100 protein-coding genes, 1 tRNA gene, 1 pseudogene and 2 riboswitches (2 of these 104 cut by a window edge) are annotated in these 115,343 nt (G+C 66.8%); of the genes and pseudogenes, 55 read left to right on the top strand and 47 right to left on the bottom strand.

Annotated features, from left to right (window positions below):
- Together ACFVVK_RS02115 and ACFVVK_RS02110 are read left to right on the top strand one after the other, a co-directional pair.
- Positions 1-1,139, top strand: the 3' portion of a protein-coding gene (locus ACFVVK_RS02115; protein ID WP_390262727.1) for a hypothetical protein. 187 nt of this gene lie to the left of the window's left edge; the window shows 1,139 of its 1,326 coding nt (coding positions 188-1,326); its start codon lies off the left edge, out of view; it ends in the stop codon at positions 1,137-1,139.
- A gap of 171 nt (positions 1,140-1,310) precedes the next feature.
- Positions 1,311-3,938: a trehalase-like domain-containing protein gene (locus ACFVVK_RS02110; RefSeq protein ID WP_390262724.1), complete on the top strand. Its 2,628-nt coding sequence runs from the start codon at positions 1,311-1,313 to the stop codon at positions 3,936-3,938.
- 6 nt (positions 3,939-3,944) lie between these two features.
- On the opposite strand, the gene ACFVVK_RS02105 is transcribed toward ACFVVK_RS02110, so the two are convergent.
- Positions 3,945-5,069 (bottom strand): DUF1524 domain-containing protein, encoded by a 1,125-nt coding sequence (locus tag ACFVVK_RS02105; RefSeq protein ID WP_390262721.1) that lies wholly within the window; start codon positions 5,067-5,069, stop codon positions 3,945-3,947.
- A gap of 200 nt (positions 5,070-5,269) precedes the next feature.
- On the opposite strand from ACFVVK_RS02105, the gene ACFVVK_RS02100 reads away from it, so the two are divergent.
- A complete protein-coding gene (locus tag ACFVVK_RS02100; RefSeq protein ID WP_390262718.1) occupies positions 5,270-5,929 on the top strand; it encodes a cyclodeaminase/cyclohydrolase family protein in 660 nt (219 codons plus the stop codon).
- Between the two features lie 20 nt (positions 5,930-5,949).
- On the opposite strand, the pseudogene ACFVVK_RS02095 reads toward ACFVVK_RS02100, so the two are convergent.
- The 4 genes and pseudogenes from ACFVVK_RS02095 to ACFVVK_RS02080 form a co-directional block, all read right to left on the bottom strand.
- Positions 5,950-7,037, bottom strand: a pseudogene (locus ACFVVK_RS02095) (FAD-dependent oxidoreductase).
- A gap of 79 nt (positions 7,038-7,116) precedes the next feature.
- The gene (locus ACFVVK_RS02090; protein WP_390262715.1) at positions 7,117-8,043 is read right to left on the bottom strand and encodes an AEC family transporter; all 927 of its coding nucleotides are present in this window, start codon (positions 8,041-8,043) and stop codon (positions 7,117-7,119) included.
- A 198-nt stretch (positions 8,044-8,241) separates the two neighbouring features.
- Positions 8,242-8,670 (bottom strand): aspartate 1-decarboxylase, encoded by a 429-nt coding sequence (panD, locus tag ACFVVK_RS02085; protein WP_390262712.1) that lies wholly within the window; start codon positions 8,668-8,670, stop codon positions 8,242-8,244.
- A gap of 71 nt (positions 8,671-8,741) precedes the next feature.
- Positions 8,742-9,692, bottom strand: coding sequence for a LysR family transcriptional regulator (locus tag ACFVVK_RS02080; protein ID WP_390262792.1), 951 nt, complete (start codon positions 9,690-9,692; stop codon positions 8,742-8,744).
- 142 nt (positions 9,693-9,834) lie between these two features.
- On the opposite strand from ACFVVK_RS02080, the gene ACFVVK_RS02075 reads away from it, so the two are divergent.
- Together ACFVVK_RS02075 and ACFVVK_RS02070 are read left to right on the top strand one after the other, a co-directional pair.
- Complete coding sequence (locus tag ACFVVK_RS02075; protein ID WP_390262709.1) at positions 9,835-11,298, top strand: amino acid permease; 1,464 nt, start codon at positions 9,835-9,837, stop codon at positions 11,296-11,298.
- A gap of 377 nt (positions 11,299-11,675) precedes the next feature.
- On the top strand, positions 11,676-15,221 hold the full coding sequence (locus ACFVVK_RS02070) for a bifunctional proline dehydrogenase/L-glutamate gamma-semialdehyde dehydrogenase (RefSeq protein WP_390262706.1): 3,546 nt from the start codon (positions 11,676-11,678) through the stop codon (positions 15,219-15,221).
- Positions 15,222-15,368: 147 nt separating this feature from the next.
- On the opposite strand, the gene ACFVVK_RS02065 is transcribed toward ACFVVK_RS02070, so the two are convergent.
- Together ACFVVK_RS02065 and ACFVVK_RS02060 are read right to left on the bottom strand one after the other, a co-directional pair.
- Positions 15,369-15,812: a hypothetical protein gene (locus tag ACFVVK_RS02065; protein ID WP_390262704.1), complete on the bottom strand. Its 444-nt coding sequence runs from the start codon at positions 15,810-15,812 to the stop codon at positions 15,369-15,371.
- Between the two features lie 218 nt (positions 15,813-16,030).
- A complete protein-coding gene (locus tag ACFVVK_RS02060) occupies positions 16,031-16,885 on the bottom strand; it encodes a LysR substrate-binding domain-containing protein (RefSeq protein ID WP_390262702.1) in 855 nt (284 codons plus the stop codon).
- A 141-nt stretch (positions 16,886-17,026) separates the two neighbouring features.
- Between ACFVVK_RS02060 and ACFVVK_RS02055 the strand changes: the two genes are divergently transcribed.
- The 5 genes from ACFVVK_RS02055 to ACFVVK_RS02035 all read left to right on the top strand — a co-directional run bounded on the left by ACFVVK_RS02055 (position 17,027) and on the right by ACFVVK_RS02035 (position 21,647).
- Positions 17,027-18,379 (top strand): MFS transporter, encoded by a 1,353-nt coding sequence (locus ACFVVK_RS02055; protein ID WP_390262699.1) that lies wholly within the window; start codon positions 17,027-17,029, stop codon positions 18,377-18,379.
- 48 nt (positions 18,380-18,427) lie between these two features.
- Positions 18,428-18,961 (top strand): GNAT family N-acetyltransferase, encoded by a 534-nt coding sequence (locus ACFVVK_RS02050; RefSeq protein WP_390262697.1) that lies wholly within the window; start codon positions 18,428-18,430, stop codon positions 18,959-18,961.
- A gap of 113 nt (positions 18,962-19,074) precedes the next feature.
- Positions 19,075-19,620, top strand: a complete 546-nt coding sequence (locus ACFVVK_RS02045; RefSeq protein WP_390262789.1) for a sugar O-acetyltransferase — start codon at positions 19,075-19,077, stop codon at positions 19,618-19,620.
- Positions 19,617-20,162, top strand: coding sequence for a TetR/AcrR family transcriptional regulator (locus ACFVVK_RS02040; RefSeq protein ID WP_390262694.1), 546 nt, complete (start codon positions 19,617-19,619; stop codon positions 20,160-20,162). The genes ACFVVK_RS02045 and ACFVVK_RS02040 overlap by 4 nt, the downstream gene beginning before the upstream one ends.
- Positions 20,163-20,480: 318 nt before the next feature.
- A complete protein-coding gene (locus ACFVVK_RS02035; protein ID WP_390262787.1) occupies positions 20,481-21,647 on the top strand; it encodes an MFS transporter in 1,167 nt (388 codons plus the stop codon).
- A gap of 148 nt (positions 21,648-21,795) precedes the next feature.
- On the opposite strand, the gene ACFVVK_RS02030 is transcribed toward ACFVVK_RS02035, so the two are convergent.
- A tRNA-Gly gene (locus ACFVVK_RS02030) sits at positions 21,796-21,869 on the bottom strand.
- A 580-nt stretch (positions 21,870-22,449) separates the two neighbouring features.
- On the opposite strand from ACFVVK_RS02030, the gene ACFVVK_RS02025 reads away from it, so the two are divergent.
- The gene (locus ACFVVK_RS02025) at positions 22,450-23,847 is read left to right on the top strand and encodes a sugar transferase (protein ID WP_390262691.1); all 1,398 of its coding nucleotides are present in this window, start codon (positions 22,450-22,452) and stop codon (positions 23,845-23,847) included.
- Between the two features lie 322 nt (positions 23,848-24,169).
- Positions 24,170-24,604: an acetyltransferase gene (locus ACFVVK_RS02020; RefSeq protein WP_390262689.1), complete on the top strand. Its 435-nt coding sequence runs from the start codon at positions 24,170-24,172 to the stop codon at positions 24,602-24,604.
- Between the two features lie 14 nt (positions 24,605-24,618).
- Here ACFVVK_RS02020 and ACFVVK_RS02015 read toward each other — a convergent pair whose 3' ends face one another.
- Positions 24,619-25,398 (bottom strand): SGNH/GDSL hydrolase family protein, encoded by a 780-nt coding sequence (locus tag ACFVVK_RS02015; protein WP_390262686.1) that lies wholly within the window; start codon positions 25,396-25,398, stop codon positions 24,619-24,621.
- 411 nt (positions 25,399-25,809) lie between these two features.
- On the opposite strand from ACFVVK_RS02015, the gene ACFVVK_RS02010 reads away from it, so the two are divergent.
- A complete protein-coding gene (locus ACFVVK_RS02010; RefSeq protein WP_390262684.1) occupies positions 25,810-27,072 on the top strand; it encodes an O-antigen polymerase in 1,263 nt (420 codons plus the stop codon).
- The gene (locus tag ACFVVK_RS02005; protein WP_390262681.1) at positions 27,069-27,827 is read left to right on the top strand and encodes a CDP-alcohol phosphatidyltransferase family protein; all 759 of its coding nucleotides are present in this window, start codon (positions 27,069-27,071) and stop codon (positions 27,825-27,827) included. The genes ACFVVK_RS02010 and ACFVVK_RS02005 overlap by 4 nt, the downstream gene beginning before the upstream one ends.
- 156 nt (positions 27,828-27,983) lie before the next feature.
- Here the strand turns inward: ACFVVK_RS02005 and ACFVVK_RS02000 are convergent, their stop codons facing one another.
- From ACFVVK_RS02000 to ACFVVK_RS01985, 4 genes are all read right to left on the bottom strand, one after another.
- Complete coding sequence (locus ACFVVK_RS02000) at positions 27,984-29,255, bottom strand: hypothetical protein (RefSeq protein WP_390262678.1); 1,272 nt, start codon at positions 29,253-29,255, stop codon at positions 27,984-27,986.
- Complete coding sequence (locus ACFVVK_RS01995; RefSeq protein WP_390262675.1) at positions 29,252-30,427, bottom strand: glycosyltransferase family 4 protein; 1,176 nt, start codon at positions 30,425-30,427, stop codon at positions 29,252-29,254. The genes ACFVVK_RS02000 and ACFVVK_RS01995 overlap by 4 nt, the downstream gene beginning before the upstream one ends.
- 147 nt (positions 30,428-30,574) lie before the next feature.
- Positions 30,575-32,056 carry a glycerophosphodiester phosphodiesterase gene (locus tag ACFVVK_RS01990; protein WP_390262673.1) on the bottom strand — a complete coding sequence of 494 codons (1,482 nt, stop codon included), beginning with the start codon at positions 32,054-32,056 and terminating at the stop codon, positions 30,575-30,577.
- A gap of 1 nt (position 32,057) precedes the next feature.
- Positions 32,058-32,510, bottom strand: coding sequence for an adenylyltransferase/cytidyltransferase family protein (locus ACFVVK_RS01985; protein WP_390262670.1), 453 nt, complete (start codon positions 32,508-32,510; stop codon positions 32,058-32,060).
- Positions 32,511-33,044: 534 nt separating this feature from the next.
- On the opposite strand from ACFVVK_RS01985, the gene ACFVVK_RS01980 reads away from it, so the two are divergent.
- The 5 genes from ACFVVK_RS01980 (at position 33,045) to dcd (ending at position 39,392) form a co-directional block, all read left to right on the top strand.
- On the top strand, positions 33,045-35,864 hold the full coding sequence (locus tag ACFVVK_RS01980) for a LamG-like jellyroll fold domain-containing protein (protein ID WP_390262667.1): 2,820 nt from the start codon (positions 33,045-33,047) through the stop codon (positions 35,862-35,864).
- Between the two features lie 351 nt (positions 35,865-36,215).
- Positions 36,216-36,638: a hypothetical protein gene (locus tag ACFVVK_RS01975; RefSeq protein WP_390262664.1), complete on the top strand. Its 423-nt coding sequence runs from the start codon at positions 36,216-36,218 to the stop codon at positions 36,636-36,638.
- A gap of 54 nt (positions 36,639-36,692) precedes the next feature.
- Positions 36,693-38,135: a polysaccharide biosynthesis tyrosine autokinase gene (locus ACFVVK_RS01970; RefSeq protein WP_390262662.1), complete on the top strand. Its 1,443-nt coding sequence runs from the start codon at positions 36,693-36,695 to the stop codon at positions 38,133-38,135.
- Positions 38,136-38,300: 165 nt separating this feature from the next.
- The gene (locus ACFVVK_RS01965) at positions 38,301-38,750 is read left to right on the top strand and encodes a hypothetical protein (protein ID WP_390262659.1); all 450 of its coding nucleotides are present in this window, start codon (positions 38,301-38,303) and stop codon (positions 38,748-38,750) included.
- Between the two features lie 66 nt (positions 38,751-38,816).
- The gene (gene dcd, locus ACFVVK_RS01960; protein ID WP_390262656.1) at positions 38,817-39,392 is read left to right on the top strand and encodes a dCTP deaminase; all 576 of its coding nucleotides are present in this window, start codon (positions 38,817-38,819) and stop codon (positions 39,390-39,392) included.
- A 33-nt stretch (positions 39,393-39,425) separates the two neighbouring features.
- On the opposite strand, the gene ACFVVK_RS01955 is transcribed toward dcd, so the two are convergent.
- From ACFVVK_RS01955 to ACFVVK_RS01945, 3 genes are read right to left on the bottom strand one after another with little or no spacing between them, the layout of a single operon-like run.
- Positions 39,426-40,622, bottom strand: coding sequence for a cation:proton antiporter (locus ACFVVK_RS01955; RefSeq protein WP_390262653.1), 1,197 nt, complete (start codon positions 40,620-40,622; stop codon positions 39,426-39,428).
- A gap of 5 nt (positions 40,623-40,627) precedes the next feature.
- Positions 40,628-41,110, bottom strand: coding sequence for a cation:proton antiporter regulatory subunit (locus tag ACFVVK_RS01950; protein ID WP_390262650.1), 483 nt, complete (start codon positions 41,108-41,110; stop codon positions 40,628-40,630).
- Positions 41,111-41,153: 43 nt separating this feature from the next.
- Positions 41,154-42,554, bottom strand: coding sequence for an MFS transporter (locus ACFVVK_RS01945; RefSeq protein ID WP_390262648.1), 1,401 nt, complete (start codon positions 42,552-42,554; stop codon positions 41,154-41,156).
- Positions 42,555-42,732: 178 nt separating this feature from the next.
- Between ACFVVK_RS01945 and ACFVVK_RS01940 the strand changes: the two genes are divergently transcribed.
- The 6 genes from ACFVVK_RS01940 to mnhG are packed head-to-tail and all read left to right on the top strand — an operon-like array spanning position 42,733 to position 49,086.
- Positions 42,733-45,780: a Na+/H+ antiporter subunit A gene (locus ACFVVK_RS01940; protein WP_390262645.1), complete on the top strand. Its 3,048-nt coding sequence runs from the start codon at positions 42,733-42,735 to the stop codon at positions 45,778-45,780.
- A complete protein-coding gene (locus tag ACFVVK_RS01935) occupies positions 45,777-46,283 on the top strand; it encodes a Na(+)/H(+) antiporter subunit C (RefSeq protein ID WP_390262642.1) in 507 nt (168 codons plus the stop codon). Before ACFVVK_RS01940 ends, ACFVVK_RS01935 begins: the two co-directional genes overlap by 4 nt.
- Entirely contained in the window at positions 46,280-47,893 is a 1,614-nt protein-coding gene (locus tag ACFVVK_RS01930) for a Na+/H+ antiporter subunit D (RefSeq protein WP_390262639.1), read from the top strand. The genes ACFVVK_RS01935 and ACFVVK_RS01930 overlap by 4 nt, the downstream gene beginning before the upstream one ends.
- A complete protein-coding gene (locus ACFVVK_RS01925) occupies positions 47,890-48,435 on the top strand; it encodes a Na+/H+ antiporter subunit E (protein WP_390262636.1) in 546 nt (181 codons plus the stop codon). Before ACFVVK_RS01930 ends, ACFVVK_RS01925 begins: the two co-directional genes overlap by 4 nt.
- Positions 48,432-48,710 carry a monovalent cation/H+ antiporter complex subunit F gene (locus ACFVVK_RS01920; protein WP_390262633.1) on the top strand — a complete coding sequence of 93 codons (279 nt, stop codon included), beginning with the start codon at positions 48,432-48,434 and terminating at the stop codon, positions 48,708-48,710. Before ACFVVK_RS01925 ends, ACFVVK_RS01920 begins: the two co-directional genes overlap by 4 nt.
- Positions 48,700-49,086 (top strand): monovalent cation/H(+) antiporter subunit G, encoded by a 387-nt coding sequence (gene mnhG / locus ACFVVK_RS01915; RefSeq protein WP_390262630.1) that lies wholly within the window; start codon positions 48,700-48,702, stop codon positions 49,084-49,086. The genes ACFVVK_RS01920 and mnhG overlap by 11 nt, the downstream gene beginning before the upstream one ends.
- Here the strand turns inward: mnhG and ACFVVK_RS01910 are convergent.
- Positions 49,083-49,343 (bottom strand): DUF4235 domain-containing protein, encoded by a 261-nt coding sequence (locus ACFVVK_RS01910; protein ID WP_390262627.1) that lies wholly within the window; start codon positions 49,341-49,343, stop codon positions 49,083-49,085. The genes mnhG and ACFVVK_RS01910 overlap by 4 nt on opposite strands.
- A 120-nt stretch (positions 49,344-49,463) precedes the next feature.
- On the bottom strand, positions 49,464-50,018 hold the full coding sequence (locus ACFVVK_RS01905) for a heme-degrading domain-containing protein (RefSeq protein ID WP_390262624.1): 555 nt from the start codon (positions 50,016-50,018) through the stop codon (positions 49,464-49,466).
- A 172-nt stretch (positions 50,019-50,190) separates the two neighbouring features.
- A riboswitch (TPP riboswitch) is annotated at positions 50,191-50,333 on the top strand.
- Between the two features lie 66 nt (positions 50,334-50,399).
- Here ACFVVK_RS01905 and ACFVVK_RS01900 point away from each other — a divergent pair.
- From ACFVVK_RS01900 to ACFVVK_RS01860, 9 genes are all read left to right on the top strand, one after another.
- The gene (locus ACFVVK_RS01900; RefSeq protein WP_390262621.1) at positions 50,400-51,047 is read left to right on the top strand and encodes an ECF transporter S component; all 648 of its coding nucleotides are present in this window, start codon (positions 50,400-50,402) and stop codon (positions 51,045-51,047) included.
- Positions 51,048-51,087: 40 nt separating this feature from the next.
- Positions 51,088-52,704, top strand: a complete 1,617-nt coding sequence (locus tag ACFVVK_RS01895) for an ABC transporter ATP-binding protein (RefSeq protein WP_390262618.1) — start codon at positions 51,088-51,090, stop codon at positions 52,702-52,704.
- Positions 52,701-53,501, top strand: coding sequence for an energy-coupling factor transporter transmembrane component T family protein (locus ACFVVK_RS01890; RefSeq protein ID WP_390262615.1), 801 nt, complete (start codon positions 52,701-52,703; stop codon positions 53,499-53,501). The genes ACFVVK_RS01895 and ACFVVK_RS01890 overlap by 4 nt, the downstream gene beginning before the upstream one ends.
- 97 nt (positions 53,502-53,598) lie before the next feature.
- Positions 53,599-55,122: a UDP-N-acetylglucosamine 1-carboxyvinyltransferase gene (locus ACFVVK_RS01885; protein ID WP_390262613.1), complete on the top strand. Its 1,524-nt coding sequence runs from the start codon at positions 53,599-53,601 to the stop codon at positions 55,120-55,122.
- A gap of 121 nt (positions 55,123-55,243) precedes the next feature.
- Positions 55,244-56,425 carry a glutamate--cysteine ligase gene (locus tag ACFVVK_RS01880; protein ID WP_390262610.1) on the top strand — a complete coding sequence of 394 codons (1,182 nt, stop codon included), beginning with the start codon at positions 55,244-55,246 and terminating at the stop codon, positions 56,423-56,425.
- 561 nt (positions 56,426-56,986) lie between these two features.
- Complete coding sequence (locus ACFVVK_RS01875) at positions 56,987-57,892, top strand: PIG-L deacetylase family protein (protein ID WP_390262607.1); 906 nt, start codon at positions 56,987-56,989, stop codon at positions 57,890-57,892.
- Positions 57,889-58,833 (top strand): ATP-grasp domain-containing protein, encoded by a 945-nt coding sequence (locus ACFVVK_RS01870; protein WP_390262604.1) that lies wholly within the window; start codon positions 57,889-57,891, stop codon positions 58,831-58,833. The genes ACFVVK_RS01875 and ACFVVK_RS01870 overlap by 4 nt, the downstream gene beginning before the upstream one ends.
- A complete protein-coding gene (locus ACFVVK_RS01865; RefSeq protein WP_390262601.1) occupies positions 58,820-60,103 on the top strand; it encodes a glycosyltransferase in 1,284 nt (427 codons plus the stop codon). The genes ACFVVK_RS01870 and ACFVVK_RS01865 overlap by 14 nt, the downstream gene beginning before the upstream one ends.
- Positions 60,100-61,191 carry a hypothetical protein gene (locus ACFVVK_RS01860; RefSeq protein ID WP_390262598.1) on the top strand — a complete coding sequence of 364 codons (1,092 nt, stop codon included), beginning with the start codon at positions 60,100-60,102 and terminating at the stop codon, positions 61,189-61,191. Before ACFVVK_RS01865 ends, ACFVVK_RS01860 begins: the two co-directional genes overlap by 4 nt.
- A 33-nt stretch (positions 61,192-61,224) precedes the next feature.
- On the opposite strand, the gene ACFVVK_RS01855 is transcribed toward ACFVVK_RS01860, so the two are convergent.
- Genes ACFVVK_RS01855 through ACFVVK_RS01845 form a run of 3 tightly spaced genes read right to left on the bottom strand, consistent with a single transcriptional unit; the run spans position 61,225 to position 63,155 of the window.
- A complete protein-coding gene (locus ACFVVK_RS01855) occupies positions 61,225-62,433 on the bottom strand; it encodes an O-succinylhomoserine sulfhydrylase (RefSeq protein WP_390262596.1) in 1,209 nt (402 codons plus the stop codon).
- Complete coding sequence (locus ACFVVK_RS01850) at positions 62,434-62,853, bottom strand: rhodanese-like domain-containing protein (protein WP_390262593.1); 420 nt, start codon at positions 62,851-62,853, stop codon at positions 62,434-62,436.
- The gene (locus tag ACFVVK_RS01845; RefSeq protein ID WP_390262590.1) at positions 62,850-63,155 is read right to left on the bottom strand and encodes a DUF1737 domain-containing protein; all 306 of its coding nucleotides are present in this window, start codon (positions 63,153-63,155) and stop codon (positions 62,850-62,852) included. The genes ACFVVK_RS01850 and ACFVVK_RS01845 overlap by 4 nt, the downstream gene beginning before the upstream one ends.
- 42 nt (positions 63,156-63,197) lie before the next feature.
- Positions 63,198-63,312: riboswitch (SAM riboswitch) on the bottom strand.
- 388 nt (positions 63,313-63,700) lie between these two features.
- Between ACFVVK_RS01845 and ACFVVK_RS01840 the strand changes: the two genes are divergently transcribed.
- Entirely contained in the window at positions 63,701-64,657 is a 957-nt protein-coding gene (locus tag ACFVVK_RS01840) for a hypothetical protein (protein ID WP_390262588.1), read from the top strand.
- Between the two features lie 45 nt (positions 64,658-64,702).
- On the opposite strand, the gene ACFVVK_RS01835 is transcribed toward ACFVVK_RS01840, so the two are convergent.
- Positions 64,703-65,671, bottom strand: a complete 969-nt coding sequence (locus ACFVVK_RS01835) for an aminodeoxychorismate lyase (protein WP_390262585.1) — start codon at positions 65,669-65,671, stop codon at positions 64,703-64,705.
- Positions 65,672-65,764: 93 nt separating this feature from the next.
- Here ACFVVK_RS01835 and cls point away from each other — a divergent pair, with 93 nt between their 5' ends.
- The gene (cls, locus tag ACFVVK_RS01830) at positions 65,765-67,240 is read left to right on the top strand and encodes a cardiolipin synthase (RefSeq protein WP_390262582.1); all 1,476 of its coding nucleotides are present in this window, start codon (positions 65,765-65,767) and stop codon (positions 67,238-67,240) included.
- 20 nt (positions 67,241-67,260) lie between these two features.
- Here the strand turns inward: cls and pabB are convergent, their stop codons facing one another.
- The 7 genes from pabB to ACFVVK_RS01795 all read right to left on the bottom strand — a co-directional run bounded on the left by pabB (position 67,261) and on the right by ACFVVK_RS01795 (position 73,674).
- Entirely contained in the window at positions 67,261-69,318 is a 2,058-nt protein-coding gene (gene pabB / locus ACFVVK_RS01825) for an aminodeoxychorismate synthase component I (RefSeq protein WP_390262579.1), read from the bottom strand.
- Complete coding sequence (locus ACFVVK_RS01820) at positions 69,315-69,878, bottom strand: low molecular weight protein-tyrosine-phosphatase (protein WP_390262784.1); 564 nt, start codon at positions 69,876-69,878, stop codon at positions 69,315-69,317. Before ACFVVK_RS01820 ends, pabB begins: the two co-directional genes overlap by 4 nt.
- A gap of 259 nt (positions 69,879-70,137) precedes the next feature.
- Entirely contained in the window at positions 70,138-70,332 is a 195-nt protein-coding gene (locus ACFVVK_RS01815; RefSeq protein ID WP_390262576.1) for a hypothetical protein, read from the bottom strand.
- 16 nt (positions 70,333-70,348) lie between these two features.
- Complete coding sequence (locus tag ACFVVK_RS01810) at positions 70,349-70,843, bottom strand: NUDIX domain-containing protein (RefSeq protein ID WP_390262573.1); 495 nt, start codon at positions 70,841-70,843, stop codon at positions 70,349-70,351.
- A 43-nt stretch (positions 70,844-70,886) separates the two neighbouring features.
- Entirely contained in the window at positions 70,887-72,029 is a 1,143-nt protein-coding gene (locus ACFVVK_RS01805; protein WP_390262571.1) for a glycosyltransferase family 9 protein, read from the bottom strand.
- A 37-nt stretch (positions 72,030-72,066) separates the two neighbouring features.
- Complete coding sequence (locus tag ACFVVK_RS01800) at positions 72,067-73,077, bottom strand: glycosyltransferase family 9 protein (protein ID WP_390262568.1); 1,011 nt, start codon at positions 73,075-73,077, stop codon at positions 72,067-72,069.
- Between the two features lie 87 nt (positions 73,078-73,164).
- Positions 73,165-73,674, bottom strand: coding sequence for a MarR family winged helix-turn-helix transcriptional regulator (locus ACFVVK_RS01795; RefSeq protein WP_390262565.1), 510 nt, complete (start codon positions 73,672-73,674; stop codon positions 73,165-73,167).
- A gap of 123 nt (positions 73,675-73,797) precedes the next feature.
- Between ACFVVK_RS01795 and ACFVVK_RS01790 the strand changes: the two genes are divergently transcribed.
- The 6 genes from ACFVVK_RS01790 to ACFVVK_RS01765 all read left to right on the top strand — a co-directional run bounded on the left by ACFVVK_RS01790 (position 73,798) and on the right by ACFVVK_RS01765 (position 80,544).
- Complete coding sequence (locus ACFVVK_RS01790; RefSeq protein WP_390262562.1) at positions 73,798-74,760, top strand: SDR family NAD(P)-dependent oxidoreductase; 963 nt, start codon at positions 73,798-73,800, stop codon at positions 74,758-74,760.
- 2 nt (positions 74,761-74,762) lie between these two features.
- Complete coding sequence (locus ACFVVK_RS01785) at positions 74,763-75,656, top strand: amidohydrolase family protein (protein WP_390262559.1); 894 nt, start codon at positions 74,763-74,765, stop codon at positions 75,654-75,656.
- Position 75,657: 1 nt separating this feature from the next.
- On the top strand, positions 75,658-76,896 hold the full coding sequence (locus ACFVVK_RS01780; RefSeq protein WP_390262556.1) for an acyl-CoA dehydrogenase family protein: 1,239 nt from the start codon (positions 75,658-75,660) through the stop codon (positions 76,894-76,896).
- Between the two features lie 58 nt (positions 76,897-76,954).
- Positions 76,955-77,410 carry a MaoC family dehydratase gene (locus ACFVVK_RS01775; protein WP_090952699.1) on the top strand — a complete coding sequence of 152 codons (456 nt, stop codon included), beginning with the start codon at positions 76,955-76,957 and terminating at the stop codon, positions 77,408-77,410.
- 107 nt (positions 77,411-77,517) lie between these two features.
- Entirely contained in the window at positions 77,518-78,903 is a 1,386-nt protein-coding gene (locus ACFVVK_RS01770; protein WP_390262781.1) for an MFS transporter, read from the top strand.
- 42 nt (positions 78,904-78,945) lie between these two features.
- Positions 78,946-80,544, top strand: coding sequence for a long-chain fatty acid--CoA ligase (locus ACFVVK_RS01765; RefSeq protein WP_390262552.1), 1,599 nt, complete (start codon positions 78,946-78,948; stop codon positions 80,542-80,544).
- Between the two features lie 87 nt (positions 80,545-80,631).
- Here ACFVVK_RS01765 and ACFVVK_RS01760 read toward each other — a convergent pair whose 3' ends face one another.
- The 3 genes from ACFVVK_RS01760 to ACFVVK_RS01750 all read right to left on the bottom strand — a co-directional run bounded on the left by ACFVVK_RS01760 (position 80,632) and on the right by ACFVVK_RS01750 (position 84,338).
- The gene (locus ACFVVK_RS01760) at positions 80,632-81,105 is read right to left on the bottom strand and encodes a DUF3237 domain-containing protein (protein ID WP_390262550.1); all 474 of its coding nucleotides are present in this window, start codon (positions 81,103-81,105) and stop codon (positions 80,632-80,634) included.
- Positions 81,102-82,847, bottom strand: coding sequence for a CocE/NonD family hydrolase (locus ACFVVK_RS01755; protein WP_390262548.1), 1,746 nt, complete (start codon positions 82,845-82,847; stop codon positions 81,102-81,104). The genes ACFVVK_RS01760 and ACFVVK_RS01755 overlap by 4 nt, the downstream gene beginning before the upstream one ends.
- A 96-nt stretch (positions 82,848-82,943) precedes the next feature.
- On the bottom strand, positions 82,944-84,338 hold the full coding sequence (locus tag ACFVVK_RS01750; RefSeq protein WP_390262547.1) for an MFS transporter: 1,395 nt from the start codon (positions 84,336-84,338) through the stop codon (positions 82,944-82,946).
- A gap of 204 nt (positions 84,339-84,542) precedes the next feature.
- Between ACFVVK_RS01750 and ACFVVK_RS01745 the strand changes: the two genes are divergently transcribed.
- Positions 84,543-85,469: a PaaX family transcriptional regulator C-terminal domain-containing protein gene (locus ACFVVK_RS01745; RefSeq protein ID WP_390262544.1), complete on the top strand. Its 927-nt coding sequence runs from the start codon at positions 84,543-84,545 to the stop codon at positions 85,467-85,469.
- Between the two features lie 33 nt (positions 85,470-85,502).
- On the opposite strand, the gene ACFVVK_RS01740 is transcribed toward ACFVVK_RS01745, so the two are convergent.
- The 5 genes from ACFVVK_RS01740 to ACFVVK_RS01720 all read right to left on the bottom strand — a co-directional run bounded on the left by ACFVVK_RS01740 (position 85,503) and on the right by ACFVVK_RS01720 (position 88,885).
- Complete coding sequence (locus ACFVVK_RS01740; protein WP_390262542.1) at positions 85,503-86,126, bottom strand: LysE family transporter; 624 nt, start codon at positions 86,124-86,126, stop codon at positions 85,503-85,505.
- Positions 86,127-86,187: 61 nt separating this feature from the next.
- Entirely contained in the window at positions 86,188-86,739 is a 552-nt protein-coding gene (locus ACFVVK_RS01735; protein ID WP_390262539.1) for a dihydrofolate reductase family protein, read from the bottom strand.
- 169 nt (positions 86,740-86,908) lie between these two features.
- Positions 86,909-87,385: a hypothetical protein gene (locus ACFVVK_RS01730; protein WP_390262538.1), complete on the bottom strand. Its 477-nt coding sequence runs from the start codon at positions 87,383-87,385 to the stop codon at positions 86,909-86,911.
- A 129-nt stretch (positions 87,386-87,514) separates the two neighbouring features.
- A complete protein-coding gene (locus ACFVVK_RS01725; protein WP_390262535.1) occupies positions 87,515-88,330 on the bottom strand; it encodes a methyltransferase domain-containing protein in 816 nt (271 codons plus the stop codon).
- 54 nt (positions 88,331-88,384) lie between these two features.
- A complete protein-coding gene (locus ACFVVK_RS01720; RefSeq protein ID WP_390262533.1) occupies positions 88,385-88,885 on the bottom strand; it encodes a MarR family winged helix-turn-helix transcriptional regulator in 501 nt (166 codons plus the stop codon).
- A 217-nt stretch (positions 88,886-89,102) separates the two neighbouring features.
- Here ACFVVK_RS01720 and ACFVVK_RS01715 point away from each other — a divergent pair, with 217 nt between their 5' ends.
- Positions 89,103-91,316 carry an MMPL family transporter gene (locus ACFVVK_RS01715; protein WP_390262530.1) on the top strand — a complete coding sequence of 738 codons (2,214 nt, stop codon included), beginning with the start codon at positions 89,103-89,105 and terminating at the stop codon, positions 91,314-91,316.
- An 80-nt stretch (positions 91,317-91,396) separates the two neighbouring features.
- Here ACFVVK_RS01715 and ACFVVK_RS01710 read toward each other — a convergent pair whose 3' ends face one another.
- The gene (locus ACFVVK_RS01710) at positions 91,397-92,359 is read right to left on the bottom strand and encodes an NAD-dependent epimerase/dehydratase family protein (RefSeq protein WP_390262529.1); all 963 of its coding nucleotides are present in this window, start codon (positions 92,357-92,359) and stop codon (positions 91,397-91,399) included.
- Positions 92,360-92,484: 125 nt separating this feature from the next.
- Here ACFVVK_RS01710 and ACFVVK_RS01705 point away from each other — a divergent pair, with 125 nt between their 5' ends.
- The 6 genes from ACFVVK_RS01705 (at position 92,485) to ACFVVK_RS01680 (ending at position 98,372) form a co-directional block, all read left to right on the top strand.
- Entirely contained in the window at positions 92,485-93,291 is an 807-nt protein-coding gene (locus ACFVVK_RS01705) for a TetR/AcrR family transcriptional regulator (protein ID WP_390262526.1), read from the top strand.
- A gap of 202 nt (positions 93,292-93,493) precedes the next feature.
- A complete protein-coding gene (locus ACFVVK_RS01700; protein WP_390262523.1) occupies positions 93,494-93,991 on the top strand; it encodes a hypothetical protein in 498 nt (165 codons plus the stop codon).
- A 264-nt stretch (positions 93,992-94,255) separates the two neighbouring features.
- Entirely contained in the window at positions 94,256-96,118 is a 1,863-nt protein-coding gene (dnaK, locus tag ACFVVK_RS01695) for a molecular chaperone DnaK (protein WP_390262521.1), read from the top strand.
- A gap of 2 nt (positions 96,119-96,120) precedes the next feature.
- On the top strand, positions 96,121-96,774 hold the full coding sequence (locus ACFVVK_RS01690; RefSeq protein ID WP_390262519.1) for a nucleotide exchange factor GrpE: 654 nt from the start codon (positions 96,121-96,123) through the stop codon (positions 96,772-96,774).
- A 176-nt stretch (positions 96,775-96,950) separates the two neighbouring features.
- On the top strand, positions 96,951-97,934 hold the full coding sequence (locus tag ACFVVK_RS01685; RefSeq protein ID WP_390262516.1) for a DnaJ C-terminal domain-containing protein: 984 nt from the start codon (positions 96,951-96,953) through the stop codon (positions 97,932-97,934).
- 15 nt (positions 97,935-97,949) lie between these two features.
- On the top strand, positions 97,950-98,372 hold the full coding sequence (locus ACFVVK_RS01680) for a heat shock protein transcriptional repressor HspR (protein ID WP_390262513.1): 423 nt from the start codon (positions 97,950-97,952) through the stop codon (positions 98,370-98,372).
- Between the two features lie 110 nt (positions 98,373-98,482).
- On the opposite strand, the gene ACFVVK_RS01675 is transcribed toward ACFVVK_RS01680, so the two are convergent.
- From ACFVVK_RS01675 to ACFVVK_RS01665, 3 genes are all read right to left on the bottom strand, one after another.
- Complete coding sequence (locus ACFVVK_RS01675) at positions 98,483-99,808, bottom strand: MFS transporter (protein ID WP_390262510.1); 1,326 nt, start codon at positions 99,806-99,808, stop codon at positions 98,483-98,485.
- An 89-nt stretch (positions 99,809-99,897) separates the two neighbouring features.
- Complete coding sequence (locus tag ACFVVK_RS01670; RefSeq protein ID WP_390262507.1) at positions 99,898-100,638, bottom strand: FadR/GntR family transcriptional regulator; 741 nt, start codon at positions 100,636-100,638, stop codon at positions 99,898-99,900.
- A gap of 81 nt (positions 100,639-100,719) precedes the next feature.
- Positions 100,720-102,078 carry an NAD(P)H-dependent oxidoreductase gene (locus ACFVVK_RS01665; RefSeq protein WP_390262504.1) on the bottom strand — a complete coding sequence of 453 codons (1,359 nt, stop codon included), beginning with the start codon at positions 102,076-102,078 and terminating at the stop codon, positions 100,720-100,722.
- A gap of 467 nt (positions 102,079-102,545) precedes the next feature.
- On the opposite strand from ACFVVK_RS01665, the gene ACFVVK_RS01660 reads away from it, so the two are divergent.
- The gene (locus tag ACFVVK_RS01660; protein ID WP_390262502.1) at positions 102,546-102,944 is read left to right on the top strand and encodes a hypothetical protein; all 399 of its coding nucleotides are present in this window, start codon (positions 102,546-102,548) and stop codon (positions 102,942-102,944) included.
- Positions 102,945-103,037: 93 nt separating this feature from the next.
- On the top strand, positions 103,038-105,233 hold the full coding sequence (locus ACFVVK_RS01655; RefSeq protein WP_390262499.1) for an elongation factor G-like protein EF-G2: 2,196 nt from the start codon (positions 103,038-103,040) through the stop codon (positions 105,231-105,233).
- Here the strand turns inward: ACFVVK_RS01655 and ACFVVK_RS01650 are convergent.
- Complete coding sequence (locus ACFVVK_RS01650; protein ID WP_390262496.1) at positions 105,223-106,635, bottom strand: aldehyde dehydrogenase family protein; 1,413 nt, start codon at positions 106,633-106,635, stop codon at positions 105,223-105,225. The genes ACFVVK_RS01655 and ACFVVK_RS01650 overlap by 11 nt on opposite strands.
- Positions 106,636-106,978: 343 nt before the next feature.
- On the opposite strand from ACFVVK_RS01650, the gene ACFVVK_RS01645 reads away from it, so the two are divergent.
- Positions 106,979-108,448 (top strand): APC family permease, encoded by a 1,470-nt coding sequence (locus ACFVVK_RS01645; RefSeq protein ID WP_390262493.1) that lies wholly within the window; start codon positions 106,979-106,981, stop codon positions 108,446-108,448.
- 31 nt (positions 108,449-108,479) lie between these two features.
- Here ACFVVK_RS01645 and ACFVVK_RS01640 read toward each other — a convergent pair whose 3' ends face one another.
- On the bottom strand, positions 108,480-109,505 hold the full coding sequence (locus tag ACFVVK_RS01640; protein WP_390262490.1) for an FUSC family protein: 1,026 nt from the start codon (positions 109,503-109,505) through the stop codon (positions 108,480-108,482).
- A gap of 260 nt (positions 109,506-109,765) precedes the next feature.
- Here ACFVVK_RS01640 and ACFVVK_RS01635 point away from each other — a divergent pair, with 260 nt between their 5' ends.
- Complete coding sequence (locus ACFVVK_RS01635; RefSeq protein ID WP_390262488.1) at positions 109,766-110,107, top strand: YciI family protein; 342 nt, start codon at positions 109,766-109,768, stop codon at positions 110,105-110,107.
- 4 nt (positions 110,108-110,111) lie between these two features.
- Here the strand turns inward: ACFVVK_RS01635 and ACFVVK_RS01630 are convergent, their stop codons facing one another.
- From ACFVVK_RS01630 to ACFVVK_RS01615, 4 genes are all read right to left on the bottom strand, one after another.
- Positions 110,112-111,116, bottom strand: a complete 1,005-nt coding sequence (locus ACFVVK_RS01630; RefSeq protein ID WP_390262485.1) for a patatin-like phospholipase family protein — start codon at positions 111,114-111,116, stop codon at positions 110,112-110,114.
- Positions 111,117-111,317: 201 nt separating this feature from the next.
- On the bottom strand, positions 111,318-112,289 hold the full coding sequence (locus tag ACFVVK_RS01625) for a helix-turn-helix domain-containing protein (protein ID WP_390262482.1): 972 nt from the start codon (positions 112,287-112,289) through the stop codon (positions 111,318-111,320).
- Positions 112,290-112,559: 270 nt separating this feature from the next.
- Positions 112,560-113,015: a group II truncated hemoglobin gene (locus ACFVVK_RS01620; RefSeq protein ID WP_390262479.1), complete on the bottom strand. Its 456-nt coding sequence runs from the start codon at positions 113,013-113,015 to the stop codon at positions 112,560-112,562.
- A 70-nt stretch (positions 113,016-113,085) separates the two neighbouring features.
- The gene (locus tag ACFVVK_RS01615) at positions 113,086-113,676 is read right to left on the bottom strand and encodes a TetR/AcrR family transcriptional regulator (RefSeq protein ID WP_390262477.1); all 591 of its coding nucleotides are present in this window, start codon (positions 113,674-113,676) and stop codon (positions 113,086-113,088) included.
- Positions 113,677-113,796: 120 nt separating this feature from the next.
- Here ACFVVK_RS01615 and ACFVVK_RS01610 point away from each other — a divergent pair, with 120 nt between their 5' ends.
- A protein-coding gene (locus tag ACFVVK_RS01610; RefSeq protein ID WP_390262474.1) for a primary-amine oxidase crosses the window boundary here: on the top strand, positions 113,797-115,343 show its 5' portion. The gene runs 400 nt beyond the window's last position; only the first 1,547 of its 1,947 coding nucleotides appear in the window; the start codon lies at positions 113,797-113,799; its stop codon lies beyond the right edge, outside the window.

The following is a 115,343-nucleotide window of genomic DNA, read 5'->3' as shown; positions in this document are numbered from 1 at the left end:
CCGCACTGCGGCCCGGGGACTCCGTCAGCTTTCGCCGGGGTGACGTCTACTCCGGCGGCCTCGTGATCGGCCGGAGCGGAACGAGCCGGCTCAGGATCACCCTCAATGCCTACGGAAGCGGGGACGTGCCCACTATCACCGGCGGGCTGACGGGCACCTGCGTCAAGCTCGACGGCAGCTACCTTACGGTGGATGGCCTGCGCGCGGAGTCGTGCGGCTATGCCGGGTTCAGCGTCTACGGCAACCATGCCTCCATACGGAATTCCGCCGCGAGCAACAACGCCGCCGGCATCAAGGTCAGTGACGGCTCAGACTTTGGCAGCTATTCCAACAACACTCTCGCCGACAACAACATCATGAACGTCAACACGCAGGGGTCACAGTGCGGCACCGCGAAGGCCGTGCAGTGCAGCGATGATTCCGGTGCCTTCGGCTTCCTCATCAACGGTAGCGACAACGAGTTCACCGGTAACACCGTCACCGGTTCCACCGCGCTGTCCTACGACTTCGGCCACGACGGCGGTGCCTTCGAGATCTTCAACGGTAACCGGAACAGGATCCACCACAACGTGGCGGTGGACAATAACGTGTTCTCGGAGATCGGACGCGGGGACGCCGGCACCGCGGACGGCAACACCTACAGCTACAACCTCATCAGGTCCACCTGCGGCGCCAATTGCTCCCAGGCCATGGGGCTCATTGCGCGCGGCCGGACGTCATCCTTCGGCCCGACCAACGGCACCACGTTCGAACACAACACCGTGTGGCTGGACGGGCCGGATTCCCAGGCCGTCGTCTGCCACGCATCCTGCCCGGCCTCCACCGTCATCAAGGCAAACATCCTCGTGGCCGTCCGCAACTCTCTGTGGATGGACAGTGCTGGCTGGGCCGAGGAACAGAACGTCCTCAACGGCCCCACCAACATCGTTCCCAGCCCAACGTCCACCACGGATCCGGCCGGCTTTGTGGATGCGCCCGCCGATCTCCACCTCTCCGGAACGAGCCCGGCAATCGACCGCGCGGGGGCGGCCCCGTTCCCCCAGGACCTCGACGGGCAGCCGGCCGGCCGGAGCGGCAGCTGCCAGGGGGATGCCAAGGCCGATTCCGGGGCCTACGAGTACAGGCCGGCGGGGTGCTGATACGCCCGCTGACCTTCAGATTACGGCTGATCGGCCCTCCCGCCAGCAGAAGTTACAGACAAGCAACAGCGGGGACATTCCCCCGAAATCGGACGCGGAGGATACTGGAAGTACGCCCTTCCGGGGACGGTTTTCATGCTGGCATTGGGGACTATTCGAAGGACTCAACGCATGCCCACTCCGTTCAACCAGTCCGTGTCTGACGCTGCCCTCCTGACAAAGTCACTCCCGCTGGGCCTGCTTCGCGCTTTTGTGCAGGCCGACGCTGCCGACGACGGCCTGACTCCACAATTGCTCGCCGACCTGAAGATCCTTGCGCGCACGCCCGGGCTGCTGGTGGCCTGCAATTACGGCGGTACCCTCTGCGGCGCGGAAGGTATCTCGACCGAAACGCTCCCGCTGGGCAGTGCGGCGGTTGCGTTACGGGCGCTGGCCGCCCTCCCGAACACCCACACGGCCGTTATCTCGGGCCGTTCCCTGCGGGACCTGGCCGCGGTCTCACGGCTGCCCGCCGAGGTGCACCTTGTTGGCTCGCATGGTGCAGAGTTCGACATGGGGTACGCGCATGGGCTCTCGCTTGCCACAGAATCCGTGTTACAGCAAGCCAGCCAAGCTCTTGCCGAGACCGTGGGCGCCTACCGCGGCATCACGATCGAACGGAAGCCGGTTGCCGTGGCCGTGCACACCAACTCGGCCGCACCCGACGTCGTCGCCCTGGCCAGCGAGCAGGCAGAGACGATCGCACGGACGCACGGGCTGACCTTCATTGTCGACGGCTCAGTCCTGGACCTGTCCTCCGTCAAACCATCCAAAGCCTCCGCCTTGGAGCACTTGCGCTCCATGCTCGGCGTCAGCGCCGCCCTCTACGCCGGCGACGCATCCAGCGATGAGCTGGCCATGGCAACACTGCGCGGGCCGGACATGGCGCTACGCGTGGGGGAAGGGCCCAGCGTGGCGAGCCACCGGCTCCGGGACCCGGAATCTTTCGCCCGGGTACTGGCCATCCTGTTCGAACTGCGGCGGGCATGGCTGTTCGGCGAGGACGCCGTGGGGCTGGAACGGCACTCCCTGATCGGCAACGGCTCGTCCACCGCCCTGATCACACCGGACGCGAACATCTGCTGGATGAGCCACCCGTTGCCGGACTCCGGCTCGCTGTTCGCCCATCTGCTCGGCGGTGACGCGGCGGGCCACTTCTCAGTGGAACCGGTGAAATCCTCGGAGGTCCTGGGCCAGCGCTACGTGGACAGCACCATGATCGTCGAAACCCGCTGGGCCGACGTCACCGTGACGGATTACCTGGAGCCCGCCCCGGTCGGCATCACCAGCCTGGTCCGGGTCCTTTCCGGCACCGGCACGGCCAGAGTCGTCTTCGCTCCGCGGCCGGACTACGCGAATGCGCCGTTCAGCATGGAGGTTCGCGGAACGGAGTTGCACGTTGTAGGGACCGCGGACCCGATTATCCTGATGGCGCCCGGCGCGAGCTTTTCCATCAACTCGGACGGCCGACACGCCACCGCCACGGCGGACGTCGACCTGCGGAACGGTCCCGTCGTCCTCAACCTGCGCTGCGGGGACACCGAGCCCCGGCGGGTGGCGCAGCAGGATGAAACCTCGCGCCGCTCCGCCGCCGCCCATCATTCCCGGCGCTGGGTCCGGGAGCTGCAGCTGCCGGGCGTCAAACCGTCGTTGGTCCGCCGGTCCGCGCTTGTGCTGCGGGCCCTGGTCCACGAACCCACGGGTGCCGTGCTGGCCGCACCCACAACCTCGCTGCCGGAGGGCATCGGCGGAACCCGGAACTGGGACTACCGGTACTGCTGGCTGCGGGACGGGGCCATGACCGTTCATGCCCTCATGGACCTTGGCTCCACTGCCGAGGCCGAGGGCTTCCTGGCCTGGCTGGCCCGGATCCTGGCCCGCGCTCCGGGCCCGGAATGGCTGCACCCGCTGTATTCGGTGACAGGGGCGCCGCTGTCAACTGAGGCCATCATCGAGAGCTTGCCCGGCTACGCCGGATCTCGCCCGGTCCGGATCGGGAACGCTGCCGACCACCAGGTGCAGCTGGACGTGTTTGGCCCGATTGCCCACCTGATCGACGCGCTCGGCGCCCGCCAAGGCGTGCTCACAGACGCCCACTGGGATTTGATGGTCCAGATGGCCTCGGCCGTGCTGGCCCGCTGGCATGAGCCCGACCACGGCATCTGGGAGGCGCGCCGGCCGCCGCGGCATCACGTCTACACAAAGGTGATGTGCTGGGTGGCATTGGACCGGGCACTGCGCACCGCGGCCCGGCACGGCCGGGAACCGCGTCCGGCCTGGGAGCCCACGGCCGCGGTCATCCGCGAGGAGGTCCTGCGCGAAGGCTGGGACGAAACGGCGTCCTCCTACACCGTGGCGTACGACAGCCCGGACCTGGACGCGGCCGTGCTGCACATCGGCCTGTCCGGCCTCCTGGACGTCAATGACGAGCGTTTCCTGGACACCGTCACGGCGGTGGAACGGGAACTGCGGGTTGGGCCAACCGTCTTCCGCTACCGGTACGACGACGGCCTGCCGGGTTTGGAGGGCGGCTTCCACATTTGCACCACGTGGCTGATCGAGGCCTACGTCGCAGTGGGCCGGATCGACGAGGCCTGGGACCTGTTCGACCAGCTGGTGAACCTGTTCGGGCCCACGGGGCTGTTGCCCGAGGAGTATGACCCCGGCACGGAAACCCACCTGGGCAACCATCCCCAGGCATACTCCCACCTGGGGTTCATCCGCTGCGCCCGGCTCCTGGATGAATTCCAGAAAGGCTAATCGCGGCTATTCGCAGCCGACGCCGTCGCCATCCCGGTCCAGCTTCCTGCTGTATCCCGGCTGGCCGAGGCGAATGGGTGCCGCGCCGGCGGCGCGGACAGCGGTGCAGTTCGCGTAGGACACTGGTGCTGGTGCTGGTGCTGGCACGGCCTTCTGAACCTGTGCCGGGGCGACCGGGGCGACGGCTGCTGGAACGCCCACTGGTGCCGGCGCGGCCTTTGCAGGAGCGGCAGCAGGCCGGCTGGTGGGTGCCAGGGCGCCCGGGCATTCTGACAGCACCCGGGCCATAGCGTCGTGCTCGGCCTGAGTCACCCAAAGACCGTAGCTGGATTTCACCGAAATCTGGCGGGCGACATAGGCGCAGCGGTAGGACTTGCTTGGCGGCAGCCAAGTGGCGGCGTCGCCGTCGCTCTTGCTCATGTTGGTGGGGCCGTCCACGGCCAGCAGATTCAGGGGATCGTTCGCGAAGGACAAGCGCTGGGCGGGGCTGAGCCGCTGCGCGCCCTTCTGCCAGGCGTCGCTGAGCGCCACGACGTGGTCGATCTGGACCGCTGTGCTGGTGGCGTTGCCGCGCACGAAATTGATGGCCGCGGCCGTGTAGGGATCGTTCAGGACACCGGAGAGCACTATGCAGTCCCGCGTTCCGGGCTTGAGCGCGGTGGCCTTGAGGTCACGGCGGAGCATGTCGTTGCGGGTATCGCAGCCGTTGTGGTCGACGTCAGCCCAGGCCGGGCCGAACTGGTCACGGGAATAGCCCGTCTTCGGCGCGCGGCCCTTGACGGGCAACGTCGCCAGCACTGCCAGGGCCTTGCTGGCGACGGCAGGCTGCTGGTGCGGGGAACCGACACCGGGAGCGTTGACTGCGGGGGTGGTGGCCGGATCCAGCGGAGCAGCGTCCGCGCCGCCCGGTGCCGTGGCGGACGGTGCGGTGGCGGACGGTGCGGTGACACCCGGCCCAGTGGAGGCGGCCACCGTGGCAGGACGGACGACGCCGGTCCCGGCCGCCGGGATAGCCCCGGGGCCGGCGCACGCCGACGTCGCAACGAGCAGGAGGCCGGCCACTCCGCGGGCAATCCAGTCGACAGGGCCGATCTTCCGGCCATGTTCTGGGCCTGGTCCGAGGCTGTGCAATGTGTTTCCCTACGTGCTCGCTGCTGATACGTGCTCTGTTGATGCGTTCATGGTCTGCGGCTGCCCCCGGACCGCCCTCAAGCCTAGCGGGCGTCCAACGTTTGGACTGCCCGCCCACGCCGGTCACTTTGCCCCGCATTGTTGCGGGGCAGCATTCGTCATATTCCCGGCATCGCCCGAATATGGGCACACTTGTTGTCATGGACGATTCCGAGGCGGCTACAACTCAACAGTCGACCGTGGAGGATTGGACGCGGGCTCTGGCAGAGTCCACCGGCTCGCCAGGCGGCGGCGCCGGGGCGGGAGTGATGCTTGCCATCGCGGCCTCGTTAACCTCGATGGTTGCCGGTTACACCGAGGCCGAGGAGGGCCGGCGCGGGGAACTCGCCAAGGTCCACGCCCGGGCGCGTTCGCTCCGAGAATCCGCTCTTCGGCTGGCCGACGACGATGCGTCAAGGTCCCAGGCGTTCGGGGCCGCGTTCCGGCGCGAGCCGGGGCCCGAACGCGAGGACGCGATCCACCGGGCCTCCGTGGACGCCGCCAAGGCATCCGCCGTGCTGGGCGAGCGTGCCATCGATGCCATAGAAGATCTGGGGTGGCTTGCTTCCAACGGCAACCCGGCACTCATTGCCGACGTCGTCGTCGCGTTCGGAGCCCTGAGGGCTGCGGTGACCGGGGCACGCACCAACGTCAGTTTCGATCTCGCTGCGCTCACCTCGGCTGGCGCCACACTCGAACAGGTCAGGGAACAGCATCCAGCGTTGTGGGCGACCGTCGAGCACCTCAACACGGCACTTGACCGGATCGACAGGCTAGCCGCCGGGATAGATAACCGTGCGGCGCCGACCGACGCCGGCTAATACAGCGCAGTGTCCGGCCGTCACCCCACTCCCGGCCGGGACGCCGAGAAGATCGCCGGTGCCCCGCCGTCGCCGGTCGCGAGGTCAGCCAGGATCCTGCCCACTGCAGGCGTGAACTTGAAGCCGTGGCCGGAGAAGCCGGCCCGATCCGGTCAAGGATGAAGTTCTCGTCCCGGGTGGTGGTGTAGGTGCAGCTGATGTCGGTGAGGGAGTCGGCGTCGACCCCGGGCAGCCAGTCCCGGGCGTAGCGCTGCAGGGCTGCGCGCTGACCCGGCTCAGGGGCGAAGCTCCGCCGGTCCGGGTCCACGACCGGGCCCACCCCGTGCCAGCCGGCCTTGATCCCCTCGCCCGGCGTCTGCATGCCGTAGACGGGGGAACGCCAGTAGGCGTACGCGTCCCCGCCGCCGGGCGTGTGGTTAAACCCCGGCCAGCGGGCGCCGTCGTCCGCGATGGCAAAGTGGGCAGGCTGTTCCTGGGTGACCGTCAGGCGGGGGAGCGGCGCCACTGCCCCAATCAGCTTGGTGGTCCAGCCGCCGGCCGTGACAACGGCCTGCCGCGCGGTAAGCACCTCTGTCCGGCCACCGGACTCTACAGTGCCAGACTCGATGGTGAGCCGGACGCCGTCGTCGAGAACTTTCAGCTCCAGCACCTTCACGTGATGGCGGATGTCGGCGCCGAGGCCGGCGGCGAGCCGCTGCATCGCCGGCAGGGCGGCGTCCGGGTTCAGCTGGCCGCCGTCGGCCATGTGCAGCACGCGCTGGTCGAACCGGATGCCCCGCCAGCGCTCGGCAGCTTCCTCGAGGGGAAGGAATTCCGCCCGGAGCCCGGCGGCGAGCAGGGCATGCCGGATCTCCGGCAGCCGCGGATCGCTGCCGTGGTTCACGACGCCGGTCCGGGCCAGGAGGCGCTCGCCGCTGTCCGCTTCGAGCTCGTTCCACAGCCGCGCGGACTCGGCCAGCATGGCGACATAGTCCGGATCCGCGTAGCCGGGGTTGAAGTTGCGGGTGGTGCCGTGGGAGGCGCCAATGCGGTGGCCGGGCCCGAATTGTTCGAGCAGGGTCACATCCACGCCGCGCCGGGCCATCGCCCACGCCGTGGCGGAGCCCATCGCACCGCCGCCGATGATCACCGTGTCCAAGGTTCTCAAGGGTCCTCCTCCGGGGTTCGTGCCGGCCGTCAGAGCGGGTTCAGGCCAGCAGCAGGGCCACGCCGATCATGGCCGGCACCGCTACTACCGTAGTGATCAGCACCGTGTCCTTGGCGACTGTTACGCCGGTGCGGTAACGGCTGGCAGCGACAAACACGTTTTGGGCGGTGGGCAGCGATGCCGTGACGACGACGGCGAACAATGCCTTGCCTGACATGCCGAGGGCAAAGCTGGCGAACAGGAACGCCATCAGTGGATGGACGACGAGCTTGAAGAAGCTCGCCAGCAGGGCGTCCAGCCGGCGCCCGGCAGCCGCCTGCAGCGGCCTGGACCCGTTCAGGCTCATGCCGAACGCGATCAGCATGGCAGGGATGGCGGCCCCGCCGATCAAGTGGATGGGCTCCAGAAGCAGCGAAGGCACCTGCCACCCGGTTGCGGCAACGGTGAGACCCAGCGCAGTGCCCACGATCATCGGGTTACGCAGGATCATGAGCACGAACCTCAGTGGCGTGGTGCGGTGCGAACTGGTGGTGGCATCCAGGGCCATAAGGAACACGGGGGTAAAGAAGGCCAGCTGGAAGATGAGCAGGGGCGCCACGTAACTGGCGTCGCCGAGCACAAAGACGGCGATGGGAATGCCAAGGTTGGCAGAGTTGGCCAGGGATGCGCTCATGGAGGACATGAGGGATTCCGGAACCGTGCGCTTGAGCGCGAAGCGCACAATGCCGAAGAACAGCAGCGCCGTCGACACAGCTCCGACTGCCGTCACGAGCAGCGGCGCGGCAAAGACGTCGTGCAGTTTGGCTTTGCTGAGAGTCTCGAACAGCAGGGCGGGGCTGGCGACGAAGAAGGTCAGGGCGCTGAGGACGGAACGGGCGTTATCGCCGAGGATGTTCCGCCGGCCGACGAACATGCCGACCAGAATGATGGCCCAGACAACGAAGAACCCCGCCAGTACCCCTAGCATGCGGCGCCCCGCGGCGGGGCGGGAGGGCGGCGGGGAACGGTCACGGTTCCAGACTAATCAGCTTTATTCGCCGAAGTGCCCTAATCACGCCCGACGGCTGCATGCCGTGCGTCACGCCGGCCGGGCCGCCGTCAGATATGTCCGTGTCTATGTCCGGGGCGCTGCGCCGGCGCGGCTGCGGCGGGAAGCCGGGTGAGGCTAGCTGAGCGCCGCGTTGTTCAGCGCGTGCGGCGGGCGCATGAGCCCGGGGGTCATGCCCTCCGCGGGGTCGTTGCCGATCTGGACAATTTTGTTGTCCTGATCCACATGGACCACCTTCGGGTTGTACGCCTTCGCCTCGTCCGTGGTCATCTGGGCGTAGGTGATCAGGATGACGATGTCGTTCTCGTGCATCAGGTGGGCGGCGGCGCCATTGATGCCGATCACGCCGGAACCGCGTTCGCCGGCGATCGTGTACGTCTCGAGCCGGGCACCGTTGGTGACATCGACAATTGCCACGAGCTCCCCGGGGAGGATGTCCGCCGCCTCCAGCAGATCCAGGTCAACGGTGACGGAGCCGACGTAGTGAAGGTCCGCATGCGTGACCGTCGCGCGGTGGATCTTGGATTTAAACATTGTGCGATTCATAACGTCCCCAGTCTAACGCGGGCCCCACGTCCGCGCTGTGGCGCAGTGCACACGGGCAGGCAGCCGTATTCTCACGCGGGGTGGTCCGCCGGGGCGGCATTGAGCGTGCCGGCGGCCGTGGCCGGAACGATGGATGCCGCCGTCGCCGCCAGGATCTCCCGGGCTGCCAGAAGGGCCGGGCGTTTGGCGCTGGACCGCCGCGCCGAGGTGAACACCGTCCGGTGCGGATCTCCGGGCAAATCCAGGAGCTGTGCGCTGGTGCCGCGGCCCGTCCACACGAGGTCAGGCATGAAGGCCACCGCATTTCCGGATTCGATCAGGCGGATCTGGGCCTGCAGGTCGGCGGTTTCGAAGCGCACATCGGGTTCAAAACCGGCGCTCCGGCACGCCTGCTCGGCCCAGTGCCGGGAAGCGGCTCCGCGGGGTTCCATCACCCAGGGCAGCCCTGCGGTATCAGCCAGTGTCCGGATGACGGGGCGGCCGGGCGCGGGCGGCGGAACGGCGAGCCGGATGGCGTCAGTGGTCAGGCCCACGCGGTCCAGCTCGGCATAGTGCGGGGCGGCGTGTCCCGGGTACTGCTCGGCGATCACCAGGTCGAAGTCCCGGGCCCACGTCTCGTGAAGGGCCGTTTCCGGTTCCCGCTGCGTCATCTCCACCCGGACCTCCGGGTAGCTGGAGGACATCAGCGTCAGGGCGCCCGGCATGAGCGCCAGCGCTGCGGACTGGAACACCGCGATCCGCACCGTGCCCGTAACCGTGGTCAGTGACGCGGCCAGGTCGGATTCCGCCTGCTCCAGCGTCTCCAGGAGCTGGGACGTGTGGCTCACGAGTAGCTCAGCCTGGGGCGTCAGCTGGACCCGGCGTCCGGTTTTTCGGAGCAGTTCGACCCCAGCCTCCTTCTCAAGAAGGGCCAGTTGCTGAGAAACTGACGACGGGCTGTACTGGAGCGCCTCGGCCACTTCGGCCAATGTGCCCCGGATTTTCAGCTCACGCAGCAGTCGCAAACGCCGAACGTCGAGCATCATCGTTCCTTTGAGAAATTTAATGGTTATTGATTAAGAAAATTCACTTTATCTAATGCAATCAGGCTTGCATACTGTTGCGACACGGTAAGGCCCATCACAAAGCTGTTTGGTGGGCGTCACACCTATGCAGGAGGGCCTGATGGCTACACAAGATTTGGCGCGGTCGATCATGAGGCGCAAGCCGATCGACGACATTGAGGAAGAGAACCGGCACAGCGGACTGAATAAGAGCCTCGGGCTCTGGCAGCTGACGGCCATCGGCGTCGGCGGCATCATCGGCGTCGGTATCTTCTCGCTGGCCGGCCTGGTGGCCCACGGCAGCGAAAGCGAGCCGGGCGTCGGCCCCGCCGTCCTCATCTCGTTCCTGATCGCGGGCTTGGCCTCTGCCGCCGCGGCACTGTCCTACGCTGAGTTCGCCGGCATGATCCCGCGGGCCGGCTCGGCGTACACCTATGGCTACGTGGCCCTCGGTGAAGTGATCGGCTGGTTCATCGGCTGGGATCTGTTGCTGGAGTACATCGCGATTGTGGCGGTCGTGGCCATCGGCATCTCTGGCTACTTCGACGCTTTCCTCGCCGGCATCGGCATCCATATGCCCGCCTGGATGACGGCGACGCCGGATGAGGGCACGGGCGGGATCATCAACCTGCCGGCAATCCTCATCTGCCTGCTGGTGACCTGGATCCTTTCCCGCGGCACCAAGACCTTTGGACGCTTTGAAGTGATCGCCGTCGGGATCAAGGTGGTCTTGATCCTGTTCATCATCGGACTGGGCATCTTCTACATCAATACCCAAAACTACGATCCCTTTATGCCCAGCGGGTTCGGTCCCGTGGTGGCCGGCTCCGCCACAGTGTTCTTCGCGGTGTTTGGCTACGACGCCATGAGCACAGCGGCAGAGGAATCGATCGACGGCAAGAAGTACATGCCGAGGGCAATCATCTACTCTCTGATCATCGCCATGCTGCTCTATGTCGCCGCAACCCTGGTGCTTACCGGAATGCAGCACTACTCGGAGATCGACCCCAAGGCCGGCTTCGCCTCCGCCTTCAACAGCGTGGGGCTGCCGATCATCGCCACGATCATCTCCGTGTTCGCAGTCCTGTCCATCATGACCGTGATGCTGACCTTCCTCCTCGGCGTCACCCGCGTCTGGTTCTCGATGAGCCGCGACGGCCTGCTGCCGGGCTGGTTCTCCAAGACGGACCGGCACGGCACGCCGCAGCGCGTGACTTGGATCGGCGGTGCGGCCGCCGCCGTCCTGGCCGGCATCCTGCCGATCAAAGCCGTGGCAGACCTGACCAACATCGGCATTCTGGCTGCGTTCGTCGTCGTCTGCGTGTCGGTGATCGTGTTCCGCTACAAGAGGCCCGACGCCCCGCGGACCTTCCGCCTGCCGCTGATGCCCGTGGTTCCGGCGTTCGGTGTGATCGCCTCGCTGTTCCTGATGTTCCAGCTGCACTGGGAGACCTGGCTGCGCTTCGGGATCTGGCTCGTGATTGGCCTGATCATCTACTTCACCTACGGCCGCAAGCACTCGCTGATGAACCCGGACAGCCCGCGGCATGAGGAGCTCGTGGAGATGCACCGCCACGTCGAGTAACCCCAGGCACGCTCTCTCACTTGTGGCGGCACACAACCGGACGCTCCCTCAGTTTTGACCCAATATCGACGCACCCTCTCTCACTTCGGGGGAGAGGGGCCGTCGTTTCGTCGCGGGATGTGCGGGAGGGTCGGGTGGAAGGGGGCAGGAGGTGCGGGAGGGTCGGCTGGAAGGGGGCAGGAGGTGCGGGAGGGCCGGCTGGAAGGGGGCAGGACGTGCGGGAGGGTGGGGTGTGGTTTCCGAACGTTCGGGCGGGAAATTGAACCTTCGGTTTTTCTAACCGGTATCGCTCGGAAAAGGTCGCTTTATCTTATGGGACTCCAGTCGCATACTGATTCATAAGAGGTCCACATCTTGAGAAAGAACGAGTTTCAGCCATGACCAACATCTCGACGGAGCCGGGCGCAGTGACCGGCAGCGCCGCAGGCAAGGAAGCCCCGCACGCCGCCGTTTCGGAAGGCTCCACGGTCCTTGAGGCCGCCGCGCTCGCGGAGGACACTATCGCGCTGGTGCGCCACTGGCTCACCGAGGCCGCAAAAGTGCCCGTCGACGCCTCGGCCCAGCAGTTGGCCGGAGTCCTGAAGGACCCCAACGGCCTGGACTTCACGGTCGGATTCGTCGACGGCGTCATCCGCCCGGAAGACCTGCAGGTCGCCGGCCGCAACCTCGCCGCCCTGGCTCCCAAGGTGCCGGCGTTCCTGCCCTGGTACATGCGCAGCGCCGTCCGCGTCGGCGGAGCCATGGCCCCCGTTCTGCCCCAGGTGGTCATCCCGGTTGCCCGCCGCGTCCTGCGCGAAATGGTCGGCCACCTGATCGTCGATGCCACCGACGCCAAGCTGGGCCCGGCCATTGCCAAGATCCGCAAGGAGGGCATCAAGCTCAACGTCAACCTCCTCGGCGAGGCGGTCCTCGGCGAGCACGAGGCTGCCCGCCGGCTCGAGGGCACCCACACCCTGCTGGCGCGCCCGGATGTCGACTACGTGTCCATCAAGGTCTCCTCCACCGTGGCGCCGCACTCCGCCTGGGCCTTCGACGAGGCCGTGGAGCACGTCGTGGAGAAGCTCACCCCGCTCTTCACCCGCGCTGCCTCCTTCGCCGCCGGCGGGAAGAAGGCGAAGTTCATCAACCTGGACATGGAGGAATACAAGGATCTGGACATGACCATCGCGGTCTTCACCCGGATCCTGGACAAGCCCGAGTTCAAGAACCTCGAGGCCGGCATCGTGCTCCAGGCCTACCTGCCGGACGCCCTGGCCGCCATGATCCGCCTGCAGGATTGGGCCGCCGCCCGCCGCGCCGACGGCGGCGCCGCGATCAAGGTTCGCGTGGTCAAGGGCGCCAACCTGCCGATGGAGCAGGTGGAAGCGTCCCTGCACGACTGGCCGCTCGCCACCTGGAACACCAAGCGGGACTCGGACACCAACTACAAGCGTGTCATTAACTACTCCCTGCACCCGGAACGGATCCGCAACGTCCGGATCGGCGTGGCCGGTCACAACCTCTTCGACATCGCCTTCGCCTGGCTGCTGGCCAAGCAGCGCGGCATCGCGGATACCGCACAGCAGGGTATCGAATTCGAGATGCTGCTCGGCATGGCCCAGGGGCAGGCCGAGGCCGTCAAAAAGGACGTCGGCTCCCTCCTGCTCTACACCCCGGTGGTCCACCCCGCGGAGTTCGACGTCGCGATCGCCTACCTGATCCGCCGCCTCGAAGAGGGCGCCAGCCAGGACAACTTCATGTCCGCGGTCTTCGAACTCAGCGATAATGAAGCGCTCTTCGAGCGCGAGAAGCGGCGCTTCCTCGACTCGCTCGCCAAGCTCGACGACGAGGTCCCGCCGCCGAACCGCCGGCAGGACCGCGCCCTCCCGGCAGCCGAGCTGCCGGACGACTCGTTCGAGAACACGCCGGACACCGATCCGTCGCTGCCGGCCAACCGGAACTGGGGCCGCGCCATCCTGGGCCGCGTCCCCGGCTCCACGCTGGGCAACGCCGCCGTCGAGGCCGCCACGATCAGGGACGAGGCGACCCTGAACTCCGTCATCGAGACAGCCGTCGAGAAGGGCAAGGTCTGGGGTGCGCTGTCCGGCGCCGAGCGCGCCGCAATCCTGCACCGTGCCGGCGACGTCCTCGAAGCCCGCCGGGCCGACCTCCTCGAGGTCATGGCCAGCGAGACCGGCAAAACGATCGACCAGGGCGATCCCGAGGTCAGCGAGGCCGTGGATTTCGCGCACTACTACGCCGAGTCGGCCCGCAAACTCGACGACGTCGACGGCGCCACGTTCGTGCCGTCCAGGCTCACCGTCGTGACGCCGCCGTGGAACTTCCCGGTCGCCATTCCGGCAGGCTCGACGCTGGCAGCCCTCGCCGCCGGCTCCGCCGTCGTGATCAAGCCCGCCAAGCAGGCCCGCCGCAGTGGCGCCGTCATGATCGAGGCCCTCTGGGAGGCCGGCGTCCCGCGCGAGGTCCTCACGATGGTCCAGCTCGGTGAGCGGGAACTCGGCCAGCAGCTCATTTCCCACCCGGCAGTGGACCGCGTCATTCTCACCGGCGGCTACGAGACCGCAGAGCTGTTCCGCTCCTTCCGCAAGGACCTGCCGCTCCTGGCCGAAACCAGCGGCAAGAACGCCATCATCGTCACCCCGAGCGCGGACCTGGACCTGGCAGCGAAGGACGTGGCCTACTCCGCGTTCGGCCACGCGGGCCAGAAGTGCTCTGCCGCCTCGCTGGTGATCCTGGTCGGTTCCGTGGCCAAGTCCAAGCGCTTCCACAACCAGCTGATCGACGCCGTCACCTCGCTGAAGGTCGGCTACCCGGCGGACCCGGCGAGCCAGATGGGCCCGATCATCGAGCCCGCCAGCGGCAAGCTCCTCACCGCCCTCACCACCCTCGGCGACGGCGAGACCTGGGCAGTGGAACCCCGCCGGCTGGATGACACCGGCAAGCTCTGGCGCCCCGGTGTGCGCTCCGGCGTCAAGCGCGGATCCTATTTCCACCTTACCGAGTTCTTCGGCCCCGTCCTCGGCGTCATGACGGCGGAGACCCTTGAGGAGGCCATCGCGATCCAGAACCAGATCGAATACGGCCTCACCGCGGGCCTGCATTCCCTCGACGCCGACGAGCTCGGCCTCTGGCTGGACACCATCCAGGCCGGAAACCTTTACATCAACCGCGGCATCACGGGAGCAATCGTCCAGCGCCAGCCGTTCGGCGGCTGGAAGAAATCCGCCGTCGGCGCCGGCACCAAGGCAGGCGGTCCGAACTACCTCGTCGGCCTCGGCGACTGGGTCAGCAAGCCCGGCACCGCCGGCACCCCGGCCGTTGTCCATTCCGGTGTCCGCGGGATCGAGGACGCGGCCAAGGGCTTCCTGTCCGCCGAAGAACTCGCACCGCTGCAGCGCGCTCTGGCCTCCGACGCCGGGGCCTGGGCCGAGGAGTTCGGCACCGCCAAGGACGTCTCGGGCCTCAGCGCCGAACGCAACGTCTTCCGCTACCGTGCCCTGCCCGTCACGGTACGGCTCGCAGAAGGCGGATCGCTCGGCGACCTCGCACGGACCGTCGCCGCCGGTGTCCTGGCCGGTTCCGCGCTGACGGTTTCGTCCGCCGTCGAACTGCCCGCCGAGTTCCGCGCCGCCCTTGCCGGGCTTGGCATCACCGCCACTGTGGAGAACGACGCCGCGTGGCTGACTGCCGCCGGCAGGCTCGCCGCGGCCGGCAAGCTGTCCGGCGCCCGGATTCGGCTCATCGGCGGGGACACCCAAGCGCTGGCCGAGGCAACCGGCGGGCGACCGGACCTGGCGGTCTACGCCCACCCGGTCACCGAGGCCGGGCGCGTCGAATTGCTGCCGTTCCTGCACGAGCAGGCCATCAGCATCACGGCGCACCGTTTCGGCACTCCGAACCACCTCTCGGACGCCCTGATCTAGCACTGCTGATCTAACTCGGGCGTGCTAGTACGCCGTCGCCGCCGTGCCCCACCAGAAGGTGGGGCGCGGCGGCGCCGGCGTTAAGGGGGGCTTTGGATGGCCGGTTCGCCGGGTCGTAGGCGAACTACGCCGCCGGCGGAGGCCCGGCTAGCCGAAGTACCAGCCCGGCGGGGCCCAGGAAGCCGGGACCGCGTGGGCGGAATAATCATCGCAGCCCGAGCAGAAGTAGGTGACCTCAGCGAGCTTGCTGATGGAGCCGTCCCTGTGGTGGGTAGCCGGGACGAAAGACTCGAGGTAAATGAACTCGTCGGTGCCGCAGTGTTCGCAAAACGGATTGGCGACGTAGTCGGATTCGGCCAAGGTGGCCGGGCGGATGGTCCGCCGGCCCAGGCCGGAGGACTGGACGGCGCTGGAGGACTGGACGGTGCTGGAGGCCTGGGTGGGGCCGGAGGACTGGACGGCGCCGGTGTGCTGGGAGATACCGGGGCGCTGGGCGGCGCCGTGATGCGCCGTGGGGTTTGCTGGACGGACGGCCCGTGAGAGGCGGCCGGTGGGTGAGGGCAGTGTGTGGTGGTTCGTGGCTGGCGTCATTGTCGGCCTATCCCGAACGGTCCGGCACCCAGCCATACGGCGTCAGCGTCGGATAGCGTTCGTATTTCGAATCGCTGTCGAGGCCACTTCTTGACCTCGTACGGGTCGATCCTGGGTAGTGTCAGGATAGATGAAGTACTTGCACGGTTCAATGGTCAAGTAAGTACTCCGCCCGGCCGGGTAGCCCTTTCCGTAAGTACGGCCTGCGGCGTTCCGTGTCAGGCCTGGCGCTTCAGGGTCCGGCCCACGATGGCCTGGGTCAGGGCATCAATCACCTCGGCATTGGCCAGCGGATTGCGGATGAGCGTGAAGTCGACGTCGCCCACGGGCGGCAGGTCGAAGCGGCGGGTGATGATTTTCAGATCCTCCGGCACTAGAGAGGAGGGCATGACAGCCACTCCGATGCCGGCCCGGACGGCAGCGAGCACGCCGCTGATCTGGCGCGTGGTGCATGTGATCCGCCAGGTCCGTCCGGCGGCCTCGAGGGCGTCTATCGCAAGCTTTCGGCTCAGGCTGGGGGAGGGATACGCGATCAGTGGCACCGGGTCGGCCGGATCCAGTGTTGTCTGCTCCAGGCCCACCCAGGCGAAGGCATCCTGCTGCACCACCGTCCCGTCCTTGGCCCCGGCCACCCACTTCACAAACACCAGGTCCAGCTGGCCCGCGTTGAGCCGCTTGTAGAGCTGGTCGCTTTGGCCCACCGTCAGTTCGAGGTTGATCTGCGGATATATCTGCCGGAACTCCCGGAGGATCCGCGGCAGCCCGGTAATGGCGAGGTCATCGGCCGTGCCAAAGCGCAGCCGGCCGCGCATCGCCGATCCCGAGAAATAGCGGCTCGCGGCGTCGTGCGCCGCGACAATGCTCCGGGCGAAACCGGCCATGGCATCGCCATTGTCGGTGAGCCGCACGCCCCGGGTGTCCCTGGCAATGAGCACGCGCTTGGCGGCAGCTTCCAGCTTGCGGACGTGCTGGCTGACGGTGGGCTGGGCCAGCCCGAGGCGTTCTGCAGCCTTGGTGAAACTCAGCGTTTCGGCCACGGCCAGGAAGGAACGGAGCTGGGCGGGTTCAAACATCGGTGTCTCCCGGATCGGGCCCTCCGGTGCGTGCATTGCGATTCGTAATGCTAGTTATGCCGGGAATAGCCTTCCATAATCTTGTGGGGCCAGCCTAGCGTTAAGTCCATCCCGCTCACCCGCCCTCTTAAGGACTTTGCCGTGGCACCCCCTGCGCCGTTAGAGGCGAACTCAGCTTCCCTGCCGGACACCATCACCCAACCCATCGCCGTCGTCAACGAGCACCTCCCGTGGCGCCACACCTTTATCTCGCTCAAGGTCCGTAATTTCCGCATCTTCGCGACCGGTCACTTCATCGCCGTCGTCGCGCTCTGGATGCAGCGGATCGCCCAGGACTGGCTGGTGCTCCAGCTCTCCGGGTCGGTCACCGCCGTCGGCATCACCGTGGCGCTGCAGTTCCTTCCGTCCCTGTTCCTCGGACCGTGGGCCGGGATGATGGCGGACCGCTTCGCGAAGCGGAAGATCCTCATGCTGTGCCAGTCCGTGGCCGCGCTACTCGCTGCGTCCCTTGCCGTGCTGGCACTCAGCCAGCGGATCGAGGTCGCGCACGTCTACGCGATCGCCCTGGTCCTGGGCCTCGTCACCGTGCTGGACCAGCCGGCCCGCCAGGTCTTCGTCAACGAACTCGTGGGTCCGCGCTACCTGCGCAACGCGATCAGTGTGAACTCCACCATCTTCCAGCTCGGCGGCCTGATCGGTCCTGCCATTGCCGGGGTCCTGCTGACCGCCGTCGGCGCGGGCTGGGCGTTTGCCGCGAATGCCGTGGCCTGCTGCTGCACCGTGGCCATGCTCCTGAGCCTGCGCAAGGACCAGCTGCACGTCAGCACTCCGGTCGCGAAGCGCCGGGGCATGCTGAGGGAAGGGCTGGATTACGCGCTCAGCAAGCCCACGATCTACTGGCCCTGGCTGATGGCCGGGTTCGTCGCGGTGTTCGCGATGAGCCTGCCGGTGCTGCTCGCCGCATTCGCGGACCACGTGTACGACGCCGGTGCCGGCGGCTACGGCCTGCTCAACACGCTCGTGGCGCTCGGCGCGCTGGCAGGCGCCATTGCCTCGGCCCGGCGGCGCCGGCTCCGGCTGCGCTCCGTGGTTCTGGGGGCAGGGATGTACGGTCTCATGCTGTGCCTGGCGTCGCGCGCCCCGTCAATGCCCTGGTTTGGTGCGGCCATGGTGCTGGCCGGCTTCTGGTGCCTCATGTTCCTGACCGCCGCGAACCAGCTGGTGCAGGTCAGTGCCAACCTGGCGATCCGCGGCCGCGTCATGAGCCTGTACATCATGGTGCTGATCGGCGGCCAGGCCATCGGCGGCCCAATGGTCGGCTGGCTCGCCGAACACGCGGACCCGCATACCGCAGTCCTCATTGCCGGGGGCGTGCCGATGCTCGCCGCGATAACGGTCGCCGTCGTGCTGGCCCGGCGCGGGCAGCTCATGCTCAAGGTGGACCTGAAAGGGCGGCGCCGGCTGCTGCGGATCGTGCCGCAGGAAGGCCGCTAGCGGGACTATTCTTGTAGTGATTCGCCCCCTACCAACCTTGGAGGTTCCGTGATCCGGAAGGCCGGTGCCGGGGATGCTGCCGCCCTGGCTGACCTGGCGGCGGTGACCTTCCCCCTCGCGTGCCCGCCTGGCTCCTCGCCCGAGGACATCCGGCTCCACCTCAAGCGGACGCTCGGCGAGGACCGGTTCGCGGAGTACCTCGCCGACAGCAAGATCGCCGTCCTGGTGCTTGAGCGCGGCGGCCGGCTCGACGGGTACACGCTGCTCGTGGACCGGCCGGCAGCGGACCCCGACGTGCTCGGCGCACTCAGCGTCCAGCCGTCCGTGGAACTGAGCAAGTGCTACGTCCATCCGGACCACCACGGACGCGGCGCAGCCTCGTCACTCATGCAGGCTTCCTTGGGCTGGGCCGCGGACCAGGGAGCGGCAGGCGTTTGGCTGGGCGTCAACAGCGAGAACGCGAAGGCGATTCGCTTCTATGAGAAGTCGGGCTTCACCAAGGTCGGGACGAAGTTCTTCACCCTTGGCGATTCCGTGGAGAACGACTTTATCCTCGAGTTTGTGCTCCCGGCGAAGGGCTGACAACGCAGGTCCCGGCATTAGGCACAGACGTACGTCCACAGTGTACGTTTGTACATAACGCCCATGCGAAGGGGAATTTTGTGAAGCAGTATTTTGCCGGTGACAGCAGGACGATGCAGGAACGGATGCTTGCCGGAGACCTGTACATCGCCGACGATCCGCAGCTCGCCGCCGACAACAGGCGGGGCATGGAACTCGCCGACCGGTACGGCAGGACGTGGGCCGGGGACCGCGATGAGGCAAGACGGATCCTGGAGGACCTCCTCGGCTCGATCGGCGAGGACACGGAGATCCGGCCGCCGCTGTTTGTCGACTACGGCAAGTACCTCCGGATCGGCGCCCGGACCTTCATCAACTTCAATTTCACGGCCCTGGACGTGGCCGCCATCACCATCGGCGACGATGTCCAGATCGGCCCCAACGTCCAGCTGCTCACGCCCACGCACCCCGTGGAGCCCGGGCCGCGCCGGGACAAGCTCGAGGCGGCGCAGCCCATCACCATCGGTGACAACGTCTGGATCGGCGGAGGGGCGATCATCCTGCCCGGGGTGACGGTGGGGGAGAACTCGGTTATCGGCGCCGGGGCGGTGGTCACGAAGGACGTGCCGGCGAACGTCGTCGCCTTGGGCAATCCCGCCCGCGTCGTCCGCAGCATTTGAGCGAGCGCCGGTACGATCCCAACCGCCGGCAGCGGCTCATAGAGGTGACCCTCAACGTCATCGCGGAGCACGGTGTTGCCGCCACGACCCACCGGAAGGTAGCGCAGGCCGCGGACGTTCCCCTCGGATCGCTGACTTACCACTTCAAGGGCCTCGACGATCTGCTTGCCGCCGCCTTCACGAAACTTGCCGACGAGACCGCCGACGGATTCGAGGCAGCCTTGGCTGGCGCAGAGGGACCGGATGCGGCGCGGGAAGCGGTGGCGGCGCTCATCACCGGAGAGATGCTCGGGGGACGCCGGAACGTCCTGCTGACCTATGAGCTCTACGCCCTGGCCGCGCGCCGCCCGGACCTGCGCCGGGTGACCGACAACTGGATGGCCAGGAGCCGTGCCGCCCTGAGACGGCACTTCGATCCCGCCACAGCCGAAATACTCGACGCCCTGATCGAGGGTCTTTCCCTCCATCGGGCGCTTGCCCTGAACCCCATGTCCGCCGAGACCGTCCGCGAAGCCGTGAACAGGGTCGCGGGTCCGCTGTGAGCAGGCCCGCCGCTGGGTGAAAGGGGTTCCAGCAGGGACTCCCAGCATCGGCTGAAAGCCGGTTATGTTGTTCAGTGGCGGCCTGAGCAGAACACTCCCATAACATGTGTGCTGTGCTGGCGTGCGCACAGCCCCCACGCCGTCCTGTCAAGACACGGGCTGGTGATCGGGCGCGCGTCAGAAGCCGGCCATGAAGTCGAACCCTGAGAAAGAGAAAATTTGCCGCACGAAGCGCCCCTCTCCGGAATCCAGCAGGCTCCATCAAGGACGCCAGCCGGATCACGCGCAGTACCTCCCCCGCTAACGGCCGGATCCGGCATCCCGGTGGCCGGGCTCCTGGTCCTGGCCGCGGCCGGGTTCACCGCCGTCACCACCGAACTGCTGCCCTCCGGGCTGCTGCCGCAGATCAGCCGTGACCTGGGAGTGCAGGAGTCGGCTGTCGGATCACTGACGGCTGTGTATGCGGCCGTCATCGTGTTCACGGCACTGCCCCTTTCCCGGCTGCTGGCCGGACGGGTGCCCCGCAAGACGCTCTTGATCGCCACGGTTCTCGCTTTCGCGCTTAGCAACGTGTTGCTGGCATTCAGCCTCAATCTTCCTTGGGCAATTGCGGCGAGGCTCCTCGGCGGTGTGGCCCACGGGCTGCTCTGGTCAACCATGGCACCGTACGTGGCAAGAATTGTGCCGGCGCATTCGGTCGGCAAGGCCATGGCCATAGTCTTCAGCGGAAACAGCATCGCCCTGGCCGTTGGTGCCCCGATTGGCACCATGATGGGCTCCGTGCTGTCCTGGCGTACATCCTTCCTGGTCCTGGCTGGGGTCGCGGCACTTCTCGCGCTCGTGGCCGTGTGGCTGCTCCCGCCCGCCGCGGACGCGGGCCGGGAACCAGCGCCGTCCTTGCGCCGGGCACTGGCCGTTCCCGGCGTCATCGCAGTCGCTACGGCCTGGCCGCTTCTGCTCCTGGCGCACTTCGCGCTCTTCACGTATATCGCCCCGTTCCTCCTGAGCGCGGGCCGGCCGGCGAACGCCACCGGCATTTCCCTGTCGGTGATCGGCGTCTCGAGCCTGCTGGGCATCTGGATCGCCGGCATCACGGCAGACTCCCACCCCAGGCGGTCCCTGCTGACGGCCGTGACGCTTTTCCTGGCGGCATTCGCCCTCCTCCCTGTGCTGGGCGGAACCTGGGCCGGCGCATTCACGCTGCTGGCCCTCTGGGGAACGGCCTTCGGAGCCATTGGCATCTACAACCAGGCGGCGATCCTCCGAGCCGGCGGCGAGCACAGGGACGCGGCGAACAGCCTGACGGTCGTGACCATCCAGCTGGGCATCGCCGTCGGCGCCGCGTATGGCGCTCTTGCCTTCACCACGCTGGGTGCCGGGCTCGTGCCGCTGGCCGCTACAGCGCCCGTAGCAGCCGCTCTTGGCATCATCGCCGCCAACCGGAAGTGCGGCTACCCCGCCGGCCCCCGCGAGATGCGCAGATGATGCACCGCGGGCGAGATTCGTGCGCCGTTTAAGGATTTCTGCGCCGTATTAGGACAACTGCTGGGCGGAATGGCCGAGAGGGTGGAATGGCCGGAACCGGCTGGCGTGGAGTTGATGCCGGGCGTGGAACCCCGGATGAGGAAGCGATTGGAGCGGCTGACGGGAATCGAACCCGCGTATCAAGCTTGGGAAGCTAGCGCTCTACCATTGAGCTACAGCCGCAGGGGATGGTCCAAAATGCTGGACCTGGCCCTGTGAACACCGAGACTTACACTACCGCAGTCTGAGGACATCTCGGAATCGCGACACCGGGGGTCTGCAAGTAACGCAAACAAGTATTCACTCCCACTTAGCGGCGTGGATCTCGAGTGGTCCACAAACCGAATTAGGGTAGGGCACACTCGTGTGCACCCGGAGGCCATCAAATTAACTAGGGAAGGCCACAACCAACCCAGTCATTAGAAGGTCTCGCTATGGATGACCAGAAGCTGACGGTGGGCCCTCCCTTCTTAACAAAGGGTGGGCTTCGCCGACTTAATGCAGGAACACGCCCGACTGATCGGTCCCTTGCCAGCCAGCGGAGGGATGCATGAGTGAGCTCAAACAGCGACCGGCGGTTCACGCCGACTTTCGACCAGGGGCGGCCATGGGCATGCCGGCCCGACGTCAAGGGCCGTCAGGGCCCACACTGTCCCTCCCTTCGCCCGCATTAACATTTCCGGATTTCAGGTCCGTCAGGTCGGGGCGTTTGGTCGGCACTGCGCGACGTGAGGGCGTGCGCTGGGCAAATCGATACCGCCGCTTGATCATCGCAACAGATGCCCTGGTCATTACCGCCGTGACGGCAGCCGCCCATCTGACCCGATTCGGCCTGAATACGGCAAGTGTGGTCGAACTGGGTGGTTTCCAGACTCATACCCTGTACGTCTCCGTAGTCATCGCGGTCGCCTGGATGCTGGCTCTGGGTCTGTATAAAAGCAGGGACGCACGGATCGTGGGGATCGGCATCGACGAGTACAAACGCGTCGTCAGTGCGAGCGCAATGCTGCTGGCCTTGGTCGCCTTGTTCTGTTTTGTTTTGAACATCGACATTTCCCGGGGGTTCTTTGCCCTTGCCCTCCCGACCGGACTGATCGGACTGCTCACGGCACGATGGGGCCTGCGTCAATGGCTGACCCGGCAGCGGGACCACGGGCATTGCCTTTCCCGAGTCATCGTCTTGGGCAAACCGAACGCCGTCCGGTACGTCGTCAGCCAAATCGAAAAGAAGTCGGGTGCCGCATACAAGGTCGTGGGCGTCGCCCTGACCGGCGCGGACCGCCCTGGCTCGTTCACGCAGGCCGGCCAGATCTTCAAGGTAGTGGGCGACGAGCGGAGCGTTGTGGACGCTGTGGCTTCCGTGGACGCGGACGCAGTGGTCGTGGCGGGACCGGTGAAAGGCGGCGCCCGCTACATCCAGCGACTGGGCTGGCAGCTGGAGCAGTCGTCCACCGAGTTAATTCTCACGACTGGTCTGACCAACGTTGCTGGTCCCCGTATCCATTCCCGGCCTGTCGAGGGCCTTCCCCTCATGCACGTGGAGTTGCCGCAGTATTCCGGCGCGAAACATGCCGTGAAGAGAATATTTGATGCTGTCGCGGCGGCGGCCGCTTTGGTCGCTCTCCTTCCGGTGTTTATAGTCCTTGCAGTCCTGATCAAGAGGGACAGCCCGGGGCCAGTCATCTTCAGGCAGGAGCGGGTGGGCCGCGGTGGCGAGAAGTTCAGCATGCTGAAGTTCCGCTCCATGGTAGAAACAGCGGAGGACGACCTCGCCGGTCTCTTGGAGTTGAACGAGGGCGCCGGTGTGCTGTTCAAGATGCAGCACGATCCCCGAGTCACCGGGGTCGGCCGGTGGATGCGGAAATACTCCCTGGACGAGCTGCCGCAGTTCTGGAACGTCCTCAAGGGCGACATGAGTCTGGTCGGGCCACGGCCCCCGCTGCAGCGCGAGGTCGACAAATACCGGCACAAGGTCCTCCGCCGGCTGTACATCAAGCCGGGGCTGACAGGCATGTGGCAGATCAATGGCAGGTCCGAGCTGAACTGGCGGGACAGCGTCCGCCTGGACCTGTACTACGTGGAGAACTGGTCACTCGCCGGCGACCTGATAATCATTTGGCGCACGGCCAAGATGCTTGTCAAGCCGGTAGGAGCTTACTGAACGTCTGAAGGTCTCTGAGGTATGAACGGAAAGGCAGTGCAATGACCACACTTGTTTCGGGGGCTGGTGGGTTAATCGGCAGTTTCGGCGAGATGAAATCTGCCGCGGCGGCGCAATCGTTCGCTCGAATGCCGAACGGGGTGTCCTAATGTCCGCATTTCCAGCACCGGGTCCCGGAAGCAGTTGGAATCAACCACCGGTAATTGACCTGGCGCAAGCGCCCGGTGCGGGCGAGTCGTGGGGCAAGCCCCGGGCAGTAGTTTATGCGTGGCGGGTTTGTGAATTGCTGTTCGTCACCAATCCGTGGCAGATAAGCTCGCGCTTGAGGGTCGCCGCGCTGCGGGCCTTCGGAGCCGAGATCGGCCCGGGCATCACTTTCCGGCCCCGCACCCGCGTCTGTCTGCCGTGGAAGCTGCACATCGGCTCGGGGTGCTGGATCGGCGAAGGAGTGTGGTTCCACAACCAGGACGACGTCTTCATTGGTTCCAACGTGGTGGTTTCGCAGGAATGCTTCATCACCACCGGTAGCCACCGGGCACGAACAGACATGGGCCTGATCACGAAGCCGGTGCGTATTGACGACGGCGCGTGGGTGACCTCGCGATGCATGGTCCTGGGCGGCGCTCACATCGGCCGGTCAGCTGTGGTGGAGCCCTTGACGGTTGTCCGCGGAGCGGTCCCTGCCAACGCCGTGTACGGGCGCCCCGCCGGACCCGCCGTGATCAGGGAGCGATTCCGGGAAGACGATGCCCGGTGACGGGACAAGGCACATTACGGAGAAACCGCGGCCAGGTCCTTGGAAATCAAGTTGTACATCTTCTCGGCGAGGTACTGATGGCCCGCGTCGGTGGGATGGACTCCGTCGGCGTCGATGAGCGCGGAGTCGGCGCCGAAGAACCAGCCCTCCTTCAACGGGCTGATGAAGTCCGCGCCGGCCGCAGATGCTGCGTCCCCGATCGCCTGGCTGTTGCTGGCTACGAAATCGGGCACCTTCGCGTCCGTCCAGGCCGGGCCAACCACGAGCAGCTTCGCTTGCGGTGCGCGCTCACGGATCCGGGCGTAAAGGTCTTTCGCAGCCGCCGTCATGTTGGGGGCCTCCTGCGGGCCGTCATTCCTGCCCCCGAAGACAAGGACAAGGTCCGCCGTCGAGCGCAGGCTGGTGTTGGCCGCTTCGGCGAAAGTGAACTTGCCGGGGCCCCTGACGGTGTATCCGGCGCCGGGGTGACCGATGACGTTTATGGCCACCGGCAGGCCTTGCTCATAGAATCGCGATCCGACGATTTTGGTCCAGTTGGCCGCACCCAACCCGCCCTTGTCCGCGCCCGCAACGTAGGCGTCGCCGATGATGTCCACATTGGGGACCCTAGCCCGGCTCTTCTCCAGCACACTGGGAACGGGAACGGGAGAGGTACCGACTCCGCCGGGCCGCGCAGTCAGCGCCAGCACCGCAACGATGACTGCCGCCACCGCCAGCAGGCCAAATCCCAGTTCTTTCGCATGACGGAACGCGAAGGATGATCTGTCCGGTGCGATGCGCTTCAGAAGATCCATTCGCAAAGACTACCGGCAACATACCCGTGGGGGGCAACTGTATGCAGAAGGTACCAAGGTCCCTGCGGGCCCGGTTGATGGGTGGCAAACCAATCGGGACCTGCCGCCCGGCGCTGGCCGTGTCCGACACGGCCGCCGTGCTGACTCCGAGGAGTACTGAACGGGCCGGGGCCATCCGCCGAGGCAAACGGAACGCCTTTCCCCTTCCGGGGATTCTGCCGTATTCAGAACGGGAGGAGACCTATGCCGGCCAAGACTGACCTACGGCGCCCGGTGCGCCTACCGGGCCATCTGAGGGCGGGTCTGTCCATCCTGGCCTTTCTGGGTTTCGCGGTCGTCATACCGCTTTTCCTTCGCGTGACCTCGGAAGCCCCGTACACGGATACAGCTTTCCTCCTACGATATTCGGTAGTGCTGTACGCGTCGGTCCGTATAAGCGCCATTCTGTGGAGGGAGCCGGTTACCCCAGTCGCCGGCGTTTTCTGGATGTTCGTGTACATCTGCATGGGTGTGGTCCCGCTGGCCCAACTGACAACCGGCGCGTCAACGATGCTCGCACGTCAGGTCGATGACGCGACCCTGCAGGCCGCCACCGCCGTCACGTTGCTTGGATGCTTTAGCTTCGACATTGCCTATAACTTGCGCCTCTTCCGGCACGCGGACCGGCCCGCGCCGTCGCGGACGCTGCGCAGCATCGATACCTTAAGGGTCTTTGCCGCGGTCGCCATCTTTGGGGGGCTGATCTACGTCGTCCAAGTCGGCGGACTCGGCGTGTTCTTCGCCAGCCGGCAGGAAGCGGGCCAGGCGCTGGACCAGCTGAGCCCCGACAGCGGACAGGCGATCCGCGCGATCGTCTCTGCGTTTGGGTCCGTCGGCTGCCTGGTGGCGCTTATCTTCTACATACACGTCCTGCGGTTGATGCGCCATTCCCTGAACCTGGTTGACGCTTTCCTCCTGGCCGCCCTGGTCGTGATGAATTTGATCGTCAATAACCCGATATCCAATTCACGGTATTGGGCTCTGTCCGTACTCTTCGGGCTAATCATGCCCCTGATCAGGTTCCGCAAGTCCCTATTCAATTTGGCGATCATCGGTGGCATTCTGGCTGCGATTCTGGTCTTTCCGCTAAGTGATGTCACCCGCAGAAAAGCCGGGACCGATGCGGTGCTCCAGGCAGACTCGGTGTGGCACATGATTTCGACAAAGGATTACGACCAGTTCAGTATGCTCGCAAACACCCTCAGCTTCACCGGGGACGCGGGCTTCGCGTGGGGATACCAGTTTTTGGGCCCCGTGCTTTTCTGGGTTCCGCGCGTCATCTGGCCCACTAAGCCGCTCGACAGCGGTGTTGAAGTCGGGCTATGGATGGGCAGCGCCAACGTCAACCTCTCTTCCCCGTTGTGGGCCGAAGCCTGGATCAATTTCGGCGTTCCAGGTGTCGTCGTTACGTTGGCGCTGCTGGGGCTGGTGAGCAGAAGGTTTGATTCCGGCTTCGGGGCGGGCAAAGTGTCCGCGAACGCGGTCGGCTACCTCGGGGTATCCATCCTCGCCGGCTACATGTTCATCCTGCTGCGGGGCTCCCTGCTGCAATCGATGAGTCGTCTCATGGTCCTTGCCCTCGCCGTCGCGTGCCTTACCGCGGCCGTCAATCGAAAGTCTGGTGACAAAAGATGAGCACGAATAACCTTGTGGGTCGCGTGACGGGAAAGCCGAGTTTCGCGCAGTCCTTCAATGAGTTGCGCGCGGCGCAGAAGACGAAGAAGGGTGTCCCCCTTTACAGCCTCTACATCAATCGACCCGCCGGCCGTCTCGTCGCAGCTGCGCTCCGCAACAGCGCGCTCACGCCCAACCATGTCACCCTGGCTGGCGCGGTCCTCACCTACGGAGCCCTGCTGTGGCTGGCATTCGGTGCCGGCACTGACCCGGGGTCGGCACTTATCGGTGTGATTCTCGCTGTCGGTTTCATCCTCGACTCAGCTGATGGTCAGCTGGCGAGGCTCCAAGGCCGCAGTTCAAGGTTGGGTGAATGGCTGGATCACGTGCTGGACAGCGGGAGGATCGTCATGCTGCATGGGTCCGTCTTCTGCTTTCTTACCCGTACGACCACGCTGCCGACGTTGCCGGTGGCTGTTCTTTGCGGAGTGTTCCTCTTCGCCAGTTCCATAATTTTCTTTGCAGGCGCCCTTTTTGATCAACTGAGCCGGCATTCGGCGCCTCCGCTGACCGCGGACAAGCGTGGCACCGGAGGCTCCCTAAGGCGCTCTGCGCTGATGCTGCCCGTCGACTACGGTGTCACGTGCCTCATGCTGGTGACGGTGCCGTGGGTGGGGATTTTTCTGAGTATCTATGCAGCAGTCGCGTTCTCCCACTGCCTGTTTGGCGTGGCGTACGTGGCGAAATGTTTCCGTGCTCTGGCGAGAATGGGCTAAGGAGCGTCCCGCAAGTGCGCCGCTTCACGGGGCCAGGCCGCCCCGCGGCGGCATCCGCGGTCCGTGGATAACCCCGCTACCAGTTGCCCCGAGACCGGGCGAGCATGGACGCCGACCCGGTCGGAGTCGCGGACCGTGAAAGGCTCGACGCGGGTCTTAGCGGATTTGCTCCAGCGCTGCGCCCTCCTGCGGGTCTGCCCGCAGGAGGGCATCCTGGCGGCGCAGCAGCGAACGGTAGGTAAGGTGCGCCGGTATGCCGAAGGTCAGCGGGCTGGCCAGTGCACCTGCGACGAATCCGGCCGCCAGACTCAGGTCGGTTCCACCGAGGTGGTAGCCGGTGATGAACGCGGTCGCAGTGATTGCCACCAGCACGATGCGGCCGAGTGTCACCGTTCCCTGACGGCGCAGCAGCCGCAGCACGATAGCGTGGATCCCCGCCCAGCCCGAGCCCAGCGTCAGGGTGCCCACGAGGATGAGCCCGATGAGCAGCTGTTCGTTGCGCAGGCCTCCCAATTCGAACCCTCCCTGCCATGCCAGCATGATGAGCGCCAGGACCCAGCTGCAGGCCAGCGCCCCGAGCATGCGGGCGAGCCTGCGGCCCTGCCGGATCAAGTCGCCGGTGTCGGCGTGGGTCTCCTTGCTCGCGCCATCGGCAATCAAGTTGACCGTACTCGCGGCGAAGACCAGGTTCAGCGGGCCCAGCAGGGTCTGGGCGAACCGGACACCTCCAATCAGGTATGACGCGCCCAGTCCGCCGAGTACCATCAGCGGCACAGTGGAATTGAACTGTCCAGCGACATAATCGGCCAACTGCAGCGATGCCGGCTTCAAGTAGCTCCTCAGCGGCGTGAAGGACTGCAACACCGGGAGCCGGATCCGCAGATAGAGCATGGGAAGAACCAGCGACAGGCCTAGATAGGCCTGATAGAAAACCGGGTCGGCATTCAGAAGGAATACCAGCGGGGAACCGGACACCAGCACCAGCCTGGCGAGATCCGAGATGGCGACATCCCATCGCCGGTCGAGGGCCATTGCCCGGTACCGGAGCCAGTCGTGCAGGATTGGAAACATCCCGCTGACGGCCAGCACCAGGAGCCAAGTCCAGTAGGCCGCCGCAAACAAAAGCGCCGAAACGGCGAGGAGGATACCGGCGATGAAGGCACCACCCAGGGCATAGCGGAACGGAACCAAGGCCTGCTTATCATGCCGGTACTGAATTAGGGCGGGCTGGAAAAGGAAGGCCCGGACCAGGCCTACCAGTGTCACCGCCGCCAGATTCAGCAGTGCGAATTCGGCGAACTGGCGGGGTTCCAGGAAGTATGCTGCCATCACCATGGCGCAGGCGCCGGAAACGCTCGTGAATACCTGGGCGAGGAATAGCGGCCGGGTTGCCGCCGTTCGCAGCAGGGGCCCGATCCGGCGCCTCATGCGTTGACTGCCATAAGCACGGCACGCTGAAGATTGCTGCCGACGCCCTCTACTGAAAAGGGGGACGGCACGGCGGCCGCCGCATGCTGGGCCCCGCGCAAGGCAGACTCGTTGAGGAGCAGCTGTTCCAGCACTTCGGTGAACCCGCGGCGGTCGCGCGGATCGATCAGGAAGGCGGCAGGGCTGCTGGCTAGAACCTCCTGATGTGCCCCGTCGTAGCAGGACACCAGCACCGGCTTGCCGGCGTTGACCGCCTCGAAACCTCCCAGCGAACGATAGTCTGCCAGCGTCGGGCACACCACAAGGTCGGATCCGGCATAATACTTGCCGGTCTCTTCGTACGGCACTCTTCCATGGAAGATCACATTCTCCGAAAGCCCCAGAGCTTGCACCGCTACGAGGACCGGCTCCAGCCCACTGCCGGAACCGACGACGTCGAGGACCCACCGTTCCCTTGCTGCCTCCGGTAGTGCTTCCAGCGCCTGGACAAGCTGCAGCAGACCCTTGCGGTCCGTGACGGAATTTAGGAAGAGTAGCCGGATTCGCGTCCCGTGTTCTTTCCGCAGCGCAGCACCGGCGTCCGCGCCGGGCGGAAGGGACGTCAGGTAAGGACCGACGGTGATTCTGTCGGGATCTGCGCCGAGCACCTCCCGGAGGAACCTGGCCCCGATCTGATTGCTGGACAACACGGTATCGACCCGTCGGACAACCATGCGCTTGATGCTAAGGCTCAACCTTCCACCGGGGGCCCCGCGGTACCGTGGGTCCGACTCAATCAGCAACGCAGTCCGCCGCCCCGACAGCTTCGCCACGAGGAACCCTACGAGCGCCGTCGGACTGAACTCGATCAGGATAAAGACGTCGGCCCGGAGTCGGAAAAGTCGCCACCACGAGGCGACGGTGGGGATACGGCGGACCCCCACATAGGGGACGCCGCCGACAGTCCTGCGGACACGGCCAAAGCGGTGGAAACCAAGAATGGGTGCGAGTGGGAGGTCCGGATAGTGATCGGCGGGAAAATCACGTGCCACTGGAACTATCCCGGCCGGGAACCGGCGGCTGAACTCGGCGAAGATGTCGCGGAAGTACAACAGCTCGCCACCATACCCATAGGCGCCAGAGATCCACACCGCCCGTATCGCCGATGGTTTGTCTTTCTCGAACCCTGACATCAGTTCCCTTCCAGATTGCGGCTTTGATAATCATGCAGCGCGCGGGCTGTGCTCGCGGAGGCCGGAGACCGTCCCACGGACCCTCGGCCCGACGACCATGACTGCGGTTGCCCAAACAGAAGCCCTACCGGTTCTCTGGCGCCGCGGCTAAGTGACAGAGAGATTCCTGAACTGAACCGGAACGGGGTCCTGATAGTTCTTGCAAAGGCTGAAGTAGCCGCCTCGATATTTGCGGTCCATCGTTACTCCGGACCAGCCTGCGCCGTCGAGCCTGGAAAACCGGATGGAGGGCGGTGACACGTCGATCTTGAACTGCATCCATTCGCCGGCGCGCACCGGCGCTGTCGAGATCGTGTTTAGGCGCGTGCCGGCGGGATCCCCGGGATCGCGTCGGTGCAGAATGAGCTCCCCATTGGGGCGGATAACAAGGTGATAGCCGCCAACTGCGCTTGGCACCAACACTCGATAGGGAGTGTCATCCTCCTGACCGAAGGCCACCCCGGCGTGCAACAGGTCCGACGGTAGTTCGCTCGGCCAGCACATTTCGAAGCGAAGGGTATGGATTTCCCGTTGGATGGGAGCCATCGAGCCGGGGCGGTAACTGGAGATTTGACTTCGATCCAGCACCACCGAAGCGGATCCGGCGTCGATCCGCGGCTGAACGTCCCAGCCCTGTTCGGTTGTCCACGGAAGGTCGCCGGCTGACCGGGTCCCGGTGGCGAACCGATCTCGGGTGTCGGCAGCGCCGGAGGACATGACATAAGGGATGTTTGAGCACATTAAGCCTTGTACCCCGAGGGCGGTCACGCGGTCACGGAGGGCTCGGGTATGGACTTCCCAGCAGATCACGGGTTTGCCATAGTCCACAACCTTGTGAATCGCCGCGTCATCCAACGCATGGTAGGCCCCTAGGTAATCGAACCGGGACGCCAGCTCCTCCAGCCGCGGCATTTCACTGGCCCCGAAATACCCCCAGGTCTTATAGCCTCGTTTTTGCGCGGCGCCGACTTGCAGCGCAGGCGCCGCTTGCTTCCACACAAAATGGTCTGTGGACGCCGGGTAGCTGTCCATGATGTCAAGCAGCCTCGAGGTGTTGGTGCCTTGTTTGTCTTCGATGAAGATCACGTGTGACGCGGCATAGCGGTCGAGGACATCTGTCAACTTTGGAATGGGCTCCAAGGCCGTCGCCGGACCGAGCCAGGCGCGCGCATCGACCCGGAGGCCGCTGAGCTCCGCATAGTTCAGCTCCGCTATTTGACGGTCTTGACCGGTGGATCGAAGGGCATCTTTGTCGTGGTGGCAGACCAGCACCCCGTCGCGAGTCGCATTTACAGATACCTCCAGAGCTGGAGCGCCCTGCGCTGCCGACTGGGAATAGGCCCGCATGGTGTGCTCTGGCCAGTTGTCCCCGGAGCCTCGATGAGCGACGTAGAAAGGGCTCTGGCCAAATAAGCTCGCTATCGTGTTGGCGGGAGGAGGCTGAGCGGCTGGTTTCGCCGGACTGCAGCCAGCAAGAAATAGTCCCGATGCCCCGAGGGCGATGGCCTGGCGTCGGGAGAGGAATTCGGCATCAGCCGCGGCTTCGGCGCGGCTCCTACCTGGAAGCTTTGAGTTGTCAGCGAAATACATCTCAGGCCTCTAACGACTCGATATCGTCGATGCCGCCGCCAAGCAAGTTCAGGGCCCGCCGAAGCATGGTGCTGGAGGTGTGCGCGGTATACGGGAAGTACACCACCTCGACGCCGACTGCCGCCATTCCCGCCTCGAGGCGGTTGCCTTTTTCCGTTCCACGCCAGTCGTCACCTTTGAAGAACACGTCGAAGCCGAAGGCACGCCAGGCGTCCACCTTGTCAACAAAGTCGTCCACGACCACCTCATCGACGAGCCGGATGTTCCGGACAATCTCGAGGCGTTCGTTGAGTGGCACGACAGGCTCTTTGCTCTTCTGACGCATGGTTGCACCCGTGGTGACGACTCCCGCGATCAGATAGTCGCAATGTTCCCTGGCATGCTTTAAAAGGTTCAGGTGCCCGATATGGAACAGGTCGTAGACACCCGATGCGTAGCCAATGCGAACGGTCATGGCGAACCCCGATTCTTTCCTTGATGCCGACTTGGAGATAGGCACCAGCCGAAAATCGAGGCGCGGGCTGGTCCCCCCAACTACATGCTGAGGGGGCGGTGCGCTGACGGAAAGCTATTTCCTGAGAATTGAGTGGGTCAATGGAAAAAGCAAGTGCTGGCCTCAGCAACACAAGTGGGGCGAGTGCAAAAGCCAGTAGTAGCAACCGTTCCAGCGGTTAGATTTTGCTGATTGGATCTTCCTAGTTTCAGCCCTGAAACTCACGTTACGTGCGGGGGGAAGTCCATGCATAAAAAGATCCCAGCAGTACTGGCAGGAATTGCACTTGCGGTTGCACCTTTAATCGCGGCAAGCATTCCTGCCCAAGCCCTATCCCCGGGAGTGGCCTTCGCGGCCAACGATCTCCCCACCTGGCAAACAAACGGCACGTCCTACGCCTTGGCGCAGTCAAATGGTGTTGTTTATACCGGCGGAACCTTTACCCAGATTCGGCCGCCCGGAACGGCCGCCGGCAGCACGCAGTCGAAAAGCGCCGTGAACTTCGCGGCCTTTGACGCGTACACCGGGAATCCGACCTCCTGTGCCCTGTCCGCGACCGGCGGCACCGGGGCAACCGTGCGGGCCTTGGCCGTTACCCCAGACGGCACCCGACTGTACGTGGGCGGCCTGTTCAGCAACATCAACGGTGTCAGCGTGACCCGCATTGCGGCCATCAGTCTTCCGGGCTGCACCGTGGACACATCATTCCGGCCCGCCGTGGTCTCCTCATTCGTACGGACAATCGCGGCCACAAACTCGGCTGTATATTTTGGCGGCGACTTCCAAACGGTGGGTTCTGAGGCCCGCAGCCGTTTCGCGGCAGTGGACCGCAACGGGGCATTGCTGCCGTGGGCCCCGGTCGTCAATGCCCCGGGGCGCGCACTGACCGTTCCCGAAGGCCGCAACGTCGCCGTTATCGGCGGCGATTTCTCGACCGTCAACGGCGTTGCCTCCCAGGCGGTCGCAGTGGTCGACGCCACGACCGGCGCCAATGTGCGCACCTATGGCGCCGGTTTCATTCCTCCCACCTCCGTCACGAAGACCATCATCAATGACGGAAAGTACTTCTATATCGGCAATGAAGGCACCGGCGGCGGAGTCTTCGACGGCCGCGCACGCTTCAGCCTGGATACCTATGACCAGGTCTGGCGGGACACCTGCCTCGGCGCGACACAGGCCCTCGATATCTACGCCGGCGTCCTTTACGTCGCGGACCACCAGCACGACTGCAGCAGCATGAATGAAGCGGCGGACGGTTCGCGGCATTACCTTGCTGCACAAAGCGTTGACAACCCCGCACCGCAGCTCGGCTGGAGCCCGGCCCTGAATGACGGGATCGGCGAAGGCATTGGCCCTCGTGCTCTGGTACACACCACGAAGGGCTCCAACGACGTGTTGTGGGTCGCCGGAGAATTCACCAACACCAACGGCAAGGCGCAGCAGGGCCTGACGCGGTTCGGCCCCGGCCCGGGCACAGTGGCACCCTCGGCACCGAGCAATGTCAGTGCGGAAAGCCTCCGGGCGGGTGAAAACCAGGTCAGGTGGAGGGCCAGCTTGGACAACGATGACTCCGACCTGACCTACAGCGTCTTCCGGAACGGATCGGCGACCGCACTTGGCACCGTCAAGGCGAGCTCGCTGTATTGGTCGACTGGCCAGGTGTCTTTCACGGACAAAACGGCTGTTCCAGGCCAGCGGTACACCTACCGCGTCCAGGCTACCGACGGAACAAACCCCGGGCCGCTGTCAGGGTCCGCGGCTGTAACCACTGCCAGCAGCAACGCAGCCTACCCGGCGGCTGTCCTTGGCGCCGGAGCCACCACCTACTGGCGGCTGGATAACGCCGGCCCGACGGTGGGCGCTGACAGCTCGCCCGGCAACAACCTGGAACTGACCTACGGCGGTCCGACATTTGCCGGTGACACGGGGGCCATCGCCAATGACGGGAGCCGGTCCACCGCGTTCAACGGCACAAGCGCTTTCGCCTTCGGCCAAAACCGTGGCCAAGCGCCCGCCGTTTACAGTGCAGAAGTCTGGTTCAAGACCAACACCACCCGGGGCGGAAAGATCTTCGGCTTCGGTAACGGAGAGCCCAATCGATTCAACACCAACCCGGGACTGAGCTCAAACTACGATCGTCAGCTCTACATGACCGATGCCGGTACCTTGATGTTCGGTGTCTATGTGAACGGGGCGAGGACCGTAACGACGCTGACTCCGTACAACGACAACGCCTGGCACCACGCAGTTGGGACCCAGGGAAGCGATGGCCTGAAGTTCTACGTTGACGGGAACCTGATCGGCGCGTTGCCGACTCAGACCACGGCACAGTCTTACTGGGGATCGTGGAAACTGGGCGGGGATCAGATGAACGCTTGGCCGCTGCGCCCCACCAGCAACTACTTCGCCGGATCCCTCGATGAGTTCGCCGTCTACCCGACCGTACTGTCGCCCACGCAGGTCAGCGAGCACTATGCGATCGGAACGGCACCCGCTCCCGACACCCAGGCACCGGCGGCTGTTACCGGAGTTGCTGCCGCCGTCAAAGGGAGCGATGTGGCAGTTTCCTGGGGCGCGTCCAGCGACAATGTTGGCGTCACCGGTTACGAAGTCCACAGGTCTGCGACGAGCGGGTTCGCACCGAGCGCTGCAAGCCGCGTCGCAACGGTGGACGGGAACACGCTGAGCTGGACTGACGCGGGCCGTCCGGCCGGCACGTCCTACTACAAGGTTCTCGCCACCGATGCGGCCGGCAATGTCAGCGGTCCGTCCAACGAAGCCACCGCCACCGTGGCTCCGAAGCCCCAGCCGGTCACACTCACATTGACGCCCACGGCGGACACCTATGTGAATGAGGCCTTTCCGAATAACGTGTCAGGTTCATTGGCTACCCTGGCCACGAGGGGGTCACCGGCCTACATCACCTACCTGAGGTTCAACGCGTCCTCGCAGGTGCCTGACGGACAACACCTGGCGTCAGCGTCCTTAAGGTTCAGGACCACCGGAGACTCTTACGCCGGCTCGGCCGACGTGCAGCAGACCGTAATGATGACCGGTGACTGGTCGGAGGCATCGACAAACTACACCAACCGTCCGCAAACCAATGGCCCCCAGATCGGAGCCTTTGCCGGTCCCACCGCGCCGAACGCAACCTATACGGCCAGTCTTGACGCGGCCGCGCTTTCGGCGGCCCTTGCGGGCGATATCAACTTGTCGTTGCAGGGGAGTGGAACCGACAACATGTGGTTCTTCTCGCGGGAAGCCGCAGCAGCCAGGCAGCCGGCGCTGGTCTTGAACTTCGAGCCCAACGCCTAGACAAAAACAGCTCTCGAAAGAAAACATCCCATGAAAAAAGGTCTCTCACGGGCCATGGGAATGATGCTTCTGGTGGCTGCGGTCTCCGCAGCCACCAGTTGCACCTCCCCCGGAAGCCCAAATGCCACGTCCGTATCCTCCCCGTCCACATTCTCCGCGCCTTCATCCGCCGGTCAGTCCCCGACGACCGCGCCGCTTGGTCCTTCCGCTCCACCGCCGGCTGCCGGGGCCACGGCGACGAGCACACCGACCGACGCTGCCACGATCCCACCCGACGCCCAGGCCCAACAGCCGCAAGCGGCCCCCAAAGCCACTTTCGCCCCCTCTGAACAGAAGTACCTCGCTGCGCGAGTGCCGAAGGGTGCAGACCCCAACGCCGTGCTGCAGGTTGGCCAAGACATGTGTGCCCAGTACGAGGCAGTAAAGGCAGTCGACCCGAAGGCCGTCGTGTCCCAGCTGATCGAGAAGAGCGACGCCGAGAGTGCCGCCGCCATAGCGAACCTGTGCCCCGGACTCCAGCCCGAGCTCGAGGCCGCCAGCCACGGTTTCACCGACGGTGATTTTACCCTCGGCGCCGGTGCGCCCAAGGCTGACAACGGGCCGATCGCTGCAGGTAAGTACGAGGCGTGGAACCCGTCCCCCAGCTGCACGCTGGCCGCTTATGACGCGGCCAGGCACGTAATTGCGGAGTCAGACGGCAGCTCTGCCGTGAGCATCCCGGCAGGCGCCGTCCGGGTTGTCTCGACCGGATGCTACACCTGGCTGACGGCATGAAATCGCGCCGATTCGTCGAAACTGCAGCGGCCGCGATTTGGGGAAGGACCCACAATGGATGCCCGTGAACAACTGCTCATACTGCGCCGCAACTGGCGTCTAATCACAGTCCTGGCCCTGCTGGGAACGCTCGTCGCCGGCGTGGCGTCCCTGCTGACGCCGACGTCGTACACGGCGTCGACCAGTCTCTTTGTCTCGACGCAGAACTCGGAGACGTCCGCAGAATTGCAGCAGGGCAGCGTCTTCGCCCTGGCACGAGTCCAGTCGTATGTTGACGTCACGTCGAAACCGACTGTTCTCCAGCCGGTCATCGACAAGCTTCATCTCGGTATGACCCCGGAGGCGTTGGCCGCCAAGATTAAAGTATCCACTGCGCGCAATACGGTGATCATCGACATCGAGGCGCGGGACGGGTCCGCCCAGCGGAGCGCCGACATCGCCAATGCGGTGGCCGCCAGCTTGGTCACGGCCGTCGCGGACCTTGAGCGGCCGACGAACGGAACACCGACTCCGATCCGGCTTAGCCCCGTGGATTACGCCAGCTCCCCGACCGAGCCGTCCAACCCGAATGTGAAGCTGGATCTGGCGTTGGGCCTGCTGTACGGGCTGGCCGCAGGTATCGGGGCGGCGGTGTTGCGGCATGTCCTGGATCGCAACATCAGGACCGAATCGGACCTGCGCAAGATGACCGATCTGCCGCTTCTGGCCGGAATCACTGAACAGGCTTCCGGACGCCTGTCAGGTGCCGCGCCGTTCGTGTTGGCAGGCACAGGGGCGGAAGCGTTCCGGAAACTCAGGACGAACCTACAGTTCGCGGGAGTGAACCGGCCGATGCGCTCAATCGTTGTGACGTCGGCGTCGGCCGGCGAGGGGAAGAGCACGGTAGCGCTGAACCTCGCCCTCACGGTCGCCAAGGGCGGCCAAAAAGTCATTCTGGTCGACGCCGACCTTCGTCTTCCCTCAGTGGCTGCCGCCACCGGAATCGAGGGGGGAATCGGTCTCACCACCGTTCTCGTAGGGTCATCCAGCCTCGAAGACAGCATCCAGTACTGGTCGGACGACGGGCTGGCGGTTCTCGCCTCGGGGCCGCTGCCGCCCAACCCCAGTGAGCTCCTCGGCTCGGCAGCTATGAGCAGGCTTCTCGAGGAGCTGCAGATGACGTTCGACCTCATCATCGTGGACGCGCCCCCAATCCTTCCGGTCACCGACGCCAGCGTACTGACCAGAAGCACGGACAGTGTGTTGCTCGTCGTCGGAACGAAGAGGGTGAGTCAGCACAGCCTGGCGAAGGCCATCGACCAGCTTAATTTCGTTGACGCCAGCATTCTCGGCGTTGTCCAGAACAGGATCCCGCGGAGGGGTCCCGACGCCAACACCGCGTATGTCGCCGGATACGGTGTTCCGCGGCCGGAAGCCATTCCGCCCGCGCGAGGCGGCGACGGGCCCGGCCGCCCATCCCACGTCCGGCGAGGGGAGGTTGTCAGTGTAGAAATTTGATGGCGGATTCGAGGGAAGCCGCCACGGGGGCAGCTGATAACTCTTCTGTAAAGGCCGGGCACGCAAGGGATGCAGGGCGGGCCCGGCTGGATATTCTGAAGGGGTTAGCTGCAGTCTTCCGGGGAACGGGCTACATGCACCAGTAGCCCGACAGCGAGGATCTCCGTGGCCCAGGCAGAAAACGACGTCGTGATCCACCGCGACGCGATCAGCATCTACAACTTTCTGGTGGACCCGGTAAACCTCCCGCTGTGGCGCGACGGACTCGGCGGCGTCGAGCTGGTCTCCGGCTCGGCGGGATCCCCGGGCGCCGTCTACCGGCCGCACTTTGCCGCCGCAGAGCGGCGCTGGGCGGCTGCCGACTTCGAACTTACGGTGACCCGGCCCGGCACCGAGATCCAGTTCCAGGTCCTCACCGGTCCGGGGCGTCCGCACGGCGGCTACTACCTGAGCACGGAGGGCAGCAGCACGTGCGTCCGGTTCGCGCTGCGGTGCAGACTCGGAGCCGCCCTGTTCCTGGTGTCTCCGAGAGTCCGGCGGGCTATGAAGGCCCAGGTCGCCCAGTTGGAACGGCTCAAGGCCGTGCTCGAGCAGCAGCAGCGCACCGCAGCCTAGGGCGTCCCGGCAGCCGCAGCCGACTCAGAGCCCCCACCGGGCAACGCGTGAGGTATTTTTGAACCTGTGCTGATCTCTGACCGCGACATTCGAACCGAAATCGACTCCCAGCGGATTGTCCTTGAACCGTTCGACCCCGTCATGGTCCAGCCGTCCTCGGTGGACGTCAGGATCGACAAGTTCTTCCGGCTGTTCGACAACCACAAATACGCCCACATTGATCCGGCCGAGGAGCAGCCTGAGCTGACCCGGCTGGTGGAGGTGGAGTCCGGGGAGCCGTTCATCCTGCACCCGGGCGAGTTCGTCCTGGGCTCCACCTATGAGACCGTGACGCTGCCGGACGACATTGCAGCCCGCCTTGAGGGCAAGTCCTCGCTCGGCCGGCTCGGCCTCCTGACGCACTCGACGGCGGGTTTCATCGATCCCGGGTTCTCCGGCCACGTGACACTGGAACTGTCCAACGTGGCGACTCTTCCCATCAAGCTGTGGCCCGGCATGAAGATCGGCCAGTTGTGCTTCTTCCGGCTTTCGTCCGCCGCGGAGCACCCCTACGGTTCGGGCGAGTACGGCAACCGTTACCAGGGCCAGCGCGGCCCGACGGCGAGCCGCAGCCACCTGAATTTCCACCGCACGGACATCTAGTCAGCTCGGGCGCCAGTTTGCGCGAGCGATGCCCTACGCCGGGCCAGTGTTTGGGACGGCCGGCCGGCGCGCCGGGCGGCGCAGCAGCCGGACGATTGGTTCCACGAAGCGGGCGGCGATCGGCCCGGCGATCGCCATGACCAGAACGTATGCGGTGGCGAGGGCAGCTAGGTCCGAGGGCACCGCCCCGGAGGCAACGGCCAGGCCTGCGATGACAATGGAAAATTCGCCCCTCGCGATAAGGGCGGCTCCGGCTCGAAAACGGCCGGGAACCCCGATCCCGGCCCGTTTCCCCGCCCAATATCCGGTGATCACCTTGGTGGCTGCGGTGACCAGGGCCAGCAGCAGGGCCCAGCCCAGGACGGGCGGGATTGACCGGGGGTCGGTGTTGAGGCCAAAAACCACAAAGAAGATCGCCGCGAAGAGGTCCCGGAGCGGTTCCAGGACGCGGGTGGCGCTGTGGGCTGTGGCGCCGGAAATCGCGATGCCGAGCAGGAATGCGCCCACTGCGGCGGAGACCTGCATGGCAGCCGCCAGCCCGGCCACGAGCAGCGCGGCCCCGAGCAGATTGAGCAGGAATACCTCGGAGTTCTCGCTGTGCACCGCCTTTGACACATGGTGGCCGTGGCGCAGGGCCACCAGCAGGACTAGGGAAACGACGGCCAGGGAAATTCCTACGGTGGTCAGTCCGATCAGGAAGCTGACGCCGGCCAGGGTGGCCGTCAGGACCGGCAAGTACACGGCCATCGCGAGATCTTCGAGGACCAGGATGGAAAGGACCACCGGGGTTTCCCGGTTACCGATCCGGCCGAGGTCGGTGATGACTTTGGCTGCGATGCCGGAAGATGAAATGTACGTCACGCCGCCCATCACCATGGCTCCCACGACGCCCCAACCCAGCATCACGGCAAGTCCTGCACCGGGCAGAAAATTGAGCACCAGATCCAGGACCCCGGCCTGCCAGGAGCGCCTCAGCCCGGTGACGAGCTCCGCCGCCGTATATTCCAGTCCAAGCATAAGCAGCAGGAGAATGACGCCGATTTCGCCTGAGAGGTGGGCGAACTCGTGCATGCCTTCGAGCTTGACGAGGCCCCCGGCGCCGAAAAAGAGGCCGCCCAGCAGGTAGAGCGGGATGGGGGACATGCCGATCCGCCCGGCCAGTCTGGCCAGCAGGCCGAGGCAGAAGACGACAGCCCCCAGCTCGATCAGGGCCAGTGCGAGCGGGTCCATCCCGGTTATCCGTTGCGGAGGATGCCGGCCGCCGTGTCCAGGCCTTCTTGCGTTCCCACCGCAACGAGGAGGTCACCGGGGTGGAGGACGACGTCGGGCCCCGGGGAGGGGAGGACCTCGCCTTCGCGCATGATGGCCACGATCGAGACCCCGCTGCGGGTCCGGATGCACGCTTTGCCCATCGGCTGGTTCTGGAAGGGGGATTCGGCGCTGATCGAGAACTGTCGGGTGACAATGCCGGGGACTTCCCGGTGGGCTTCCGAGAGCTGCATGATGAGGCGCTGTCCGCCCAGGAGGTTGCCGAGGGTGGCAGCCTCGTCCGCGGTCAGCGGGATGGAGGCCTGGCACGTGTCAGGATCATCCCAGGCCGAGACGATCAGTTCCGTCTGGCCTTCACGGTATTCGACCACGCCGATCCGGCGGCCGGAGGCAGTCATGAAGTCCTTGCGCCGGCCGAGGCCGGGGAGGTCTGTCTCATCCACGTTCATAGCTTCAGCCTAGTGCGCGAACCGGATTTGCGGACGCCGCGCCTCAGGCCGCGGGGACGACGGCGATCTCGGCCTTATCCGGGGCTTTGACGGGCAGCAGGGCCAGCAGGCCGGCCAGCAGCACCACCATGATGCCGAGAATTCCCCATCGCTGCGCCTGGCCGGTGGCGACGAAGGGGGTGGCGAGGGTGATGCAGAGGGTGAAAAGGGCCGGGGCGAGGAAACTCACGGCCCGGCCCGTGGTGGCGTAGAGGCCGAAGAGTTCGCCGGATTCGCCGTGCGGCGCGAGCCGGGCAAGGTAGGCACGGGACGAGGACTGTGCCGGGCCGACGAAGAGGCACAGGAACAGGCCGAAGACCCAGAATGTTGTGGTTCCCGTCCAGTCCACGCCCAAGACATGGTGGTTCCCGTTGCCGAGCAGCAGTATGGCGGTGCCCGCGAGCAACAGGCCGGCCAGCGACGCGACAATGACGGACTTGGGCCCGATCCTGTCATCCAGGGAACCGCCGAGCATGGCGCCAGCGGCCGCCACGACGTTTCCGAAAATGGCGAAGACGATGACGTCCTTGAGCTCGAACCCGAAGGTTCCGGCCGCGATCACCCCGCCGAAGGTGAACACGGCCGCCAGCCCGTCGCGGAAGATGGCGCTGGCGAGCAGGAAGTAAATGGTGTGCGGGCTGGTCCGGTAGATCGCTTTGATGCGTCGGAAGAGCAGTCCGTAGGAAGCGAAGAGGCCAAGGCCCGAACCCCGCGCGGAGCGGGGCAGTTCCGGAACGGCGACGAGCACGGGCAGGGCGAAAACGAAGAACCACAGGGCGGAAAACACCGCCACCAGCCGGATATTGAGGCTCTCCGCGGTGGAGGCGCCAAACCAGCCGAAGCTGGGCTGGACAAAGAGCTGGAGCACAATCAGAAGCGCCACGATGCCGCCGAGATACCCCATCCCCCAGCCGAAACCGCTGACCTTGCCGATGTTCCGCGGCGTGGAGACCTGGGTGAGCATGGCGTTGTAGTTGACCGCGGCGAATTCGAAGAAGACGTTGGCCAGCGCGATCAGCGTGACGCCGAGGATCAGGAACTCCGGCCGCGGGAAGACAAAGAAACACAGTCCGGTCAACAGCACGACGGCGGCCGTGTTGACCCCCAGCCAAAGCCTGCGCCGCCCGGCGGCGTCCGACCGCTGTCCGGTGACCGGGGCCAGGACGGCGACCGCCGCGCCGGCAACGGCCAGCGCGGCGCCCAGGGCCGCGGAGGCCTGGTCCTGACCGCCAAATGCCTTGGAGGTCAGGTAGACGGTGAAGACAAAGGTGGTCATGACGGCGTTGAAGGCTGCCGAGCCCCAGTCCCAGGCGGCCCAGGCGAGGATTCGGCCCTTGCGCGAGCCGGGGCTTCCCGATTCCAGCTCGGACGACCCTGGCATGGCTTCGGGGGCGGCAGTGTTCATAGCCTGAATGGTAGTCGTCCGAGGTGGGGAAGCATTCTTCCGGGCATGGCGCCGCGCTGACGGAGTCCCGGCCGAAAGAATTTGTACACGCTTGGTAAACTGTCCCCACCGAACCTAACGAATAACCCGCCTGCTCCAACTTGCCGATGATCGAAACCTTGACGTTGCGGAGACACCAGTGATCACAGTTCTTGCCGTGCACTTTGCGGTGGCCGCTGTGGCCCCGCTGCTGTTCCGAAAGTTCGGCAGGAATTCCTTCTATGCCCTGGCCGCGGTCCCCGCGGCCTCCTTCGTCTGGCTGCTGCTGCAGCACGGCGCCATCTATTCCGACGCAGTTCCTTCCAGCCCCGGGGCGATCACCGAAGTGCTGCCCTGGATTCCCGTCCTCCAGCTGGAACTCGCGTTCCGGATGGATGCCCTGGCCTGGGTCATGTCCCTGCTGGTCCTTGGCGTGGGCGCCCTGGTGCTGGTCTATTGCGCACGGTATTTCAAGAACAAGGACGACTACCTCGGTGGGTTCGGGGCCCAGCTCCTGGCCTTCGCCGGCGCCATGTTCGGGCTGGTCATCGCGGACGACCTCCTGCTGATGTTTATCTTCTGGGAACTGACCACGGTGCTGTCCTACCTGCTAATCGGCTACGCCCGCACCCGGCTGTCCGCCCGGCGCTCGGCGCTGCAGGCGCTCGTGGTGACCACCGCCGGCGGCCTGGCCATGCTCGTGGGGCTCATCATCCTGGGTTCGGTGGCCGGAACCTACCGGATCGAGGCCATCCTGGAGCAGGCTCCTGCGCTCGTCGCCGGCCCCGGGGCAGGGGCGGTGAGCGCCGCCGTCGTGCTGATCCTGGTCGGCGCCATCACCAAATCGGCCCTGGTGCCGTTCCACTTCTGGCTCCCCGGCGCGATGGCCGCCCCCACGCCCGTCAGCGCCTACCTGCACGCCGCGGCGATGGTGAAGGCCGGGATCTACCTGGTGGCCCGCCTGGCCCCCGGGTTCGCCGGCACCGCGCCCTGGCTGCCGATCGTGCTCGGCCTGGGCCTGGCCACCATGCTCGTGGGCGGCTACCGTGCGCTGCGGCAGACCGACATCAAGCTCATCCTCGCCTACGGCACAGTGAGCCAGCTGGGCTTCCTGACCATGGTGGTGGGGCTCGGCACCCCCGAGGGGGCGCTCGCGGGACTCGCCATGCTCCTGGCGCACGGGCTGTTCAAGGCCACGCTCTTCCTGGTGGTAGGCATCATCGACCACCAGTCCGGGACCCGGGACATCCGTGAACTCTCCGGCGTCTACGGTTCGGCACGCGCCTTGGGCATCGTCGCGGCCATCGGCGCCGCCTCGATGGCGGGCATCCCCCCGCTGGCCGGCTTCGTTGCCAAGGAATCAGTGTTCGAGGCCTTCATTGATTACAGCACCGGGGCCGCCACCGGTCCCGGCTCCGGACCGTGGCTGCTCGCCGGCCTGGTCCTGGGGTCCATCCTGACCTTCGCCTACAGCGCCCGGTTCCTGTGGGGCGCCTTCGCCGTGAAGCCCGGCGTTGAGCCGACCGCGTTCAAACCGATCAGGCCGGCCTTCCTTGCCGCGCCGGCGATCCTGAGCCTGCTCACGATCCTTTACGGCCTGTGGCCCGCCGTCGTGGACGGCTGGATCCAGCCGTATGCCGAGCTTTTTGTCGATGGCCCAGTTGTCGACGCCGGCACCTCCTCGCCCGGCCACCTGGCGCTGTGGCACGGCCTGACCCCGGCCCTGGGCCTGACCGCGGTGACGTTCGCCTTCGGTGCGGCCATGTTCTACGGGCGGAACGCCGTGGCCAGGCTGCAGTCACGTGTGCCGGGCTGGGTCGACGCCGACCGGGCCTACCAGCAGACGATCGGCGCGCTGGACGACACCGCGGTCTGGGTTACCGGCCGGACCCAGCGAGGCTCGCTGTTCTTCTACCTCTCAGTGATCCTCACCGTGGCGTTTGCACTGCCGCTGACAGTGCTGCTCCTGTCCGACAAGCCGCTGCCGCCCGGCCTCTACGTCATCGATCCGGGCGCGCCGCTGCAACTGGTGGCCGGTGCCGGCATCGTGATCGGAGCGGTGGCCGCGGTCCGCGCCAACAAGAGATTCCTGGCCGTCCTGATGGTGTCGGTCACCGGCTACGGGATTGCCCTAATGTTCGCGCTACAGGGCGCGCCGGACCTCGCGCTGACCCAGATGCTGGTCGAAACCATCATCCTGGTGGCGTTCGTGCTGGCCATGCGCAGCCTTCCGGCGGAGCTGCGGGACCGCACCGGAGGCAAGTACCGGGTCATCCGGGTGGTGATCGGCCTGGCATTCGGCGTCACCATGATATTCGTGGCCATCTACGCCCTGGGCGCCCGCGTGGTTCCGCCGATCTCCCTGCAGTTCCCGCAACTCGCCTACGAGGGCGGCGGTGGCCTCAACGTCGTCAACGTGGCTTTGGTGGACATCCGGGCCTGGGACACCTTTGGCGAGATCTCCGTCCTGGCACTGGCCGCCACCGGCGTGGCGAGCCTCATCTTCGTCCGCGGCCGCGGTGACCGGGTCCGGACGTCGGAGACAGTCGCGGAAGGCACCGTCGGCCGCCGGGCCGAAGCCAGGGGCGGCACCCGGGACCACGCCGCCCTGGCACTGAGCCGGCGGTTCGCGGCCGCCGCGCGGGACGCGTGGCTGGTAGCGGGCCGGACCCTGGCCCCCGAACGCCGCTCGATCATCTTCGAGGTGGTCACCCGCCTGATCTTTCATTCGCTGATCGTCTTCTCTGTCTATTTGCTCCTCGCCGGCCACAACCTGCCCGGCGGCGGCTTCGCCGGGGGTCTCACGGCCGGCCTCGCCCTGACGATCCGGTATCTCGCCGGCGGCCGTTTCGAACTTCACGAGGCCACCCCTGTTGGTGCGGGCACCCTGCTGGGAATCGGCCTGGCCACGGCCGCGGCCACGGGGATGACGCCGCTGCTCCTGGGCGGCCAGGTGTTCCAGAGCGCCATTGTGGAGCTTTGGTTGCCCGTGTTCGGCGACATCAAGTTCGTCACCTCGACCATCTTCGATATCGGCGTCTACATCGTGGTGGTCGGCCTTGCCCTGGACGTGCTGCGCAGCCTGGGGGCTGAAATTGACGAGCACTTCGAAGAAGAACAGGCCGCCGGGCCCTCCGAAGACCGGGAAGACGGCGGGGCCGCCGCGGAAATTGCTGACACCGAAGCCATTGCCGGGGGGAAAGCATGAGCGTCAATCTGACCCTGCTGACGGTCATGGGGGCCCTGTACGCCTGCGGCATCTACCTGCTTCTCGAACGCAGCCTCACCAGGGTGCTGCTGGGCCTCATGCTGCTGGCCAACGCCACCAACCTGCTGCTCCTTGCCACCGGCGGCTACGCCGGCCTGGCGCCGATCTTCAACAAGGACACCCCGGCCGGGGATTACAACGACCCCCTGCCGCAAGCGCTGATCCTGACCTCGATCGTGATCTCGTTTGCCGTGACGGCGTTCATGCTCGGCATCATCTACCGGACGTGGGTGCTGGCCCGACAGGATGAAATCCAGGACGACGCCGAGGACCGCCGCGTCGCCGAAACGCCGAGCTTCGACGCCGAGGACGACGCCGAGATTCCGGTTGAGACCTCGGAGTTTCCGCTGGCCATGATCAAAGCCGCGGCCGAGGAACAGCCCGGCTCCCTAAATGTTGACCCCCCGAACGCTGACCGCAGACCGGAAGGAGGCGGAGAGTGAACATCGCCAGCTTTGCCCCGCTCGCCGTCGTACTCCCCATTCTGGGCGCCGCCCTGACCTTCCTGCTGATCCGCTACACCCGCGCGCAGCGGGCGGTCAGCATCGCCCTCCTGACACTGACCCTGGCGCTGGAATGCTGGCTGCTGGCCTCCGTCTGGGACGGCGGGACGGCCGCCGTCAACATCGGCGGCTGGCTGCCGCCGTGGGGCATCGTGATGGTGGTGGACCAGTTTTCCTCGCTGATGCTCGTGGTGTCCTCGGCTGTGAGCCTCGCCGTGCTGATCTACGCGACGGGACAGGGCATGGCCGACGGCGACCGCGACGCGCCGGTTTCCATCTTCCACCCCACCTACCTGATCTTGGTGGCCGGGGTGTCCAATGCATTCCTCTCCGGGGACCTCTTCAACCTCTACGTCGGCTTTGAGATCCTGCTGACCGCCAGCTACGTCCTCATCACGCTCGGCGGGACCGGCCCGCGCATCCGGGCGGGTGTGACGTATGTGGTGGTCTCCGTGGTGTCCTCGGTGCTGTTCCTGATCGCGATCGCCATGATCTACGGCGCCACCGGAACCATCAACATGGCGGACCTCGCCATCAAACTCGGGGACCTGGACCAGGGCACCCGGACGCTGCTCCACGTTCTGCTGCTCGTCGCCTTCGGCATCAAGGCCGCCGTGTTCCCGCTGTCCTTTTGGCTCCCCGACTCCTATCCCACCGCACCCGCCCCCGTCACCGCCGTGTTTGCCGGGTTGCTGACCAAGGTGGGCGTCTACGCGATGGTCCGCACGGAGACGCTGCTCTTCCCGGGCGATGCGCTCAACGCCCCGCTGATGGTCGCGGCACTGCTGACCATGGTGGTGGGGATTCTGGGCGCCCTGGCCCAAAGCGACATCAAACGTCTCTTGTCCTTCACCCTGGTCAGCCACATCGGCTACATGGTGTTCGGCCTGGCGATGTCCACGGTGGCCGGCCTGGGCGCCGCCGTCTTTTACGTGGCCCACCACATCACCATCCAGACCAGCCTGTTCCTGGTGACCGGCCTGATCGAACGCCGGGGCGGCAGCTCGTCCGTGGACCGGGTGGCCGGGCTGGCCAAGCTGTCCCCGGTCCTGGCGGTGCTGTTCTTCATTCCCGCCATGAACCTCGCCGGCATTCCGCCCTTCTCCGGATTCCTCGGCAAGCTGGGGCTTCTCCAGGCAGGCGTCGAGCTCGGCACGCCGCTGGCCTATGCCCTGGTGATTGGGGGCGTGCTGACGAGCCTGCTGACCCTGCTTGCGGTCGCCCGGGTCTGGAACCGGGCGTTCTGGCGCAAGCCCAGCGACGCCGAACACCCCGATCCTGTGCTCCTGGCGGCTCCGGAGGACTCCGCCACCGGAGACCGGGCCGGCAGGACGAACGTGACCCTGCTGCCGCGCACCATGGTCGGTTCCACGCTGGGCCTGGTGGTCTTTGGCGTGGCCCTGACGGTCTTCGCCGGGCCGTTCTTCCGGGTGGCCGACCAGTCCGCCCAGCAGATGCTGGAGCGGTCCCCGTACATCCAGGCCGTGCTGGGCGGGAATGCTCCCGTGCCGCCGGCGGCGCTGCCGGGGCAGCAGGGAGGCGGGAAATGAGCCGGAAACGGATCTCCCTGCGCCAAGAGCTGCCGCTGCTGGTGTGGCTCGTCTTTGTGTGGGGCGCCCTGTGGCAGGACTTCAGCCCGGGCAATCTCCTCTTCGGTGCCCTGATCGCCGTGCTCGTGGCGCGCCTCTTGTACCTGCCCCCGGTGGAACTTGGCGGCCGCTTCAACGTACTCCGGGCGGTCCCCTTCGCCCTGGTCTTCATCGGAAAAGTCGCCGTGGCGAGCTTCCAGGTCCTCTACCTTGCTGTCGCCCGCGGGCCGAACGTCATCAGCGCTATCGTCGCCGTGCCGTTGCGGAGCCACTCCGATCTCCTCGTAACCGCCACCGGGCATGTGCTCTCGCTGATTCCCGGCTCCCTCGTGGTGGAGGTGGACAGGTCCACGTCCACCCTCTACATCCACGCCATCAACGTCCGCAACGCCCAGGACGCGGCCAAGCTGCGCAAGGAGGTCCGGGACACCGAAGCCGGGCTGATCAGGATCATGGGAACCAAAGAGGAACTTTCCGCGCTCACACAGGAGGCCGCCGGATGATGCAGACAGTCCTGGCGGTGACCGCCGTCGTCCTCTCCCTGGCCGCCGCGGGGGCGATCGTCCGGATCGCGCGGGGCCCCTCGCTGCTGGACCGGGTCTTGGCCGCGGACGTGCTGCTGGCCATCTTCGGGGCGGCATTGTGCGTCGACATGGCCGTTAACCGCCACCTGAACAACCTGATGCTGGTGGTGGCGATGTCCCTCATCGGCTTTGTCGGTTCCGTCACTGTGGCCCGGTTCGTGGCCGACCGGAGAGGTAATGCCCGTGAATCCTGACGCAGTAATCGACGCGGTTTCCGCCGTTTTCATGGTGACCGGGGCGCTGATGTCCCTCGGCGCCGCGATCGGGCTGCTGCGGTTCCCGGACCTCATGAGCAGGATGCACGCCGCCACGAAGCCGCAGGTCCTCGGCCTGTTCCTGCTGCTGGCCGCCCTTGGCCTGCAGATGCGCACCTGGTGGGTGTGGCCCGTGCTGGTGGTGGCCTGGCTCTTCCAGCTGCTCACCGTCCCCGTGTCGGCCCACATGGTGGGACGCGCCGGCTACCGGACCAAACACCTGCACCCGGAACTGTTGAGCTCCGACGAGCTCGAGGCCGTGGTCCAGCAGGCGGCGGCCAAGCGCGGGCCGGACGAAGGCGCCGGATCCGCCTAGACGATGTCCTGGGTCTTGGCGAAACGCGTGATGGCACGCTGGGTGCCGCGGTTCGCAAGCACCTGGATGATGGCGCTGACCGCGGCCGAGATCAAGGCGAACGTCAGGGCTTCGCGCAGCGTGGTGGGGACGTCGTCGTCGCCCTTGGGCGGCTTGCTGCCCGTCGACTTTTCCCAGAGGGTGTCCACCAGTTTGGTGCCGGCGAAGCCGGCGATGAGGCTGACGCCGGTGCCGAGCAGCTTGATGAGGATGTTCATTCTTAGGTCTCCTTGGGGCGCGGGACTGGGCTTCCCCTAGCCTAGCTGGCCAGACGGCGGGTCCAGTGCATTGCCGGAGCGGACGTGCACGCCAGGACGGCCGGGTGCCCGGGTCGAGGGTTAAGGGGTGGTGCTTTCCGGGGTGAGGACCAGCCGGAGCGCCTCCACCACCAGCTCGTGGTCTGCCTTTTGCGGCAGCCCGGAGACGGTCACGACGGCGACGGCCCCCGTGCCGCGCACGTAGATGGGGAACGCCCCGCCGTGGGCGGCGAACTCCATCTGATCGAACCAGGCATTGTCCTCAATCCGGCCGCCAGCAGCGCGGGCGCGGAGCCCCACCAGCAGGGACGGGACCTCGTACCGCTGCGCAGTGCGCTTCTTGGCGTTGATCCAGCGCTCGTTGTCCGGTGTGGCGCCCTCCAGCGCCGCGTGGAAGAGCACCTGCTCGCCCTTGGTGATGTCGATGGCGATGGGCAGCGAGCGTTGCCGGCCCAGCTCGACAAGGAGGAGTCCGAGGTCCAGCGCGGTGTCCTTGTTGAACGAGGCGAACTGAAGCGCGTCGATCTCGGCCAGCACGCGGCCGATGAGCGCCGCGAGGGAGCCCGGCGGCTGCGGCTCGCTCGAGTCCGGGTCGTAGTCCCCGGAGGGGTTTGGCGTGGCTGGTGTGTGCGTCAAGATGATCCAGCTTTCCGGTGGGAACGAGGCCGCCTCTGGCGGGTCCGGGGGTCCGGCACGATGACTCTACCAAGCGGTTGTTCCCGGCAGCAGGGCACCCCGTCTGTGTCAAGGTGTACCGCTGAAATCCCGGCCGTTCGGGTGTAAACTGAGCCAGCCCACAAGGGCGAAATAATTACGACAGGGGAGCGCCGCCGTCGGGCGTCGCCGGAAAATCCGGGGACACCATTGGTGGGCGCTGAGAGTGCGGACAGCCGCAGACCCTCGAACCTGATCCGGTTAGTACCGGCGCAAGGGAGTCGAGTTCTCAGGGTGCGCGGAGGACGGCGAAAGCCGAGCCCGGCCGGAGCACCCTCCCCTCCTGTTCCTCAGGAGGACGACATGACAGATATTTCAGCACAGCATGATTCCACCAGCCGCTCATCCGCGCCGCGCAACTACAGCTGGCGCGTGGTGGACATTGTGGTGGCCGCCTTGATCGCCGTGGCCGGCGGCGTCATCTTCTGGGCCTGGTCCCAGGGCGCCAACCTGATTTCGACTCCGGTCAATGCGCTCTACCCGCCGCTGACCGGCCTCTACGCCGGCGGATGGATGATCCCGGCCGTGCTGGGCATGCTCATCATCCGCAAACCCGGGGCGGCGCTGTTCTGTGAATCCGTGGCAGCCACCGGTGAGCTGATCATGGGCTCGCAGTACGGCACCACGGTGCTGATCTCCGGTGTCCTGCAGGGTCTCGGCGCGGAACTGGTCTTCGCGGCCTTCCTCTACAAGAAATTCAACCTGCCGGTGTCGCTGCTGGCCGGCGCCGGAGCGGGCCTCTTCTGCGGCCTGAACGACTCCTTCCTGCCGTGGGGCTGGAACATCGCTTACGAAGCAGGGGACAAGCTCGCCTACATCATCTTCACCACCATCTCCGGCGCAGTGATAGCCGGCGGATTGTCGTGGCTCGCAACCCGCGGGCTGGCCAAAACCGGCGTGCTGGGCTCCTTCGCCTCCCGCAAGGCCGCCACGGAGCCCGTCTTCTCCTGAACCGTTCACGGAATCCTCTTCTGAAACCTGCAGACAACTCATGACATCTACAACGGGCGTCCGGCCCGCCGCCGTCTCGGCCCGCGGCTGGGGCTGGCGGCACGCCGGAAGGTCCCGGCCCGCGGTCAGCGGCCTGGACCTGGACATCCGGCCGGGGGAGCGGGTGCTCCTGCTGGGTCCCTCCGGCGCGGGCAAATCGACGCTGCTCCACGCCCTGGCGGGCGTGCTGGGGGACAACGCGGCCGGCGCCGCGGGAGCGGGCGGCGACGCCGAGGATTCTGACGAGACCGGAAGCCTGCTGATCGACGGCGCGCCGCCGCGTACGCAGCACGGCCGCGCCGGGCTTGTGCAGCAGGACCCGGAAACCCAGGTGGTGCTGTCCCGCCTCGGCGACGACGTCGCCTTCGGCGCGGAGAACCTCTGCGTCCCGGCCGCGCAGATCTGGCCGCGCGTGCGCGAGGCGCTCGACGACGTCGGGCTGGGCAGGCTGCCGCTGGACCACCCGACGTCGGCCCTCTCCGGCGGGCAAAAGCAGCGGCTGGCCTTGGCCGGGATCCTGGCGATGCGGCCGGGGCTGCTGCTGCTCGACGAGCCGACCGCCAACCTCGACCCCGCCGGCGTCCTGGAGGTCCGTGACGCCGTCGGGCGCTGCCTGGACAAGACCGGGGCCACCCTGGTGGTGGTGGAGCACCGCGTGGCGGTCTGGAAAGACCTCGTGGACCGGATCGTGGTGCTGCAGCCCGGGACCGCCACGGAATCCGCGGTGCTGATCGACGGGCCGCCGGAGCAGGTCCTGGCGGAGGCGCGGGACATGCTCATCCGTGCCGGAGTCTGGGTCCCCGGGTACGTGCCGCAGACCCGGCCCCGGACTGCCCCGGATGCTGCCGCCGGGCCGCTGCTGCTCGCGGCGGACGGCCTCGCCGTCTCCCGTGAGCGGCCGCGGCGGGCCGGGCTGCGAGAGCGCTTCCGCAGGATCCCGCCGCGGCCCGTGCAGTCCGGGATCCAGGCCCGGGTCCGCGCCGGCGAGGCCCTGACCATCACCGGGCAGAACGGCTCGGGGAAGTCCACCCTGGCGCTGACGCTGGCCGGTCTGCTGCCCCCCGCCGCCGGGACGGTATCTGCCGCGGCGGAGCTGGGCAGCCTCCTGGGCGATGGTGCCGGGACGGACCCGTACCGGTGGAAAGCCCAGCAGCTGATCGCCAGGATCGGAACCGTGTTCCAGGAGCCCGAGCACCAATTCGTCACCGGAAGGGTCCTGGACGAGCTCATGTTCGGCCCCCGGCATCTCGGCTACGGTGAAGAGCGCGTGGACGAGCTGCTGGAGCGGCTGCGGCTGACGGAGCTCGTAGAGGCCAACCCCTACACGCTCTCCGGCGGCGAAAAGCGGCGCCTGTCGGTGGCCACCGTGCTGGCCGCGCACCCGCAGGTGCTGGTCCTGGACGAGCCCACGTTCGGCCAGGACGCCAATACGTGGGCCGAACTCGCCTCGTTCCTTTCCGAGCTCCTCGACGCCGGCACCGCCGTCGTCTCCGTGACGCACGACGCCGAATTCAGTGCCGTCCTTGGCGGGACCGAGCTGCGCCTGGGCACCGGGAACGCAGCCGCCGGAACCGCAGAGGCCCCTGAACTCGGGCTGCCCGAGGCGGCGTCGCCGTGAGGGACGCGCTCAGCCTGCGCGGCAACCACGCACTGCTGACCCGCGCCAACCCGCTCGCCAAGTTCACGGCGGTCACACTGATCACCCTGGTGCTGGCGCTCTCCATCGACTGGGTCTCGGCGTCGGTGGCCCTTGCCTGCGAACTATTCCTCCTGCCGCTGGCCGGCCTGACCCTGGCGTTGCTGTGGCAGCGCGGCTGGCCGCTGATCCTCGCGGCGGCGCTGGGCGGCTGGAGCACCGCCATCCTCGCGCCGGACGCCGGAGCCGTCCTGATCGACGCCGGTATCTGGTCCATCAGCGCCGGATCCCTGCAGCTGGGGGTCGGCTTCATGCTGCGCGGGCTCGCAATCGCACTGCCCGCGGTGCTGCTGATGAGCTGCACCGATCCCACGGACCTTGCCGACGCCCTGGCCCAGAAAGCCAAACTGCCGCAGCGGTTCGTTCTGGGCACGTTGGCCGCCATGCGGCTCGTCGGGATCATGGCGGAGCAATGGCAGACCATCGGCATGGCCCGTCGCGCCCGGGGTGTGGGCTCCAGCGGCAACCCCTACCAGCGCGTCCGCGCCACCCTGGGCCAGAGTTTCGGTCTGCTCGTGCAGGCGATCCGGAGTGCCTCCCGGCTTGCGGTCACCATGGAAGCCCGCGGTTTCGGCGGCGCGGCCCGGACGTGGGCCAGGCCGTCCACGTTTAGCGGACTCGACGCCTGGGTGCTGCTGGGCGGCGTAGGCGTCGCGGCCGCCGCCGTCGCCGCGGCCGTCAGCGCGGGAACCTGGAATCTCGTCTTCCTCAATCGCTAGTAGACGGTTATCGCATGGAGCGGGTATTTGTGTGACATAGATGCCATTCTGACCGTATATGCGCGGACTGGTAGCTCATCAGTGATATTTTCGTGGGATGACTCAACCGACTGCTGAACACGTAGGCCTCCTGCTCCGCAAAGCCCGCGCGGACAAGGGCTGGACCCAGGGGCAACTCGCCGCCGAGCTCGGGACCAGCCAGAGCGCCATTGCCCGGATGGAACAGGGCAAGCAGAACCTGAGCCTGAAGATGATCCAGCGGTTGGAGGCGATCGTCGGGCACAGCATCGTCAACGTGGGCCGGCCGCAGATGACCCACCTCCGGGTCGAAGGCGCCCGGACGCTCTCCGGTGCTGTGGACGTCAACAGCAGCAAGAACGCCGGCGTCGCCCTGCTGTGCGCCAGCCTCATCAACCGCGGCACCACCACCTTGCGCCGGCTGGCCCGGATTGAGGAGGTGAACCGGATCGTGGAGGTGCTGACCAGCATCGGCGTCGAATGCACGTGGCTCAACGCGAACGACCTGCAGATCCGCCGCCCCGCGGTCCTTGACCTCGCCTCCATGGACGTGGAGGCGGCCCGCCGGACCCGCAGCGTCATCATGCTCCTGGGACCGCTGCTGGACGAGGGCGACGTCTACCGGCTGCCCTACGCCGGCGGCTGCGACCTCGGCACCCGCACCGTGCAGCCGCACATGCAGGCTCTGCGCCAGTTCGGCCTCAGTGTGGAAGCGAAATCCGGGTTCTACTCGGTCCAGGCCCCGCCGTCGGACAGCGACGACCGCTCCTTCGTGCTCAGCGAACGCGGTGACACCGTCACCGAGAACACCATCATGGCCGCCGCGCACCGCCCCGGCACCACCATCATCCGCAACGCCAGCCCCAATTACATGGTGCAGGACCTTTGCTTCTACCTGCAGATGCTCGGGGTGCAGATCGACGGCGTGGGCACCACCACGCTGAAAATCACCGGCCGCCCGTCCATCGACGTCGACATCGAATACTTCCCGTCCGAGGACCCGATCGAGGCAATGAGCCTGATCACCGCCGGCATCGTGACGAACTCGCAAGTCACGATTCGGCGCGTCCCGATCGAGTTCATGGAAATTGAGCTCGCCACGCTTGAGCAGATGGGCCAGCAGCTTGAGGTGTCCGGCGAATATTTTGCCCGCAACGGACGCACCCGCCTGGTTGATGTCACCACCAAGCCTTCGGAACTGCGCGCACCGGAGGACAAGATCCATCCCATGCCGTTCCCGGGCCTGAACATCGACAACCTGCCTTTCTTCGCCGTGATCGCCGCGAACGCCTCCGGCCAGACGATGATCCACGACTGGGTCTACGAGAACCGGGCCATCTACCTGACCGAGCTGAACAAGCTGGGCGCCCAGGTGCAGTTGCTCGACCCGCACCGGATCTACGTCAACGGGCCCACCAGGTGGCGCGCCGCCGAGGTGGGCTGCCCGCCGGCCCTCCGCCCGGCCGCCTGCCTGCTGCTGGCCATGCTCGCCGCACGCGGCATCTCGGAACTGCGGAACATCTACGTCATCGAGCGCGGCTACGAGGACCTGGCCGAACGGCTCAACACCATCGGCGCAAAGATCGAGTATTTCCAAGACTGATCCCAGGCGCTTCCCAGGCCAACGCGGGGTCAGATCGCGCCAATTCAGAGCGGTGACATGGGCGTGATCTGATCCCGGGTTGGCGTAGAGCGTTCGACGGATCGTGACGCACAATAGGTCTATGCGCACCTTCGGTGTGGAAGAAGAGCTGCTGATAGTTGACCCCGAATCGGGCATGCTGCTTGCCCTCGCGGACCTGATGCTGCCCGGCCTGGTTCCAGCGAAGCAGCCGGCCGCCCGGGTCCGCGCCAGCCAGAAACCGGTCCACGAAGGCGCCGACTTCAGCTATGAGCTCAAGCTCGAACAGATCGAGACCCAGACGCACCCGTGCCTTGAGTACGCGGAGCTGCTCCGGCAGCTCAGGCATGGCCGGGCGAGGGCGGACCAGGCCGCCCGGGCGCACGGCGGCCGCGTCGCCGCCCTGGCCACGTCACCGCAAGGCGCCGCCACGCACCTGACGCCGAATCCGCGCTACGTGACCATGCAGCAGCGCTTCGGTCTCACAGTCCGGAACCAGCTGACCTGCGGCCTCCACGTCCACACCTTTGTGGAATCACCGGAGGAAGGTGTGGCCGTGATGGACCGGATCCGCGACAAGCTGGCCGTGCTGATCGCTCTCAGCGCGAATTCGCCGTACTGGAACGGGGCGGAGACGGGATTCGAAAGCTACCGCACCCAGGCGTGGAACCGTTGGCCCGGGTCGGGGCCGACCATGATCTTCGGCAGTCTCCCGGTCTACCGGCGGGTGGTGACCCGGCTGGTGGACAGCGGTGTCCTGATGGACGAGGGGATGGTCTATTTCGACGCGCGGCTGGCCCGGTTGCATCCCACCGTGGAGGTCCGGGTCGCCGATGTCTGCCTGCGGGCGGAGGACGCCGCACTGATCGCCGTGCTGGTCCGCGCCCTCGTGGAATCGGCGTCGCGGGAATGGAACGACGGCGTCGATCCCGCCCCGGTGCCCACGCTGCTGCTCCGGATGGCCGCCTGGCAGGCGAGCAACTGCGGACTGCGCGGGGAGCTCCTGGACTTCGGAACTTTCACCCCCGCTCCTGCCGCGGACGTTGCCAGGGCGCTGGTGGACTTCGTGGCCCCCGTGCTGGAGGAACAGGGCGAGCTGGACCTGGTCCGCGAGGGCGTGGAGCGGATCCTCGCGGAGGGGACCGGCTCGCAGCTGCAGCGCGGGCCGTTCCATGCGGGCGGGCTGCCCGCCGTCGTCGAACGTGCCGTCGAAGTGACGCAGGGCACCGATGACGCGACGCCGGCCGAGCGGAAAGCGCCCCTGCGCCCGGTGCGCAGGGGCTGATGCCCACGATTTCCCCGCGGCGTGGGGTAACAAAAGGAAACAAAGCCCAAGAGTTACCGTATTCATTCCCGATTGCCGATACGGAACCATACTTAATTTCCGGTTAATTCCCGCCCTATTTCCGGTTAATTCCGCCGGGAAGTTCGGTGCACAGGCATTCGAACGGCCCAGCCCGCGTAGTCAAATCACGCGATACAAGTAATACCTGCGCCGGTTACTAATTCAGGCCGCCGGCGGTTCGGGTAGTGCCTACTCGGGTGTGCCGGTGGACCCTCACCTTTACTGGAAGAGGAAGTTCAAGATTTCCGACAGGTCTCATTCTTGTCACTAACACGCCGGGGGGACGGTTGTGCTGCATAAGCGCTGGTCGACGTCCCGTGGTGCCCATCCAGCCCGCCGCGGGAACACCTCTCGCCGGCGGGCTCAGCCGGGAGCGCCACGGGGTGACTCTGAAGATTGCCCATCTCACATTTTATGGCCAGTCGCCGTCTGATCTGAAGATAAACCGTTTAATACAGCCTGGCACTGGGTGCCGAACTTCGACATAGGAACTAGATTCACATGGTCTCAATTCATGACATGCTCATTGTTTTCCTCATTACTTTTGTGGCCGCGGCAGCATTAGGCCGATCTTGGTTCCACCGCCGCTTGCGCCGCCCCGAACTGCTCCGCAGAATTTGCCTCATTGCCGGCCCCGCGCTGCTGGTGACAAACCTGGCCTGCGTTTTCCTCGAGGTGCCCGAGTTGTGGCGCACTGCCAACCTCACGCTCACCCTTGGAGCACTTGGGTCCCTGGGCGTTGCTTTGAAGGCCCTGCGCACCGGGGCAGCCCCGGCCCGCCAGCCCCGCAGGGTGCTGGCGATCGGCGCCCACCCCGACGACCTTGAACTCGCCTGCGGCGGGACGCTGGCCAAGTTCGTTGACTCCGGACACGAGGTCCAGGGGCTTGTCATGAGCGACGGCACCCGTGGCGGGGATGCCCTGGAACGCTCCCTCGACGCCCAGCGCGGCGCCGCGTTCATGGGCCTCACCGGCATGACCCACCACAACTTCACGGACACGGACCTGTTCCGGCACAGCCAGGAGATGGTGGAGGTCATCGAAGCCGCCATGGCCCGGTACAACCCGGACATCATCCTCACGCACTCCAACCACGACCAGCACCAGGACCACCAGGCCGTCCACATGGCGACCCTGCGGGCCGCCCGCCAGCACCACTCGATCCTCTGCTACGAGAGCCCCTCGGCAACGCGGGACTTCAGCCCGAGCGTCTTCATCGACATCGACGACTACGTCGACGCAAAGGTCCAAGCCGTGAAGATGCACAGCGACCAGCTCACCAAGCCGTACATGACGCCGGAGCGAGTGCGCGGTATCGCCTCGTTCCGCGGAGGACAGGCGAAGCGCAGGGTCGCAGAAGCCTACGAACCGGTCCGTCTCCTGAGCACCGAAATGGAAAAGCTGTGAAGCCCCGCGTGCTGGTCACCGGCGCCGGAGGCCCTGCGGGCCGAGCGCTCGCGGCCCAGCTGAAGTCCCGCGGCATACCCGTCCTGGGCACTGATATCCGCGAACTGCCCGCCGGGGCAGGTGTCACGGTCGTTCCCGTGCCGCCCGCCTCGGACCCAGACATGGTCTCAGCCCTGCGCAGGCTCGTCGTCCGGGAGGGCATTAACCTGGTCATCCCCACGGTGAGCGACGAACTCCCGCAGGTGGCAGCGTTCCGTGCCGCCTTCGGGCCCAGCGTACGCGTCATCATCGGTGACCCCGGTCCGGTGGCCCTCGCCAACGACAAGCTCTTCACAGCCTGGCAGCTGCACGCGGCCGGGGTGCCCGTACCGAGATTTGGCGTGCCCAGTGACTTTGCCGACGCCGGCGCAGCCATGGCGGAGCTCGGCGGCCCCGTAGTCGTCAAGCCGCGGGTCTCCCGCGGCGGGCGCGGAGTGATTGTCGTTGACGGCAGCGAGAAGGTGGACTGGAGCCACCTGCCGGACGGCCAGATTGTCCAGGAATTCATCCCGGGTGCCGAATACGGGCCCATGGTCTTCGGCACGTCCGCGCTCAGCGGGATCGCGCCGTTCACCGTCGTGGTGGAGAAGACCGAACTGGCTCAGGGGAATGTGGGCAATGCCGTTACCACCCGACGCGTCGAGGCCGCCGAGGCCATGGACGTCGGAAACGTGGCGATGGCCGCCGTCCACTCGCTGGGCCTCACCGGCCCGGTCGACGTCGACGTTCGCCGGCGTGCCGACGGGACGCCGGTGGTCCTTGAAGTGAACGCACGCTTCGGCGCGAACAGCGAGCGGGCCCCGGAGCTGCTTGACGCCGTCCTGGCGTCGTTTGCACTTCCATCCGTCAACCCGGCGTCCTTCGGGCAGAACACAGGAGCGTTGGCCAATGTCCTGGTTTGAATCCGCCATCCCCGGTGCCGAGTTCCTCCTGCTCCTTATGGGCCTGCCGATCCTGGTGTTCGGGCTCGTGAAACTGCTGGTGCTGCCGCTTTCCGTCGGGTTTGAACTCCAGGCGCTGCGCCGGCGCCACCGCGAAACGCCAACCCTGCTGGATGAGTGGCCCAGCGTGTCGATCATTGTCCCGGCATTCAACGAGGCGACCGTCATCGAAAACTGCGTCCGCTCGATCCAGCTCACACGGTACGACCGGTACGAGGTGATGCTCGTGGATGATGGCTCCACTGACAATACGCTCGAGCTGATGCATGCTCTCGCCGCCTCCGATCCCCGGATCACGGTCCTGACCCAGACCAACGCCGGCAAGGGCGCCGCCCTGAACCTGGGCATCCGGAAGGCCACCGGCGACGTTCTCATGTTTGTCGACGCGGACGGGATCTTCTGCCGGAACACGGTTAAGCGGATGCTCCAGGCTTTTACCGACAGGCGCACCGGGGCCGTCTGCGGCGATGACCGGCCGGTGAACCTGAACCGGATCCAGACCCGGATGCTGGCCTTCATCAGCCATGTCGGCACCGGGATGGTCCGGCGGGCACTGACCATGATCCGCTGTCTTCCGATCGTCTCCGGCAACATCGGGGCGTTTCCCCGTCATGTGCTGGAGGAGATCGGGCCGTTCCGTGAAGACACGGTGGGCGAGGACCTGGAACTCACATGGCGCGTGCACAAGGCCGGCTACCGGGTGGTCTTTGCTCCTAAGGCGCTGGTCTACGCCGAGTCGCCGTCCACCATCCGTGCGCTCTGGCGCCAGCGCGTCCGCTGGGCCCGCGGGCTTCTGCAGACCATGGGCGTCCACAAGGGCATGATCGGAAATCCCCGGCACGGCCTGTTCGGCGCCTACCTGCTGTTCAACACCATCACCATGGTTATCCTCCCGGTGCTCCAGATCGGGGTGCTCCTGGACCTGGCCTTCCTGGTGGCGCTGGACCGCAGCCCGCTCGGCGCCGACGTCTGGGCGGTCCTGGGGTGGGTGGGGCTGTTCCTGACAGTGCTGCTGACGGTCTTTGCCCTGGCCATGAACGGGGCCTGGAAGGACTTGCGGCACGCCTGGGCGCTTCCGCTCATCCCGCTCTATTCGGTATTCACGGCCCTGACCATGGTGGCCGCTCTGGTGCTGGAACTCCGCCGCAAGGAGGCGCACTGGAACAAGCTGACCCGGACCGGCGTGGTCAGCGTCGCCGCCCCGGCGGTGCGCGCGGAGGCCAGCGTTTGAGGCGCCGGGCGGTCGCCTTCCCCGCCCTGGCGCTCGTGTCGGTGCTGGCACTGGCTGCCACAGGGACCGGCGGCCCGCGGGAACCGACGGCGCCGGCCGCTGAGCGCACAGTCGGCGTCGGCTACGAAACCGTGGTCGATGCCGCCTCGACGCTGCCGGACCTGGCCAAACGGCTCGATGAGGTGAACGCCAACAGCGTCACCATCAGCGTCGGGCGGCTCGACTGGACGGCGTTCCGCTGGGACGCCCACCCCGATCTTGAGGCTGTCCCGGGCCGCGACCACGTCGCCGAAGCCATCAAGGCACTGGGGACCGGCGGCGATGGAAAAAAGCGCAGGATCACACTGACCGTCGACCTGCTGGTCCCAGCCTGGATCAGCACCAACCCCGGCCTGGCCGGCATCAACGCCGACGGCACCCGATCCGGGGAGTTCGCCAGCGTGACCGCCCTCACAGCCGGACCCGTCGGGGAACGGCTCGTGGACTTCGTGGCCGAGGTGACGAGGCGGTACCAGCCGGACGCCGTGGCCTTGACCGAGCTCATGTTCGAGAACAACACGTTCGGCGGCGATGACCGCGATTCCTACCTGCTGGCCAGCGGCCGAACGGACTGGCCGCGGCTCGCGAACGGGGACATCGACGTTGAACACCCCAGCCTCGGGGCGTGGCGGTCCAAATCAGTGGCAAGCATCGTGGCCAAGGCGGCGGCCGCCGCGCACGCCAACGGTGCCACGCTGGACATGGACGTCCGGGCGCCGTGGCACGATCCTGCGGGGGACCGGACCGAGAGCGGCCACGACTACGGGCTGCTCGCCGCGGCGGCGGACCGGGTGGTCTTGTGGGACTACTTCGGTATCAACGACGCCGCTCCCGCCTACTCCGAAGAGCTGGCGAGGGCCATGGCGAGGCGGTCCGGCAAGTTCGTCATCTCGGTCGGGATGTGGGCCGCGGATGGGCGCATCCCGGCCGCCGACCTGGCGGCCGGGCTGGAGGCGGCCGTCTCCGGCGGGGCAACCGCCGTCGCCGTCACGCCGTCCAGCATGCTCGACGAGGACGCCTGGCGGGCGCTCAAGCGGGTCTGGGCCTGAGCGCCCGCGGAACTGCGGACCGGCAAGCCGAGCCTAGACCTGCTTGAGTGCCTGGCCGAGGTCGCCGATCAGGTCCTCGACGTCCTCCAGGCCCACAGAAAGCCGCACCACGCCGTCGCTGAGCCCGATCGCGGCGCGGCCTTCCGGGCCCATGGCACGGTGCGTGGTGGTGGCCGGGTGCGTGATGAGCGACTTCGAATCGCCGAGGTTGTTCGAGATGTCGATGATCCGCAGCGCATCCAGGAGCGCGAAGGCGGCCTCCTTGGCGGTGCGGCCGGGGGAGGGCGAGAGCTCCAGCGTGAGGACCGTGCCGCCGGACTTCATCTGCTTCACCGCGAGGTCGTACTGCGGGTGGGACTTCAGCAGCGGGTACAACACCGCGTTGACTGCCGGCTGTGCCTCGAGCCATTCGGCCAGCCGGAGGGCTGAGGCGGAGGAGTGGTTGACGCGCAGGGCCATGGTCTCCAGGCCCTTGGCCAGGACCCAGGCGTTGAAGGCCGAGAGCGCCGGCCCGGTATGCCGCATGAGCTGCTTGACGGGGCCGTCGATGAATTCCCTGGTGCCCAGGATCGCGCCGCCGAGCACGCGTCCCTGGCCGTCGATGTGCTTGGTGCCGGAGTAGACGATCACGTCCGCGCCGAGGTCCCCGCACCGCTGCAGGAGCGGGGTGGCGAAGACGTTGTCCACCACCACGGTGGCGCCCGCCGCATGCGCCAGCCGGCTCACCGCGGCGATGTCCACGATTTCCTGCATCGGGTTCGACGGCGACTCGAAGAAGACTGCCGTCGTCGGTTCGGACAGCGCAGCCGCCCACTGGTCAAGGTCCGGGCCGTCCACGAAGACCGTCTCCACACCCCAGCGCGGCAGGATCTCGTTGAGGATCACAAAGCACGAACCGAACAGCGACCGGGCGGCCACCACCCGGTCCCCGGCCCCCAGCAGCGCGCCGAGGGCGGTGAACACGGCGGACATTCCGGACGCCGTCGCAAAGCACGCCTCGGTTCCCTCGAGCAGCCGGAGCCGCTCTTGGAAGGTCGCGACGGACGGGTTGCCGTAGCGGGAGTAGACGAAGCGCTCGTCCTCGCCCGTGAAGGCGCGCTCGGCGGCGGCCGCGGACTCGTAGACGAATCCGGAGGTGAGGAAGATCGGTTCGGTGGTCTCCTGGAAGCCGGTGCGGTCAAGGCCGCCGCGGACGGCCTGGGTTTCGGCGGCCCAGCCTGCGGCGTCGGGGTTGAAGGTCACTTAAATCTTTCCCAGGTTGGTGGGCAGGCCGCGGTTCTTCCAGCCGTTGACGGTGCGTTCGCCAAAGCGGTCAGTCGTGCCTTCGAAACCCTCAAGAACGTTGTACGAGGTGTAGCCGGCGGCGGTCGCCGCGGTCGCTGCGGCGACCGACCGGGCGCCGGAGCGGCACAGGAAGACCAGCTCGACGGCGGTGTCCTCCGGGGCCTGCTGCCGTAGCTGGTCCACGAAGTGCGGGTTGGGCAGGCCGCCGGCGAGGTTCCACTGGATGAAGAGCGGATCGTTCCGCCTTTCTCCTGCGGTTGTAGTGTCCGGGACGCCGATGTGGGCCCATTCGCCCTCGGTCCGGACGTCCACCAGGATGGCTCCGGTCCCCAGCTTGGCCCACGCCTCCTGCGGGCTGAGGTCGCCGGCGTAGCTCATGCGTGGCCCTCGAAGGCTTCAACCGCGCCGAACTCGTCAGCAAAGTCGTCCGAGTCGAGTTCATCCACGGCGTTGGCCACGGCGGCGTCCGCGCTCGCGATCGCGGCGGGCAGCACCAGCGCCTGGGCCACGATCACCGTGCTGCCGTTGAAGGTGGCGGAGGGGCTTCCGTGCAGGACGTACCCCTCGGCCAGGGCGGCCGACACGCGCTCGCAGAAGGCGCGGTCATCGGCGCCCGTGAACAGGCGGTAGGCGAGCCTTTCCCCGCCGGCGGGTGCTGCGCCGGGGGCGGCTGCTGTCACAGGTCCAGCCGTTGTGGATGTGTCGGGCACGACGGATCTCCTCTTTCACGCTTGCAGCTCGAATGGTCGATATGCCGAGTATTCACCTGAGGCACCCCGCCGCGAAGAGGAGGGTTGCCGACCGGCCAGTCAGGGCTTGGCGCCGGTTCTCATTACTCCCCAAAAACGTAACACTTACGACGCCGGCCGTCACCGCCGCCGTCGTCATGTTGCGTAACCGGGTGCCAGCGTCAGCCTCAACGAGGCGGAACAAGCGCAGCAGCAGGACCGGAGCGGCCGCTACCGGTGGCATGCGGGCGGCAGGGCGCACGGCGTCCGCAGCGAGTAGTGCCGGGCTCCCTTTCGGGTACCGGCCACTCGTGTTCGAACGCAGATTGCGCACTTTACTAAAGGGACCGGCCGGCGTGTCAGCCGGTGGGGCGCTCGCAACGAAGCGGGTTGTCTGTGAATCGGACGGTCCCTCCCCAAAATTTTCTGAAATCGGTGGCTCGGAACTGCCGGAGCCGCAGCCGCGGCCCGGCAGGTGACGACGGAATGGAGCAACAGTGGGCCCGCGCATACTGGTAACCGGCATTGCAGGCGCCGCCGGACAGGCTGTCGGCGCCCAGCTCGCCGCCCGTGGCGTCCCGCACTTCGGCTCTGACGCGCGCGGCGATACCCGCCAGGCTTCCGGCGCCCCGGCAAAAGCCACCGTCAGGCTCCTGCCGACCACTGATCCTGACATGATCCTGGACCTGCGCCGCTTGGTGGACCGGGAATCCATCAACGTCATTATCCCGACGCTCAGCGTGGAACTTCCGGTCCTGGCCGCGGCGCGCGCCGGATTCGGCCAGGACGTGCGGATCATCGTGGGGGACCCTGCCGCCGTGGCCCTCGCCAACGACCATCTGTTCACGGTTTGGGCACTGCAGGCAGCCGGCATTGCCGTTCCCCGGTTCGGGGTTCCGGGCGACCTCGCCGCCGCGCCGGCATCCTTGGCGGCCCTTAACGGCCCGGTTGTCGTCAAACCGAGGGTCTTCAAAGGCGCGCGCGCCGTCCATCTGCTGGCCGGTACCAGCTCCGTTAAATGGCACCTCATGCCGGCCGGGCAGCTGGTCCAGGAGTTCATCCCGGGCGCCGATTTCGTGGTCCTGGTGTTCGGCACCCCAGCCCGCAACGCCATGGCGCCGGTGGCGGTGGTCCTTGAGAAGACAAAAACCCCGTTTGGACGGGTGGGCGGCGACGCGGTCAGCCGCCGGGTGCCGGCGGGCGAGGCAGGGGACGTGCGGAAGCTCGGCCTGGCCGCTGTCCGCACGCTGGGGCTCACGGGCCCGGTCCAGGTCCAGATCCGCCGCCGCGCCGACGGCACCCCAGTGGTGCTGGGCGTCTGCGCCACACTGGGGGAGAACAGCAAGTGGGCGCCGGAACTGCTCGACGCTGTGCTGGCAACGTTCCTGCTCCCGTCGTTCAACCCGGCATCCTTCCGGCGGTGCCCGGCCGTTCCCGCGGCTGCCCTCGGGTGAGCAGAACCCCAACGCTGCTGGTTGGGGGTTTGTCTCCGGGCGGTGCTATTCGATCGTGGCGAACAGGGCGTTGAGTTCGGACGTGAGCTGGCGCCGCAGTTCCGGGGTGCCGATTTCCTGGCCGTCGATGTGGTTCACGGGCGCCAGAAGCCGGATGCTTGAGATCAGCCAGACGGCGTCGGCGTCCAGCAGGTCCTTCGGCTCCAGCGGGCCGTAGCCCAGCTCCCAGCCGGCAGCCTTCGCGGCGGTGAACAGGGCGCCCTGCGAGGTCCCCGGCAGGATTCCGCTGTCCAGCCGGGGCGTGATGAGCCGCCGGACGGTGCGTTCGCCGCCGGCGCCGTCGTCCTCGGTTTCCAGATGGGCCAGCAGAACGGTCGACGTCGGTCCCTCCAGGACACGGCCGTCCGCCGAGGTGAAGATGACGTCGTCCGCGCCATGGTGGTGGGCGTAGCGCAACGCTGCCATGTTGACGGCGTAGGAGAGGGTCTTGGCGCCGAGGAGCAGCCAGGGGGCGCGCTCGCCGACCTCGCTGTCGTAGCCGCGGTCCAAGAGGATGACGTCCAGCCCGGTTTCGCGCTGCCGCCGGCCAGCCGCCCCCGGCGCGGACGCCTGCACCCAGCAGGTGGGGGAGGCCGCGCCCTCCGGCCCGCGGGTGACAATCAGCTTCACCACGACCTCGTCCCCTGCCGGGCCGCCAGTGGCGGCCGCGGCGGGAGCCTGGCGCCGGTATTCGGCGATGGCGGTGTCCACCGCGCGCCGCCAGACATCCTCCGCGGGGATGTCCAGCTCCAGCAGGCGGGCCGAGCCGGCCAGTCGGGTCAGGTGCGCCTGGATCTTGCGGGGCCGGCCGCCCACGGCCAGCAACGATTCAAAGACGCCGTCGCCGCGGGTGGCGCCCAGGTCCGTGGCCAACAGCTGCGGCTTCGACGCGTCGGCAACGCGGCCGCCGTCGAACGCCGGGTCCAGGAAGACCAGCACGGTTGCGGGCGCAGGGACAGGGGCGGGAGAGGTCATGGCACCAGCTTAGTCCCGGCGGTCCCGGGATAGGATTTGCTGGTTGCCCGTTCCGGAACTCTTCCGCGGGCCTGTAGCGTGAGGGGTTCGCCTGTGCTGTGGCAATTTCCGCTGGCGGAGACTTTACCGTCCTGGGCGGTTCTGATCCTGACCCTGGTCGACTTCGCCATCCGGGTGCTTGTGTTGGGCATCATCCCCGGAAACCGGCGGCCCACCACCGCAATGGCTTGGCTGCTGTGCATTTTCATTGTGCCCACTCTGGGTCTTCTGTTGTTCCTGCTGTTCGGCAATTTCCGGCTGTCCCGACGCCGGCGCGCCCAGCAGGAGGCCGTCAACACCCGGATCCGGGCAGGGACGTCGGAACTGCATTCAGTCGAAAGCCGCTACGACGGACCTGAATGGGTGGCCTCCGCCTCCGAACTGAACAAGACGCTGGGATCGCTGCCGATGGTGGACGGCAACAGCGTGGAGCTGCTGCCGGGCTACCCTGATTCCATCAAGGCGATGACCGAGGCCGTCCGTGGCGCCAAATGGTTTGTCAACGCCGAGTTTTACATCATGAGTTCGGACCACGTCACGGACGACCTGCTGACCGCCCTCGAGGAGGCCGCGGAGCGCGGCGTCGAGGTCCGTGTGCTCTTTGACCACCTCGGCACGCTCCGCATCAAGGGCTACCGCCGCCTGAAGGACCGGCTCAATGCCAGCAAGATCCGCTGGCGGCCCATGCTGCCGCTGAGCCCGGTGCACGGCCAGTGGCGCCGGCCGGATCTTCGCAACCACCGCAAGATCATGGTGGTCGACGGCGAAATCGCCTTCACCGGATCCCAGAACCTGATCGAGCCCTCCTACAACAACCCCAGGCACCGCAAGGTGGGCCGCGAATGGGTGGAGCTCATGGCCTGCCTGCGCGGGCCGATTGTCACCACGCTGAACGTCGTCTTCGCGACCGACTGGCTGAGCGAAACCGACGAATCCATCGAGGATCAGCTGGAACACCAGCCGGAGTCCCATCCCGGCAACGTCACGGCACAGGTGGTGCCCAGCGGCCCCGGGTTCATCACCGAGAACAACCTGCGGCTCTTCAACACCCTCATCTATTCGGCGCAGCACAAGATCTCGCTTTGCAGCCCCTACTTCGTCCCGGATGACTCGCTCCTTTATGCGGTGACGACGGCGGCGCAGCGCGGCGTCGAGGTGGAACTCTTCGTCTCGGAGAAGGGTGACCAGTTCCTCGTCCACCACGCCCAGCAGTCGTACTACCAGGCCCTGCTCGAGGCCGGCGTGCGGATCTACCTGTACAAGGCGCCGTTCGTGCTGCACGCCAAGCACTTCACCATCGACAACGAGGTTGCCGTCCTAGGCTCCAGCAACATGGACATGCGCTCCTTCTCGCTGAACCTTGAGGTGTCCGTGATGATGCTCGGCGAGGACATTGTCCAGCGGATCCGTGCCGTGGAGGACACCTACCGCAGCATCTCGCACGAGCTCCTGCTTGAGGACTGGATGGAACGGCCCATGAAGGTCAAATACGTGGACAACGTGGCGAGGCTGTCGGCCGTGCTGCAGTAGCCGGACTACCCCCGGGGCACTCAGCCTTCGGGAAACCCGGTGCCGAGCGCCGAGAGCACGCCGAACGCCTTGGTCCGGATTTCCTCGTATTCCTCGTGCGGGGACGAGTCGGCGGTGACGGCGCCGCCGACGCCGAGGCTCAGCTCCGCCGTCCCGCCGCCGCCGTCGGAAATCACCAAGGTCCGGATCGCCACGGCGAGGTCGGCGGACCCGTTCAGGGAGAAATAGCCGATCGCGCCGGAGTACACGCCCCGGGGCGCGGCCTCCAGCCGGTCCAGGATGGCCATGGTGCTGACCTTCGGCGCGCCGGTCATGGAGCCGGCCGGGAAGCAGGCGGCCACCGCCTCGGCCCGCGGCAACCCCGGCCGCAGCGTGGCGTCGATGGTGCTCACCATCTGGTGCACCGTGGCGTAGCTCTCGATCGCGCACAACCGGCTCACGGACACCGAACCCGGGACGGCGAAGTGGCTGAGGTCATTGCGCAGCAGATCCACGATCATGATGTTCTCGGCGCGGTCCTTGGCCGAGGATGCCAGCTCCTGGCGCAGGGCCGCATCCGTGGACGGGTCCTCATCCCGGCGGCGGGTACCCTTGATCGGCTCAGCCCGCATGGCGCCGCCGGCCGCGAGCTGCAGGAAGCGCTCCGGCGACGTGCTCGCCACTGCGAGGTCGCCAAAGTGCAGATAGCTGGCAAAGGGCGCCGGGTTGCGGCGCCGCAGCTCCAGGTATGTCCGCCACGGGTCCAGCCCGTCCGGGCCGGTCGGGGCGGACGCCGTGAGGGCGGTCGTCAGGCAGACCTCGTAGGTGTTGCCCTCGGCAATCTCGTGCTGGGCCTCGGCGATCTTGGCCTTGTAGCCTGCTTCCGTGTCCCTGGCTGTGAAGACCGGCGCCGGGAACGTGGGGGCCTTGCCCGCCGCAGCGGGCACGGCTGATGCGGCTGCTGATGCGGCGCCTACGGCCCTGCGGGCGGCGGCGAGCCAGCCGTCGGCGTCGGGCGTGTCCAGGGCCAGCAGCCAGGCCGAACCTTCGGCGTGGTCCAGGACCACCGCGCGGCCGGCGAAGATCATGCAGGCGTCCGGGGTGGTGGCGGCGACGTCAGCGCCGCCCGTTTCGCGCTTGAGCTCGTAGCCCAGGTACCCGAGCCAGCCCAGTGTGAACTCGCATGGGTAGGCCTCGGGTGTGTGGAGCGCCGGGCGGCCCCAGACGGAGTCAAGCCAGCGGAAGAACGGGCCGTCGGTGGTCACGGTGGCCTGTCCCGTGCTGATGCGGGTGATTCCGGAACCGTGCCGGACCGACTGGCCGAAGCGGCCGCCGTCGTCGGCCAGGATGCTGAACCGGCTGCGTCCCGCAGCCTCCGGTGCCAGGCCCGCGGGGTCCAGCGAAGAGTCGAGCCATGCCGCGTTCGTGGAACCGCCGAAGAGCGCCGCAAACAGCCGGGCAGCTTCCGGTTGCGCATCGATCCGTTCCGCCCGCACCGCGAGGCCGCCGCGGGCGGCAAGCTCGGGCAGCAGGGTGCGGGCGACGGCGGGAAGATACTCGAGGGCTTGCAGGACGTCGTCGGGGGCGGCGCCGTCAGCACGGTTGGCGACATGCACATCGGCGCGCGCCGGTACGTCGTCGGCGGCGAGCCATTCCGCTTCCTGGGCGGCCCACTGGTCCCAGAAGGGTTCGTAGGTGCCGCCGTCCCGGGCCAGCGCGCGAGCCCGGCGGTCGGCGTCGGAGGAGTCCGCCCAAATTACGGCGTCCAGCAGGGGGAGTGCCGCGGCGGCGCCGGCGCCGACGCCCTCCACCAGGACGATCTCGGCGGGGCGGGTGGTGCGGGCCTCGCCGTCGTAATGCCGCTCCCAGTCCCAGCTGACCCATTCCGCGGGCTCCCCGCGCCGCAAGGGCGAGAGCACGGTGGCGACGTAGCGTTCGATTCCAGCCGCCAGCCCGTTCCAGCCCGGATAGATGTCCTCCAGGTGGAAGAGCGAGACCTTATGGTGTTCCCGGAGCCGCGCCGCCAGCTCGATGGCCAAAGTGGTCTTGCCGGAGCCGGAGCGCCCGTCGATTGCGATGATGACGGGTGCGGGGCTCATAAGAGAGAGCGTACCCGGTGCCCTGCCTTGCGCTGATTGTTGCCGGAATGTTGCCCGTTCCGCCGGTGCAGCTCGGTTCGCACGTGCTCCACTACCCCCGGCACCGAGGCCAGGATGAGGTGATAGGTGGCGTCGAAATCGGTGTGGCCGCCGTACCAGGGGTCCTCGATGCCCTGCTCCAGCGGGTCGCTGTCCGCCACGGCTGGGTCGAAGCTGCGGAGCATTCGGATTTTGGCGAGCGATTCGCAATCCGGGGCGGCCTGCCGGAGCCAGCCGTAATGGTCGACGTCGAGCGCCAGGATCAGCTCCCGGCCGGCGAACCATTCGGGGCGCCAGGCACGTGCCACGTGGCGGTCCGAAGCGATGCTGCTGGCGGTGAGCCTGCGCGCGGCCCGCGGGTCGATGGGCCGGCCGGCTTCATACGCGGTGGTGCCGGCGGAGTCCACCACGGCCCCGGTAAGGCCCTCGGCCCGGAATGCCTCCGCCAGCATGAGTTCGGCCATCGGCGACCGGCAGATGTTTCCGGTGCAGACGGTGATGATTCGGTACTGGCTCAACATTGAGTTCATAGCTAAGCATGGACGATTTCCGGCCCTCTTGGCCAGCCAATTCGCACAAGTGTTACAAAGTTTGTCAATCGTTCATGAATTTTGTCATGACCTTGTGGTGCGCCTGCCGCGTTGCCGTTCGCCGGGTGTCACGTCGGCCGCGGCCGCATGGAGAAGTTTCCACCGGGCCATGTTCCCTGCGGGATCCCGGACGGCACCCGTGGCTAGTGCCTTGGCTATGCGCCGCCGGACTGTGCGCTGCCGGCGTGGATCAGCGGCGAAAGAGAACGCGGAGTCGGAGTACTGCTCCCGTCCGCCGTGCCTCGGTGTGGTGGGGCGCCAGCGGGCAGGGCGGTTCGTGGTCCCAGCTGCCGCACAGCTCCAGGGTGATCGCGGCGCCGGGCGCCGCTTGGTCTCCGCCGGAGGGTAGCGCGACGACGGCGGTGTGGGCGAGGGTCCTGCGCATGGCTCCAGTATTCTCCTTAGCCTCTGCTGTTCCTGAGGTGCTGTACCAGTGCATCGAGGATGGGCAGTTGGCCCTTCACGAGCCTGGACCGGGCATCGGCCTCCCTGGTCCATTCCGCGCGGTCGATCTCCGGGAAACTGCTGATGGTGCCGGATCCCTTCGGCCACTCCAGCGCAAAGGTGTTGCTCACGACTTGTTCGGGCTGAAAGTCCGCTTCGGCGGCAAAAACCGTGATGATCTTGCCGGAGGGCTGCCGGAAGTCGCCGAGCGCGTAGTAGCGGGCGTCGGGTGCCGGAGTGCCGATCTCCTCCGTGAACTCACGATGCGCGGCCGCGAGCGGGTCCTCGCCGGCCGTGTATTCGCCCTTGGGGAGGGACCAGGCGTGCGTTTCCTTGCGGGCCCAGAACGGTCCGCCCATGTGGGCGATCCAGACCTCGAGGTTGGATGCGGGGCCCGGCGGGGCAGGGCCGCGGCGTCTGTACAGCAGAATTCCTGCGCTCCGAACGATCATGGTTCCTGCCCCCTGGTGTGAGCCGCTTGTGCGCTGTGGCGGTTCAAGGGCGGGGAGCGGGGCTGAGGGCCGTGAACGACCGAACGTCTTTCGTTACGTCCTCGGCACGGATCGGGCCGAGGATGGACCCGTCGTGGGGGCAACGAGCAGCGGTCCAGCCGACCTGCGTGAGGTCGCTGCCGCAGTCTTGGCACCGCGTAACCCAGGACAAGTGGGCCCGGTGCAGGCTCCGTCCCAGAGGCCCTGCGTTTATGAGATTTCCGGCCCAGTAGAGGCCCACGGTTGGCGTGCCGAGTGCCTGGGCAAGATGGCGGGGTCCACTGTCGTTGCCTAGCACCACGCTGCTGCGGGCCAGCAAGGCCGCCAAGGTGCCCAGGTCCAACTGACCGGCCACGGACATCACTCGAGGGGAGCGCGCGGCGTCGACGACGTGGGACGCCAGGTCCTGCTCAGAGCCCGTTCCGACGACGAAGACCCGGCAACCGTCGGCGGCACAGGCGGCCGCTACCTCCCCGAACCTTTCGGCCGGCCATCGGCGCCGCGGGTCCGATGCCCCGGGATGAATGATGACGACCGGGCCTGTCGCGTCCTCCGCGAGCGTCTCGGCCCGCGTGACAAACTCCTCCAGTGGCTGGAGCCTGGCCTCCAGCTCGACCGGTGGGGCTCCGACGAGTCCCACTACTTCGAGGGCGCGCAACGGCTCGTGCTGGTAATAGTGGTAGGGAACGGACCGGTCCAGTTCCTCTGCGTCCGGCGTTCGCAGTCCCGCGGTGTAGCGCGCCCCCAGACGTTTGAGGAAGGGATTCGAAAAGCGGCCGCCGCCGTGCAGTTGTACCGCCAGATCGAATTGTTCAGACCTCATTTCGGCGAAGAACCGCTCCAGCGCTACGGGGTCCTGCGTCCCAGGGCGGACACCTTCCGCGAAGGGCACGACTCGCACATCTTGCACCGGTCCTGAAGTGCTCTGGAGCAGCTCGCGATGCGCAGGGGTCCCCAGCAACGTCAGGGTCGCGCGGGGGTAGGCCGCCCGGAGCGCAGCCAGCGCGGGAAGGGCGAACATGAGGTCGCCCAGGCCGCCGCCCCTGAGTACGACGATCCTGGCCACGCCGCGGAGTTTCTCCAGGACCGGCCCAACACCCCAGCCAGTTATTTCTGCACCGCCGAATTCCGCCTGGAGGTCTTCCACTGACCGGCTCCCTTCGTTAAGGCCCATATCTGACCATCTACCTGGGATCATGCCGCTGAAGCACTGGGTCGCCGGGAACCGGGGCTGCGGCAGTGGATGGCGGCGATGATAGCAGGCCAAGGTGTTGGACGGCCCCGAGCACTTCGTCAACTTCTACGCCCAGGAGAGCCGGGTCTGGGTCACCCGCGAAGGTGTCCCCACGCCGTGACTGGGCCTTCGTCAGCACGGCATGGGGTCCCGGCGGTGGTCCCCATTCCTCGGGAGGAGCCGGCCCGAAGAGCACGACTGAGGGGCGCCGGTAGGCTGTGGCGAGGTGGGCGGCTCCGGTATCGGCGGAGACCAGCAGCCGTGATTCTGCGACCAGGGCCGCAAACGATCCCAGGGACTGCTTTCCAGCAAGAACACGTTCCTCGCCGAGACCCGCTAGCGCCGCAACACGGACGGCGCGGGGCCGTTCCCCGAGGCTGCCGGTGAAGACCACGTCATGGCCGGATTCTGCCAGTTCGGCCGCCACCTTGGCGAAGCGGGCCTCGGGCCAGAGCCGGCTAGCGTAGGCAGCCCCGGGATGAATCACGGTCGCGGCCGGCCGGTCGGTCCGCACGGGCGGCGGGTTCAGCCGGAAGTCGGCGGGGTCCGCCCCGATGCCGTGCCACTGCAGCAGCCGCGCCCAGCGCTCGCGCTCGTGGATGTGGTCCTTCCAGGCAGGCCCGGGCCGGCGGTCCGAGGCATGACCGATGACCCGTCCCGGCTTCAGCGCTTCAAGGCGGGAATCACTCTCTGGCCCCCGCCCGTGCAGGTTGACAGCCACCTCCACCTGACCGGGTTCCAGGGCAATCGGAACGTCGAGGCCGTGCGTGGGGAGCAACTCGAAGCCGCCCACGAGGGCAACCGCATCCTCCAGCCAGCCTTGCGCCGCGTAAAGCAGCCGGTGTTCCGGGTAGGCCCGGCGGAGGGCATGCAGCGCCGGCACGGCGACGAGCAGGTCACCTAGCTTCAGCGCCCGCAGGACCAGCACAACGGGGCGCCCGTTTTCGTCCGGCACGGGCATTGCCGCCGCCTCCCGGTCGCAGGGATACTTCACCTCTTGATCGAGGAGTGTACTCTCCCGCTTCAGGCCCGAGGGAGAGTCATGCGCTCAGGGACAGCTTGTGCTGGCTTTCCCGGATCCCGCGCTTGTCCCCCAGAGGGCTTTCCGGAGCAACCCCTTCAGCTCGCCAATCTCGGCTACGCTAAGGCCGGTGAGGGCTGCCGTCTCGGCCTCCCGTGCGGCGGCCTCCGCCTGCCGGAACAGGGCGGACCCCTCCGCCGTCGCGGAGACGATCTTGGCCCGCCGGTCCTGTTTCCCCGGGGCCCGCAGAACGAGCCCGCGCTTTTCCAGTTCATCAATAATGGCGACGATCTGACTGGGATCCAGGCTGAGGAACTCGGCCATCTCGCGCTGCGTCGGCTCCAGTTCGCTGTTGGCCAGGGCCAGCACCGAGTACGAGCGTTCCTTGAGGGCGAACTCCGCCAGTGCCCGGTTGTTCAGGACCGAGCCCGCCGCGTGCAGTTTGGCGAGCAGGAAGCCCGCGTCCCGGCTGATCGTCGCCGCCATGAGCTTCTCGGCCGGCGCGGTGTCCAGCTGCTCCTCTACTTCGGTCGCCATGCCAACTCCAATAGTCCCAAAAATAAATCGTTGACTTTTTCAACTATCCATATTTTCATGGATGCAGAACAGCATCCCATGCCGTCGGGCAGGATGCACGAGGTAGCTAGCAAAGGAGCAGCGATGAGTCTGTCAGGCAAAGTAGCAATTGTGACGGGAAGTGGCCGGGGCCTGGGCCTCGCCTATGCGCGGGAGCTGGCCCGCCAGGGCGCCGCCGTCGTCGTCAATGACGTCGACGCCGAGATTGCCGGCGAAGCCGTCCGGATCATCGAGTCCGACGGCGGCCGGGCTGCCGCCGTAGTCGCCCCGGTGGGCAGCTCTGAGGTGGCCGCACAGCTGGTGCAGGCAGCCGTGCAGGAATTCGGCCGGCTGGACATCCTGGTCACCAATGCCGGCATCCTGCGGGACAAGAGCCTGCTGAAGATGACGGACGAGGACTTCGACGCCGTCATCAACGTCCACCTGCGCGGCACCTTCACGTGCGCCCGGGAGGCCTTCGGCTACTTCAAGGAGCATGGTATCTCCGGCCGCATTATCACCATCGGCTCCCCGACCGGCCAGCGCGGCAACTTCGGCCAGACCAACTACGCCGCCGCCAAGGCCGGAATCGTGGGCATGGTCCGCACCTGGGCGCTGGAGATGAAGAAGGCAGGCGTCACCGCCAACGCGGTCATCCCGATCGCCGCGACGGCCATGACTAAGACCGTCCCGTACTTCCAAAAGGCCGTCGAGGCGGACGAGCGCGGTGAGGCCATGCCCGCGTTCTTCCGCCACGACCTCGGTTTCGGAACGGCCGACGACGTCGCCGGGCTCATCGCCTTCCTCGCCTCCGACGCCGCTGCCGGCGTCACCGGCCAGGCGATCGGCGCCGGCGGCGACCGGCTGCAGCTCTGGACCCACCCCGAGGCCGCCGCCACCGAGTACCGCGCGGGCGGCTGGCGCTACCAGGATCTCGTCGAGAACTTCGGCGCGATCTTCGGCGCCAAGCTGCAGGGCGTCGGCGAGGAGTTCTTGCCGCTGCCGGAGGAACTGCAGCCGGCACAGCCCGAACCAGCACAGCCGGAAGTGCCGGCCGAGGCCCGCTGATCATGGCCGCCACCCGCTACGAACTCGGCGTCGACGCCTCGCAGCTCGATGCGATCGACATGCACGTCCACCTCGAGGTGGACGGTCACGGCCATGAATCGCTGCCCCCGGCCCTGACCGAGGCCTCGGCCAAGTACTTCAAAGCCGAGGACCGGAGCCCCTCCCTGGACCGCATCGCGGAGATCTACCGCGGACTGAACATGGCCGCCGTCGTCTTCACGGTCGACGCCCGGACCCAGCTCAAGCACGAACCGAACAGCATCCCCGAGCTCATCGCCGGCGCGGCCCGGAATAACGATGTCCTGATCCCCTTCGGTAGCGTCGACCCCCGCACGGGGCCCGGGGCCATCCAGGGCGCCAAGCACCAGGCCATCGACCTCGGTGCGCGCGGCTTCAAGTTCCACCCCAGCCTGCAGGGATTCGACCCGTCCAACGAGCAGTTCTACCCGCTGTGGGAAACCCTCCAGGAACTGGGACTGCCGGCCATCTTCCACACCGGCCAGAACGGCATGGGTGCCGGTCTCCCCGGCGGGTACGGCATAAAGCTGGCCTACTCCAACCCGCTCCTGCTGGACGCCGTCGCCGCGGACTTCCCGGAGCTGCAGATCATTATGGCCCACCCGTCGGTGCCGTGGCAGGACGAGGCCAACTCGATCGCCACCCACAAGGCCAACGTGTTCATCGACCTGTCCGGCTGGTCCCCGAAGTACTTCCCCGAGTCCCTGGTCCGGACGGCCAACTCCGTGCTCCAGGACAAGGTGCTGTTCGGCACCGACTTCCCGCTGATTACCCCGCAGAAATGGCTGGGCGCGTTCGCGGACCTCCCACTCAAGGACGAGGTCCGGCCCAAGATCCTCAAGGACAACGCCGTGCGCCTGCTCGGACTGGGAGGCTGAGATGACCGTGGAAACCGCGCCCCAGAAAACAGCGCAGACGCGCCTCTACAGCGTCTGCGACTACTACGACGCCGAATCCCTTCTCACCGACGGGGAACGGCGGGTGCTGGGGCGGCTGCGGAAGTTCCTTGACGAACAGGCCCGCCCGCTCCTGGCCGAGTACTGGGAGCGCGGCGAGTTCCCGGACCAGCTGGCCCGGCCCCTGGTCGACCTTGACCTGATGGAACCCGCGGAACTTACCGGCGCCCCCGGTGCGAGCCGCAGCCCCGCCCGTGGGATCTACCAGGGTTTCCGGATCTTCGAACTCGCCCGGACCGACGCCTCGCTGGCCACCTGGTATACGGCCCAGGCCGGACTCTTCCGGACCGCCATCCGGGTCGGCGCATCGGCCGAGCAGCAGGCCGAATGGATGCCAAAGGTCATCGACTTCTCGCTCAAGGGCGTCTTCTCGCTGACCGAACCGGAGTCCGGCTCTGACATCGCCGGCGGGCTGTCCACGACCGCGCGGCGCCAGGCCGGCCCGGACGGCGGCTTCTGGGTGCTTGACGGCGCAAAACGCTGGATCGGCGGCGCCGCCACGGCCGACGTCCTGGCGGTCTTCGCCCGCGACGTGGCCGACGGACAGGTCAAAGCCTTCCTCGTGGACCGCGAGGCAGCCGGCGTGAACCTCGAAAAAATCCACGGCAAGACAGCCCTGCGGATGATGCAGAACGCCCACATCACCCTCGACGGCGTCCGCGTCCCCGAGTCGCGGAGGCTGCACAACGTGAACTCGTTCCGCGACGTGGCCGCCATGCTGCGGGCCATGCGCTCGGACGTCGCCTGGATCGCCACCGGAATGCAGGCCGGAGCCTTCGAGGCCGCGCTGCGCTACGCCACGGAACGCCGGCAGTTCGGCCGTCCGCTGGGCTCCTTCCAGCTGGTCCAGGAAAAGCTCGCCCGGATGCTCGGCAACGTCACCTCGGCCTTGTCCCTCGTGGTCCGGCTGACCGAGCAGCAGTCCAAGGGCATTTACCGCGACCAGGACTCCGCCCTCGCCAAGATGCAGACCTCCCTGCTGATGCGCGAGACCGTGGCGCTCGCCCGCGAGGTGGTGGGCGGCAACGGCATCACCCTCGAGGCCGACGTCGCCCGGTTCCACGCCGACGCCGAGGCCGTCTACTCCTACGAGGGAACCCACGAAATCAACGCCCTGATCGTCGGCCGCGCGCTCACGGGCGAAAGCGCCTTCACCCGCTGACCTCCACACCATCCGTCCACACCGTCACCTCACCCGCCACACCACCACAGGAGCCAACATGCCCAACCTCGTTGTCGATTTCGACAAACTGCTCACTCTCGCCGGTACCGACCTCGGCGCCACCGACTACCGCGAAATCACGCAGGAACAGATCAACAAATTCGCCGACGCCACGGGCGATGACCAGTGGATCCACGTGGACCCGGAACGCGCGAAGGACGGCCCCTTCGGCGCCCCGATCGCCCACGGCTTCCTTACCCTCTCGCTCATCATCCCGTTCTGGGGCGAGCTGTTCGACGTCGACGGCGTCACCACCAAGGTCAACTACGGCCTGGACAAGGTCCGCTTCACCTCCCCGGTCAAGGTGGGCTCCCGCATCCGGATGCGCGCCACCATCGCCGAGGTCACCGAGGTCAAGGGCGGTGCCCAGATCAAGGTGGCCAACACCATCGAGATCGAAGGCCAGGAGCGCCCCGCCGTCGTGGCCGAATTCCTCGCCCGCTTTTACAAGTAGGCCGCTTCTACAAGCAGCCTGCGCCCGGGCCGCTTTGTCGGCAGGCCCCCACTTATTCTCTGCCACTTCCCTTCTCTGCCACTTCCCTCTGCCCAAAAGGAACAATGATGTCCCAGATTTCGCAGTTGCAGGCCATGGACGCGGGCACGCGTCGCCGTGAAGCACGGACCGTCATCGCCTCCAGCTACCTCGGCAGCACCATCGAGTATTACGACTTCCTGCTCTACGCCACGGCAGCTGCCGTGGTCTTTCCCAAGGTGTTTTTCTCCGGCATGGACGAGTGGGTGGGCGTCGTGGCCGCCTACGGGACGTTCGCTGCCGGCTATGTGGCCCGGCCGCTTGGCGGAATCATCTTCGGCCATTTCGGCGACAGGCTTGGACGCAAGAACATGCTCATCGTTTCGATGCTGGTCATGGGCATCGCCTCCACCCTGATCGGGCTGGTGCCCGGTGCCGCGGCGGCCGGGGCCTGGGGTGCCGTGTTGCTGGTGATCCTCCGGGTCTGCCAGGGCATCGCCGTGGGCGGGGAGTGGGGCGGCGCCGCCCTCATGGCGCTGGAACACTCGGAATCGGGCAAGCGCGGCTTCGCGGCCTCGTTCGTCAACGCCGGCGCGCCCACCGGCGCGGTGCTGGGCACGCTCGTCATGGGTGCCTTCGCAGCCCTGCCCAACGAGCAATTTCTTGCCTGGGGCTGGCGCGTGCCGTTCCTGCTGTCCTTTGTTCTGCTGGGGGTCGGCATGTTTGTCCGGCTCAAGGTCGCCGAAAGCCCCATCTTCAAAGCAGCCCTGGAACAGGAGAAAGCGGAACAGGAAAAGGCAGAACGGCACCAGGCGGACCAGCGGAAGGCGAATCATGCCAGCGTGGCAGCGCGCCGCGAGATTCCCCTCCTGCAGGTCCTGCGCCGCCCCAAGACCCTCATTTTCACGATGTTGGCCGGCGCAGCCGGCTTCGCGCTGCAGGTGGTACTGGCGACGTTCTCCGTGACCTATGCCGTCTCCAAGGGCGCTGACCGGCAGGGCGTGCTCTACGCTTTCGCGGCAGCCTCTTTTGTGTCCATCGCCTTCGTGGTCATGGGCGGCAGGCTCTCCGACAAGCTGGGCCGGCGGCCGGTGATGATCGGCGGCCTGGTCCTGTTCATCATTTACCTGACGCCGATGTTCCAGCTGCTGTCCTCGAACAACATCGGGCTGATCTTCGTGGCCTTCGCCGTCGGTCTCATGATCCACTCCACCCTGTTCGGTCCGCTCGCGGCCTTCGTATCCGAGCAGTTCGGCACCACTTCGCGCTACACCGGCGCTTCGTTGGGCTACCAGCTCGCCACCCTCCTCGGGGCGGGATTCACGCCGGGCATCGTGGCACAGATCTTCAAGGATTCCGGACAGGACACCTCCGCTGTGGTGTTGTACCTGGCCATCATGTCCGTGGTGTCGATCGTCTTCATCCTGCTCACCCGCGAGCCCAAGAACAACGATCTGCAGACCGTCGGTTCCTGACCCGGCCCGCAGGCATTACCGTCTAAATAGAAAGGATCTGCCGTGGAGAATTCTGGCATCGGCTCGTGGCTGCAGCGGCGCCGCCCGAAGTCGGGCACCAAGACCGCCGTCATCGCCGGGGAACGGGAACTGAGCTACGTTGAACTCGCGGATCGTTCCACCCGGCTCGCCAACGCCCTCCGGGACCGCGGCGTGGCCAAGGGCGACCGCGTTGCCTACCTTGGCGAAAACGATCCCTCCTTCCTGGAAACCCTGTTTGCCGCCGGCCTGGCCGGGGCGGTCTTCGTGCCGCTGAACACCCGGCTGGCTCCGCCCGAGATCCAGTTCCAGCTCCGGGACAGCGGCGCCGTCCTGCTGGTCCACTCGGCGGCGCTGGCGGAGTTGGCCGAACTCGGCTCGACCGGGACAGCGGTGGGCGGGCGGATCGTCGTCGTCGTCGACGACTCAACGGCGCCGCAGAAAACAGCGCCCGACGGCGGCGGTGCGGACGGGGGTGCGGACGGGGGACCGGCCGTGGAGGAGTTTGAGGCTGTGATCGCCTCCGGTGCGGTGCTCCCGCCGGACGAGCCAGTGGGCCTGGACGACGCCGCAATGATTCTCTACACCTCCGGAACCACCGGAAACCCCAAGGGGGCGCTCCTGACGCACGGCAACATCACATGGAACTGTGTCAACGTGCTGGTGGACTTCGACTTCGCCTCCACCGATGTGGCCCTGATGATCTCGCCGATGTTCCATGTCGCGTCGCTGGACATGGGCGTCCTGCCCACGCTCCTGAAGGGCGGCACCGTGGTCCTGGAAGCCAAGTTCGATCCCCGCCGGACGCTGGAGTTGATCGGGCGGCACCGCGCAACAACCATCAGCGGGGTGCCCACCACCTACCAGATGCTCTGTGAGCATCCGGACTGGGACGCCGCCGATCTCAGTTCGCTGAACAAACTGACGTGCGGCGGCTCCGCCGTGCCGCTGCGGGTCTTGGAAGCGTACGAGCGGCGCGGGCTGCGGTTTTCCAACGGGTACGGCATGACCGAGACGGCCCCCGGCGCCACCACGCTTCCGGCGGCCAGGTCCCGCGACAAGGCAGGGTCCTCCGGGCTGCCGCACTTCTTCACCGACGTCCGGGTGGCTGATCCCCTGGACCCGGCGGCGGCCCCGATGTCGCCCGGGACGGTGGGGGAGATCCAGATTAAGGGTCCCAACGTAATTCACGAGTACTGGAATCGGTCAGAAGCGTCCGCGGATTCCTACACCGATGACGGCTGGTTCAAGTCTGGAGACATGGGCTACAAGGACCCGGACGGATTCGTGTTCATCTCCGATCGGCTCAAGGACATGATCATCTCGGGCGGGGAGAACATTTACCCGGCGGAGGTGGAGCAGGCGATCGCCGAACTCGACGCCGTCGGCAGCGTGGCGGTGATCGGGGTACCGGACGAGAAGTGGGGTGAGGTCCCGCGGGCTGTGGTGCTGCTGCGGGAAGGTGCCCGGCTCACAGAGGAAGACCTACGCTCCCACCTCGAGGGCAGGGTTGCGCGGTACAAGATTCCCAAGTCAGTGGTCTTCGTGGCGGAAATGCCCAGGACCGCGAGCGGCAAGATCCGCAAAGCCGATCTGCGCAACCTTACGCCCGGGCACGTTTGACCGGAACCGCGGACGCGGCCGGGCAGCAAGAAAGCCGGAGACTGCGGAGATGCAGTCTCCGGTTCTCTTGTACCGGGGTGCGGGTGCCTAGTCGACCGTGAAGATGCTGACGACCACGCGGCCGGGCTCACGGACGCCCGTCCCGAGGGTGAGGCGTGTATTCAGCCAGTCCAGAGCCGGGGCGGCCGTGGTGAGCCGGGGCCAGCAGCGGAAGTAGATCCTGGCAGGATCGACGGCAGCGCCGGAATTTAGCAGCTCGATGTCCCGGGCAGAGCCGTGCCGGAGGGCGGTGTTGTGAACGAAGATCCGGTCGCCGTCGTCGGTTTCCAGGACGTAACGGGCGTCCAGTTCCGTCAGGACGGGGCTTCGGATCAGCTGGTAGTCGGCCCCGGCAGGCAGGACCCGTCCGTTGAGGGCAGGACCGTGGACGGTGCCGCCGGTGATCGGGATTAGCCGGCGGTGCCCTTCCGGCGTCGGCCCGACGTCGATCGGCTCGCCGACCGTAACGGACAGCTCCGCCAGGAAGCTGAGCCCGGGCCGCGCCGGAAACGGGGCGGTCACAGGATGCCGGCCGTCAACCGGCTCGGGTGGCCCTCGCCGAAGAGGACCGACTGCCGCGCAATGAGTGTGTCGGCGGAGTCAAAGGCAAGTCTGCCGGTGTTGAGGTTCCGGTCCCAGCGGGGATGGCAGCTGGAGGTGATCTGCACCCGGAGGCGCTCGCCGGGCGCAAAGGTGTACGCCGTCTGCCACAGACTCACCGTGTATTCATACGGCCGGCCCGGTTCAATGGGGGAGGGCTCGTGGCCGGGCTCCCACAGCCCGGTGTCCGCGTAGCTGTCCCGCCAGGAGGCCCGGATGATGCCGTCGGCCAGGCCCAATGATGCGCCCTCCGGAGTGACCCGGCAGAGTCGCACCACGAAGTCGGTGTCGACGGCGGAGGACGCGGCGAAGAAGGTGGCGCTGACATCCCCGAAGATGGTCGCCGGCGCGTCGAACGGCTCCGTGGTGAAGGTCAGGACGTCGTCGCGTGCCTCGACGGACCGCTGGTGTGCGGGTCCGGCCGGGAACGCGCCGTGGATCATGGTGGCGCCGCCCGTCGTCGGGACGGGATCCAGGGGATCGTAAAAGTAGCTTTCTACACCGGGTATTCCGGGTGCGTCCTCCAGCGATCCGCCGGAGCCCAGGAACCACGAACGGTGGCTGGCGGGGGCTGGAAGTTCATCGAAGCCGCGCCACTGGTTTTCACCCATGAAGTACAGCAGGACCCGCGGCACCTGCCGCAGCCCGTCCTGCTCGCCCTTGAGGACGGAATCGAACCAGGCCGTCTGAATGCCGGACAGATCTCCGAGACCGTTCATCACGCCGGCGGCAGCGTTGAGGCCGAAGCTGACATCCGGGTAGGCGCCGGATAAGTTGGTGTGCGTCCACGGGCCGATGATGAGCCGCGGTGCAGCTGCTGGGTTGGTGCGGCTGTGCTCGAGCTGCATCCGGTACTGCGCGAGCGTGCTCGGGGCAAAGATGTCGAACCAGCCACCGATGTGCAGGGTGGGCATGTCCACTGGTGGCGCTGACGCGCCGTCCCACACCTGCGTGAAGCTGCTCCCCGGGGCTTCCCCAGCCGAGGGCAGGACGTGCCGGTTCATGAAGCTTCCCAGCCGTGGCGCCAGGTCGGCGAGCGGCAGTGTGCCAAAGGCCGTGGCGTCGGAGAACGACCGGTCGAGGTCCAGCCACGACTGCATTTCCTTCGCCCTGAGTTCGGGGTCGTCGGAGAATTCCCGGAGCAGTTCGTTGGCGGTGATAGAGGCATGTCCCCAAGTGAGGCGGCTGCCGATTTCGAAGGCGCCCCCGCGGTAGAGGGAACCGTTGTTCGCGTTGGCCCCAGCGGAAACGCCCAGGGACAATGCCGCCAGGCCGGCCGGATGCCCCGAGGCGGCCCGCCACTGGGTTTCGGCGAAGTAGGACCGCCCCCACATGCCCACCACGCCGTTGGAGTACGGCAGCCGCGCTGCCCACTCGACCGTGCTGGCGCCGTCGGACGCCTCATTGACAGAGGGATCGAAGAATCCGCCGGAACCGAAGCGGCCGCGGCAGTCCTGCAGGATCACGACGTAGCCTGCAGCGGCGACTGTTGCCGGGTTCAGATAGGAGGAATTGACGGCAAGGTCCCGCCCGTAGGGCGTCCTGGTCAGCAGCACCGGGCATGGGTTCCCGTCCGCAGGACGGTACACCGTGGATCGCAGGATGGTGCCGTCAGGCAGCGGTGTTTCGATGTCATGGTCAATAAGTACTGGGCGCGGTTTCACGGTGGGTCCTAACGTGGAACGGGATAGAGGGCAGCCATGCCGGGAGGGGCCGGGTGCTCCGGCCCCTCCCGGCGGCTGTCGGTTGTGTGTCGGTTCTCAGGCGGTGGCTCCGGCTGATGTCTTGGCGCCGGGTACCTGGGTGCCGAGGGCCTCGGTGGATACCTTGTAGGTTTCCTTGACCCAGATCGCGGTGACTGCCGCAGAGATCAGGCAGCAAGCGGCCGTGAAGGCTGCCACTGGAATCCAGCCCGAGGGGCCGGGCTGGACAATGGCGGCTGCGATCGTCGGGGCGAAGCCGGTGACGATCAGTCCGAGCTGCGAAGCGGTAGCGGCGCCCGTGTAGCGGATCCTCGTGGGGAACATTTCGGCCGTCATGGCCGGGCCCAGAGGGTTGACCAAGCCGTAGCCCACCGTCATGAAGAGGATGCCGCTGGCGAAAATCAGCGGTATAGACGCGATGCTGATGGACCAGAAGTAGACGAAGGCCGCCGCTGCACAAATGATGTTGCCGGTAATGAAAACCGGCTTCCGGCCGATCCGGTCAGCCAGGATGCCGGCGAAGGGCTGCGCGATGATGCCCAGCGCAGCCGTGGCAATGGTGACCCCGAGCATGGCGGCGGAAGGGATGCCGAACTTGCCTGTCGCATAGGCCAGCCCGAAGGCCGCGAAGACCGAGGACACAACGCTCCAGAGCCCGAAGAAGATCACTTTGAGGATGGTGCGCCAATGATCGCGCAGGACTACCTTGAGCGGGAGTTCATGGCCGTCGGCGGCCTCTTTCGCGGCTTCGAAGACCTCGGACTCGGGCAGCCGGAGGCGGATGTAGAGGCCGACGGCGACCACCAGGATGCTGGCCAGGAACGGCAACCGCCATCCCCAGCTGAGCAGGTCTTCCTGGGGCAGTAGGGACACCGCGAGGAACGCCAAAGAAGCGAGCATGATCCCGGCGACGGCCCCGGTGTTGACCCAGCTGCTGTAGAAGGCCCGTTTGTTGCTGGGGGCATGTTCCATGGTCATGGTGACGGCGCCGACGGATTCACCGGCGGCGGAGGCTCCTTGCAGTGCGCGCAGCACGACCAGAAGGACCGGGGCGGTGGCGCCGATGGCGGCCGCCGGCGGCAGGCAGCCGATCAGGAACGTGGCCACTCCCATCACCACGAGCGTCAGGACCAGCATCTGGCGGCGTCCGATTCTGTCGCCATAGTGGCCGATGACGCTTGCCGCGAGGGGCCGGACCACGTAGCCGATGCCGATGGTGGCCATTGACAGGATGGTGCCGAGGGCGGGATCGATGCCCGGGAAGAAGATCTTGTTGAAGATCAGGGCGGACGCCGAGCCGTAGATGAAGAAGTCGTAGTACTCCAGGGTGCTGCCGATGAAGCTGGCGGCGGCGGCGCGGCGGGCATGGTTGGTTCCCGCGGGGGAAACGGGGTGGGCCTGTTCCACGGACGGCGTCAACGGCGTCGGCGGATCGATGGGACCAGCGGTCATTGCGGATCTCCTAGTAAGGGCAGGAAGTGAGGCAGGGGAAAATGGTGAGGCTGGAAGACCTGTGGCTCGCATGCTTGAGCGCAGTGGCGGGGTCGGCTGTGGCCTCCGTCACTTGTACTGCAATGGTATGCACTTCGATCTGCGTCCGTCAATGCAAGTGCAAAATTAAAAGGGGAGTCTTGCGGCTGGCATGATGGAGTCGTGATGAGCGAGCGGCCGGCCTCGGTGCCCGGCATGGACCCGGATCTGGCCATCGACTTTCCGCGGCCTTTGAAGGGGCCGTCCACCCAGCACCAGCTGGTCACCTTGGTGGTCGACTATTGGTTCGACAGCGAGGTGTGGCTGCCGTCCCGGCTCATCGCGGCCCTGGCCGCCGGTCTCGGGATCACCGCGTCTGCGACGGCGACGGCTCTGAGCCGCCTGGCGTCCCGGGGGGTCCTGGAACAGTCCAGTGCGGGGCGGACCTCGCGTTACCGCATCACCCGCGGTGCGCGGAACCGACTGCGCCACGGTCTCGAGCAGGTCTCCGTGTTCGGTGAACAGTCCCGCCACTGGGACGGCAGTTGGACCGTCATCGCGTTTTCCATTCCGGAGACGTCGCGGGATGTCCGGGAGATGTTCCGCTCACGCTTGCGGTGGCGTGGATTCGCGCCGCTGTTCGGCGCGCTGTGGGTTTCCCCGCGAGACCACTCCGAGGAGCTGGAGGAAACCTGCAGGGGGTATGGCGTGGACGACTACGTCATTTTCCGCACCGCGGAATCCAGCCTCCGGGGCAAGCGGCTCGTGGAGGCCTGGTCGCCGCAGGAGTTCAGGGAGCACTACCGGCCCTTCAGTGAAAAGTTCACGCCATGGGCCGGGCGCCTGGATGCCGGAACGGTCAGTCCGGCTGAAGCTTTCAGGGTCAGGACCGAGCTGATGGACGCGTGGCGGGCATTTCCGTGGAGCGACCCGGACCTTCCCGCCGAGCTCCTGCCGGAAGCGTGGCCCCGCAACGAAGCCAGGGACCTGATGGTACGCCTCTATGACGGGCTCGCGGGTGCCGCCACCGCCTACGTCGGCGAGGTCGTTGCCCGCGAAGCTCCCGAGCTGGCGGGCACGCCGCGGGCTCTTTCGGTAGGCCCGGCGCGTTGACCGGGCCCGGCGGCCATCCACCGCGGGGCCTCGTCAGTGGATGGCCGACAGCAGCGCGCCGACGCCGACGAACAGCCCCCCGAACGTCCGGTTCAGGACCTTCTGGCCGCGCGCGTCGTGGGTGAAGCGCTGGAAGGACCGGGCCGCCGCCGCGAAGAAGAACCACATCACCAGGATGTCGATCACGATCACGGTGGCGGACAGGACGGCGTACTGCGGCAGCAGCGGCTGTTCCGGGCGGATGAACTGGGGCATGAAGGCCAGGAAGAAGACCACGGCCTTGGGGTTGAGCAGGTTGACCCAGAGGCCGCGGCGGAACATGGAGAGCGCGGGCTCGTTGCGCAGGGCGGAGGCCTTCTCCTGGTCCAGGTCCGGCTTGTGCAGGAACTGCCGGATGCCCAGATAGACCAGATAGGCGGCGCCCGCGTAGCGGATCACGTTGAACGCGACCGGAGAGCTCGCCACGAGCACCCCGACGCCGAGCGCCACCACCAGGATGTGCACCACCAGGGCGGCCTGCTGGCCCAGGATGCCCCAGATGGAACGGCGGAAGCCCGAGTTCAGCGAGTTGCTCATGGTGTTGATGGCGCCAGCGCCGGGGGTGAAGCTGATCAGGACGCCGGCGCCGGCCAGGGCCAGCCAAAGTGAGGGTTGCACCAGCCAAGCTTACGGGCTCAGAGGCCGCCGGCTGGGCCGTGGAGGCCGGGCCGGCGGCGGCTCACTCGCCGCGGCGGCCGTAGCTGAGAATCATGTTTCCCTTGCTGGTCTGCTGGGATGACTGCAGCTCCAGCCGGGTCAGGGGATCGCCGTCGTTGAACAGCCGCCGGCCGCTTCCCGCGACCACGGGATGGACGATCAGCATCAGGGTGTCGAGCAGGCCGGCGAACAGCAGCTGGCGCACCAGTGAGATGCTGCTGAAGATGCCGATCTCGCCGCCGTCGCTGTTCTTCAAATCCGTCACGAAGTCCTCCAGCGGGCCCTCGATCAGGCGTGAATTCTGCCAGTCCAGCTCCGGGGCCAATGTCCGGGACGCCACAAATTTCGGCAGAGGATTGATGAACCCGGCAAATTCGGTGTCGCCTTCGGCGTTGGGCCAGTACTCGGCCCACTGCTGGTATCCGACGCGGCCCAGGAGCCCGGTGTCTATCCGGCCCATCATCTCGCCCATCCCGGCGCCGAGCTCGTCGTCAAAGCTGTCGAACTGCCAGAGGAACGGGTCTTCCACCACTCCGTCCACGGAGCAGAAGAGGCCGGCGGTCAGTTTGCGCATGGGTTCTCCTTTTCGATGAATCTTTAGTGCACCCTATCGGCAGACCACGGGCCAGGGAATGGCAGCCGGAAACTCGTTCAAACCCGCAGCCGACGAAGACGCGACGCGCTACGGGGCTGTCCCGGACGGCTGTGCGGCCATCCGGAACAGCTCCGTCCTTCGGCAGCGGCTAGCCGTTGGAAGTGGAACCGCTCCCAGCGGCGTCGCCGGCGTCGCCATCGTTCGGCCCGCCGCGGCCCCGGCCGCCCTGACCCTGGTCCTGGGTTCCGGTGACGGTGAAGTTGGCATCCAGCAGGACGGTGGCGTGGGTGCCGTCGGCCTTCGTGATGTGGGCTTCGTACACAGCGCCGTCGGCGTCGGTTTCCATCCTTTCGATCATCGCGTTCGGCTGCGCTGCCTTGACGGCCGCCTCCACCTTGGTGGCCGTGTCGCCCGTGAGGACCTCCTCGGTCTTGCCGTTGGCCTGGTGCGGGCCGCCGGTGCCGCCACCGGTGCTGCCGTAGCCGCTTCCATAGCCGGCCGTGGCGGCCGTCGAGTTGCCGGTGGTATCCGCGGCCATGGCCGGGATGGCCGCCGCGCCGATGGCGCCGCCGCTGATGACCGCCGCGAGCATGATGCCCGCGGTGGACTTATTGATCTTTGCCATTGCGTTACTCCTTTGCTGGGGCCCGGACTCCCGGGCCGGCCGAGGTTTCGGCCTGTACCCAGCCTCCGACGCGGAGTTATGGCAGCACTTTCGGTCGGCTGTGCCGCTGCTGTGACCCTGGGCGCCGTCTCAGGCCCGGGCGATCACCTCGCCGTTGGGGATCAGGAACCAGCCGTCGTCGGTGGAGCCCCAGCGGTGCCAGCCCGCGGAAATCCGCGCCAGGTCCGCCTCGCCGGCAAAGCCGTACTCGAGCGCCTGGTCGGCAAAGGACGAGTGCAGCACCCGCTCACCCCACACCCGGGCCTGCCAGCGCCGCTGCTGCCCGGTGGCGTAGAGCCAGTTGCTGCTCGACGGCGCTACATCCGTGAAACCGGCGGCTTGGGCCCAGGCGACGAGCCGGCGGCCGGCGTCGGGTTCGGCGCCGTTGCGGCGCGCGATCCGCTGGTACAACTCCATCCAGTCGTCGAGCTCGGGGATGGCCGGGTACCAGCTCATGCCGTGGAAATCGGCATCGCGCACGGCCACGATCCCGCCGGGCTTGGCCGCCCGGCGCATTTCCCGCAGGGCCGCGACCGGGTCCGTGAGGTGCTGGAGCACCTGGTGGGCATGGACGACGTCGAATGTCTCGTCCGGGAAGTCGAGGTCGTAGACGTTTCCGGTGGCGAAGACGACGTTGCCGACGCCGCGCCCCGCGGCGAGCGCCGCCGCCTGCGCGACGACGTCGGGGGAGCGGTCCAGGCCGGTGACGGTGCCGGGCGCCACCAGTGCCCCGAAGTCGCACGTGATGCTGCCGGGCCCGCAGCCGACGTCGAGCACGGACACCCCGGGGGTAAGGTACGGGAGCACAAACGCCGCGGAGTTTTCCGCCGTGCGGGAGGCATGGGCACGGACCACCGACTCGTGGTGGCCGTGCGTGTACACATCGTCAGGCTGCTGCGCACTCATAAGGGAACGCTACCCTCCCGGGATGAGAAAAGGGCGCACCACCCGTGCTGAGACTTACTTGTGGTCCGGGCCGCGGGCCGCTTCTTCGCCGGCCCGGATGGTGGCGGCGATCATGGAGTTTAGAAACCGGGTGACGGTCTCCAGTTCCTCCGGGGTGAAGTGCTCCATCGCCGCGCCCATGTGGCGGGCCAGCGGAAGGAACATTGCTCCCCCGTCCCGGTAGGCCTTGGGGGTCATGCGCAGCTGCACCTGCCGGCGGTCCGTGCCCTCGCGCTCGCGGACCACGTGGCCGGAACTGTGGAGCCGGTCGATCAGTGCGGTGGTGGCCGGTGAGCTGAGGTTGAGCTCTTTCCTGAGCAGCCCCGGCGTGACGATCTGGTTCCGTGCGGTGTGCCGCATGATGACGGCCAGAGCGTTGAGATCCGTGCGGTGCATGTCGTTGCGGCCGCCGGCGGTGTCCACGTAGCGGTTCGCTTCGAGGGTGAATTCCTGGAGGAGCCGGACGAGGGGTGGAGGTCCGGCTGCTTCAGGCGGTCCCGGGGCTTCGGCTGACACGGCGAACCTCCTTCGTTTTCCCTGGCTGTGGCCGGGGCTGTCTCGCCGGCGCGGTCGGCGTCGTCGACGGCGCCTTCCGGAGTTTACTGCAGCGGCGGCGCCACGCCGCCTCTTCATTCTCCTAAAAGATGCCCCGGCGGGTTATCTCGTTCATGGAGATAGTCTACTGTGGAACTTACTTGCATTCCTCGCAGCGGCACCGGAAGGACACCTGAAGATGACATCGCCCACTCCACCACGCATCCCGATCTGGCTGCGCTGGCTGGTTCCGGCAGTACTGGTCGTGGCTTGGCTGGCCATTGCCGGCATCGGCGGCCCCACCTTCGGCCGGCTCAGTGAGGTTTCCTCAAACGACCAGGCATCCTTCCTGCCTGCCGGGGCGGAGGCCACCGAGGCGCAGGGCTGGCAGGCCAAGTTCCGGGACTCCAAGGAGATCCCGGCCGTCATCGTCATCGAGAGCCATGCCGCCTTCACTCCGGCGCAACTCGGCGATGCCGCGGCGCTCAAGGGCAAGCTGGAAGGCCTGCACGCCGGCAGCACGGTGATCGGTCCGATTCCCTCCGAGGACGCCAAGGCCGTCCAGTTCGTGGTGCCGATCGCTTCGTCGGGCGAAGTGAAGGCGGCGGTCAAGGAACTCCGGGACGCAGTGCAGGCGTCAGCGCCGGCGGAAACGCAGACCTTCGTCACCGGCCCGGCCGGCCTCACGGCGGACCTCGTGAGTGCCTTTGCCGGCATTGACGGGGTCCTCCTGCTCGTGGCCCTCGGCGCCGTCTTCCTGATTCTGCTGATTGTCTACCGTTCGCTGCTTTTGCCCCTCGTGGTCCTGCTCACCTCCGTTTTCGCGCTCTGCGCCGCCATCCTCCTGGTGTTCGGCATGGCCAAGGCCGGCTGGATCCAGCTGAACGGCCAAAGCCAAGGCATCCTGTCCATCCTGGTGATCGGCGCGGCTACCGACTACGCGTTGCTGTATGTGGCGAGGTTCCGTGAGGCCCTGACCCACACCACCAACCGCACCGCCGCCGCGCTCACGGCGTGGAAGGCGTCGTGGGAACCGATCCTTGCCTCGGGCGCCACCGTGATGATCGCCCTGCTGTGCCTGCTGTTCTCCGACCTCAACTCCAACAGGGCGCTCGGGCCGGTCGCGGCCGCAGGCATCTTCTGCGCGCTCTTCGCGGCCCTGACCCTGCTGCCCGCCCTCCTCGCCCTGCTGGGCCGGGCCGCGTTCTGGCCGTTCCGGCCCAGACTGCTCCCGGAAACCGAGCGGGAACCGGAACTGGTGACCGGACTCGAGGGCCAGAAGGGGCTGTGGCGGGCCACCGGTTCGCTGGTGTCGCGCCGGCCGCGTAGGGTCTGGATTGCCTCGGCCCTGCTGCTCCTCGCGGCGGGCGCCGGTATCCTCCAGCTCAAAGCTAACGGCGTGGCCCAAACCGACGTCATCCTCGCCGCCTCCAACGCCGTTGACGGGCAGGCGGCCCTGGGCCGGCACTTCGACGCCGGATCCGGCAGCCCCGCCGTGATCGTCGCCGACGAAGCCAAAGCCCCGGACGTCCTGGACAAGACCAGGGCAAGCGGCGGCGTCGGGGATGCCTACCTGTTGGCCGAAGGCGGCGTCCCGATCATGACTGGCGCCCCGGGCGCCCCGGCCGGGCGGGGCACTCCGGCGGATCCGGCGGTCCGGGACGGGAAGGTCCTGATCAGCGCGACACTCAACTACGCGGCGGATTCCACTGAGGCCGAAAACGTGGTGGCAAACCTCCGCCAGGAACTCAAGAAGATCGACGACGGTGCCCTCGTGGGCGGCGTCACCGCGACGGCGTTGGACACCAACACCACCGCCCAGCGCGACCTCGTCACCATCATCCCGGTGGTGCTCGCGGTCATCCTCGTGATCCTGATGCTGCTGCTGCGCTCCGTGCTGGCGCCGGTCCTGCTGGTCGCCTCGGTGGTGCTGTCCTACGGCGCCGCGATGGGCGTCTCCGCCGTCGTGTTCAACCACATCCTGGGATTCCCGGGGGCGGACGCCACCGTTCCGCTCTTCGGCTTCGTCTTCCTTGTGGCCCTGGGCGTGGACTACAACATCTTCCTCATGAGTAGGGTGCGGGAGGAATCCCTCAAGCACGGCACCCGGGCCGGCGTCCTCCGCGGCCTTGGCGTCACGGGCGGCGTGATCACCTCGGCCGGTGTGGTGCTGGCCGCCACCTTCGCCGCGTTGAGCGTCATCCCGATCATGTTCCTGGTGCAGCTGGCCTTTATCGTCGCCTTCGGCGTGCTGCTGGACACCGTTCTGGTCCGTTCCCTGCTGGTCCCGGCCCTGGCCTACGACATTGGCCCGCGGATCTGGTGGCCGGGGAAACTGGGCCGGCCCGGAGCTGATGCGGCCCGGGAGTTGCCAGCCGCCCGGGCCGCCGAAAAAGAGGCGGCCGTCCGCTAGCCGGAACCCACCCCCGCTGACTCACTGCAGAAGTCGTTCCGGCGGCTGGAATGGGCCCCTGCTGCCGGCTACGGGGGGTGTCACTGTTCCTGGTCCCGCCACGAGGCGACGGTTGCGGCGGCTGCTTCGTGCAGCGGGGTTGGCGCCAGCCCCAGGGCGGCCTGGCTCGCTGCCGAATCCATGACGAACGGGCGCCGGAACTGGTACAGCGTCTCCTCCACTCCCCGCATGTCGGGGGAAAACACGCCCATCGCTTTCAGTGCCCAGCCGGGCACGGCAGTGACACGCGGTGCCCGCGCGCCGGCAGCCTGGGCGAATGCCCCCGCCATCTCGCGCTGCGTCAGCGCAGGGCCCGTGGGCGCATGCCACACCCGGTTCCACAACCGCGGCCTGTCCGCAGCAGCAATCATCGCGGCCGCAAGGTCCGGAACGTAGGTAAAGGAATGCGGCTGGTCCGCACGTTCGATCACCATTATTTGCCGGCCGGCCACCGCGGGACGGACCATGCGCTCCCCGGCGAGGGCGTTGCGGACCCGCGGCCCGAAGAAATCGCCGGCCACCACGCTCACCGTGGCCGTGGCCGAGGCCGCGCGGGCCGAGAGCAGCGCGGTCCGGACGCCGCGCTTGCCGCCCTGCGCCTGCCGGGGGCTGTCCTCGGCCATGATTTGTTCCGGCGCGCTGTAAGAGTAGAGGCTTTCGGGGAAGACGACGACGGCGCCAGCCTCGCCCGCCACGGCGAGTACGCTCTGCTCGGCCGCAGGCAGCTCCCTTTCCCAGACTTTCGCGTCATACCGCGAGCCGTGGATGCAGTGGAAGACGGCCGTGGCGTCGTCGAAGACGCCGCAGAGCCGGGCGGCGTCCGACACATCGAGGGCGATTTTCTCGACCAGCGGGTGGGTGGGCCCGCTGCCGGACCTTGTCAGAATGCGCACGCGGTGGCCCGCAGCGGCGAGTTGTTCCGCGACGGTCCAGCCCACCGGGCCGGCTCCTGTGACGACATAGAGCCGAGACGATTCGCGTCCGGCGGCTTCAGGCTGGGACATTTCCGATCTCCTTAGAAATGAGGAGAGCAGTGCTCTCGCAATTCAGGATGCACCGGCCGGCGGGCTAAGTCAAGAGCGGCGCTCACATTTGTTCGCACTGCTCTTGTTTGTGGAATGCTGGACTCATGCCAGAAGACAAGGATGAACGAGCCGGTGAGTGGGCGGTTGAGCCAGCCGTCCAATCCACTGGCGGGCAGGCCCCCGCCGCGCCGGGTCCCCGCACCCCGCGTGAACGTGCCCGCGCCCGGACCGTCGCCGACATTGTCCGGCTGGGCCGGGAGCATCTGGCGCTGCACGGAGCGGCCGCGCTGTCCCTCCGTGCCGTCGCCAGGGATCTCGGCGTCGTCTCCTCGGCGGTCTACCGCTATGTGGAGAGCCGGGAGGAGCTGCTGACCCTTCTCCTGATTGACGCATACAACGAGCTTGGCGATGAAGTGGAAGCCGCCGTCGCGGCAGTGCCGGAAGACGATTTCGGCGGCCAGTTTGGGGCTTTGGGCCGCGCCGTGCGGGACTGGGCGCTCCGCGAACCTTCCCGGTACGCCCTTCTCTTCGGCAGCCCGGTGCCCGGCTATCGGGCGCCCGCCGAGCGGACCACCGGTCCCGGGACCCGGGTAATTGTGGCCCTCATGCTGCTCTTCGACGGCGCATTCCGGGCCGGGCGGCTCTCGGCGGCGGCCCCGCGGAGTCCTGTAATGGCCGCCGGACTGGCCGGGGATCTGGCGAAAATCCGGGCGGAGTTCGGTTTGGCTGTGCCGGCTGACCTGCTGGCCCGCGGCGCCCTGGCGTGGACCTCGCTCTTCGGTGCGGTCAGCTTCGAGGTTTTCGGCCAGTACGGCGAGGGCACCTTCACCGCCTGGGACGAGCTATTCGACCATCAGCTCGCAGTGCTCGCCGACGTCGCCGGGCTGCCGGCGGCCGCCGCCCGCTCCTGAACGACGCCCCCAACCGGGGATCCGCGGCGGAAACAGATTTGTTGTCCGCCCCCGTTGCCGGAGGTTTTCAACTGAGGCAACGTATCCGTCTGCGCGGACGCTTTCTAGGAGTCCACGCGCCCTCTGTTGCCCCGCTCCGGCGCTCGATAGACTGCCCCTGCGCCCGCACGGGCGTGCCCGATGCGTCCAGGAAGGATCCATCATGTCTGAAGAGAATGTGCCTGAAAAGAAGATCCCTGCAGAGAGCCCGCGCGACCGCTTGCCAGGGCAGACGGCGTCCGAACATGCAGCGTCCGACAATGCGGCGTCCAGAAATTCCGCTGAGCGTGCGGCAGTCGGGGACCAGGCTGAAGCCCCCGCAGCTGAGGGGCAGTACGTCGAAGGCGACTACGGCTCCGCGGGAACTGAAGGCGAAATCCCGCCCACGGCTGTTGAGGGGGGCTATACGGCCGGTGACTACGGCGACGCCGGCGTCACCGGACCGGCCGTCGTCGGCGACGTGGAAGGTGATTATCCCGAAGGCGACTATGGCGACGCCGGGGTCTCGGGGGACGCGGTCGCCGGCGGGACCGAAGGCCTTGCCGAGGAGGGGGAGTACCCCGAGGGCGACTACGGGACTGCCGGAACGGCCACCGGTGAGCGGGGCAGTCGGCGGGCAGCCGACGGGTCCGCCGAAGACGTCGCGAGGGACGAGGGGTAGGCGGAGGCCCCAGCTCCTGTCGCAGGTTCGCGCAGGGCGAAACGCTGCTGGTGTGGTGCGGGAAAGGCTGAAATCCGGGGATTTCGGGCGGGGAAGATCGGCTGTGGACGGCGGCGGACTCAAAGTTGAGTGTATGTCGCTCAACTTGGATTGACTTAAATCCGAGTCTGAGTAAAGTTGAGTCCAGATCGCTCAATAACGGTCGGGCCCATTGTGGTCCGCGGCCATCTCCGCAAGATTCCAAGGAAAGTAAGGAAGCAATCCATGTCACGTGCAGTAGGTATTGACCTCGGAACCACCAACTCCGTCGTCTCCGTTCTCGAAGGTGGCGAGCCCACCGTCATTGCCAACGCCGAGGGTGGCCGCACCACGCCGTCGGTTGTTGCCTTCTCCAAGGCCGGCGAGGTCCTTGTCGGCGAAATCGCCAAGCGCCAGGCCGTTAACAACATTGACCGCACCATCGCGTCGGTCAAGCGCCACATGGGCACCGACTGGACCGTCGCCATTGACGACAAGAAGTACACGGCGCAGGAAATCTCTGCCCGCATCCTTATGAAGCTGAAGAACGACGCCGAGTCCTACCTGGGCGAAAAGGTCACCGACGCCGTCGTCACCGTCCCGGCCTACTTCAACGACGCCCAGCGCCAGGCCACCAAGGAGGCCGGTGAAATCGCCGGCCTGAACGTCCTGCGCATCGTCAACGAGCCCACCGCGGCCGCTCTGGCCTACGGCCTGGACAAGGGCAAGGAAGACGAACTCATCCTGGTCTTCGACCTCGGTGGCGGAACCTTCGACGTCTCCCTCCTCGAGGTCGGCAAGGACGAGGACAACTTCTCCACCATCCAGGTCCGCGCCACCGCCGGTGACAACCACCTCGGCGGCGACGACTGGGACCAGCGCGTCGTCGACTACCTGCTGAACCAGCTCAAGGTCAAGGGCATCGATCTCTCCAAGGACAAGATCGCCCTGCAGCGACTGCGTGAAGCCTCGGAGCAGGCCAAGAAGGAACTCTCCTCCTCCTCCAGCACCAACGTCTCCCTCCAGTACCTGTCCGTCACCCCCGACGGCCCGGTCCACCTCGACGAGCAGCTGACCCGCGCCAAGTTCCAGGACCTCACCAAGGACCTGCTGGACCGCACCAAGAAGCCGTTCCAGGACGTCATCAAGGAAGCCGGCATCAAGCTCTCCGAGATTGACCACATCGTGCTCGTCGGCGGTTCCACCCGCATGCCGGCCGTCTACGAACTCGTCAAGGAACTGGCCGGCGGCAAGGAGCCGAACAAGGGCGTCAACCCGGACGAGGTCGTCGCCGTCGGCGCTGCCCTGCAGGCCGGTGTCCTCAAGGGTGAGCGCAAGGACGTGCTCCTGATCGACGTCACCCCGCTCTCCCTTGGCATCGAAACCAAGGGCGGCATCATGACGCACCTGATCGAGCGCAACACGGCCATCCCCACCAAGCGGAGCGAGACCTTCACCACCGCGGATGACAACCAGCCGTCCGTGGCCATCCAGGTCTTCCAGGGCGAGCGCGAGTTTACCCGCGACAACAAGCCGCTGGGCACGTTCGAACTGACCGGCATCGCGCCGGCTCCCCGCGGTGTGCCGCAGGTTGAGGTCACCTTCGACATCGACGCCAACGGCATCGTGCACGTTTCGGCGAAGGACAAGGGCACCGGCAAGGAACAGTCCATGACCATCACCGGCGGCACCGCGCTGTCGAAGGAAGACATCGACCGCATGGTCCGCGACGCCGAAGAGCACGCCGCGGAGGACAAGGCACGCCGCGAGGCCGCAGACACCCGCAACTCCGCCGAACAGCTGGCCTACTCCGTGGACAAGCTGATCGCGGACAACGCCGACAAGCTGCCGGAAGAGGTCAAGACCGAGGTCAAGGCCGACGTCGACGCGCTCAAGTCCGCGCTTGAGGGCACTGATGACGCCGCTGTGAAGACGGCGTTTGAGAAGCTGCAGACGTCCCAGACCAAGCTCGGCGAAGCCATCTACGCCCACGCCGGGTCCCCCGACGGTGCCACCGGCGCTGAAGGTGCCCCCGCGGGTGAGCAGGCAGCGGGCTCCGACGAGGACATCGTCGACGCCGAAATCGTTGACGAAGACGAGAAGAAGTAATCATGCCGCACCACGGTAACGAAGAAGAGCACGGTTCTTCCGAGAGCCGGCGCGACGCTGAACAGCGGGAGAACGAGGCGGAGAAGCCGGTGATCCACGACAACCGCAAGGTTGATCCCAAGACCGGCCAGGCCCGCCACCCCGACCAGGCCGATTCCGGGGACGCCCTGTCCCAGGCGGAGGACATCCTCAACAGCGTTGAGGTGCCCGCCGCGGAATCGGTGGCGCAGGGTGCGGGTGCCGCTGAGGCGGACGAGCTCCGGGATGACCTTCGCCGCCTGCAGGCCGAGTACGTCAACTACCGCAAGCGGGTCGAGCGCGACCGCGCCGTGGCGGGCGAGATGGCCGTCATCGGCGTCCTGAACGCCCTGCTGCCGGTACTGGACGACGTCGACGCCGCCCGCCAGCACGGTGACCTCGCGGACGGCCCGTTCGCCGCGATCGCCGCCAAGCTGGAGAGTGCGCTGAAGACGTACGGACTGGTGCGCATCGAGGAGACCGGGGTGGAGTTCGATCCCACGATCCACGAGGCCCTGATCCAGCAGCCCGGCAACGACGTCGAATTCGACACTGTCAGCCAGGTCCTGCGCTCGGGCTACAAGTCCGGGGACCGCGTCCTCCGCGCTGCCCAGGTCATCGTGGCTGTTCCGGCGTAGTCACCTTCACGCCTTCGCGGATGAGGGGGCCCCGCCCCTACGCCGGGTGGCCAAGGATCTGCGATCCTCGCCCACCCGGCTCCGGCAGGCCCGAAGCCACTCCCGGGCCCCCTCATCCGCTACGGCGTTCAGCGGTAATGTCGCCTTATCTCTTTGTATTTTGAAAGGAAACGCCATTGGCTAGCCAGGATTGGGTGGACAAGGACTTTTACAAGATCCTTGGTGTCGCCAAGGACGCTTCCGACGCCGACATCAAGAAGGCCTACCGGAAGCTTGCCCGGCAGCACCACCCCGACAGGAACGCGGGCGATGCGGCGGCGGAGAAAAAGTTCAAGGACATCTCCGAGGCGTATTCGGTGCTCTCCGATCCCGACGAGCGCCAGCAATACGACGCCATCCGCGCCATGGGCGGCGGTGCACGCTTCGCTCCCGGCGGAGCCGGCGGGGGTGCCGGCGGGGCAGGCTTCGAAGACCTCTTCGGCGGGCTCTTCACCGGCGGCGGGGGACGCCACTCCGGCGGCTACAGCACCGCGGGCGGCATTCCGCCCGAGTTCGCGGATCTCTTCGGCGGCGGCGGATTCGGCGGTGGAGGCCAGTCCTTCCAGCGGGCTCCGCAGAAGGGTGCGGACCGCACCGCGTCCACCTCGATCTCGTTTGCCGGGTCCATCCGCGGCACAACCATCGGTCTGCGGGAACCGGACGGCGAGGTCATCGACGTCCGCATCCCGGCCGGCATCAAGGACGGGCAGAAGGTCCGCGTCCGCGGCAAGGGCCAGTACGCGCCGGCAGGCAACGGCGACCTCATGGTCACAGTTTCCGTGAAGCCGCACGATTTTTACGTCCGCGACGGCGACAACCTCCGCATCCATGTGCCGGTCTCCTTCCCGGAGGCCGCCCTGGGCGCGGACATCGAGGTTCCGACGGTCGACGGCGACACGGTCAAAGTCAGGGTGCCTGCAGGCACCCCGTCGGGCCGCACGCTGCGCGTCAAGGGCCGGGGCATCAAGCACGCCAAGGCCACCGGCGACCTGCTCGTGACGATCGACGTCGCCGTCCCGCGGCGGTTGAACAAGGAAGCGGAGGAAGCCGTGAAGGCGTTCGCCGCGGCCACGGACGGCGAGGACGTCCGCTCGGGCCTGGCAGCCAAGGCCCGGCTCTAGGAACGGGGTCCAGCCATGGCTATTGACTTCGATCAGCCGATCTTCGTCATCTCCGTTGCGGCTGAGCTGGCGGACATGCACCCGCAGACACTGCGCCAGTACGACCGGCTGGGCATCGTCTCGCCCAGCCGGGCGCCGGGCAAGTCGCGGCGCTACTCGCAGCGGGACGTGAACATGCTCCGCGAAGTCCAGCGGCTCTCCCATGAGGGCGTCTCGTTGGAAGGCATCAAGCGGATCCTGCAGCTGGAGAACCAGGTGGCCGCCCTGCAGCGCCGGGTCGGTGAGCTGACCGAGGAGCTGGGCCGGCGCCGCCAGGCGACCGATGCGCGGATCTTCGCGGCCGGAACGGCCGGCGACGTCGTCAGTTTGGCCCGCGGGAAGCGACCCCAGGCGAGGTCCCAGGCCTTGGTGGTGTGGCGGCCCCGCGGGATCGACTGAGACAACCGCGACATCTGCGGGATTCGGATAAGACAAACAGCTGTGCCCGGGACCGCTGGTCCCGGGCACAGCTGTTGGGAGGCGGGGTCGCCGCCGTTGCTTGGTCGTCCTTATTTGCCCGAGGCGATGAGCTGGTCGACGGCGCCGCGTTCGCGCCGGCTCCACGTTTCGCGGGTGGCCAGGGCGGCGACAAGACCGATCGCGCCGCAGCCCATGTAAACGATGGACACCCCGCCCCAGCCCCAGGCCGCTGCCGTGGCCGCGGCGATCAGGGGGATGAAGCCGGAGATGGCGGCGGAGAACTGGTAGCCGATCGAGGCGCCCGAGGTCCGGGTGTTGGCGTGGAACAACTCGGAGAACCAGGCGCCCTGGGCGCCTGCCAGCATGTCGTGGAGGATCGGCAGTCCGATGATGTACACGAGGACGATCAGGAACGGGACGCCCGTGTTGACCAAGAGGAACAGCGGAACGCCGAACAGGATGATCCCGGCCGAGCCCGCAATGTACACCTTGCGGCGGCCGACGTTGTCGGTGAACCGGCCCCAGAGGATGGTGGTGACGACGCCCAGTGCCGCGGCGAGGACGAGGCCCGTCAGGCCGGTCTGGCGGTCGGCGATTTTGTTGCTGGTGATGTAGGACAGCAGGTAGGTCACGATCACGTAGAAGCCGCCTGATTCGGCCAGCCGCAGGCCGATGACACGCAGGATGTTGCGCCAGTCGTCCCTGATCACGGTCAGCAGCGGGTTCTTGACGAGCTCGCCCTTGGCCTTGGTTTCCTCGAACTCGGGCGATTCGCTGACCTTGAGGCGGATGATGATGCCGGCAATGATAAGGATGGAGCTGGCCAGGAACGGTACCCGCCAGGACCATTCATTGTTCCAGCCGGTGGTGGCCAGGAAGACAAGGTTGGCCAGCAGCAGTCCGAGCGGGACGCCGGCCTGGGGGATGCCGGTGTACCGGCCGCGCTGGCGCCACGGGGCGTGCTCAAAGGTCATCATGATCGCGCCGCCCCACTCCGCGCCGAAGGCAAGGCCCTGGATGATGCGGATGGCAACGAGCAGGATCGGAGCCAGAACGCCCACCTGCTGGTAGGTGGGCAGGACACCGATAAGGAAGGTGGCACCGCCCATGACCAGGAGCGCACCGACGAGGACCGGTTTCCGGCCGTACTTATCCCCGAGGTAGCCGCCGATGAGCCCGCCCAGCGGCCGCATCGCAAAGCCCACGGCCAGCGTGGCGAACGCGAGCAAGGTGGCGGCCAGGGGGTCCTGGCCAGGGAAAAACGCGCTGCCGAAGTACAGTGCAGCGGCTGTGCCGTAGGCCAGGAAGTCGTAGTTTTCGATCGTTGTGCCGACGGCACTGCCGATCGCAACCTTGAGCTTGTCCGGTGAACCGTATTCAGCCTGGCGGCTTTGTGCTTGTGTGAGCGTACTCATCAGCGTCCATATCTCCTTCGATATGGGACGGGGGCATTTTCCCCGGTCCCGGGTGCCGCGGTCCTGCACCAGTGACGCCGACTGCGGCGTCAGCTCGGGTGGTTCAGGCCCTTGACGTTTCCAATGTTGTAAAAACTGCGGATGTGGTCGCCCACAGCGCGCCTGGCTGCATCCGCGTCCCGTCGCCGGATGGCATCGAGGATGTCGCGGTGTTCGCTCCGGACCACCTTGGCGGTCGTCTTCCAGTCCTCCAGCCGCGCGTAGGCTTCGATCATTTGGCGGTTGATGGCGGTCCGGAGCGACCCCATCAAGTGGGACGACAGTGCGTTGCCGGTTGATTCAGCGATCCGGACGTGGAACGCGGCATCCAAGCGGTTGAACTCGGCGGTTGAAATGTCCGGGTCATCCATTGCATCGAGGATCAGCTCGAGGTCGCGGTGGTCCTGTTCACTGGCCCGGACCGCGGCTTCCTCGCAGCACCAGGTCTCCAGGGCGATCCGGGTTTCCAGGACATCGTTCTGGTCGAATTGGCCCAGAGCGAGCTGCAGCTTGAGCAGGTTGACGAAGGCGGATCCCGGCTCGCCGACCAGGACAGCCCCTCCTTCAGCCCCGCCGCCGGGACGGATGTCCACGATGCCCAAGGCTTCCAAGACCCTGAGCGACTCCCGGAGTGATGGCCGGGAAACGCCCAGTAGTACGGCGAGCTCCCGTTCGCTCGGCAGCTTGTCGCCTGCCTTGAGTCGGCCGTCGAGGATCCTGTCCTCGATCTGGGACATGACCTGTTCGTAGGTGCGGACCCTTTGGACGGGTTCCCATGCGTCTGCTGTCATTTTCGATCACCTTGTTGATTGCCGTGCCGCCGGCCGACCGCCGGCGGCACCTCCATCGTAATCGCGGCCTGACGGTCTGACCTATGCGCGCTGCAGCAGCTCTGCCCGGAATTCCTTCTCCAGCTGTCGCCTGATCTGGACTGCCAGAAGCGTCTCGTCGGCGTCGACGTCGTCCCACGTGACGGTTCCGTCCTTGGGCACGTCGCGCTTCAGTTTCATGCCGTGCGCCAGTCCCAGCGGCAGGGCGTTACGCTCCAGCGAGATCCGCGCCGGGGCCAGCTTGCCGAAGGCCGTATAGCCACCCTCGCCGTCCAGGATTTCTCCCGCCTTGAGGTCCTTCTTGGCGGTCGTCGTGACGTCGCCGCGGAAGCCGGTGGGCGAGCCGGTTGCCTCGCCGCGCAGTACTGCCGAGGCGATGCTGACGCCCAGCTCGAGTCCGATCATGTGGTACGGCCGGTATAGCGAGCCGTAGCGGCCGGTCGAATCGGTCTTCACCCCGTACTCGGCGAAGCACTGGACTGCGTAGTCGGTCTTGGCCTCAAAGGTGACGTAGACGCCCCAGCGCAAGTCGCGGTCGACCTCAGTGCCGTCCCGGTTCAGGCTGGAGGCGATCTCCACTGTCCCGCGGCGGGTGAGGACGCCGCCGACGGAATTCTCGCGGTATACGTTCGGCAGGTCATCGACACCGGCCGGGGGGAAGAAGAGCCCCTCGTCCTGCGGGGTGAGCCCGGTGCCGTTGGCGACTGCCGCCATTTCGATGGCCGACTTCGTCCCGTCCAGGAAGGAATTGAACATCTTGGGGTTGAAGTCACCGGACGCCAGCTGCTCGTCGCTGAAGCCGTAGTAGTTCCACACCGTGTCTGGCGTGGAGTAGTTGTATTCGGGGAGGTACTTGGTGCCCTTGCCGGCGGCGACGATGTCGAATCCGACGGTGCGGCACCAGTCCACCATTTCGCAGATCAGTGCAGGCTGGTCGCCGTAGGCCATCGAGTAGACCACTCCGGCGGCTTCAGCGCGGCGCTGGAGGATCGGACCCACCATGCAGTCGGCCTCGACGTTGACCATGATGATGTGCTTGCCGTTGTCGATGCTCTGCACGGCATGGGCGGTGCCCACAATCGGGTTGCCGGTGACTTCCAGGATGACTTCAATCTGGGGGAGCTGGATCAGGTCGGCGGAGCTGTCCGTGACGAAGGTGGTGCCCGTGCTGAGCGCTTCGCTGAAGTTCTTGGCGGCGTACCGTTCGGCCGGCCAGCCCGTCCGCTGCAGGGCTCCGCGGGCTTTCGGAACGTCGATGTCGGCGACGCCGACAACGTGGATCCCCTCCGTGTTGAGCGCCTGCGTCAGGAACATGGACGCGAACTTCCCGGCGCCGATCACGCCGACGCGGATGGGTCCTTCCGTCGCCGTTCGCTTTTGCATGAGCGAGTACAGATTCATGGTGCTACTTCCTCGTAGTGGTGCCGAGCTTCAATATTCCGCTGCTGGTTAGTTGGTCTGACCATCTGATGCACTAACCATGGCATATCGCATTTGCGTGTGTCAACCGTCACCTTTCTGGTGCTCGACCCGCAGGCTGTCCAAGTAGCGGGCCCGTCCGGAGCGAGTGCGCCGGGCGGCGGGCAGGTAGCCGGGCATCCGATAGTCAGGTACCTGATAACCGTGACTTCCTGCCCGAGCGCGGGTTGAATCGGAGTGTCAGAAAGGTCTGGTCCGCTGTCGCCGGTTCCTCGGGGAATCAGCGACGCGGGACCAGCGGGGCAGCGTAGACGCCGGGGGCATCGCATGCAGAATTCAGCCGAATTTGATCCGCCGGGGGTCGATTCCGGGGGAGCGTGGGCAGATCAGGGTCGGTTCCTCGCGGCCGTCCTTGTTCCGGCCGCGGCCGCAATATTGACCGGCGCGCTGTGAGCCCGGGACTGCAGGCGGTCGCGGCATTTGGCGGCTCCCTGCCCGGGAACATCCTGATGTCCCTCGGCCAGGCCCTCGTCGTCGTGTGCCTCTGCTTTGACTTTGTCCGGGCGGTTTCCGTGCCGCGGTCCCACCGCCGGTATGTGGCCAACACCGTGTTCCGGACCCTTGCGCTGCCGTCCATCCTGGCCATGGCGTTCAGCGTGCTCATCGATGCCGCCTCCGGCTCCTGGTCGGACGTCGCCGGAGGGGTATTCGTTCTGGTTGCCGTGATCTTCCGGTGGCACCACGACGCCGATGAAGACAGCTGGTGGAAGGGCAAAGGCAAGGCCCTGGGCCGCTGGCTCCGGAACCGGGTGGCGTCCGGATCCTTCAGCGTTCCTGCCACTGCCTGAAAAAGCCCTTGCTGTCCGGGCGTCCCAGGGTGTCCAATCCTTTAACAACAAGGCCCTTCAGGGCACGAGTGGATGCGACGTCGGGAGGTTTCCATGCCGTCGAAAGGCGCCAAGACTCCGTCGAGGGGTCCGGTCCGGGGCACGTCTGACCTCCGGCGGGCTGAAGCCAACGGCGCCGCGCCGCCGGAGCAGCCGGACAAGATTCGCAATGTGGCGCTCGTGGGACATTCCGGTTCCGGAAAAACGATGCTCACGGAGGCCCTGCTGGCTGCCAGCGGGGCCATCACGCGCAAAGGTTCGATCGCCGAAGGCACCACGGTGAGCGACTCGGACCCCTCCGCCATTGCCCAGCAACGTTCCGTGGCGCTGGCGGTAGTGCCCGTGATGGTCGGCGACATCAAGGTGAACCTGCTGGACACGCCGGGCTATACGGATTTCATCGGCGAACTGCGCGCGGGGCTGCGTGCGGCGGATGCCGTGCTGTTTGTCGTGTCAGCTACTGACGACGTGGATGCCGCCACCACGGCGCTGTGGAGCGAGTGTCAGCGGCTCGGGATGCCGAGGGCTGTGGTCATCAGCCGCCTGGACCATCCACGCGCAGACTTCGATGCCGCCGTCGCCCGCTGCCGGCTCGCGTTCGGCGACTCCATCCTCCCGCTCTACCTTCCGGTGGGCGCGGAGGGCGGCGCCACCGGCCTGCTGGGGCTGCTGGCCGGAACGGTTTCGCTGGAGGGCCCGGAAGGACAGGAACCCGGCACGCGCGCCGCGTCCGACGTCGAACTCGCCGCCGCGGAGTCCGCGCGGGGCGCGCTGATCGAAGGGATCATTGCCGAGAGCGAGGACGAGTCGCTCATGGACCGCTACCTCGAAGGCGAGCAGATCGACGCCGGAGTCCTGATCGCCGATCTGGAGACGGCCGTGGCCCGCGGGTCCTTCCACCCGGTGCTGCCGACGTCAGCGGAGTCCGGGCTCGGTCTGGCGGAACTGCTGGACGTCCTGGTGCGCGCTTTCCCCACCCCGGCGGAGCATGGCGTCCCCGCGGCGACGGACCTTGCCGGGGCCGCCGCCGGCCAGCTGGAGTGCGACCCCGAGGGGCCGCTGCTTGGCGAGGTGGTGCGCACAACCATCGATCCGTTCCTTGGCCGGGTGTGCCTGGTGCGCGTCTTTTCCGGCACCGTACGGGAGGACGCCGCCATCCACGTGGGCGGCCGCGGGATGGCGGACCGCGGCCACGAGGACCACGACAGCGACGAGCGGATCACGCACCTCTACTCGCCGCTGGGGTCCGGACTGCGGCCGGTGCCGTTCTGCGTTGCCGGGGACATCTGCGCCCTGAGCAAACTGGGCACCGCCGAGACCGGCGACACGATTTCCGCCAAGGAGCTGCCGCTCCTGGTGGCGCCCTGGGACATGCCGGATCCGCTCATGCCGGTTGCCGTCGAGGCGGCCACGCACGGGGATGAGGACGCGCTGGCCAGAAACCTGGGCAAGGTCACAGCCGGTGACCCGACGCTGCGGGTGGAACGGAACTCCGAAACCCACCAGCTGATCCTGTGGTGCATGGGCGAGGCACACGCCGACGTCGTTCTGGGCAGGCTGCGGGACCAGGGCGTCAACCTGCAGACGGTCCCCGTTGTCACACCGCTCCGGGAGACCTTCGCCGCGCCGGCCGCCGGGCACGGGCGGTACGTCAAACAATCCGGCGGCCACGGCCAGTACGCCGTCTGCGACATCGAGGTCGAACCTCTCGACCGGGGCGCCGGCTTCGAGTTCGCCGACAAGACGGTGGGCGGCGTGATCCCCGGGCCGTACATTGTCTCTGTGGAAAAAGGGGTGCGGTCCCAGATGCAGAAAGGCGTCTCGGCCGGTTTTCCGGTGGTGGACATCAAGGTCACGCTGATCGGCGGCAAGACCCACAGCGTGGATTCATCGGACGCCGCCTTCCAGGCCGCGGGCGCCCTGGCCCTCCGCGAAGCCGCGGCGGCGACCCGCATACAGCTCCTGGAACCGGTCTCGGCCGTGACCATCAGCGTGTCTGAGGACCACGTGGGCGCCGTGATGAGCGACCTCTCCTCCCGCCGTGCGAGGCTGACCGGAACGGCATCGGCCGGGGCCGACGGCACCGAAATCAGCGCCGAGGTGCCGGACCAGGAACTGCTCAAATACGCGCTGGAGCTGCGTGCCCTGACCGCCGGCAGCGGCCGGTTCCGGCGCAGTTACCTGCGCCATGAACCGGTGCCCGCCACCGCTGGCTTCATAACCCCTAATAAAAGCGGTCCTAGCCGTTGATGATCTGGGGTACGCCGAGGGCTTTGAGGCCTTCGACGCCGAATTCGAGGCCGTAGCCGGACTGTTTGGCGCCGCCGAAGGGCACGCGGGGGTCCACGGCGCCGTGTTTGTTGATCCAGACGGTGCCGGCTTCGATGCGTGCCGCGACTTCGCGGGCCGCGGCCAGGTCGGAGGACCAGACAGAGGCGCCGAGCCCGACGTCGAGCCCGTTGGCCATGGCGACCGCCTGGTCCACGGTGCTGTAGCGGACGATCGGCAGGGCGGGGCCGAACTGTTCCTCGGTGACGAGGGGGTTGTTGTTGTCGATGTCGGCCACGAGGGTGGCGGGGTAGAAGTAGCCGGGCTGGTCGGAGTCGGGGTTGCCGCCGGTCAGGATCCGGCCGCCGGCGTCGCGGGCGGCGTCGACGAGCTGGGCCACGATATCGTACTGGGCCTTGTTTTGCAGCGGTCCCAGGACGTTGTTCTCGTCGAGGCCGACGCCCATGGGCATGGCTTTGGCGACGGCGGTGAGTTCGGTGCAGACGGCGTCGTAGATGTCGTCGTGGACGTAGAGGCGTTTGAGGGCGGCGCAGGTCTGGCCGGTGTTGATGAAGGCGCCCCAGAACAGGTCTTGGGCGATGGCCTTGGGGTCGGCGTCGGGCAGCACGATGCCGGCGTCGTTGCCGCCGAGTTCCAGGGTGAGGCGCTTGACGGTGTCCGCGGAGGCTTTGATGATCGCCTTGCCGGCGGCGGTGGAGCCGGTGAACATGACCTTGCCGACGGCGGGGTGTTCGGCCAGCCGGGCCCCGACTCCGCGGTCCCCGGCGACAACGTGGAGGACGCCGTCGGGGAGTTCCTCGTTGAGGACCTGGATCAGGGCCAGGACGGAGAGCGGGGTGTATTCGGAGGGTTTGACCACGGCGGTGTTGCCCATGCGCAGGGCTGGGGCGATCTGCCAGATGGTGATCATCATGGGCCAGTTCCACGGGCCGACTGCGCCGACGACGCCGATGGGCTTGTAGCGCAGTTCGGCGTAGGTTTCGCCGTCGTCCACCACGGTTTCGGGGGTGAGTTCGGTGGTGGCGGTGGCGCGCAGCCAGGCGGCGCAGGCGCCGACCTCGAAGCGGGCGTTGGGGCCGTTGAGCGGTTTGCCCTGCTCGCGGGAGAGCAGCCGGGCGAGTTCCTCGGCGGAGCGTTCGACGGCGTCGGCGGCCTTGAGCAGCGCGGCGGACCGGGCGTCGTGACCCGCCGCGGCCCACGCGGGCTGCGCGGCGGCGGCGGCGGCGACCGCGCGTTCCAGGTCTTCAACGGTGTGGACAGGGGCCTCCCCGACCGGCCGCCCGGTCGCGGGATCAAGGATGGTCCGGCTGTCGTGGCCGTTGGTCGGGGCGATCGCGGCGAGAAGGGCGTCGTAGGTTTCCATGGGAGCACTCCACATCGAGTAGTTGAGGAACGGACAGATTGAGAAACGCAGGTAGTGCGGCGCAGGATGGTTCCAGAACGGCCGGACTGTCATCTCCGAGTGTCCTCCGGGGCCGGACATGAAGTCTTGTCATTGGGCGAACTGCAGTTGACCCGCCGCGAACGACTGCGCGGGTCCCGGGCGCCGTTGCGCTGAAGAACAACAACCCATCGCTGATCGACAAGGAGGTGACGGGGGTCACCTGCAATGCTGGATTTCACGGTGCAACACACCAACACGTGCGTCTCTCCGCGCATCCCCACCGTGCACTTCCCCCACACTCATGACCGTTAAGAAGGATCCGATGAGTATTTCAAATTCCGAGTCCAGGACGGCAGAAGCCAGTCCCCGCAAGGAGCATTCCACCGCGCTGCGTGCCGGCAGCGTCGGAGTTCTGGGCATTCTCTTCTTTGTCTTGTCCGCCCAGGCGCCGTTGACCGGAATCGTCGGCGCGTCACCGCTGGCCGCAGCGCTCGGCAACGGCCCCGGCGCCCCCGGAGCGTATCTGGTGGTGGGTATCGTTATCGTGATCTTCGCCGTCGGGTTCGTCGCGATGAGCCGCAAAATCCAGGCCGAGGGTGCGTTCTATGCCTACGTGACCGCCGCGTTCGGGCGTAAGACCGGAGCTGGAGCGGCGTGGCTCGCGCTCCTTGCCTACAGCACTGTCCAGGCCGCGATGTACGGGCTGTACGGCGCCGCCTTCTCCGGCGTCCTCGGCTCCGCCGGGATTGTGGTGCCCTGGTGGCTGTTGGCCTTGGTCACCATGGCCGGCGTCCAGGTGCTCGGATCACTTAACATCGAACTTGGGGCACGGGTTCTGGCGTTGCTCGTAGGCCTGGAAGTCGCGATCCTGCTCATGTTCGGGTTCACCGTGCTGCTGCACGGAGGAGGGCCGGAGGGGCTCAGCCTGGCGGCATCCTTCTCGCCCCAAGCGATCGCCACCGGCGCCCCGGGTGTGGCCATCATGTTCGCCGTCGCGTCCATGTTCGGCTTCGAATCCACGGCCATCTACTCGGCCGAGGCCAAGGACGCCCACCGCACGGTGGCTCGCGCCACGTATCTCTCCGTAGGGGTCATTGCCGTGTTCTTCTCCTTCATTTCCTGGATGCTGGTCAGCTACTACGGCCCCTCGCGCGTCATGGATGCTGCGGGCGCGGCCCTCGAATCCGGCGACTCCACCTCCTTCGTGTTGACGCCGATGGTGGAGCTGTTCGGGCCCTGGGCCGGAACGGTCACCGGCATCCTGCTCGTGACGTCCCTGCTGGCCGGCATCATCGCCTTCCACAACGGCATCAACCGCTATCTCCATTCCCTGGCTCTGCGCGGGTCGATGCCCGGCGCCCTGGCCCGGACCAACCGGCACCGCGCTCCCGCCGTCGCCGCGCGGGTCCAGACCGCGATCGCCTTCCTGCTCGTGGCGCCGTTCGCCGTGCTGTCCATGGACCCTGTCCTGACCCTCTTTTCGTGGTTCAGTGGGCTGGCCGTGGCGGCGCTCCTGGTGCTGTACATGCTCTCGTCCCTGGCCGTCGTCGCGTTTTTCCGCCGGGAAAGGGTGCCAGGCCAGATCTGGCAGACCGCGGTGGCGCCGGTCTTGGCCACCGTGCTTCTGGGCTGGGTCCTGTACGTCGTGGTCAGCAACTTCACGGCACTGATCGGCGGCAGCACCGAAACCGCCGCGGCCCTGCTGATTGCCGTCCCCCTCGTGTTTGCGGCGGGGGTGTTGGTGGAGATCGCTGTGGAACGCAGGGCCCCGGCTGTGGGGTCCCGCATCTAAACATCGCCACGGAAGGGGGCCGGGCTGCACGCTAGGTTTCGGATTTGGCGCGTGGTTCGCGGACCAGGATGGCTACTGCCATGCCGATGGACGCGCCGACAAGGGTTTCGATTCCCCGGTCCGCCACGAGAACGTGTCGACTGATTGGGTTGGCGAGCTGACTCATGAGCAGGATGGCGGGGGTGAAGAACATCATGGCCAGCCCGTAGTGGCGCATCATGAACAGTTCCGTGGGGAAGAGCAGGACCATGAGCAAGACCGTCAGTGTTGTCCGGTTGAACCCGGGTAGCAGGATGACCGCCGTGAGGAGGACCCCCGCGAAGGTTCCGGCTACCCGGTGGATACCGCGCAGGATGCGGCTTTTCCTGTTCGTTGCCGCGAGGGGTACGGCTGCTCCAGCCATGGTCCAATTGGCATGGCCGGCACCACCGAGAACGCCGAGGGTGCCGGCGGTGGCGACGGCGATGAGATAACGGGATGCGTGCACGCGCATGGCGCGCCGCCGGGTGCTGTCCGCTGTCACCGGCGGTGCCGCGGCGGGGGACCAGTTCCGGTACCGGATCCATCCAGCAACCCCGACCAGCACGGAAAACGCCGCGGAGGCTGCGCAAATGCTTATCGCGAGCCAGAACGGGATGGTTGTCGGCACCGATGCGCAGGCGCCGAGCGCGAAGATCGAGTAGAAGGGCCCCGACGGTTTGAGCCGCATGCTGTCCGCAGCCAGCGATGCGGCCACGGCGAACAGCGACTCGACAGCGACGAGAGTCCAGGGCTGGGCCCGGGCTATGGAGAGCAAAACACCAAGGGCAAGGCCCGAGGTGAGAAGGAAGGCCGCGCGTCCCTGATGGACCAGCCGGGCGCGGTAGGTGTCTTTGCGCCCGTACATGGCGGTGAACCCGCCGAAGACGGCGTAGATGCTCAGGTCCGGGCGGCCGAGGGCGAGTAGAACCAGGAGCGGGATGCTGACGCTGAGTCCGACGCGCAGGGCCGGCAGGTGATCGCCCTGTGCGGGTCCTATCCGGGCGATTTCCTTCGCGTGTTTCAGAACCCTTTGCACCACTCGATTTTAGCGTTGGTCGACAGGGCCTCCATCACCGGGACCGGGTCAGGCTGACCCACGGCCACATCATCCTCCTCAGGCTCCTGGACAGATTCGATGAACGGCGCCGGTCTTGGCCACCGTGCTTCTGGGCTGGGTCCTGTACCGCCCTACCTTGACCGCAGGGCGGGCACTGGAGCCATAATCGGGCTGGGCGCCAGAGCGGTGCCGCAGAGAAGAGCTGACGGATGGCGCCGCCGAAGCAGAGGAGTCCCCGAATGACGAAGTACCTGATCTCGTTCCCCGGTGAGGCCATGGTGTTCCCCGAGGAGGACTTCGAGGCGGTGGTCGAAGCCTCGCATGCCGTCATCGAGGAGGCCAAGGCGGCGGGCGTGTACGTCTTCGGCGGCGGGATCGATGAGGGCGTGGACCCGGTGCTCGTGGCCGGTGACGGCACCGTGACCGAGGGAACGTACCCAGGCCACAAGGTGCCGAACGGCGGCTACACCGTTCTCGAGCTGCCTTCGCGGGAGGCGGCACTCGAGTGGGCCGCGAAGATCGCCGTCGCCTGCCGCTGCTCGCAAGAGGTCCGGCAGTTCCAGTACGATCCGGCCAGCTGAGCAGTCAGCGCCAAAAGTCGGTGAGCCGCCCGGCAAGGTCTCTGCCTTGGTTGTAACCAGCCCGAGCGGCGGGCGGACGCAGCGACAGATCCATCGCATTGGCGCCGAACATGTGCTCGGAGTTGCTTTCCGGGAAGATCGTTTCGACTCTGTTGCCGCGTGCGCGTAGCTCGTCGACCTGTGCTGCGAGATGCATGCCCCACTCCAACGGCGTTCGTGTTCTGCCCCCGAATGGCGACAGCACCAGCACCCGGCTGTATCCGGCTGCCAGATCGGCATTCTCGTTGCGCCGGTAGCCGCCGTCGATATAGCGTTTGTCCCCGATCCCGTAGGCGGATCCACTGGCACAGCTGGCCGCGACGGCGTCCACCAGGTCGACTCCGCTATGTCGGTCGAACACGACCGGTTCACCGGTATGGGCATCGACCGCCGTGACGAGCACGGTTCGTTGCGGCCAGCGCTGACTGGGCAGCCGCGCGGCGACGGTCGCGCGCCACCGCGTTTGCCCGGAACCGTCCGTCGCCGCATCCAGGTCGAGCGCCGCCGCGCCCATTCTGCGGCGCATGTCAGCCGCATCCTCGGCGGCGGCGATGATCTTGCTTGTTCTCTCCATGTGGTCCGCCGTGGGCCGGACGGGAACGCGTCCACCGTCGGCTCCGTCCGGACCTATGCGTTGCGGTGGCGCCGCGGCAAGGATGGCGGCAAGCAGTTCGGTCGGGGCGGCGCCAGCTATCTGGGCCGCGGCCGTCGACCCGGCCGATGTCCCGATGACCAGATCGGCCTCGGTCACATCCAGCCCGGCTTCGGACAGGCCGGCAATGACGCCGATCAGCCACGCGTTGCCTGTCGATCCGCCGCCACCGAGGACCAGCGCTCGCCCGCCCGCGGGGCGCACCCGCTTTGTGGCGTCGATCTGCGGCTGATCTTGGCCGGATCTCGGCCGATCGGAGGCCGCCGTTGAGGTGAAGCACAGAGTTGAAGAGGGTGTTGAAGAAGGTGTCGTGCTCATGGGAGTCGCCTTTCGCGAATTGCCTGGGCGGGCGCTCCCGGTTGCGACTACTTTAGTCGCGTGATCGCGTGATCGCGGACTGCGGGGGAGCACCCATTGCGGATACTGCGTACACGGGTCTCACCTCCTGCCGCTGGGTCACGATTACGGGAATGATCGCACACCGGCGACGCGGTGCGCAATCGGCATCAATCCGGTGGCTCAGGCGCCGCGCCGCCAATCGGTAGGGGATTCGCCGAAGGCATCACGGAAGGAGCGGCTGAAGTGCGCCGCATCCACGAAACCCCAACGCCCGGCCACGGCCCCCACCGGCATGGCCGCCAGCAGCGGATCCCGCAGCTCGCGGCGTGCGCCTTCCAGCCGCTGGGTGCGGATCCAGCTCGCCACGGTGGTGCCGGATTCATGGAAGACGTTGTGCAGGTGGCGCGTGGAGATGAAATGCGCCGCCGCGATGGAAGCGGGCGAGAGCAGCGGATCGGCCAGATTGGCGTCGATGTATTCCCGGACGGATGCCGCCAGCAGGGCCTGCGGGCGCATCCGGTCCGGGGACATGTCCAGTTCCGAATGCAGCATTGTGGACACAAGATCCAAGGCATTTGTGGCGAGACGGGATCCGCTGGGCCCGCTGAGTGCGTCCAGATTCTCCGCCAGGTGGGCGATGAACGGCCCGACGATCGCGGCGAGGCCGCCGTTCGCGGCCATCCGCATGGCCGAAAGCTGGGCGATGCACTCCGGCGGCAGGGACAGTGCATCCCAGGGAAACATCATCACCATGAGCCGCGCGTCGCCCTCGAAGGCGAGTGTGTAGGGGCGGCTGGTGTCGTAAATGGAGAGATCGCCCGGGCGCAGGAGGGCTTCGCGGTTGTCCTGGATGAGGAGCCCGGTGCCCTGAAGCTGGAGGTTGAGCTTAAAGTAGCGCTGGTTGGACTGCGCAATCAGCGCCGGCGTGCGGTGGACCTCATGGCTTGTGGAGGAGACCTCGACGACCGCGACGCGGTCCAGCCGGCGGGCCCGCATGCGCCCGCGGAAGTGGTCCACATTCGTGCTTGAGGCGGACAGGGGGACGAAGGACTCCGCCACGAGGTGCTTCCAGTGGTCGAAGGATTCCGCCGTGCTGGTGCGGACCTCCTGTCCGGCCGGACTGGGGGATGGGCGGGCTGCAACTGCGGTCATATAAGATCCTGACGCCGTCGTATTTCTGGGACTGCCTTATGTGGGCCACTGTCCTAGTTCAAGCACTGTGGCATGGGACACAGTACTTTCAGGTTAGCGACGCAGGGCGCCGATGTCATCTTTTTTCGACAATCGGCGAAAAAAGAAATGGGGACGAGGGCGGCCGGCGTTCTTGCCGCGTCTGCGACGAAATGGAGGCGAGGAACCGGCATCGCCTCCAAGGGTTGTCCGGACGGAGGTGGGAACACTGCCGGTCAGCAGGGCCGAGGCTCATGAGCCGTCGACGGGTCCGTCCCATGACCACTTTTGGAGCGGTAGGCCCTCCGGAACGTCCTCTGCGGAGCGGCTGTAACGGGACATCGTCACGGTGGTTGTCCAGGCGAAATAGTCGTGCAGCACTTTTCGGAGTCGGCTGTCTCCGGCGAGTCCCGCGTCCGTTAGTGCTTGATCGAAGCAGGCGATCGCCCGCCGGTCCATGTCCTCGTGCGGTCCGTTGCCGCTGTGCATCCGCACCACCGATGTCTCGTCGCCGTAGGACTCCGAATATGCCGTCGGCCCGCCCAACGCCTCCGCCCAATAGGCGGCCAGCCGGCGCGTGTGCTCCGGGTGGAACCCGTGGCTGAACGCGTGATTGACCACCTCGTCCGTCGTTGCCCTGGCATGCCATGCGCTGGCCAGCAGCAGGAAAAAGTCGGCGCCGCCCGCAGCCTCGTACACCGTCTGCATGCTGCAACGATTCCATGCACCCCCCGCGCAAAGAAAGGGGGTGGCACCAGGGCTGCGTCTAGCGCCGCGCCTAGCCGGCCACCAGGGTCAGGAATCCTTCCAGTTGCTCGTTCAGTCCGAGCTCCACCTGGCCCTCCGGGGCGAGTGCCGCCGCTATCTGCGCGCCAAGGAGGAGGTTGAGCAGCTGCCCGCCCAGGGCGGCGTCGTTGACGGCGGTGGTTACGGCGCCGGCCTGCCTCGCCTCGGCCAGGTGCTGCTGGATCGCCGCCAGCCACTGCTCCATCGATTCGCGGTGGATCCGGGCCTTGTGGGGATCGTTGATGGCCTTCTGCCAGAACGGGATGACAATCCGGGCCTCGTTGATCCGCTCCTCATCGAGGGGCAGGACCTCGACGCAGAAAGCCCTCAGGGCCGGGAGCCCGGCCAACCCCTCGGTGACCTCCGCAATGCGTTCGTTGGTCCGGTTGAAGACATGGCCGAATGCAAATGTCAGCAGGTCATCCTTCGTCGGGAAGTACGGCTTGAGGGCCCCGTTGGCGAAACCGGCCTCAAGGGCAATCTCCCGCATGGTGGCACTTTCGATGCCGAGCCGGGCGATGATCCGCCACGTGGCGTCGACTAGTTCAAGGCGCCGCTGGTCGTGGTCGACAATCTTTGGCACAGGCAGCTCCCCCAGAATTTTTTTGCTCAGGTCTTGTGACACATCTTACAAATCCGTATTCTCTACAACTATAGAAAATAAATTCCCGGCCCGCCAGGGTCCCGAGCGAAGGCAGCAATAATGGCCGCACAAACCGACACCCGCACCTCGTTTGGCCCGTACAGCCTGGCCACGGACGCGGAAATCACCTCAGTCCAAGGCATCCTGCGCACCGCGGGCCTATTGGGCGAGACCAGGCGCATCGCCTACCTGGGCCTCGTTGACCCGGCCAGGGACGCGCCGGCGGGAAGCGAGGACCGCAGGTTCCGGGTTTTCCTCCACGATGTGTCCGGCGGGCGGCCCACGGACGTGACCGTCTCGGTCTCCAGCGGCGCGGTGGTCTCCGCCGTCGAACTGGACACCGCGGTCACCGGCGAACTGCCGGTCCTGGAGGAGGAGTTCGAAGTCGTCGAACAGCTCCTAGCCGCGGACGCCCGCTGGCTCAAGGCGCTGGCGGACCGGGGCCTGGAGGTAGGCAAAGTCCGGGTCGCCCCGCTCTCAGCCGGCGTCTTCGAATACCCTGAGGAGAAGGGCCGCCGGATCCTCCGCGGGCTGGCCTTTGTGCAGGACTTCCCGGAGGACAGTGCCTGGGCGCACCCCGTCGACGGACTCGTGGCCTACGTGGATGTGGTCAGCAAGGAAGTCACGCAGGTCCTGGATACAGGCGTGGTCCCGGTCCCGGCAGAGCACGGCAACTACACCGATCCGGAGCTCACCGGCCCGTTGCGGACCACACAGAAGCCCATCAACATCACCCAGCCGGACGGGCCCAGCTTCACCGTCACGGGCGGGAACCACATTGAGTGGGAAAAGTGGAGCCTCGACGTCGGCTTTGACGTCCGCGAGGGCGTGGTGCTGCACAACCTGGCCTTCCGGGACGGCGCCCGCCTGCGGCCCGTCATCAACCGTGCCTCCATCGCCGAAATGGTCGTCCCGTACGGCGATCCGTCGCCCATCCGGTCCTGGCAAAACTACTTCGATACCGGCGAATACCTCGTGGGCCAGTACGCCAACTCGCTGGAGCTCGGCTGCGACTGCCTCGGCGAAATCACCTACCTCAGCCCGGTGATCAGCGACGCCTTCGGCAACCCCCGGGAAATCCGCAACGGCATCTGCATGCACGAGGAAGACTGGGGCATTCTGGCCAAGCACAGCGACCTCTGGACCGGCATCAACTACACCCGCCGCAACCGCCGCCTGGTGATCTCCTTCTTCACCACCATCGGCAACTACGACTACGGCTTCTACTGGTACCTCTACCTCGACGGCACCATCGAGTTCGAAGCCAAGGCCACCGGCGTCGTCTTCACCTCCGCCTACCCGGAGGCCGGATCCGCCAACATCTCCCAGCTCGCCCCGGGCCTCGGCGCCCCGTACCACCAGCACCTGTTCAGCGCGCGCCTGGACATGGCAATCGACGGCCTCACCAACCGGGTCGAGGAAGAAGACGTGGTCCGGCAACCGATGGGCGCGGGCAACGAACGCGGCAACGCCTTCTCCCGGAAGCGCACAGTGCTGGCCCGGGAATCCGAGGCGGTCCGGGAAGCCGACGCCCGCAGTGGCAGGACCTGGGTCATCACCAACCCGCAGTCACGGAACCGCCTGGGCGAACCGGTGGGCTACAAGCT

It is taken from the genome of Arthrobacter sp. NPDC058192 (assembly GCF_042883665.1).
In the GTDB taxonomy this organism is placed as follows: domain Bacteria; phylum Actinomycetota; class Actinomycetes; order Actinomycetales; family Micrococcaceae; genus Arthrobacter.
Note: the sequence above shows the minus strand (reverse complement) of the source record. Positions and strands in the feature narration are given on the sequence as shown.

Bases quoted from the DNA above. Each gene is read 5' to 3' on its own strand.
- ACFVVK_RS01665 (WP_390262504.1), bottom strand. From the start codon at position 102,078: ATGAATCTGTACTCGCTCATGCAAAAGCGAACGGCGACGGAAGGACCC.
- ACFVVK_RS01750 (WP_390262547.1), bottom strand. From the start codon at position 84,338: ATGACCGCTGGTCCCATCGATCCGCCGACGCCGTTGACGCCGTCCGTG.
- ACFVVK_RS01795 (WP_390262565.1), bottom strand. From the start codon at position 73,674: ATGGCGACCGAAGTAGAGGAGCAGCTGGACACCGCGCCGGCCGAGAAG.
- ACFVVK_RS01715 (WP_390262530.1), top strand. From the start codon at position 89,103: ATGACATCGCCCACTCCACCACGCATCCCGATCTGGCTGCGCTGGCTG.
- ACFVVK_RS01635 (WP_390262488.1), top strand. From the start codon at position 109,766: ATGACGAAGTACCTGATCTCGTTCCCCGGTGAGGCCATGGTGTTCCCC.
- ACFVVK_RS01630 (WP_390262485.1), bottom strand. From the start codon at position 111,116: ATGAGCACGACACCTTCTTCAACACCCTCTTCAACTCTGTGCTTCACC.
- ACFVVK_RS01710 (WP_390262529.1), bottom strand. From the start codon at position 92,359: ATGTCCCAGCCTGAAGCCGCCGGACGCGAATCGTCTCGGCTCTATGTC.
- ACFVVK_RS01910 (WP_390262627.1), bottom strand. From the start codon at position 49,343: ATGAACATCCTCATCAAGCTGCTCGGCACCGGCGTCAGCCTCATCGCC.
- ACFVVK_RS01650 (WP_390262496.1), bottom strand. From the start codon at position 106,635: ATGGAAACCTACGACGCCCTTCTCGCCGCGATCGCCCCGACCAACGGC.
- ACFVVK_RS01670 (WP_390262507.1), bottom strand. From the start codon at position 100,638: ATGACAGCAGACGCATGGGAACCCGTCCAAAGGGTCCGCACCTACGAA.
- ACFVVK_RS01810 (WP_390262573.1), bottom strand. From the start codon at position 70,843: ATGATCGTTCGGAGCGCAGGAATTCTGCTGTACAGACGCCGCGGCCCT.
- ACFVVK_RS01620 (WP_390262479.1), bottom strand. From the start codon at position 113,015: ATGCAGACGGTGTACGAGGCTGCGGGCGGCGCCGACTTTTTCCTGCTG.
- ACFVVK_RS02075 (WP_390262709.1), top strand. From the start codon at position 9,835: ATGGCTACACAAGATTTGGCGCGGTCGATCATGAGGCGCAAGCCGATC.
- ACFVVK_RS01745 (WP_390262544.1), top strand. From the start codon at position 84,543: ATGAGCGAGCGGCCGGCCTCGGTGCCCGGCATGGACCCGGATCTGGCC.
- ACFVVK_RS01770 (WP_390262781.1), top strand. From the start codon at position 77,518: ATGTCCCAGATTTCGCAGTTGCAGGCCATGGACGCGGGCACGCGTCGC.
- ACFVVK_RS01970 (WP_390262662.1), top strand. From the start codon at position 36,693: ATGGATGCCCGTGAACAACTGCTCATACTGCGCCGCAACTGGCGTCTA.
- ACFVVK_RS01990 (WP_390262673.1), bottom strand. From the start codon at position 32,056: ATGTATTTCGCTGACAACTCAAAGCTTCCAGGTAGGAGCCGCGCCGAA.
- ACFVVK_RS01800 (WP_390262568.1), bottom strand. From the start codon at position 73,077: ATGCCCGTGCCGGACGAAAACGGGCGCCCCGTTGTGCTGGTCCTGCGG.
- ACFVVK_RS01895 (WP_390262618.1), top strand. From the start codon at position 51,088: ATGACATCTACAACGGGCGTCCGGCCCGCCGCCGTCTCGGCCCGCGGC.
- ACFVVK_RS02080 (WP_390262792.1), bottom strand. From the start codon at position 9,692: ATGCTCGACGTTCGGCGTTTGCGACTGCTGCGTGAGCTGAAAATCCGG.
- ACFVVK_RS01935 (WP_390262642.1), top strand. From the start codon at position 45,777: ATGAGCGTCAATCTGACCCTGCTGACGGTCATGGGGGCCCTGTACGCC.
- ACFVVK_RS01675 (WP_390262510.1), bottom strand. From the start codon at position 99,808: ATGAGTACGCTCACACAAGCACAAAGCCGCCAGGCTGAATACGGTTCA.
- ACFVVK_RS02005 (WP_390262681.1), top strand. From the start codon at position 27,069: ATGAGCACGAATAACCTTGTGGGTCGCGTGACGGGAAAGCCGAGTTTC.
- ACFVVK_RS02045 (WP_390262789.1), top strand. From the start codon at position 19,075: ATGCAGGAACGGATGCTTGCCGGAGACCTGTACATCGCCGACGATCCG.
- ACFVVK_RS01680 (WP_390262513.1), top strand. From the start codon at position 97,950: ATGGCTATTGACTTCGATCAGCCGATCTTCGTCATCTCCGTTGCGGCT.
- ACFVVK_RS01995 (WP_390262675.1), bottom strand. From the start codon at position 30,427: ATGTCAGGGTTCGAGAAAGACAAACCATCGGCGATACGGGCGGTGTGG.
- ACFVVK_RS01690 (WP_390262519.1), top strand. From the start codon at position 96,121: ATGCCGCACCACGGTAACGAAGAAGAGCACGGTTCTTCCGAGAGCCGG.
- ACFVVK_RS02100 (WP_390262718.1), top strand. From the start codon at position 5,270: ATGGACGATTCCGAGGCGGCTACAACTCAACAGTCGACCGTGGAGGAT.
- ACFVVK_RS01790 (WP_390262562.1), top strand. From the start codon at position 73,798: ATGAGTCTGTCAGGCAAAGTAGCAATTGTGACGGGAAGTGGCCGGGGC.
- ACFVVK_RS01655 (WP_390262499.1), top strand. From the start codon at position 103,038: ATGCCGTCGAAAGGCGCCAAGACTCCGTCGAGGGGTCCGGTCCGGGGC.
- ACFVVK_RS01985 (WP_390262670.1), bottom strand. From the start codon at position 32,510: ATGACCGTTCGCATTGGCTACGCATCGGGTGTCTACGACCTGTTCCAT.
- ACFVVK_RS02060 (WP_390262702.1), bottom strand. From the start codon at position 16,885: ATGTTTGAACCCGCCCAGCTCCGTTCCTTCCTGGCCGTGGCCGAAACG.
- ACFVVK_RS01955 (WP_390262653.1), bottom strand. From the start codon at position 40,622: ATGGACCCGCTCGCACTGGCCCTGATCGAGCTGGGGGCTGTCGTCTTC.
- ACFVVK_RS01900 (WP_390262621.1), top strand. From the start codon at position 50,400: ATGACAGATATTTCAGCACAGCATGATTCCACCAGCCGCTCATCCGCG.
- ACFVVK_RS02090 (WP_390262715.1), bottom strand. From the start codon at position 8,043: ATGCTAGGGGTACTGGCGGGGTTCTTCGTTGTCTGGGCCATCATTCTG.
- panD (WP_390262712.1), bottom strand. From the start codon at position 8,670: ATGAATCGCACAATGTTTAAATCCAAGATCCACCGCGCGACGGTCACG.
- ACFVVK_RS01725 (WP_390262535.1), bottom strand. From the start codon at position 88,330: ATGAGTGCGCAGCAGCCTGACGATGTGTACACGCACGGCCACCACGAG.
- ACFVVK_RS01850 (WP_390262593.1), bottom strand. From the start codon at position 62,853: ATGAGCTACGCCGGCGACCTCAGCCCGCAGGAGGCGTGGGCCAAGCTG.
- ACFVVK_RS01705 (WP_390262526.1), top strand. From the start codon at position 92,485: ATGCCAGAAGACAAGGATGAACGAGCCGGTGAGTGGGCGGTTGAGCCA.
- ACFVVK_RS01785 (WP_390262559.1), top strand. From the start codon at position 74,763: ATGGCCGCCACCCGCTACGAACTCGGCGTCGACGCCTCGCAGCTCGAT.
- ACFVVK_RS01815 (WP_390262576.1), bottom strand. From the start codon at position 70,332: ATGCGCAGGACCCTCGCCCACACCGCCGTCGTCGCGCTACCCTCCGGC.
- ACFVVK_RS01820 (WP_390262784.1), bottom strand. From the start codon at position 69,878: ATGTTGAGCCAGTACCGAATCATCACCGTCTGCACCGGAAACATCTGC.
- ACFVVK_RS02065 (WP_390262704.1), bottom strand. From the start codon at position 15,812: ATGACGCCAGCCACGAACCACCACACACTGCCCTCACCCACCGGCCGC.
- ACFVVK_RS01835 (WP_390262585.1), bottom strand. From the start codon at position 65,671: ATGACCTCTCCCGCCCCTGTCCCTGCGCCCGCAACCGTGCTGGTCTTC.
- ACFVVK_RS02110 (WP_390262724.1), top strand. From the start codon at position 1,311: ATGCCCACTCCGTTCAACCAGTCCGTGTCTGACGCTGCCCTCCTGACA.
- pabB (WP_390262579.1), bottom strand. From the start codon at position 69,318: ATGAGCCCCGCACCCGTCATCATCGCAATCGACGGGCGCTCCGGCTCC.
- ACFVVK_RS01625 (WP_390262482.1), bottom strand. From the start codon at position 112,289: ATGACCGCAGTTGCAGCCCGCCCATCCCCCAGTCCGGCCGGACAGGAG.
- ACFVVK_RS01865 (WP_390262601.1), top strand. From the start codon at position 58,820: ATGTCCTGGTTTGAATCCGCCATCCCCGGTGCCGAGTTCCTCCTGCTC.
- ACFVVK_RS01780 (WP_390262556.1), top strand. From the start codon at position 75,658: ATGACCGTGGAAACCGCGCCCCAGAAAACAGCGCAGACGCGCCTCTAC.
- ACFVVK_RS01730 (WP_390262538.1), bottom strand. From the start codon at position 87,385: ATGGCAAAGATCAATAAGTCCACCGCGGGCATCATGCTCGCGGCGGTC.
- ACFVVK_RS01920 (WP_390262633.1), top strand. From the start codon at position 48,432: ATGATGCAGACAGTCCTGGCGGTGACCGCCGTCGTCCTCTCCCTGGCC.
- ACFVVK_RS02015 (WP_390262686.1), bottom strand. From the start codon at position 25,398: ATGGATCTTCTGAAGCGCATCGCACCGGACAGATCATCCTTCGCGTTC.
- ACFVVK_RS01885 (WP_390262613.1), top strand. From the start codon at position 53,599: ATGACTCAACCGACTGCTGAACACGTAGGCCTCCTGCTCCGCAAAGCC.
- ACFVVK_RS01735 (WP_390262539.1), bottom strand. From the start codon at position 86,739: ATGCGCAAACTGACCGCCGGCCTCTTCTGCTCCGTGGACGGAGTGGTG.
- ACFVVK_RS01950 (WP_390262650.1), bottom strand. From the start codon at position 41,110: ATGAACGTGGATGAGACAGACCTCCCCGGCCTCGGCCGGCGCAAGGAC.
- ACFVVK_RS01645 (WP_390262493.1), top strand. From the start codon at position 106,979: ATGAGTATTTCAAATTCCGAGTCCAGGACGGCAGAAGCCAGTCCCCGC.
- ACFVVK_RS01945 (WP_390262648.1), bottom strand. From the start codon at position 42,554: ATGAACACTGCCGCCCCCGAAGCCATGCCAGGGTCGTCCGAGCTGGAA.
- ACFVVK_RS02070 (WP_390262706.1), top strand. From the start codon at position 11,676: ATGACCAACATCTCGACGGAGCCGGGCGCAGTGACCGGCAGCGCCGCA.
- ACFVVK_RS01925 (WP_390262636.1), top strand. From the start codon at position 47,890: ATGAGCCGGAAACGGATCTCCCTGCGCCAAGAGCTGCCGCTGCTGGTG.
- ACFVVK_RS02000 (WP_390262678.1), bottom strand. From the start codon at position 29,255: ATGAGGCGCCGGATCGGGCCCCTGCTGCGAACGGCGGCAACCCGGCCG.
- ACFVVK_RS01775 (WP_090952699.1), top strand. From the start codon at position 76,955: ATGCCCAACCTCGTTGTCGATTTCGACAAACTGCTCACTCTCGCCGGT.
- ACFVVK_RS01875 (WP_390262607.1), top strand. From the start codon at position 56,987: ATGGTCTCAATTCATGACATGCTCATTGTTTTCCTCATTACTTTTGTG.
- ACFVVK_RS01880 (WP_390262610.1), top strand. From the start codon at position 55,244: ATGCGCACCTTCGGTGTGGAAGAAGAGCTGCTGATAGTTGACCCCGAA.
- ACFVVK_RS01700 (WP_390262523.1), top strand. From the start codon at position 93,494: ATGTCTGAAGAGAATGTGCCTGAAAAGAAGATCCCTGCAGAGAGCCCG.
- dnaK (WP_390262521.1), top strand. From the start codon at position 94,256: ATGTCACGTGCAGTAGGTATTGACCTCGGAACCACCAACTCCGTCGTC.